Source organism: Mycobacterium sp. Root265 (genome assembly GCF_001428895.1).
Lineage (GTDB): Bacteria > Actinomycetota > Actinomycetes > Mycobacteriales > Mycobacteriaceae > Mycobacterium.
On the sequence record NZ_LMJA01000002.1, the window covers coordinates 1 to 112,063 of the forward strand.

General features: G+C 66.5%; 115 protein-coding genes and 2 pseudogenes (1 of these 117 cut by a window edge). 63 read left to right on the top strand and 54 right to left on the bottom strand.

Going from position 1 to position 112,063, the window contains the following annotated elements; all coding sequences use genetic code 11:
* The 5 genes from ASE48_RS32540 to ASE48_RS03275 all read left to right on the top strand — a co-directional run.
* Window positions 1–154 (top strand): aldehyde dehydrogenase family protein (locus ASE48_RS32540; protein ID WP_156409026.1); only part of this gene is annotated, 154 nt, incomplete at its 5' end.
* An 81-nt stretch (window positions 155–235) separates the two neighbouring features.
* On the top strand, window positions 236–742 hold the full coding sequence (locus ASE48_RS03260) for a YkgB family protein (RefSeq protein WP_057165614.1): 507 nt from the start codon (window positions 236–238) through the stop codon (window positions 740–742).
* Between the two features lie 19 nt (window positions 743–761).
* Window positions 762–1,397, top strand: coding sequence for an RNA polymerase sigma factor (locus ASE48_RS03265; RefSeq protein ID WP_057165962.1), 636 nt, complete (start codon window positions 762–764; stop codon window positions 1,395–1,397).
* 14 nt (window positions 1,398–1,411) lie between these two features.
* Complete coding sequence (locus ASE48_RS03270; protein ID WP_057165963.1) at window positions 1,412–1,636, top strand: anti-sigma factor family protein; 225 nt, start codon at window positions 1,412–1,414, stop codon at window positions 1,634–1,636.
* 30 nt (window positions 1,637–1,666) lie between these two features.
* Complete coding sequence (locus ASE48_RS03275; protein ID WP_057165615.1) at window positions 1,667–3,103, top strand: dihydrolipoyl dehydrogenase family protein; 1,437 nt, start codon at window positions 1,667–1,669, stop codon at window positions 3,101–3,103.
* 5 nt (window positions 3,104–3,108) lie between these two features.
* Here ASE48_RS03275 and ASE48_RS03280 read toward each other — a convergent pair whose 3' ends face one another.
* Window positions 3,109–3,897, bottom strand: coding sequence for a hypothetical protein (locus ASE48_RS03280; RefSeq protein WP_057165616.1), 789 nt, complete (start codon window positions 3,895–3,897; stop codon window positions 3,109–3,111).
* A gap of 53 nt (window positions 3,898–3,950) precedes the next feature.
* Here ASE48_RS03280 and ASE48_RS03285 point away from each other — a divergent pair, with 53 nt between their 5' ends.
* Window positions 3,951–4,907: an ankyrin repeat domain-containing protein gene (locus ASE48_RS03285; protein ID WP_057165617.1), complete on the top strand. Its 957-nt coding sequence runs from the start codon at window positions 3,951–3,953 to the stop codon at window positions 4,905–4,907.
* Here the strand turns inward: ASE48_RS03285 and ASE48_RS03290 are convergent.
* Window positions 4,891–5,250, bottom strand: a complete 360-nt coding sequence (locus ASE48_RS03290) for a hypothetical protein (protein WP_057165618.1) — start codon at window positions 5,248–5,250, stop codon at window positions 4,891–4,893. The genes ASE48_RS03285 and ASE48_RS03290 overlap by 17 nt on opposite strands.
* A 61-nt stretch (window positions 5,251–5,311) precedes the next feature.
* Here ASE48_RS03290 and ASE48_RS03295 point away from each other — a divergent pair, with 61 nt between their 5' ends.
* Genes ASE48_RS03295 through ASE48_RS03305 form a run of 3 tightly spaced genes read left to right on the top strand, consistent with a single transcriptional unit; the run spans window position 5,312 to window position 6,695 of the window.
* Window positions 5,312–5,650 (top strand): ArsR/SmtB family transcription factor, encoded by a 339-nt coding sequence (locus tag ASE48_RS03295; protein WP_057165619.1) that lies wholly within the window; start codon window positions 5,312–5,314, stop codon window positions 5,648–5,650.
* Entirely contained in the window at window positions 5,650–6,297 is a 648-nt protein-coding gene (locus tag ASE48_RS03300) for a cation transporter (protein ID WP_057165964.1), read from the top strand. Before ASE48_RS03295 ends, ASE48_RS03300 begins: the two co-directional genes overlap by 1 nt.
* A gap of 23 nt (window positions 6,298–6,320) precedes the next feature.
* On the top strand, window positions 6,321–6,695 hold the full coding sequence (locus ASE48_RS03305) for a DUF1622 domain-containing protein (protein WP_057165620.1): 375 nt from the start codon (window positions 6,321–6,323) through the stop codon (window positions 6,693–6,695).
* Here the strand turns inward: ASE48_RS03305 and ASE48_RS03310 are convergent.
* From ASE48_RS03310 to ASE48_RS03320, 3 genes are all read right to left on the bottom strand, one after another.
* Window positions 6,692–7,468, bottom strand: a complete 777-nt coding sequence (locus tag ASE48_RS03310) for a DUF427 domain-containing protein (RefSeq protein ID WP_057165621.1) — start codon at window positions 7,466–7,468, stop codon at window positions 6,692–6,694. The genes ASE48_RS03305 and ASE48_RS03310 overlap by 4 nt on opposite strands.
* Window positions 7,465–8,589, bottom strand: a complete 1,125-nt coding sequence (locus tag ASE48_RS03315; protein ID WP_235570744.1) for an acyltransferase family protein — start codon at window positions 8,587–8,589, stop codon at window positions 7,465–7,467. Before ASE48_RS03315 ends, ASE48_RS03310 begins: the two co-directional genes overlap by 4 nt.
* 67 nt (window positions 8,590–8,656) lie before the next feature.
* Complete coding sequence (locus ASE48_RS03320; RefSeq protein ID WP_057165622.1) at window positions 8,657–9,523, bottom strand: LLM class F420-dependent oxidoreductase; 867 nt, start codon at window positions 9,521–9,523, stop codon at window positions 8,657–8,659.
* A 161-nt stretch (window positions 9,524–9,684) separates the two neighbouring features.
* Here ASE48_RS03320 and ASE48_RS03325 point away from each other — a divergent pair, with 161 nt between their 5' ends.
* From ASE48_RS03325 to ASE48_RS03340, 4 genes are all read left to right on the top strand, one after another.
* Window positions 9,685–11,181: a cellulase family glycosylhydrolase gene (locus tag ASE48_RS03325; RefSeq protein WP_082613981.1), complete on the top strand. Its 1,497-nt coding sequence runs from the start codon at window positions 9,685–9,687 to the stop codon at window positions 11,179–11,181.
* Window positions 11,182–11,537: 356 nt separating this feature from the next.
* Window positions 11,538–12,167: a hypothetical protein gene (locus ASE48_RS03330; protein WP_156409027.1), complete on the top strand. Its 630-nt coding sequence runs from the start codon at window positions 11,538–11,540 to the stop codon at window positions 12,165–12,167.
* Between the two features lie 502 nt (window positions 12,168–12,669).
* Window positions 12,670–13,161, top strand: coding sequence for a hypothetical protein (locus tag ASE48_RS03335; RefSeq protein WP_057165624.1), 492 nt, complete (start codon window positions 12,670–12,672; stop codon window positions 13,159–13,161).
* Between the two features lie 487 nt (window positions 13,162–13,648).
* Complete coding sequence (locus tag ASE48_RS03340) at window positions 13,649–14,098, top strand: hypothetical protein (protein WP_057165625.1); 450 nt, start codon at window positions 13,649–13,651, stop codon at window positions 14,096–14,098.
* Between the two features lie 897 nt (window positions 14,099–14,995).
* Here ASE48_RS03340 and ASE48_RS03345 read toward each other — a convergent pair.
* Window positions 14,996–15,295: a hypothetical protein gene (locus tag ASE48_RS03345; protein ID WP_057165626.1), complete on the bottom strand. Its 300-nt coding sequence runs from the start codon at window positions 15,293–15,295 to the stop codon at window positions 14,996–14,998.
* Window positions 15,296–15,564: 269 nt separating this feature from the next.
* Here ASE48_RS03345 and ASE48_RS03350 point away from each other — a divergent pair, with 269 nt between their 5' ends.
* From ASE48_RS03350 to ASE48_RS03360, 3 genes are read left to right on the top strand one after another with little or no spacing between them, the layout of a single operon-like run.
* A complete protein-coding gene (locus ASE48_RS03350) occupies window positions 15,565–16,935 on the top strand; it encodes an amino acid ABC transporter substrate-binding protein/permease (RefSeq protein ID WP_442928687.1) in 1,371 nt (456 codons plus the stop codon).
* Window positions 16,932–17,705: an amino acid ABC transporter ATP-binding protein gene (locus ASE48_RS03355; protein ID WP_057165627.1), complete on the top strand. Its 774-nt coding sequence runs from the start codon at window positions 16,932–16,934 to the stop codon at window positions 17,703–17,705. Before ASE48_RS03350 ends, ASE48_RS03355 begins: the two co-directional genes overlap by 4 nt.
* 6 nt (window positions 17,706–17,711) lie before the next feature.
* Window positions 17,712–18,560: a peptidoglycan recognition protein family protein gene (locus tag ASE48_RS03360; protein WP_057165628.1), complete on the top strand. Its 849-nt coding sequence runs from the start codon at window positions 17,712–17,714 to the stop codon at window positions 18,558–18,560.
* Here the strand turns inward: ASE48_RS03360 and ASE48_RS33785 are convergent.
* The 5 genes and pseudogenes from ASE48_RS33785 to ASE48_RS03375 all read right to left on the bottom strand — a co-directional run bounded on the left by ASE48_RS33785 (window position 18,547) and on the right by ASE48_RS03375 (window position 23,011).
* Window positions 18,547–19,146, bottom strand: a complete 600-nt coding sequence (locus ASE48_RS33785) for an ATP-grasp fold amidoligase family protein (protein ID WP_442928667.1) — start codon at window positions 19,144–19,146, stop codon at window positions 18,547–18,549. The genes ASE48_RS03360 and ASE48_RS33785 overlap by 14 nt on opposite strands.
* Window positions 19,140–19,481 (bottom strand): hypothetical protein, encoded by a 342-nt coding sequence (locus ASE48_RS33310; RefSeq protein WP_235570753.1) that lies wholly within the window; start codon window positions 19,479–19,481, stop codon window positions 19,140–19,142. The genes ASE48_RS33785 and ASE48_RS33310 overlap by 7 nt, the downstream gene beginning before the upstream one ends.
* A 27-nt stretch (window positions 19,482–19,508) precedes the next feature.
* Window positions 19,509–20,470 (bottom strand): annotated as a pseudogene (locus ASE48_RS03365) (methionyl-tRNA formyltransferase).
* Window positions 20,471–20,688: 218 nt separating this feature from the next.
* Window positions 20,689–21,525, bottom strand: a complete 837-nt coding sequence (locus ASE48_RS33645) for a DUF3060 domain-containing protein (RefSeq protein WP_162264178.1) — start codon at window positions 21,523–21,525, stop codon at window positions 20,689–20,691.
* A gap of 112 nt (window positions 21,526–21,637) precedes the next feature.
* On the bottom strand, window positions 21,638–23,011 hold the full coding sequence (locus ASE48_RS03375; RefSeq protein WP_156409051.1) for a cation:dicarboxylate symporter family transporter: 1,374 nt from the start codon (window positions 23,009–23,011) through the stop codon (window positions 21,638–21,640).
* 101 nt (window positions 23,012–23,112) lie between these two features.
* Here ASE48_RS03375 and ASE48_RS03380 point away from each other — a divergent pair, with 101 nt between their 5' ends.
* The 6 genes from ASE48_RS03380 (at window position 23,113) to ASE48_RS03405 (ending at window position 29,590) form a co-directional block, all read left to right on the top strand.
* Window positions 23,113–24,648, top strand: a complete 1,536-nt coding sequence (locus ASE48_RS03380) for a sensor histidine kinase (RefSeq protein ID WP_200962052.1) — start codon at window positions 23,113–23,115, stop codon at window positions 24,646–24,648.
* Window positions 24,645–25,334 carry a response regulator gene (locus ASE48_RS03385; protein ID WP_057165632.1) on the top strand — a complete coding sequence of 230 codons (690 nt, stop codon included), beginning with the start codon at window positions 24,645–24,647 and terminating at the stop codon, window positions 25,332–25,334. The genes ASE48_RS03380 and ASE48_RS03385 overlap by 4 nt, the downstream gene beginning before the upstream one ends.
* Before the next feature lie 46 nt (window positions 25,335–25,380).
* The gene (locus ASE48_RS03390; RefSeq protein WP_057165633.1) at window positions 25,381–26,019 is read left to right on the top strand and encodes a TetR/AcrR family transcriptional regulator; all 639 of its coding nucleotides are present in this window, start codon (window positions 25,381–25,383) and stop codon (window positions 26,017–26,019) included.
* A gap of 46 nt (window positions 26,020–26,065) precedes the next feature.
* Entirely contained in the window at window positions 26,066–27,262 is a 1,197-nt protein-coding gene (locus ASE48_RS03395; RefSeq protein WP_057165968.1) for an acyl-CoA dehydrogenase family protein, read from the top strand.
* A gap of 144 nt (window positions 27,263–27,406) precedes the next feature.
* Complete coding sequence (locus ASE48_RS03400; RefSeq protein ID WP_057165634.1) at window positions 27,407–28,162, top strand: SH3 domain-containing protein; 756 nt, start codon at window positions 27,407–27,409, stop codon at window positions 28,160–28,162.
* Between the two features lie 405 nt (window positions 28,163–28,567).
* Window positions 28,568–29,590, top strand: coding sequence for a DUF5711 family protein (locus ASE48_RS03405; RefSeq protein WP_082613983.1), 1,023 nt, complete (start codon window positions 28,568–28,570; stop codon window positions 29,588–29,590).
* 10 nt (window positions 29,591–29,600) lie between these two features.
* Here the strand turns inward: ASE48_RS03405 and ASE48_RS03410 are convergent, their stop codons facing one another.
* A complete protein-coding gene (locus tag ASE48_RS03410) occupies window positions 29,601–29,918 on the bottom strand; it encodes a hypothetical protein (RefSeq protein WP_057165635.1) in 318 nt (105 codons plus the stop codon).
* A 104-nt stretch (window positions 29,919–30,022) separates the two neighbouring features.
* Between ASE48_RS03410 and ASE48_RS03415 the strand changes: the two genes are divergently transcribed.
* The gene (locus tag ASE48_RS03415; protein WP_057165636.1) at window positions 30,023–31,651 is read left to right on the top strand and encodes a fatty acid--CoA ligase; all 1,629 of its coding nucleotides are present in this window, start codon (window positions 30,023–30,025) and stop codon (window positions 31,649–31,651) included.
* A gap of 60 nt (window positions 31,652–31,711) precedes the next feature.
* Here ASE48_RS03415 and ASE48_RS03420 read toward each other — a convergent pair whose 3' ends face one another.
* The 4 genes from ASE48_RS03420 to ASE48_RS03435 all read right to left on the bottom strand — a co-directional run bounded on the left by ASE48_RS03420 (window position 31,712) and on the right by ASE48_RS03435 (window position 36,272).
* Window positions 31,712–32,902, bottom strand: a complete 1,191-nt coding sequence (locus ASE48_RS03420; RefSeq protein WP_057165637.1) for a lipid-transfer protein — start codon at window positions 32,900–32,902, stop codon at window positions 31,712–31,714.
* Window positions 32,903–33,006: 104 nt separating this feature from the next.
* On the bottom strand, window positions 33,007–33,342 hold the full coding sequence (locus ASE48_RS03425) for a DUF732 domain-containing protein (RefSeq protein ID WP_057165638.1): 336 nt from the start codon (window positions 33,340–33,342) through the stop codon (window positions 33,007–33,009).
* Window positions 33,343–33,439: 97 nt separating this feature from the next.
* A complete protein-coding gene (locus ASE48_RS03430) occupies window positions 33,440–35,074 on the bottom strand; it encodes a serine/threonine-protein kinase (protein WP_057165639.1) in 1,635 nt (544 codons plus the stop codon).
* Between the two features lie 67 nt (window positions 35,075–35,141).
* Complete coding sequence (locus tag ASE48_RS03435) at window positions 35,142–36,272, bottom strand: BTAD domain-containing putative transcriptional regulator (RefSeq protein WP_057165640.1); 1,131 nt, start codon at window positions 36,270–36,272, stop codon at window positions 35,142–35,144.
* Between the two features lie 99 nt (window positions 36,273–36,371).
* On the opposite strand from ASE48_RS03435, the gene ASE48_RS03440 reads away from it, so the two are divergent.
* The gene (locus ASE48_RS03440; RefSeq protein ID WP_057165641.1) at window positions 36,372–37,421 is read left to right on the top strand and encodes an NAD(P)H-dependent amine dehydrogenase family protein; all 1,050 of its coding nucleotides are present in this window, start codon (window positions 36,372–36,374) and stop codon (window positions 37,419–37,421) included.
* Here the strand turns inward: ASE48_RS03440 and ASE48_RS03445 are convergent, their stop codons facing one another.
* Window positions 37,422–38,468 carry a zinc-binding dehydrogenase gene (locus ASE48_RS03445; RefSeq protein WP_057165642.1) on the bottom strand — a complete coding sequence of 349 codons (1,047 nt, stop codon included), beginning with the start codon at window positions 38,466–38,468 and terminating at the stop codon, window positions 37,422–37,424.
* A 108-nt stretch (window positions 38,469–38,576) separates the two neighbouring features.
* Between ASE48_RS03445 and ASE48_RS03450 the strand changes: the two genes are divergently transcribed.
* The gene (locus ASE48_RS03450; RefSeq protein ID WP_082614014.1) at window positions 38,577–39,434 is read left to right on the top strand and encodes a patatin-like phospholipase family protein; all 858 of its coding nucleotides are present in this window, start codon (window positions 38,577–38,579) and stop codon (window positions 39,432–39,434) included.
* Here the strand turns inward: ASE48_RS03450 and ASE48_RS03455 are convergent.
* The gene (locus ASE48_RS03455; protein ID WP_057165643.1) at window positions 39,431–40,393 is read right to left on the bottom strand and encodes a patatin-like phospholipase family protein; all 963 of its coding nucleotides are present in this window, start codon (window positions 40,391–40,393) and stop codon (window positions 39,431–39,433) included. The two genes, ASE48_RS03450 and ASE48_RS03455, sit on opposite strands and share 4 nt — an antisense overlap.
* Before the next feature lie 47 nt (window positions 40,394–40,440).
* On the opposite strand from ASE48_RS03455, the gene ASE48_RS03460 reads away from it, so the two are divergent.
* Window positions 40,441–42,126 carry a SulP family inorganic anion transporter gene (locus ASE48_RS03460; RefSeq protein WP_057165644.1) on the top strand — a complete coding sequence of 562 codons (1,686 nt, stop codon included), beginning with the start codon at window positions 40,441–40,443 and terminating at the stop codon, window positions 42,124–42,126.
* Window positions 42,127–42,135: 9 nt separating this feature from the next.
* Here the strand turns inward: ASE48_RS03460 and lpqV are convergent, their stop codons facing one another.
* Entirely contained in the window at window positions 42,136–42,558 is a 423-nt protein-coding gene (lpqV, locus tag ASE48_RS03465) for a lipoprotein LpqV (RefSeq protein WP_057165645.1), read from the bottom strand.
* Window positions 42,559–42,673: 115 nt separating this feature from the next.
* Here lpqV and ASE48_RS03470 point away from each other — a divergent pair, with 115 nt between their 5' ends.
* Window positions 42,674–43,210 carry a cysteine dioxygenase gene (locus ASE48_RS03470; RefSeq protein WP_057165646.1) on the top strand — a complete coding sequence of 179 codons (537 nt, stop codon included), beginning with the start codon at window positions 42,674–42,676 and terminating at the stop codon, window positions 43,208–43,210.
* A gap of 4 nt (window positions 43,211–43,214) precedes the next feature.
* Entirely contained in the window at window positions 43,215–43,586 is a 372-nt protein-coding gene (locus ASE48_RS03475; RefSeq protein ID WP_057165647.1) for a rhodanese-like domain-containing protein, read from the top strand.
* On the opposite strand, the gene ASE48_RS03480 is transcribed toward ASE48_RS03475, so the two are convergent.
* The 3 genes from ASE48_RS03480 to ASE48_RS03490 are packed head-to-tail and all read right to left on the bottom strand — an operon-like array spanning window position 43,569 to window position 47,086.
* Entirely contained in the window at window positions 43,569–45,257 is a 1,689-nt protein-coding gene (locus tag ASE48_RS03480; protein WP_057165648.1) for an alpha/beta hydrolase, read from the bottom strand. The genes ASE48_RS03475 and ASE48_RS03480 overlap by 18 nt on opposite strands.
* Window positions 45,258–45,266: 9 nt before the next feature.
* Window positions 45,267–46,040 (bottom strand): enoyl-CoA hydratase, encoded by a 774-nt coding sequence (locus ASE48_RS03485; protein WP_057165649.1) that lies wholly within the window; start codon window positions 46,038–46,040, stop codon window positions 45,267–45,269.
* An 11-nt stretch (window positions 46,041–46,051) separates the two neighbouring features.
* Window positions 46,052–47,086 carry an enoyl-CoA hydratase/isomerase family protein gene (locus ASE48_RS03490; protein ID WP_057165650.1) on the bottom strand — a complete coding sequence of 345 codons (1,035 nt, stop codon included), beginning with the start codon at window positions 47,084–47,086 and terminating at the stop codon, window positions 46,052–46,054.
* Window positions 47,087–47,269: 183 nt separating this feature from the next.
* On the opposite strand from ASE48_RS03490, the gene ASE48_RS03495 reads away from it, so the two are divergent.
* A complete protein-coding gene (locus ASE48_RS03495; protein ID WP_057165651.1) occupies window positions 47,270–48,118 on the top strand; it encodes a Bax inhibitor-1/YccA family protein in 849 nt (282 codons plus the stop codon).
* Window positions 48,119–48,331: 213 nt separating this feature from the next.
* Entirely contained in the window at window positions 48,332–49,183 is an 852-nt protein-coding gene (locus tag ASE48_RS03500) for an endonuclease domain-containing protein (protein WP_057165652.1), read from the top strand.
* Window positions 49,184–49,227: 44 nt separating this feature from the next.
* Here the strand turns inward: ASE48_RS03500 and purT are convergent, their stop codons facing one another.
* The 3 genes from purT to ASE48_RS03515 are packed head-to-tail and all read right to left on the bottom strand — an operon-like array spanning window position 49,228 to window position 52,668.
* Window positions 49,228–50,430 (bottom strand): formate-dependent phosphoribosylglycinamide formyltransferase, encoded by a 1,203-nt coding sequence (purT, locus tag ASE48_RS03505; protein WP_057165653.1) that lies wholly within the window; start codon window positions 50,428–50,430, stop codon window positions 49,228–49,230.
* 19 nt (window positions 50,431–50,449) lie between these two features.
* Complete coding sequence (locus ASE48_RS03510; protein WP_057165654.1) at window positions 50,450–51,667, bottom strand: acetyl-CoA C-acetyltransferase; 1,218 nt, start codon at window positions 51,665–51,667, stop codon at window positions 50,450–50,452.
* A gap of 47 nt (window positions 51,668–51,714) precedes the next feature.
* Window positions 51,715–52,668 (bottom strand): SGNH/GDSL hydrolase family protein, encoded by a 954-nt coding sequence (locus tag ASE48_RS03515; protein WP_057165655.1) that lies wholly within the window; start codon window positions 52,666–52,668, stop codon window positions 51,715–51,717.
* A 194-nt stretch (window positions 52,669–52,862) separates the two neighbouring features.
* Here ASE48_RS03515 and ASE48_RS03520 point away from each other — a divergent pair, with 194 nt between their 5' ends.
* The 6 genes from ASE48_RS03520 (at window position 52,863) to ASE48_RS03545 (ending at window position 59,548) form a co-directional block, all read left to right on the top strand.
* Entirely contained in the window at window positions 52,863–53,909 is a 1,047-nt protein-coding gene (locus ASE48_RS03520) for an alpha/beta hydrolase (RefSeq protein WP_057165971.1), read from the top strand.
* 29 nt (window positions 53,910–53,938) lie between these two features.
* Window positions 53,939–55,333 (top strand): cystathionine beta-synthase, encoded by a 1,395-nt coding sequence (locus ASE48_RS03525; RefSeq protein ID WP_057165656.1) that lies wholly within the window; start codon window positions 53,939–53,941, stop codon window positions 55,331–55,333.
* Window positions 55,334–55,487: 154 nt separating this feature from the next.
* Entirely contained in the window at window positions 55,488–56,114 is a 627-nt protein-coding gene (locus ASE48_RS03530) for an RDD family protein (RefSeq protein WP_057165657.1), read from the top strand.
* A gap of 99 nt (window positions 56,115–56,213) precedes the next feature.
* Window positions 56,214–57,077, top strand: coding sequence for a hypothetical protein (locus tag ASE48_RS03535; protein WP_235570758.1), 864 nt, complete (start codon window positions 56,214–56,216; stop codon window positions 57,075–57,077).
* A gap of 159 nt (window positions 57,078–57,236) precedes the next feature.
* Complete coding sequence (locus ASE48_RS03540; protein WP_057165658.1) at window positions 57,237–58,295, top strand: hypothetical protein; 1,059 nt, start codon at window positions 57,237–57,239, stop codon at window positions 58,293–58,295.
* 80 nt (window positions 58,296–58,375) lie between these two features.
* Entirely contained in the window at window positions 58,376–59,548 is a 1,173-nt protein-coding gene (locus tag ASE48_RS03545) for a cystathionine gamma-synthase (protein ID WP_057165659.1), read from the top strand.
* Here the strand turns inward: ASE48_RS03545 and ASE48_RS03550 are convergent.
* The 3 genes from ASE48_RS03550 to ASE48_RS03560 all read right to left on the bottom strand — a co-directional run bounded on the left by ASE48_RS03550 (window position 59,545) and on the right by ASE48_RS03560 (window position 61,370).
* A complete protein-coding gene (locus tag ASE48_RS03550; RefSeq protein WP_057165660.1) occupies window positions 59,545–60,210 on the bottom strand; it encodes a GOLPH3/VPS74 family protein in 666 nt (221 codons plus the stop codon). The two genes, ASE48_RS03545 and ASE48_RS03550, sit on opposite strands and share 4 nt — an antisense overlap.
* Window positions 60,211–60,245: 35 nt before the next feature.
* On the bottom strand, window positions 60,246–60,740 hold the full coding sequence (gene greA, locus ASE48_RS03555; protein ID WP_057165661.1) for a transcription elongation factor GreA: 495 nt from the start codon (window positions 60,738–60,740) through the stop codon (window positions 60,246–60,248).
* 204 nt (window positions 60,741–60,944) lie between these two features.
* Window positions 60,945–61,370: a DUF4307 domain-containing protein gene (locus ASE48_RS03560; RefSeq protein WP_082613984.1), complete on the bottom strand. Its 426-nt coding sequence runs from the start codon at window positions 61,368–61,370 to the stop codon at window positions 60,945–60,947.
* Between the two features lie 95 nt (window positions 61,371–61,465).
* On the opposite strand from ASE48_RS03560, the gene mca reads away from it, so the two are divergent.
* Genes mca through ASE48_RS03580 form a run of 4 tightly spaced genes read left to right on the top strand, consistent with a single transcriptional unit; the run spans window position 61,466 to window position 64,952 of the window.
* Complete coding sequence (mca, locus tag ASE48_RS03565; RefSeq protein WP_057165662.1) at window positions 61,466–62,332, top strand: mycothiol conjugate amidase Mca; 867 nt, start codon at window positions 61,466–61,468, stop codon at window positions 62,330–62,332.
* Window positions 62,329–62,586: a hypothetical protein gene (locus ASE48_RS03570; protein ID WP_057165663.1), complete on the top strand. Its 258-nt coding sequence runs from the start codon at window positions 62,329–62,331 to the stop codon at window positions 62,584–62,586. Before mca ends, ASE48_RS03570 begins: the two co-directional genes overlap by 4 nt.
* Window positions 62,570–64,573, top strand: coding sequence for a thioredoxin domain-containing protein (locus ASE48_RS03575; protein WP_057165664.1), 2,004 nt, complete (start codon window positions 62,570–62,572; stop codon window positions 64,571–64,573). Before ASE48_RS03570 ends, ASE48_RS03575 begins: the two co-directional genes overlap by 17 nt.
* Before the next feature lie 10 nt (window positions 64,574–64,583).
* Window positions 64,584–64,952 (top strand): nuclear transport factor 2 family protein, encoded by a 369-nt coding sequence (locus tag ASE48_RS03580; RefSeq protein WP_057165665.1) that lies wholly within the window; start codon window positions 64,584–64,586, stop codon window positions 64,950–64,952.
* Window position 64,953: 1 nt separating this feature from the next.
* Here ASE48_RS03580 and trhA read toward each other — a convergent pair whose 3' ends face one another.
* A complete protein-coding gene (trhA, locus tag ASE48_RS03585; RefSeq protein WP_082613985.1) occupies window positions 64,954–65,727 on the bottom strand; it encodes a PAQR family membrane homeostasis protein TrhA in 774 nt (257 codons plus the stop codon).
* Window positions 65,728–65,783: 56 nt separating this feature from the next.
* On the opposite strand from trhA, the gene ASE48_RS03590 reads away from it, so the two are divergent.
* The 4 genes from ASE48_RS03590 to ASE48_RS03605 all read left to right on the top strand — a co-directional run bounded on the left by ASE48_RS03590 (window position 65,784) and on the right by ASE48_RS03605 (window position 70,154).
* On the top strand, window positions 65,784–66,581 hold the full coding sequence (locus ASE48_RS03590; protein WP_057165666.1) for a (2Z,6E)-farnesyl diphosphate synthase: 798 nt from the start codon (window positions 65,784–65,786) through the stop codon (window positions 66,579–66,581).
* Window positions 66,582–66,586: 5 nt separating this feature from the next.
* Window positions 66,587–67,945: a hypothetical protein gene (locus ASE48_RS03595; protein WP_057165667.1), complete on the top strand. Its 1,359-nt coding sequence runs from the start codon at window positions 66,587–66,589 to the stop codon at window positions 67,943–67,945.
* Window positions 67,946–68,190: 245 nt separating this feature from the next.
* On the top strand, window positions 68,191–68,601 hold the full coding sequence (locus ASE48_RS03600) for a hypothetical protein (protein ID WP_057165668.1): 411 nt from the start codon (window positions 68,191–68,193) through the stop codon (window positions 68,599–68,601).
* Window positions 68,602–68,678: 77 nt separating this feature from the next.
* Window positions 68,679–70,154 (top strand): potassium transporter, encoded by a 1,476-nt coding sequence (locus ASE48_RS03605; RefSeq protein ID WP_057165669.1) that lies wholly within the window; start codon window positions 68,679–68,681, stop codon window positions 70,152–70,154.
* On the opposite strand, the gene coaA is transcribed toward ASE48_RS03605, so the two are convergent.
* The gene (gene coaA, locus ASE48_RS03610; protein WP_057165670.1) at window positions 70,126–71,058 is read right to left on the bottom strand and encodes a type I pantothenate kinase; all 933 of its coding nucleotides are present in this window, start codon (window positions 71,056–71,058) and stop codon (window positions 70,126–70,128) included. The genes ASE48_RS03605 and coaA overlap by 29 nt on opposite strands.
* 31 nt (window positions 71,059–71,089) lie before the next feature.
* Here coaA and ASE48_RS03615 point away from each other — a divergent pair, with 31 nt between their 5' ends.
* The 6 genes from ASE48_RS03615 to ASE48_RS03640 all read left to right on the top strand — a co-directional run bounded on the left by ASE48_RS03615 (window position 71,090) and on the right by ASE48_RS03640 (window position 77,655).
* Complete coding sequence (locus ASE48_RS03615) at window positions 71,090–72,304, top strand: DUF885 domain-containing protein (protein WP_235570760.1); 1,215 nt, start codon at window positions 71,090–71,092, stop codon at window positions 72,302–72,304.
* A 50-nt stretch (window positions 72,305–72,354) separates the two neighbouring features.
* A complete protein-coding gene (locus ASE48_RS03620; protein ID WP_057165671.1) occupies window positions 72,355–73,809 on the top strand; it encodes a glycine hydroxymethyltransferase in 1,455 nt (484 codons plus the stop codon).
* A gap of 54 nt (window positions 73,810–73,863) precedes the next feature.
* Window positions 73,864–74,694, top strand: a complete 831-nt coding sequence (locus ASE48_RS03625) for an acyl-ACP desaturase (RefSeq protein ID WP_057165672.1) — start codon at window positions 73,864–73,866, stop codon at window positions 74,692–74,694.
* 199 nt (window positions 74,695–74,893) lie between these two features.
* On the top strand, window positions 74,894–76,207 hold the full coding sequence (locus ASE48_RS03630) for a PhoH family protein (RefSeq protein WP_057165673.1): 1,314 nt from the start codon (window positions 74,894–74,896) through the stop codon (window positions 76,205–76,207).
* 76 nt (window positions 76,208–76,283) lie between these two features.
* A complete protein-coding gene (locus tag ASE48_RS03635) occupies window positions 76,284–77,144 on the top strand; it encodes a polysaccharide deacetylase family protein (RefSeq protein WP_057165674.1) in 861 nt (286 codons plus the stop codon).
* 37 nt (window positions 77,145–77,181) lie between these two features.
* Window positions 77,182–77,655, top strand: a complete 474-nt coding sequence (locus tag ASE48_RS03640) for a PRC-barrel domain-containing protein (protein ID WP_057165675.1) — start codon at window positions 77,182–77,184, stop codon at window positions 77,653–77,655.
* Here ASE48_RS03640 and ASE48_RS03645 read toward each other — a convergent pair.
* The 3 genes from ASE48_RS03645 to glpX all read right to left on the bottom strand — a co-directional run bounded on the left by ASE48_RS03645 (window position 77,652) and on the right by glpX (window position 80,625).
* On the bottom strand, window positions 77,652–78,074 hold the full coding sequence (locus ASE48_RS03645) for a nuclear transport factor 2 family protein (RefSeq protein WP_057165676.1): 423 nt from the start codon (window positions 78,072–78,074) through the stop codon (window positions 77,652–77,654). The genes ASE48_RS03640 and ASE48_RS03645 overlap by 4 nt on opposite strands.
* Window positions 78,075–78,159: 85 nt before the next feature.
* Entirely contained in the window at window positions 78,160–79,566 is a 1,407-nt protein-coding gene (locus ASE48_RS03650) for a class II fumarate hydratase (protein ID WP_057165677.1), read from the bottom strand.
* Window positions 79,567–79,596: 30 nt separating this feature from the next.
* Entirely contained in the window at window positions 79,597–80,625 is a 1,029-nt protein-coding gene (glpX, locus tag ASE48_RS03655) for a class II fructose-bisphosphatase (RefSeq protein ID WP_057165678.1), read from the bottom strand.
* A gap of 55 nt (window positions 80,626–80,680) precedes the next feature.
* Here glpX and ASE48_RS03660 point away from each other — a divergent pair, with 55 nt between their 5' ends.
* Window positions 80,681–81,325 carry a DUF4245 domain-containing protein gene (locus ASE48_RS03660; protein WP_057165679.1) on the top strand — a complete coding sequence of 215 codons (645 nt, stop codon included), beginning with the start codon at window positions 80,681–80,683 and terminating at the stop codon, window positions 81,323–81,325.
* On the opposite strand, the gene ASE48_RS03665 is transcribed toward ASE48_RS03660, so the two are convergent.
* Genes ASE48_RS03665 through ASE48_RS03680 form a run of 4 tightly spaced genes read right to left on the bottom strand, consistent with a single transcriptional unit; the run spans window position 81,322 to window position 85,652 of the window.
* Entirely contained in the window at window positions 81,322–82,527 is a 1,206-nt protein-coding gene (locus ASE48_RS03665; RefSeq protein ID WP_057165680.1) for an AI-2E family transporter, read from the bottom strand. The two genes, ASE48_RS03660 and ASE48_RS03665, sit on opposite strands and share 4 nt — an antisense overlap.
* A 21-nt stretch (window positions 82,528–82,548) precedes the next feature.
* A complete protein-coding gene (locus tag ASE48_RS03670; protein ID WP_057165681.1) occupies window positions 82,549–83,346 on the bottom strand; it encodes an SDR family NAD(P)-dependent oxidoreductase in 798 nt (265 codons plus the stop codon).
* The gene (locus ASE48_RS03675) at window positions 83,343–84,410 is read right to left on the bottom strand and encodes an NAD-dependent epimerase/dehydratase family protein (protein ID WP_057165682.1); all 1,068 of its coding nucleotides are present in this window, start codon (window positions 84,408–84,410) and stop codon (window positions 83,343–83,345) included. Before ASE48_RS03675 ends, ASE48_RS03670 begins: the two co-directional genes overlap by 4 nt.
* A gap of 60 nt (window positions 84,411–84,470) precedes the next feature.
* Window positions 84,471–85,652: a cytochrome P450 gene (locus ASE48_RS03680; protein WP_057165683.1), complete on the bottom strand. Its 1,182-nt coding sequence runs from the start codon at window positions 85,650–85,652 to the stop codon at window positions 84,471–84,473.
* 165 nt (window positions 85,653–85,817) lie between these two features.
* Between ASE48_RS03680 and ASE48_RS03685 the strand changes: the two genes are divergently transcribed.
* Both ASE48_RS03685 and ASE48_RS03690 read left to right on the top strand, forming a co-directional pair.
* Window positions 85,818–86,372 carry a TetR/AcrR family transcriptional regulator gene (locus ASE48_RS03685; RefSeq protein ID WP_057165684.1) on the top strand — a complete coding sequence of 185 codons (555 nt, stop codon included), beginning with the start codon at window positions 85,818–85,820 and terminating at the stop codon, window positions 86,370–86,372.
* Between the two features lie 195 nt (window positions 86,373–86,567).
* The gene (locus ASE48_RS03690; protein ID WP_162264179.1) at window positions 86,568–87,926 is read left to right on the top strand and encodes a PE-PPE domain-containing protein; all 1,359 of its coding nucleotides are present in this window, start codon (window positions 86,568–86,570) and stop codon (window positions 87,924–87,926) included.
* 1 nt (window position 87,927) lies between these two features.
* On the opposite strand, the gene ASE48_RS03695 is transcribed toward ASE48_RS03690, so the two are convergent.
* The 4 genes from ASE48_RS03695 to ASE48_RS03710 are packed head-to-tail and all read right to left on the bottom strand — an operon-like array spanning window position 87,928 to window position 92,822.
* Complete coding sequence (locus ASE48_RS03695; protein ID WP_156409028.1) at window positions 87,928–88,809, bottom strand: formylglycine-generating enzyme family protein; 882 nt, start codon at window positions 88,807–88,809, stop codon at window positions 87,928–87,930.
* Entirely contained in the window at window positions 88,802–89,719 is a 918-nt protein-coding gene (locus ASE48_RS03700) for an HAD family hydrolase (RefSeq protein ID WP_057165976.1), read from the bottom strand. Before ASE48_RS03700 ends, ASE48_RS03695 begins: the two co-directional genes overlap by 8 nt.
* A complete protein-coding gene (locus ASE48_RS03705; protein WP_057165687.1) occupies window positions 89,716–91,260 on the bottom strand; it encodes an arylsulfatase in 1,545 nt (514 codons plus the stop codon). The genes ASE48_RS03700 and ASE48_RS03705 overlap by 4 nt, the downstream gene beginning before the upstream one ends.
* A gap of 11 nt (window positions 91,261–91,271) precedes the next feature.
* The gene (locus tag ASE48_RS03710) at window positions 91,272–92,822 is read right to left on the bottom strand and encodes an arylsulfatase (RefSeq protein ID WP_057165688.1); all 1,551 of its coding nucleotides are present in this window, start codon (window positions 92,820–92,822) and stop codon (window positions 91,272–91,274) included.
* Between the two features lie 223 nt (window positions 92,823–93,045).
* On the opposite strand from ASE48_RS03710, the gene ASE48_RS03715 reads away from it, so the two are divergent.
* Window positions 93,046–93,513, top strand: a complete 468-nt coding sequence (locus ASE48_RS03715) for a DUF5994 family protein (RefSeq protein ID WP_156409029.1) — start codon at window positions 93,046–93,048, stop codon at window positions 93,511–93,513.
* Window positions 93,514–93,608: 95 nt separating this feature from the next.
* Here the strand turns inward: ASE48_RS03715 and ASE48_RS03720 are convergent, their stop codons facing one another.
* From ASE48_RS03720 to ASE48_RS03740, 5 genes are all read right to left on the bottom strand, one after another.
* The gene (locus ASE48_RS03720) at window positions 93,609–94,349 is read right to left on the bottom strand and encodes an alpha/beta fold hydrolase (protein ID WP_057165690.1); all 741 of its coding nucleotides are present in this window, start codon (window positions 94,347–94,349) and stop codon (window positions 93,609–93,611) included.
* A gap of 13 nt (window positions 94,350–94,362) precedes the next feature.
* A complete protein-coding gene (locus ASE48_RS03725) occupies window positions 94,363–95,475 on the bottom strand; it encodes a 3-beta-hydroxysteroid dehydrogenase (RefSeq protein WP_057165691.1) in 1,113 nt (370 codons plus the stop codon).
* A 72-nt stretch (window positions 95,476–95,547) separates the two neighbouring features.
* The gene (locus tag ASE48_RS03730) at window positions 95,548–95,760 is read right to left on the bottom strand and encodes an exodeoxyribonuclease VII small subunit (protein WP_057165692.1); all 213 of its coding nucleotides are present in this window, start codon (window positions 95,758–95,760) and stop codon (window positions 95,548–95,550) included.
* Window positions 95,747–96,982 carry an exodeoxyribonuclease VII large subunit gene (xseA, locus tag ASE48_RS03735; RefSeq protein WP_057165693.1) on the bottom strand — a complete coding sequence of 412 codons (1,236 nt, stop codon included), beginning with the start codon at window positions 96,980–96,982 and terminating at the stop codon, window positions 95,747–95,749. The genes ASE48_RS03730 and xseA overlap by 14 nt, the downstream gene beginning before the upstream one ends.
* Window positions 96,979–97,551: a lipid droplet-associated protein gene (locus ASE48_RS03740; RefSeq protein ID WP_057165694.1), complete on the bottom strand. Its 573-nt coding sequence runs from the start codon at window positions 97,549–97,551 to the stop codon at window positions 96,979–96,981. The genes xseA and ASE48_RS03740 overlap by 4 nt, the downstream gene beginning before the upstream one ends.
* 52 nt (window positions 97,552–97,603) lie before the next feature.
* On the opposite strand from ASE48_RS03740, the gene ASE48_RS03745 reads away from it, so the two are divergent.
* Together ASE48_RS03745 and ASE48_RS03750 are read left to right on the top strand one after the other, a co-directional pair.
* On the top strand, window positions 97,604–98,605 hold the full coding sequence (locus ASE48_RS03745; protein ID WP_057165695.1) for a 4-hydroxy-3-methylbut-2-enyl diphosphate reductase: 1,002 nt from the start codon (window positions 97,604–97,606) through the stop codon (window positions 98,603–98,605).
* A 17-nt stretch (window positions 98,606–98,622) separates the two neighbouring features.
* The gene (locus ASE48_RS03750; protein ID WP_057165696.1) at window positions 98,623–100,380 is read left to right on the top strand and encodes a penicillin-binding transpeptidase domain-containing protein; all 1,758 of its coding nucleotides are present in this window, start codon (window positions 98,623–98,625) and stop codon (window positions 100,378–100,380) included.
* A 3-nt stretch (window positions 100,381–100,383) separates the two neighbouring features.
* Here ASE48_RS03750 and ASE48_RS03755 read toward each other — a convergent pair whose 3' ends face one another.
* On the bottom strand, window positions 100,384–101,505 hold the full coding sequence (locus ASE48_RS03755) for a DUF6542 domain-containing protein (protein ID WP_082613986.1): 1,122 nt from the start codon (window positions 101,503–101,505) through the stop codon (window positions 100,384–100,386).
* Window positions 101,506–101,588: 83 nt separating this feature from the next.
* On the opposite strand from ASE48_RS03755, the gene ychF reads away from it, so the two are divergent.
* Window positions 101,589–102,662: a redox-regulated ATPase YchF gene (gene ychF / locus ASE48_RS03760; RefSeq protein ID WP_057165698.1), complete on the top strand. Its 1,074-nt coding sequence runs from the start codon at window positions 101,589–101,591 to the stop codon at window positions 102,660–102,662.
* Between the two features lie 20 nt (window positions 102,663–102,682).
* Here the strand turns inward: ychF and ASE48_RS03765 are convergent, their stop codons facing one another.
* Window positions 102,683–103,741 carry a tyrosine-type recombinase/integrase gene (locus tag ASE48_RS03765; RefSeq protein WP_200962057.1) on the bottom strand — a complete coding sequence of 353 codons (1,059 nt, stop codon included), beginning with the start codon at window positions 103,739–103,741 and terminating at the stop codon, window positions 102,683–102,685.
* Between the two features lie 91 nt (window positions 103,742–103,832).
* Complete coding sequence (locus tag ASE48_RS03770) at window positions 103,833–104,417, bottom strand: helix-turn-helix domain-containing protein (protein WP_162264180.1); 585 nt, start codon at window positions 104,415–104,417, stop codon at window positions 103,833–103,835.
* Between the two features lie 144 nt (window positions 104,418–104,561).
* Here ASE48_RS03770 and ASE48_RS03775 point away from each other — a divergent pair, with 144 nt between their 5' ends.
* Both ASE48_RS03775 and ASE48_RS03780 read left to right on the top strand, forming a co-directional pair.
* Window positions 104,562–104,771: a helix-turn-helix transcriptional regulator gene (locus ASE48_RS03775; RefSeq protein WP_156409054.1), complete on the top strand. Its 210-nt coding sequence runs from the start codon at window positions 104,562–104,564 to the stop codon at window positions 104,769–104,771.
* A gap of 41 nt (window positions 104,772–104,812) precedes the next feature.
* The gene (locus ASE48_RS03780; protein ID WP_156409030.1) at window positions 104,813–105,118 is read left to right on the top strand and encodes a hypothetical protein; all 306 of its coding nucleotides are present in this window, start codon (window positions 104,813–104,815) and stop codon (window positions 105,116–105,118) included.
* A 373-nt stretch (window positions 105,119–105,491) separates the two neighbouring features.
* Here the strand turns inward: ASE48_RS03780 and ASE48_RS03785 are convergent, their stop codons facing one another.
* Window positions 105,492–106,151 (bottom strand): hypothetical protein, encoded by a 660-nt coding sequence (locus ASE48_RS03785; protein WP_156409031.1) that lies wholly within the window; start codon window positions 106,149–106,151, stop codon window positions 105,492–105,494.
* 294 nt (window positions 106,152–106,445) lie between these two features.
* On the opposite strand from ASE48_RS03785, the gene ASE48_RS03790 reads away from it, so the two are divergent.
* The gene (locus ASE48_RS03790; RefSeq protein WP_057165703.1) at window positions 106,446–107,042 is read left to right on the top strand and encodes a recombinase family protein; all 597 of its coding nucleotides are present in this window, start codon (window positions 106,446–106,448) and stop codon (window positions 107,040–107,042) included.
* Window positions 107,043–107,077: 35 nt separating this feature from the next.
* Here the strand turns inward: ASE48_RS03790 and ASE48_RS03795 are convergent, their stop codons facing one another.
* Window positions 107,078–107,590 carry a TetR/AcrR family transcriptional regulator gene (locus ASE48_RS03795; protein WP_235570762.1) on the bottom strand — a complete coding sequence of 171 codons (513 nt, stop codon included), beginning with the start codon at window positions 107,588–107,590 and terminating at the stop codon, window positions 107,078–107,080.
* 306 nt (window positions 107,591–107,896) lie between these two features.
* On the opposite strand from ASE48_RS03795, the gene ASE48_RS03800 reads away from it, so the two are divergent.
* From ASE48_RS03800 to ASE48_RS03810, 3 genes are all read left to right on the top strand, one after another.
* Window positions 107,897–109,171 carry a cytochrome P450 gene (locus ASE48_RS03800; protein ID WP_057165704.1) on the top strand — a complete coding sequence of 425 codons (1,275 nt, stop codon included), beginning with the start codon at window positions 107,897–107,899 and terminating at the stop codon, window positions 109,169–109,171.
* Window positions 109,172–109,265: 94 nt separating this feature from the next.
* The gene (locus tag ASE48_RS33320) at window positions 109,266–109,451 is read left to right on the top strand and encodes a hypothetical protein (RefSeq protein ID WP_235570765.1); all 186 of its coding nucleotides are present in this window, start codon (window positions 109,266–109,268) and stop codon (window positions 109,449–109,451) included.
* Between the two features lie 367 nt (window positions 109,452–109,818).
* Window positions 109,819–110,634, top strand: coding sequence for an SDR family NAD(P)-dependent oxidoreductase (locus ASE48_RS03810; protein ID WP_082613988.1), 816 nt, complete (start codon window positions 109,819–109,821; stop codon window positions 110,632–110,634).
* A gap of 20 nt (window positions 110,635–110,654) precedes the next feature.
* On the opposite strand, the gene ASE48_RS03815 is transcribed toward ASE48_RS03810, so the two are convergent.
* From ASE48_RS03815 to ASE48_RS03825, 3 genes and pseudogenes are all read right to left on the bottom strand, one after another.
* A complete protein-coding gene (locus tag ASE48_RS03815) occupies window positions 110,655–111,113 on the bottom strand; it encodes an SRPBCC family protein (protein WP_057165707.1) in 459 nt (152 codons plus the stop codon).
* A 107-nt stretch (window positions 111,114–111,220) separates the two neighbouring features.
* Window positions 111,221–111,632, bottom strand: a pseudogene (arr, locus tag ASE48_RS03820) (NAD(+)--rifampin ADP-ribosyltransferase).
* A 42-nt stretch (window positions 111,633–111,674) separates the two neighbouring features.
* On the bottom strand, window positions 111,675–112,063 hold the 3' portion of the coding sequence (locus tag ASE48_RS03825; protein WP_057165708.1) for a nitroreductase/quinone reductase family protein. The gene runs 106 nt beyond the window's last position; 389 of the gene's 495 nt are visible here — the last part of the coding sequence; its start codon lies off the right edge, out of view; it ends in the stop codon at window positions 111,675–111,677.

Below are 112,063 nucleotides of genomic sequence, written 5' to 3' on the forward strand. Positions count from 1 at the left end.
GATCGAGGCCGGCATGGTCTTCGTCAACGCCGTCGGCGCCGAAGGCGCCGAGCTGCCCTTCGGCGGAGTCAAACGCTCCGGGTTCGGCCGCGAACTCGGCCGCTTCGGCATCGACGAATTCGTCAACAAAAAACTCATCCGCATCGCCGGCTAGTTGTAGCTCCCGAACGGCCTGTAACGCTTGGCCGTCGACACCACACTCCCTTTGCAACGCCCGAACGCAAAGGAGCCAGACATGACCATCACGCAAGACACCCGATTCGTCCGCGCGGAGTCAGTCCTCGCCGAGATCGGCGGCAACGCCGCCCGGTATGGACTGGTGGTCGTGCTGGCCTGGATCGGAGCCCTGAAATTCACCTCCTATGAGGCGCACGGCATCGAACCTCTGGTCGCGAACAGTCCGCTGATGAGCTGGGTGTACGACATCTTCTCGGTGACTGCGTTCTCGTCGATGCTGGGCGTACTGGAACTGACGACGGCCGCTTTGCTGGCGGCCAAGCCGTGGCTGCCGTGGCTCTCCGCGCTCGGCAGCGTGATCGCCGTCGGCCTGTTCGCCGCCACGTTGAGTTTCCTGTTCACCACACCGGGTGTCGGGGAGTCCTCGGCCGGCGGCTTCCCGGTGTTGTCCTCGACGGGCCAGTTCCTGATCAAAGACATTGCTCTGATCGGTATCTCGTTGTGGACCTTGGCTGATGCGCTGGCGGCGGCACGTCGCCGAACTGGTCATGCGGCGCTGTCTTGAGCCCTACGATGGCATCGCCATGACAATATCGGCACCGGATGAAGCCGCCCTCGTCGACGCGTTGCGGCGCGGTGACGAGGCGGCCTTCGCCGCTCTGGTGGAGAGGTATGCACCGTCGATGCTGCGGGTCGCAGCGGGCTATGTGCCCAATTATGAGATCGCCGAAGAGGTCGTCCAGGAAACCTGGATCGCTCTGCTGAAGGGCCTCGACAGCTTCCAGGGCCGATCTTCTTTGCGCACCTGGCTTTTCACAGTCATGGTGAACATCGCGAAGACGCGTGGTGTGCGGGAGCGGCGGGACACCGAGATGCAGGTGCTCGCCTTCACCGGAGGTACGGTCGACCCGGCACGCTTCCGGGAAGCCGGCCGGCAGTGGGCTGGTCACTGGAAGGAACACCAGGCGCCGGTGGCCTTTCCGGACACCCCGGAGGGCTCGGTACTCGGCGATGAGCTGGTCGCAGTGACCCGCCGCGAGCTCGACAAACTGCCTGTGCGGCAACGAGAAGTGGTCACCATGCGTGATGTGCTCGCGATGGACTCCGCTGAGGTGAGCGCACTGCTCGGTATCAGCACCGCCAACCAGCGGGTGTTGCTGCATCGTGGTCGCGCCGCGATACGGCAGGCGCTCGAGGACTATCTGAAGGAGTCGGCGTGAGCGACACGGATTCGATGGATTGCCATGTCCTGGTAGAGCTGGTGACCGCCTACCTCGATGGTGTGCTGGATCTGGATACCAGGGCACGTTTCGACGTTCACCTGACCGAATGCGACGGCTGTGACAACTATCTGCAGCAGCTGCGATCCACCGTGGACACTCTCGGCAAGGTGGGTGCTGATGAACTCGACCCGGCGTTTCGGGACCGGCTGCTGACGGCGTTTCGCGACTGGCGCTGACCGAGGGCCGCGGAGGCATACGCTGACCCCATGACCGGCGAGATGCGCGTTGTCGTGATCGGAGGCGGCCCGGCGGGGGTGTCGGCCGCACTGCATGCCGCCGGTCTGGGCGCACAGGTGACGCTGCTGGAGCGGGGACGGGTCGGCGGCACCGCCTTCAACAGCGGCCCGGCGCCTGTCCGCACCTTGGCGCGCGCCGCGCGCCTGGTGCGGGACTGGAATTCATGGGAAGCGTTCGGTCTGCGCGGGGCACGGCCGCAGGTCGATGTCGCCGCCACGCTGGCCAATGCGGAACGGGTCGCCCACTACGCCTATGAACGAAAGCGGGTCGCCGACCATATCCGCGCTGCCGGTGTGGATCTCGTCGAGGAGACCGGCGACGCCCGCTTCCTCGACGCGCACACCGTTGCTGCGGCTGACGGTCGGACCTGGACGGCGGACCGGGTGATCATCGCGGTTGGGGGCAGGGCCGGGAGACTGCCCATCCCGGGTGCGGAACTCGGCTTGACCTACGCCGACATCCGCGGCCTGACCGCGCTGCCCGACAGGGTCTGCGTGATCGGGGCCTCCGACACCGGTTGTCAGCTGAGCTCGATTCTCGCCGACTTCGGCTGCAAGGTAACACTTGTGGAGTACGGGCCACGCATCGTCGCGCGCGCCGACGTCGACGTCTCGGCCGGGCTCGAACATGCCTTCCACCGCCGCGGTATCGGCGTCGTCACCGGCGCGGCAGTGCACGAACTCGCACCGGCCACCGACGGTGTCCGCGTGCTGTACCGGACCGGCGATGACTCCAGGGCCGTGGACGTCGACGCGGTGTTCTTCGCCGTCGGCTGGCCCGGCAATGCCGACGTCGTCGACGCCGCCGCGGCCGGTGTGAAAACCGAACGGGGCTACGTGGTCGTCGACGCGTCGGCCGCGACCAACGTGTCGCATATCTTTGCCGCCGGCGACGTCGACGGGAACAGCATGCTCGTCAGCAGCGCGACGCTCGAGGGCCGGGTCGCCGCCGAGAACGCGGTGCTCGGCCGGCGGCGCCAGGTTGCCCACGAGATCGTCCCGGCCGGCAGTTTCACCGACCCGGAGTACGGCAGCGTCGGCCTCACCGAGGAACACGCCAGGGCCCGCTACGACTGCGCGGTCGCGGTGGCCCGCTACGAGGACATGTTGCGTCCGGTTGCCGACGGTCACCCGGATGGGTTCTGCAAGTTGATCGTCGACACCGCGAGTCGGCAGATCGTCGGAGCCCATGTGCTGGGCGAGTATTCGGCCGAGGTGATCCAGATGGTGGCGGCCTGCATGGCGGCGCGCATGCGCGTCGAGCAGGTCGCCGAGCTGCAGTTCGCGTTTCCGACATTCACCGAGGGTGTCAGCCAAGCCGCGCAGATGGTGGTGAATCAACTCAGTGGCCGGCCGGTGCCCCATTTGTGGAGCAGTCTGGGCAGCACGCCATCGGTCCTGGAGTAGGCGCGCTAGCCGGACGGCGGGAATCGGGCGGCCACCGCTGGATGCCCGGCGATCAGGCCGTTGAGCGCACGCCACTGGTGCAGCGCGTCGGTCAGTGTGCCCTCCGGGTCGCCACGGCGCACCGCGTCCACCAGGGCCAGCTGGGTGGGCCCCTTCTTCCGCAGTACCTCCGGGGACAATGGCTGAATACCCTGCAGACCAAGGAGTTCGACCTCGTTGCCGATGCGGTGGACGACTGGTTCGGCAGACGGGTCGGCCATGTCGACACGCGCCCACGGTGCTGCGACCTCGATGGTGGCCGGGGTGTTCGCACGCTCGGCATAGCAGAACCACGACACCGGACCACCGGGCACCGGCGGCCAGGACTCCGGCAGCGGTGGGGTGCGGCGCAACTCCCAGCCGGGCTCTGCTGCGGTGGCCGCCCACGCCTGGTCGCTCAGAAACTTCACCCGCGGCAGCCGGTTATCGGCGCGGGATCCTTTGGTGCGCAACCGCTTCAACTTGCTCAGTAGGGCGACCGCCGGTGGCGACAGGCCGAGCGCGGGCGCGACGAACAACCACACCCACAACCACCACGACCGGACACCCGTGTCGTCGATCGTCGAGAGCACCGTGCAGGCGGACTGGGCGATCCAGAGCGGTCCTAGTACGACCAGCGCCGATAATCCCAGCGCGAAACCGCCCTCCCAGCGCATGGAGTCGTCGGTGGATTCCGTGACTTCACCGGCCACCGCGGCGACGACCAACGCGATCACGATGCCGAGCACCAGCGCGGCGATATCGGTCATCGGCATGTTCGGCCTCCCCGGTCAGGCTATCGAGCGATGCCATCGGTCATGCTGGAGGCATGCCGGAAACGCTGGTCGAATACCAGGAGGGATACGACAGCGTCATCGTGACCCGTGACGGCGATGAACTGGTGTTCTGGTCCGACTTCGACGACAACGGACGCTCGATCCGGACGGAGACCCGCACGCCCCTCGCCGATTTCGTCGCCAAGGGTCACGGGCCATGGCCCTGGTACGACCTGGACAGCCGGCGCGAGGGCGCACTGAAGGTGCTGGGCGCGCTGGGTATCGAGGCGCCGCCCTGGACCGAACCGCTACCGAAGAACGTCCTGGACCTCTTCTACCGCGCCTCCAACGGATGGGCCGCGGTGAGCGATCTGGTGACCGGCGGTCTCGACGTCGACGTACTCGACCGGTGCGGCGCCTCACCGCTCTGGTACGCGGTCCGCTCGCTGCAGCCCGCGGCGGCGATCGCTCTCGTCGAGGCGGGCGCGGACGCGTGCCGGCGCATCGACCTCACCGCGCGTGGCGAGCGGTTCACCACGATCCTGCACGAGATGGCCGCGCTCGGGCGCGCCACCGCGCTCACCCGCGCACTGGCCCGCGGCGCCGGCCCGATGGTGCGCGACTCCGAGGGGGCGACACCGCTGCACGTGCTGGGCGAGGGCGCCGATCATGTCAACCCGGAGATCGTCAGGGCGCTCATCGGTGCCGGAGCCGATGTGGAAGCCCAGACCACCGGTGGCACCAGGCCGATCGAAGCCGCGGCGCGACGGCTGTTGCCCGCCACCGTGGCCACCATGCTGGAACTCGGCGCGCAACCGGCCCGGGCCTTGGATGCGCTACTGGTGTGGTGGTCGTCGAACGCCCGTTGGCTGGGCTACCGCGCCAGCGTCGTGGTCGGGATCGTCGAAATCCTCTGCGCCGCAGGGGCGACGGTGTCCGAACGACATCTCGAACTCGCGACGGAGGCCGATATCGCGCCGGTGATCGCGGCGCTCAGCCGAGCACAGTGAGCGGCAGACTCACGAACCCGCCGCGGCCCGACACCGCCAACAGGTACCGACCGTCCGCGGGCACCGGCAGTTTCAGCGGGTAGAACACGAATCCGACCTCACCGCCCAGGCTGGCCTCCGGCACATCGAACTGCACGTCGAGTGCTGCCCCGACCGGATCGGTGAAACGGACATCGATCGTGGCGGCCTGATCGAACGGTTCGGGCTGGATCAACACGACCAGGATCGGCTCGACGATGCGTCGCGGTCCCGCTTGACACGACGTGATGACCCCGCCCTGCACGTGGAGTTTGTTGTCGACGACCGAAGCGGATTCGGCGAGCAGGGCACCGGTGACGATCATCGTTCCACGGTAACGGGTTCCCGACCTACGATTAGTACAGAAATCGATGTACTATCACGACATGCGAACTCTGGTGCATACCGACGCCCTGGCCCGATTCGGTCACGCGCTCTCCGACACCACCCGCGCACAGGTCCTGCTCACCCTGAACGCGGCGCCGGGCTACCCCTCCGAGCTTGCCGAGCAACTGGGGGTGTCACGCCAGATCCTGTCCAATCACCTGGCCTGTCTGCGCGGCTGCGGGCTGGTGGTCGCCGTACCCGAGGGCCGCCGCACGCGATACGAATTGGCCGACAGCCGGATCGGTAGTGCGCTCACCGATCTGATGGGTCTGGTACTGGCCGTGGACCCGAACTGCTGCTGTGCCGGCGCCGACGGCACCGGCTGCGGGTGCTGCTGATGGTGCGGGAACGCGTCCTCACACCAGGACGCCATGCGGTGTTGTCGCACCGGATCCGCTGGTTCGTCACGGCGACCATCGCGTACAACGTGATCGAAGCCGTCGTGGCAATCAGCGAGGGTGCACGGGTGTCCTCCAGTGCGCTCGTCGGTTTCGGGCTGGACTCGGTGATCGAGGTGTCCTCGGCGGCGGCCGTGGCGTGGCAGTTCTCCGGCCGCGATCCCGAAGCCCGCGAGAAGGCCGCCCTACGGGTCATCGCCTTCTCGTTCTTCGGCCTGGCGATCTTCGTGACGGTCGACGCGGTGCGTTCACTGCTCGGTGCGCAGGAGGCCCGGCATTCGACCATCGGTATCGCGCTCGCGGCATTGAGTCTGGTCATCATGCCGGTGCTGTCGTGGGCGCAGCGGCGCGCCGGCCGCGAACTGGGTTCGATATCGGCGGTTGCCGATTCGAAACAGACGCTGCTGTGCACCTATCTCTCGGGCGTACTGCTGCTCGGTTTGCTGCTCAACAGCGCGTTCGGGTGGTCCTGGGCGGATCCGGTGGCGGCCCTGGTGATTGCCGCGGTCGCGATCAAGGAGGGCCGCGATGCGTGGCGTGGTGACACCTGCTGCGCACCGATTCCCGAGACCCGGTGCTGCGACTGAGGTCCTGGCCCTAACGTTGCGGCATGAGCTTCTACGAGGTCATCGAGACGGTCGGCAAGGTGATCGACGGGATCGGCGTGGCGGTGATCGCACTCGGGGCGATTTTCGCCGGAGTCGTGACGGTGCGCAAGATGCTGGGCCGCTCCGGTGATGCCTACCGGTTCTTCCGGGAGCAGCTGGGACGGTCGATCCTGCTCGGCCTCGAATTCCTGGTGGCCGCCGACATCATCCGCACGGTCGCCCTGACCCCCACCTGGCAGAGCGTGGTGGTGCTGGCCGGGATCGTGTTGATCCGGACGTTCCTCAGCTTCTCTCTGGAGGTGGAGATCAGCGGCCGGTGGCCGTGGCAGCAGCGGGCCAGGCCGGCGGCAGACGATGTTGTGCCACAACGCGACTAGCTCATGTGCGTGACCGGACGCGGCAGCCGTACGCCGTCGACCTCGATGTCCACCTTCTCGTTGTAGAACGCGATCAGTCCGGCGACGCGGGAGACCGCGCCCAGCGGATACTGATACATCCACGCGAGGTCCGCATGAATCGCCTCACCCACCTGGACCGACCAGTAGGCAGAGGTGACGCCCTTGTACGGGCACACCGTCTGCGTCTGGCTGGGGACCAGGTACTGCATCGAGACGTCCGTGCGATCGATGTAATACCTTGTCGGGAGTCCGGTTTCGAAGAGCAGGACCGGACTGTGGGTGTCGGCGAGCACAACGCCATCGAGTTCCACCCGCACGTGGCGGTGCGAGCGCAGGGCGTCGTGGCGGGCGTATGGGCTGCGGGGATGCTCGTAGATCCGCTCGTCCTCTTCGAACCACTCCAGGCTGTCCCACTCGAACCGCACGTAGCCGGCCACCAGTCCGTCGCCCTCCTCGAAAACGCGAGCAGCTGCCGCGGCGACCTGGCCGCCGGCATGCAGTGAATGCAGCCGGAACGCCCCGAACTGAGCGCGTTGAGCGTGCTGATCATCGACGAGGAATTTCGTGTTCACATCGCTGAGCGGCACGTAATAGTGCGGGTAGTAGGGAATCTCCCACACATAGCGCGCGCCGAGGGTGTCGAAGACCAGGTCGGGCCCGACGTAGCCACGGACCCGACGGGGACAGGGTTCCACGCGCCCGCGCTCGGTGGCCGGCGGCGGGTAGTCCTGCCCCGATGGTGCTGAATTCATCTGCGGCTCCGTTCTCTTGTCGATGTCGGTGTACGCGTCCAACGGTGCAACAGCCAGGCCGCCGGCACCGTCATTGCCGTCGTGACGAGGAACAGTCCCGGCATCGACCCGGTGAAGGTCGGCCAGTGCAACACCTCGGCCATCGCGAATTCCATCGCGATCACGTGCAACAGGAAGATCTCGTAGGAGATCTCGCCCAGCCACACCACCGGGCGGGCACTGAGCAGGCGTGCGTAGCCGCTTCCCGAGTCCAGCACCAGCGGCGCCAGCAGCCCGACGGCCACCACGGCGTAGAGGATCGTCTTGAGTACCCGCTGCCACGGTTCGACCTCGATCACGGTGACATCACCGGCGATCGGCAGCGCCACCACCAACAGCGCGGCCACCGCCAGCGGTATCGCCAGATGGGCGCGACAGCGAATGCCGAGCACCTGCAGTACCACCAGAGCCATGCCGCCGACGAAGTAGATGAGGTGCGCGGGCAACCAGATGGTCGCCGACGGCGGCAGCGCATCGGTGATCGTCGGCAGCAGCAGCCACAGTGGCGTCACCGCGCCCAGGGCGGCCAGACCGGCCAGCAACAGGCCCGGGCGCCACGCCCGGCGGCACAGCACCGTCAACAGCAAACCGGCCAACAGCGGCAACGCCGCGTAGAAGGCGACTTCGACTGCCAGGCTCCACATCTGGGTCAACCCCTGATGCAGCTCGGCGTAATACAACGGCGGGTAGATCTGGGTCAGCGTCAGGTGTTTCAGTAACCCGAGCCAGCTGTGCCCGGGATTCGGCCCGGCGTCGCGGAACTCGTAGATCGCGAAGGCGAGGAGCACCGTGACGACATACGCCGGTGCGATCCGGCGCACCCGGCGACGGGCATAGCGGCCTAGAGACGGCTCCGGGGTTCCCTGCGCGGTCGCCAGGACCCACGGCCGGAACAACAGATAGCCCGACAACACGAAGAAGACCGGGACGCCGACTTCCAGCCGCGCATAGAGCTGGCCGAGATAACCGTCGTCGAGGTGCCCTGTCCCGAAGGCGGCGTGGGTGGCGACGATCAGCAGAGCGGCCAGTGCGCGCAGCCCGGTCAGCGAAGCCACCCGATTCGTGGCAGCACGATCGGTCACCGGCGAATCGCCTGTCGCACGCATCAGTTCCACAGCGTACGGATGGCGCCCGATCCATCCGCGGGAATCATGGCGCGGGCAGCGCCGCGGACAACCGGGACAGCACGTCGAGATGTGCGTCGACGGTGGCGAGTCCCGCGCCCATGGTGTTGATCGACAGATGCGAGGCGCCGGCCCGCGCCCAGGCCCCGATCTCCTGCAGCGCCGCGTCATCGTCGCCGCGCCAGGTGGCTCGACCTTCCATGCCGATCGCGGCCGGGTCACGGCCCGCCTCCTCGGCGGCACCGGCAACCACCTCACGGGCGTGGTGGAGTCCGGGTCCGGGCGCCATCATGGGGAACCACCCGTCGGCCACCCGGCCCGCCCGCCGGTAGCCCGCATCCGATGCCGAGCCGATCCATACCGGGATGGGGCGCTGCACCGGCAACGGTGCCAGGCCCGCGCCGGTGAGGCGGTGGTATCGGCCGTCGAACGTCACCGATGGTTCGGTCCACCACCTGCGCAGCAGAGAGATCTGCTCCTCGGATCGTTTGCCGCGGTTACCGAAGTCCTCACCGAGGGCCTCGTATTCCACCGCGTTCCAGCCGATTCCGACGCCGAGGCGGAGCCGGCCGCCGCTGAGCAGGTCGACCTCGGCGGCCTGCTTGGCGACCAGCGCGGTCTGGCGCTGCGGAAGGATGATCACTCCGGTGACCAGCTCGACCGTCGTGGTGATGGCGGCCAGATAACCGAACATGACCAGAGGCTCGTGGAATGTGGTGTGCACGTCGTAGGGCCCGGCCCACCCGGCGTGCACGTCGGGGTCGGCACCCACGACATGGTCGTAGGCGAGGATGTGGGTGAAGGCCAATTCCTCGACCCGTTGGCCGTAGGCGCGTACCGCACCGACATCGCCGCCCAGTTCTGTCTGGGGAAACACCACACCGATCCGCATATCCACACCGTATCCGGACCGTGACCGGGGGTTTTCGACACGCCGAATTCGGTGCGGTGCTTCGGTCGTTGCTTCCGTTAGAAATAACCTCATATTTTGAGAAGGGTCGGGTGAATGTGAGTACGGTGCGCGGCGGGAGAATATTCCAGCGCCGCAAATTAATGCGCGCGGTTCTGGGCGCCATTGTCTCCGGCCTCTGTGTCGTCGCTCTCATCGCCACTCCGACCTCCCACCGGCACCGCCAGGTGTTCACGGACAACTTCGCCGCACTCAGCAACTCAGCCACCACATTGGGGTTCGCTGATTCGCAGGTCTTCTTCTACAACGACGCGGAAGTGGCCGCGACGGTGCAGCGCTGGGTCCAGAACAATATCCGCACGGTGCGCATCGGAATTCCGTGGGCGGGTGTCGAGGCGCTCCAAGGCCGGTATGACTGGTCCAAGGCCGACCGGATTGTCGCTGCCGCGGCGGCGGCAAACATCTCGATCATCTGCGCCATCACCTCCAGCCCGTGGTGGGCCAAGGCGTGGAATGCCCTTCCGCCGCACGGCCGTCCCGCCTCGCCCGACCAATACGGGAAATTCACCGCGAAGGTCGCGCAACGGTATAAGGGCAAAATTGCGGCATATGAGATCTGGAACGAACCCAACGGCGTTTTCGGATATCACCCGGCACCGGATCCCTCTGGATATACCGATCTGTTGAAGGCCGCCTATCCGCGGATCAAAGCCGTCGATCCGGCGGCCATTGTCGTCGGCGGAGTGCTGGGGTCGGGAAAGAGTTGGGGCTCGTGGACGATCGATCCCGTCACGTTCCTCACCCGTATGTACGCCGCGGGCGCGCAACCGTTCTTCGACGCGTTGTCTTATCACCCGTACAGCTACAGCATGAAGTTCTCGCAAGGCATGCTGCAGGCGGATTCGCCGGTGGATCAACTGGTCCGCATGCGCAGAGTGATGCTGGAGCGCGGCGATGCGCCGAAGAAGATCTGGGTGTCGGAGTACGGCGCCCCCACCAATCGGGTGAATGAGGCGACCCAGGCCGCCTTCATCGCGGACATGATCAGCACCTGGCAGGAACTCCCGTACGCGGGCCCACTGATGCTCTACACCACACGAGATCTCAACAGCTCCAGCGGTTCCGACGAGGACCGATTCGGCCTGTACCGGTCGGACTGGGTGCCCAAAGCCGCGCAGCAGGTAGTGGCTGCCCCGCCCGGAGTCGGCGCGGTCTATCAGCGGTTCGCCGCGTTCACCGACCCCAGTTTCGGGGAGGTGCTCAGTCCCGTCTTCACGGGACCGTTCAAAGTCCCGACGCAGTTGCGCGCTCTCGGCACGCTGTGGGAGGTGTCGCCGGGCACGATTGTGGCGTCCCCGACGCCGGTCGCCGATCTGGTGCGTAAGAAGAAGATCCTGCCGAAAACGTCATTCAGGGACGGCTATCAGGATTTCGGTGGTTGGCAGCCGTTCCGGGTCTGGTATTCGCCGGAGACCGGCGTGCAGACGGCCAGTGTGGAGTTCGCCAAGAAATGGGTCCCGGAACTGGGGTTGGCGACGTCGTCGGAGAAGTGGGTCAACGGCGCGACCCGGGTGACGTTTCAGCGGGGCGTGATGACGTGGCGACCGTTCGTGGGCGTCAAGGTGTATCGCTCGCAGTAACGCGCCTGCCAGCAACGCGCGGAGCACCGTGGTCCGCGCGTTGTTCCTTACTGCGTGCCTGGCTGCGCCGGCGCGTGCTGCTGCCGCGCGGTGAACCTCGGTTCGGCAACGGGACATTCTTTGCGCAAACGTGATGTTTAGTTTGCTACATAGTGGGTGTCTCTGATCTTGATAACGAAATGGCAAACAAGATAAGAAAGCTGGCGACGAGCTGAGGTCGCAGCGGCCCGCTATTGGCGCGGCCAGGGACGAGCCAGCTGATCGAGCTTTCTCCGGCGGCCGTGCGCGGCCGGAAACGCACAGCTAGACGGCATGAATGACGCTGAGTGGCAGCAGCCTCCGGCTGCGTTCCCACCGTGGACACGACCGCGGTGAAGAGCGTGGGCAGCTCGTTAATTGTCGCCCGCGTCACGAGAAATTTCAGAAAATTTGCGGCCAGGTCTAGTTTGCCAGGCAACCGTTGTGTTAACTTTTCGACGTTGGTTGGGGAATTTGCTGAAAGGGAGATCAACATGTTGGGACGTCAGGGAACCTCCGTCAGGATGATCGCTGCGACGGCAATCGCCGGGGGCGGAATCGCACTGGCCATGGGAGCGGCCACCGCAGGTGCGGGAGCGGCATACGCCGAGACAGGGCAAACCGCCTCGAGTTCGAGCTCCAGCTCGAGCAGTTCACCGCTGCAGCGGATCGGCAGGTTCGGCAGCAATCTGCAGCGCAACCTCGGAACCGTCGGCAGTAATCTGCAGCGGAACCTGGGTCAGGTCGGCAGCGATGCCCAGCAGGGCCTCGGCTCTGTCGGTTCGAACCTGCTCATCAACGGTGGGACGTCGGCCAGTAACGCGCAACAGGGCCTGGGTCAGGTCGGCAGCGACGCGCAGCAGGGACTTGGCCAGGTTGGCACCGACGTACTGGTCAACGGCGGCACCGCGGCCAGTAACGCGCAGCAGAACCTCGGCGAGTTCGTCGGCAACATCCTGGGCGACTAGTCCGAATTCGATTGAGGCCGGGCAGCGGGTGAGTTCTCCCGCTGCCCGCCGTCGTGTCTGGGCCAGATGGCGTCCAACGATTGATCTGAGCATTTGCTGATCTCAATCCGGAAGTGGGCGCTTGTGCCGGTGCTATCCCGGAAAATCTTTGCGAACGAGAACTTTTGCCAAGATTGCAGCAAAACTGTCTCCGGGCCAACTCGGCAGTCGGCATCCGCTCATCGTCGAATGACGCTGGCGTTGCGAGCTGACCTTCATAATCGCAGTTCTATGGCTAGCCGTCTCGCGTTTCAGCTGTTGCTGGCGTAGTTCAATTGATTGCCGGCGAGCTGTGAGCTTTGTGCCTTGCGATCTTGCACGGTGTATTGCTGAAGTTCGAAGTCCGAGTCAGGCAAAGGAAAATCCACGCGGTTACGGTTTCGTGAAATTTTGTCCCGGGTATGCGGCGGGTGCGTCGGTTGGCGCAGAAGTGGTTCGCACCTATTTGCTGAAGGAGATAGTCATGGATCGCAATCGTCTGGATATGTCGACGACTCTGAAGGGCGCGGCGCTTGCCGGGGCCGCCGCTGCGGTGTCCCTCGGAATCGCGGTGGCGGGCGCCGGAACCGCCGCTGCGGACACCGACGACAGCGGCAGCACCGCGGCGCGGCAGAGCGCCACGAGTAGCAGCTCCAACCCCAGGGACTTCGGAAGCAACCTGGTGAGAAACCTCGGCAAGTTCGGCAACAATCTGGTCCAGAACACGGGCAAGGTCGGGAGTAACGCTCAGCAGCAGCTCGGGAAGGCCGGGACCAATGCGTTGATCAACAGTGGGACGGTCGCCAATAATCTGGTGGACAACGTCAGCGAGACCGGTGGCAACGTATTCGGGAATGCCAACGAGGCCGGCAGCAATCTGGTGGGCAATGCCGGTGAGGCCGGGTCCAATCTGGTCGGTAATGCCGGTGAGGCCGGCGGCAACCTTGTTGACAACATCGGTGACCTGTTCGACTGATTCAGCTCACTCGCGAAAGGGCAGCGGCATCCGCCGCTGCCCTTTCGCGTGGCCCCTCGGACCTTGCTGCTTTCGCTCGCCCGTCGACCTGCCTGTACCTGCTTGGACGGGCGCGGCCCTGTGTCTCCGATGTGGTTTGCTGTCGGGTCCGGACGAGGTGCCGTGGCGTAATTGCCGCAGGCGTCACGGCGATCCGGCCGGTAGCGCCAGCGGCCCGCAGCGGTGCTCAAGTGCCTGGTAACCGCTTTATTATCGACATCGTAAATACTTGCTGTGTTTCATGATCACGGTATTGCCAGTTCAGGGGCCTACCGGTCGGAGCTGCTCAGGATTGATAGCCAGCCCGCGGGGGAGCTCCCAGCAAAGCGAAATCTGGACAAAACCGTGATCATTCGTGCGTGATTCGTCCCCTTCGGTATGATCTGCGACACACTTTTTGTGTTAGCTTCAGCTTGTTCGTTTGGTATTTGCTGGAGGGAGACGAATCATGGATCGCAACGGGTCGGGGAAGCCCGAAATGATCAAGGGGATGGTGCTGGCAGGCGCCACCGCAACAATGTGTCTCGGAGTGGCCCTTGCGGGCGCCGGGACGGCGTCGGCCGACACGAGTGCCGCCGATGCGCATGTCGCCGCGCAGCAGCGCAACGCCGGAGTAAGTGCCAACGCCATCACACCCGAGGACGTTGGCGAGTTCGGCGACAACCTCGTGCGTAACCTCGGCCGCTTCGGAAGCAATCTGCAGCGCAACGCCGGGCAGGTGGGCAGCGACGTGCAACAGGGTCTCGGCCGCGTCGGGACTGATCTGCTGATCAACGGCGGCACCTTCACCAGTAATCTGGTGCAGAACGCCAACCGCGCCGGTAGTGACCTAGGTCGCAACGCCGCCACTGCAGGCCAGGACCTGGTCCGCAATATCGGTAACCTGTTTCGCCGTTGACGGACGCCGGTGGGGCGCCTGCCTTTGCGCGGCCGCCTCACCGGCCATCGGTGTCCACTTCAGCTGCCGAGAAGTTCGTCGATGACGTCGACCAATCCGCCTCATGCTCTCGATGTGGAGCACCTCGGACCAGAGTCGCAGGATGAAGCGTTCCTGTTCGCCACGAGGAGGTTCGAACTCCGTCCGGCCTACCCGGCAGTGCCGTCGGGTCGATCTTGCCGCGGTCTCCCTGTGGCAGTGCCCTGAGCAACTTGCTGGCGGCCGGCACAATGTACGCGGGCCAGTTTCGGTGCAGACGGCTGCGAGCTGTCGGCAGCGCGGCGCGACGTTGCCGTCATCGCCGAGGCCGAAGTGGTCGTTGAGCAGTTAAGCGTCGTCGTGCCGCAACTCATTCGGGTGAAGGACCGCCTTGGGCGTGCAGCTGGATTCCGATGTGAATTGGATGCTCGTGACGTTTTCGCTGTCGGCATCCGCGCTCAGGTCTGCGGTGACTTCGGCGCTGCCGGGTATGCCGCCAGGATTCGCACCGGTCATGGCTGGTAGCTGTGCTCGATGAGGATCGACGAGATCTTCTGTGCGCGGTTCGCCAGCATCGCCGAGTCCAGGACCGCATGAGAATCCGGGATGCAAACAAGCTAATCGTGGTCGCGGCGGTGGCGGGAGTCAGCGGTGCGGGCAACATGGCGGCACGGGGCTCATCGCGTACTGGGCAACCTCCGTTGAACACACCCAGCGCGACTTCCGCATCAAGGCCTCGAGGGGCGCGGTGTCCACGTGTGGTCATCGGTCGGGCCCGCCGCACTGAAACCCGACCTTCCGCCGCAGTTGTCGTCCTTCGTGTCCCCGCGGCCGAGAACGCCTTATCTACAGGGATACTCGCCGCCGGGGTGACACGCGTCAGCGTGAGCAGTCCAGCGACACCGTGATGGTGCGCTTCACCACGATGGGCACGATCGCGTTGCGGTCGTTGAACCCGTCCACGTTGACCAGACGCCTCTGCTCCTGCACGTGGCCGATATCGGTGACCTCGCATTCATCGAGCGGGGCGCTACCCAGGCGATTGACGCGGACGTCGAACCCCTGGGCCTCCAACTGATCGATGGTGAGGTTGGCGGACTCGGCGTTGGCCGGCGCTGCGGTGGCGGCCAACACGCCGAGGGCGGCGGAGACGATGACAACGGAGAATGCGATGCGCATGACCGTTCCTTCCTGGTGGTGATCGGTTTCGATGGGTCGATCGTGCTGCCCGGGACGGTGACGCCGCTTGGAGCTGACGTGGAGATTGTCTGGAGATCCCCCGCAGGGCGCGGCGCAGCGATAGCGTGAATCCGTCACGGCACATCGGACGGGAGACCAACATGCGAGCCGAAATCTCGTCGGGCTGTAGGCCTGAACCACCCGCTAGGCCCGGGCGGCGGCTCGCAGTACTGCTGGTGGGGCTGCTCGTCGGGCTGTTCGGCACCGCAATGCTGGCCCCGGCGACCGCCGCGGCGGACGGCGAGACCTACACCATTGCCACCGACACGACCTTCGCGCCGTTCGAGTTCCAGGACGCCGGCGGCAATTTCGTGGGTATCGACATGGATCTGATCCGGGCGATCGGCGAGGACCAGAACTTCAACGTCGACATCAAGCCGCTCGGTTTCGACGCAGCGCTCCAGGCGGTGCAAGCCAACCAGGTCGACGGTGTCATCGCAGGCATGTCGATCACCGACGAGCGCCGCAAGGTGTTCGACTTCTCCGAACCCTATTTCGAGTCCGGAATCCAGATGGCGGTGCTCGAGGACAACGAGGACATCACGTCCTACGAGGACCTTCGCGGCAAGCGGGTCTCGGTCAAGAACGGCACCCAGGGCGCAGATTTCGCGGACTCGATCAAAGATCAGTACGGCTTCGAAGTGGTCTCTTTCGCCGACTCGTCCACCATGTTCGACGAGGTGCGAACCGGCAACTCGGTGGCGGCCTTCGAGGACTACCCTGTGTTGCTCTACGCCATACAGCAGGGTAATGGCTTCAAAACCGTGACGCCGAAAGAAGATCCGACCGGGTACGGGTTTGCCGTCAACAAGGGGCAGAACGCAGAACTGCTGCAGAAGTTCAACGCCGGGCTGGAGAACCTCAAGGACTCCGGCCGCTACGACGAGATCCTGTCGACCTACCTGGGTGAGGGTGCGGCCACCAGCGACAGTTCGTTCTTCGGGCTGATCAAGAGCACCGCACCGATGCTGCTCGCCGGCCTGAAGATGACGATCATCCTGACCGTGTCATCGATCTTCTTCGCGCTCATTCTGGGCGTGATCTTCGGCTTGGCCCGGGTGTCCCGGTCGATCTGGTTGCGCGCCATCGGCACCACGTTCGTCGACATCTTCCGCGGTACACCGCTGATCGTGCAGGCGTTCTTCATCTACTTCGGCATTCCCACAGCGCTGGGCTTCCAGATGTCGGCGGTGACAGCAGGCATCATCACGCTCTCGCTCAACGCCGGCGCCTACATGACAGAGATCGTCCGCGGCGGCATCCTCGCGGTCGACAAGGGGCAGATGGAGGCCGCCCGCAGCCTCGGCATCGGATACCTGCCGACGATGCGTAAAGTGATTCTGCCGCAGGCCATTCGCACCATGATCCCGTCCTATATCAACCAGTTCGTCATCACGTTGAAGGACACCTCGATCCTGTCGGTGCTCGGTATCGCCGAGCTCACGCAGAGCGGCCGGATCATCATCGCGGGCAACTACAAGGCCTTCGAGATGTGGCTGATCGTGGGCATTATCTACTTCATCGTCATCATGGCGCTGACCAAACTCTCGGACCGACTGGAAAGGCGGCTCGTGAAATGAGTGAACTGGTAACAGAATCCGCGGCTACCGAGCCGGCTGGCACCGTCAAGATCCGCATCGAGGGCCTCAAGAAGTCCTTCGGGGAACTCGACGTGCTCAACGGCATCGACACCACCATCAGCCACGGGGAGGTGGTCTGCGTCATCGGGCCCTCGGGTTCCGGCAAATCCACCTTTCTGCGGTGCCTCAACAAGCTTGAGGACATCACCGGGGGCAAGGTGACCGTCGATGACTACGACCTGACCGACCCGAAGGTCAACCTGGACAAGGTGCGACAGCACATCGGCATGGTGTTCCAGCACTTCAATTTGTTCCCGCACATGACCGTGCTCGACAACGTCACGCTGGCGCCCCTGCTGACCAAGAAGATGGACAAGGCCGCCGCCGAGAAGAAGGCGCGTGAACTGCTCGCGCAGGTCGGTCTGGCGGAGAAGGCGGACGTGAAGCCGTCGACGCTGTCGGGTGGGCAGAAGCAGCGCGTCGCCATCGCGCGGGCGCTGGCGATGAACCCGTCGATCATGCTGTTCGACGAGGCCACCAGTGCGCTGGACCCGGAGATGGTGGGCGATGTGCTGGAGGTGCTGCGCGCACTCGCCTCCGGTGGCATGACGATGGTCGTGGTCACCCACGAGATGGGCTTCGCCCGTGAGGTGGCGTCCCGGGTGCTGTTCATGGACGGCGGCAAGATCGTTGAGGACGCCGAACCCGCCGAACTCTTCGACAACCCCAAACACCCACGGTTGCAGGAGTTTCTGTCGAAGGTACTCTGACGGTTAGTGCCTCTGAGAAAACCGCCCGCCGGCAACCCGGTTTGGCTGCCTGCAGTGCTGCGCGGCGAAGGGCTGGAGCCTGTCGAATTTCCCGGCTGGCGCGACCGCGGCCACGGCACGTTCAAGGACATCCGCGGGGTGATGGTGCATCACACCGGCTCGGACCGGGCCACTGCGGCATCCATCGCCACCGGGCGCACCGATCTGGCCGGGCCGCTGTCGCAGCTGCACATCGCCCGTGACGGCGCGGTCACCGTGGTGGCCGCCGGGGTGGCCTGGCACGCGGGTGTCGGGATGTATCCGTGGGTGCCGGCGAACATGGGTAACTGGCACCTGATCGGCATCGAATGCGCCAACAGTGGGACTAGCCCGTCGGCGTCGCATCGCAGGAACTGGCCGGACGCACAGTATTTCGCGTTGGTGCGTTGTTGTGCGGCGATCAACCGGCACTTGGCGCAGACGTCGGCGCGCACCATCGGGCACAAGGAGTACGCGGGCCGCACCCAAGGCAAAAGGGATCCCGGTGCCATCGACATGGACGTCCTGCGACGAGATATCGCCGAGCAGATCAGGCCGGACTTCGCCGCGATGCGCAGGCCGCGGCCACCGGTGCCGGTCGGCGATTACGCCGGCATTCTGGTGCACCGTGGCAGCGCGGGCCCGCAGGTGGCCGAACTCCAGCGCAGACTCAAGGCCGCTTATGCCGCTTACGCCGGGGAGCTCGTCATCGACGGGGTGTTCGGCGCCGAGACCGAGGTCGCCGTGCGCGAATTCCAGCGCCGTTACCGCGGACTCACGGTCGACGGGATCGTCGGCCCGGCGACGGCTGCGGCGTTGCGGCTCACGGTCGTGTGACTGCGCAGAAGCTCAGGGCCGGCCGCGTTGAACTTGCTCCTGCGTCAGAAGCTTCCAGTGCGCACCCTGCTCGGCGTCGAACTGTTTGGGGGTGTATCGCAACAAACCCCCGCCAGGGTAAGGCGTATATTCGCCAAACCAGACCGCACCGTCGACTGCGTAAAAGGTCGATACGGATGAAATCCCAGTCCGCGCCAAGAGTTTGCGCGATCTTCAGCATCTTGTCCAGTTCACGAGGTCGCGGCTCATCGGCGACCGGCCTGATCCGCCAACGCACTGGCAGCCGATTCCACTCGGCATCCAGGAAGGTGGCAGTTTGATTGCCGAAGCGACCACTGTTGACCTGGATGAGTTCGACGCGACCGTCGAAGACGAAGAACTTGTAATCAGCCGGCGGATGCCCATCCGCGGTCGGAATTCGCTGTTCGAGCAAAAGCAGCGAGCGGGCTTCGCCGTAACCCCATTCGCCCAGTTCCACCGGAGTGCGCTTCCACCATGCGCGAGTCGTCTCGATCAGTGCTTGGACGTCGGTCTTCTCGTCAGGTCCGAACAGTGCGTGTCCGCTGCTGTGGTTCGGTTTCAGCACCCACGGCGGCAAGAGCTGAGGTCTGGAGCATCGCGGAGATCGGTTCCAGACCAGTATGTTTCAGGGATGGACAGGTCTTCACCCGGGTATGCTTCCCTGGCCATTTCCTTCATACGTAACTTGTCGCAGGCGGCGACGATGCGCTCCCGCCGGTCGTAGAGGATCCGCCAGTTGACCTTCTCGTTAAAGGTGCGTGGTCTCCTGAAGTTTCCAGGGCGATGAATCATCGTCAGATGAAAGCCGTGGCGTAACCAGGTAAGTGGTAGCAGACCGATGACTTTGCGGTGTACTGCTAGGACCAACGGCGGTGCAGTCTTGTTTTTCAGCGTTGGCATCGGAACCTCGATCGGTGAGCGCCGGAATCAGGGCTGGCTGGCGAGGTAACCGCCGCGGCGGAAGAACTTGTCGCCGGAGTGCTCCGCCCCGTCGGCCGAGCGCACCCTGGTGATCACCAGGCCGAGGTTGCCACCGCGGTAGGCCTGCGGCCCGGACACCACCGCGCCGCCGCCCTCCTGCACGATCACCCGTCCCGGCGTCCCGCCGTAACGGATTTCGGAGACCTTGGCCTCAAGGATCTCGATTCGCTCGCCACGGTAGTGGGTGAAGGCGGCGGGGTAGGAGGCCGAGAGCGCCCGGACCAGCCGCTCCAGATCTTCGGCGGGCCAGGTCCAATCGATCAGGCTGTCGCGCTCGGAGCGCTTGTGGAAGTAGGTGCGGGTCGCCTTGTCCTGCGTTCGCCACTGCGGCTTGCCGGACTCCAGGGCGGTCAGCGCTTCCTTCAGTGCACCCGGGATGAGGTCGATGCCCCGCTCGACCAGTTCGGACCAAGGGCACCGGTCTGATGGGTGCCGGAGTCGCGCGGCCCGATCGGCAGTGAATGCTGAACCAGGACGTCGCCGGTGTCGAGGTTCTCGTCCATCCGGTGCACGGTCAGGCCGATCTGGGATTCGCCGCTGATCAGCGACCAGATGACGGGGGAGAAGCCGGTGCCCTTGGGCAACAGCGAGTCGTGCAAGTTCAGGGTGCCGTGCGGCGGCAGGTTGTAGAGCTCCGGCGGCATCCAGGTGTACCAGCTGTTGACCACGATGACGTCGGGCTAGGCGCGCTTCACCAAGTCGATGGTGTCGTGGTCGACCCGCTCGGTGAGATGAACCGGGATGCCGTAGCTACGGGCGAGGTCCTCGACCGAATCCGAGAAGATGCCCTTGTAGGAATCGTCACTGGCCGGATGGGTAACTGAGAGTGCGACCTCGTGTCCGAGCTCGACGAGGGCCTGGAGGGTCTTGACTCCCCATGTCTGGAAGCCGAACGAAACGATGCGCATAACCCACTGACCTCGCTGAATATCACTCTGTCTCGTCCGTGGGACGGATGTCCCGCGCGGAATGCCAAAGACAAGTTAGCAAATTAACTAAGCCTTAGCTAAGTCAACGCTGTGCGTTAGCTGTGCCCGGCCGCATGCGCCGGAGCCATCAAGATCGTTTTTGCTCGATTAGCACCATCCCGACATGAACACCAGGTCATGCCGGGTGGGCGGGCGCGCTAACCCCGGGTGATCGAGTTCCCGCTGCCGGACTCGCTCACCTGGGGTTCGCCGGTGCGGTAGGTGATCTTGTTATCGAAGCCCGAGACGGCGATTTCCCGGGTGGACTCGGCGGTGACGATGTTCTCGAAGCCCGACACCGTGACGGCGGTGCAATGGCCGGTGATGTCGACGGTGTTGTTCGCCCCGCTGATGATCACGATGTTGTCGTTGCAGGTCACCGATTTGTTGGTGCCGATGCCGCTGATGGTCAGGGTGGTGCCCGGTTCCGCAGGCGAGTCCGACGGGGGCTCGGCGATGTCGGTCGGAATGGTGATGATCGTCGGCAGGGACGGCAGGGACGGCAGGGACGGCAGGGACGGCAGGACCGGCGCCTCGGGCCCGTCGGTCAGCACATCACCGCCGCCGGCGATCCCGGGTGTCTCGGGTGCCGAGGTGTTCGCGTACAGGAAGTACGCCGCCGCACCGCCGGCGAGCAGGAAGAGGACGAGCACGATCGGCACGATCGCCATCCACGGCCGGAACCCGGAAGATGACGGGCCGGTCGGGTACGGGGCGGGGTATCCAGTGACGTATGGATCAGCGCCATAAGGGTTTTGGCCGTACTGCGGCGGGCCGTACTCGGGCTGGCCATAGGGCTGTTGTCCGTACTGCGGCTGGAAGTAGGGCGACTGGTCCGGCCACTGCTGGGTCGGGGGCGGAAGCAGCGGCGGTGGTGGTGGTGGTGGCGGTGCGGAGTATCCGGAACCGCGACTCGTCGGACTTGCGTTCTCGGAGCCGAGTTCGGTGGGCTCCAGCGCACGGATCCGGGCTTCCGGGTCGTCCTGCGGGTTCATGGGCAGATGGTCGCATATCCCGGGGTGATCCGGTGGGCAGGAGCGCAATACGCCTGCGGCGCCGGAGCCACCGAGGGGGCGGTTCCGACGCCGCAGGTTTCTGCGCCGAGCCTTATGCCGATACCGGGACCTTGCCCGATGCCGGTTCTTTGGCCCGGTCCGAATGATCGTCGAGCATGGTGAGTTCGTCGAACGGATCACGTCCGCCCAGAACGGCATCCACCTTCTCGCGATCGATCGTCTTGGTCCACGACCCCACCAGCATGGTGGCGACCGCGTTACCGGAGAAGTTGGTCAGCGCGCGGGCTTCCGACATGAACCGGTCGATTCCGACGATCAGGCCGACACCGTCGAGCAGATCGGGGCGGTGCGCCTGCAGACCGCCGGCCAGCGTGGCCAGCCCGGCGCCGGTGACACCGGCTGCGCCCTTGGAGGCCACGATCATGAACACCAGCAGGCCGATCTGTTCGGACACGCTCAGCGGATCTCCCAGTGCGCCGGCGATGAACAGCGATGCCATGGTCAGGTAGATCGCGGTGCCGTCCAGGTTGAACGAGTAGCCGGTGGGAACCACCACGCCGACGGTCGTGCGGTCGACGCCGAGGTGCTCCATCTTGGCGATCAGTCGCGGCAGCGCCGATTCCGAGGAGGACGTCGAGACGATGAGCAGGTATTCGCGGGCCAGGTAGCGCACCAGCTTGAAGATGGACACACCTGCCACCACCCGCAGCAGCGTCCCGAGCACACCGAACACGAAGATGGCGCAGGTCAGATAGAAGCCGACCATCAGGGTCATCAGCTGTCCGACCGCGGCCCAGCCGGTCTGCCCGACCACGTTGGCGATGGCGCCGAACGCGCCGATCGGGGCCAGCCACAGGATCATCACCAGGACCTTGAAGACCAGCTTCTGCAGGTGTTCGATACCGCGCAGGATCGGATCGCCCGCAGATCCGAGGCCCTGGATCGCGAAGCCGACGAGCAGCGCGATGAACAGCGCCTGCAGCACGCTTCCCTCAGTCAGCGCCGAGAACATCGAGGTCGGGATGATGCCCTGGACGAAGTCCAGCAGACCGCCGGCCTCATGGGCCTTGTCGGCGAGTTCGGCACCCTTGCCCGCGGTGTCGGTGACATTGAGTCCCTCACCCGGGTGCAGCAGGTTGCCGACGACGAGGCCGATGGCCAGTGCGAACGTGGACATCGCGAGGAAGTAGACGAAGGCGAGACCGCCGACCTTGCCGACCGTCGCGGCCTTGCGGACCGAACCGATGCCCAACACGATGGTGCAGAAGATGACGGGCGCGATCATCATCTTGATCAGCGCGACGAACATGGTGCCGAGCACGCCGACGCTCTTGCCCACATCGGGGGCCAGGATGCCGACGGCGACGCCGGCGACGACCGCGATGATCACGGCGATATAGAGCCAGTGGGTACGGTCCCGTTTGGTTTTGGATGGACCCTGTGGCGGGGCGTCCTGCGGCGGCATCGCCGGGGACGGTGGCTGGGAAGTAGTCATGTAAGGATGGTCCGGTACGGCGTGAGCCAGGTCACGTTTTTGTTCATTTCGTTCACGGGAGGGTGCGCCGGGTGGTGGCCGACCGAATCTCGCGGTGGTCACTAGCGGGCCAGGCGATCGCGCTGCAGATCCTGGTGATCGCGGTGATCGTGGTGGCCGGCAGTGGGCTGGCGCTGCTCGACGCACGCCAGGACGGTGACGCCGCGGCTGAGGCGCAGGTACTGGGTATCGCCACCTCGCTGGCCGATTCGCCGTCGACCGCTCAGGCGATCGTGGACGGCCACGCGACGGCGACGCTGCAACCGGTCACCGAACTGGTGCGCAGGCACACCGACATCGCGTTCATCACCATCATGGCGCCCGACCGCACCCGCTACACCCATACCGACCCGACCCAGATCGGCGGCGATTACCTCGGCAACATCGAACCGGCCCTGCACGGTGAATCGTTCACCGAGGTGTACACCGGCACGCTGGGCCCCTCGATCCGCGCGGTGGCGCCGGTGCACGATGCCGACGGCCGCGTCATCGGCCTGGTCGCCGCCGGCATCCTGCAGCAGAGCCTGGCCGAGCGGTGGCGCGAGCAGTGGGCGGTGATCGCGGCGGTGGGCGTTGTCGCCCTTACCGTTTCGCTTGTCGGGGTGTGGGGGATCCGTCGCAGGTTGCTGCGTCAGACACGCGGGCTGCGTCCCGACGAGCTGAGGGTGATGTATGACCACCACGATGCGATCCTGCACGCGGTCACCGAAGGTCTGATCGTGCTGGACCGCGCCGGGGTCGTGCTGGTCAACGACGAAGCCCGCCGGTTGCTGGCGCTGCCGCCGGGGCCCGTGTCGGTCACTGATCTGCCGGGGTTCCTGCAGGTCGCCGATCCCGGGGTGCGCGACGAATTGCACGTCACCGACGAGCGGGTGCTGGTGGTCAACCGCGCGAAGGTACCAGACTCGGGCAGCGAGGTGGTGACCGTGCGGGACCGCACCGAATTGCAGGGCGCCCTTGGCGAACTCAGCTCCCTGCAGGTACTCACCGACTCCCTGCGCGCACAGGCGCACGAGTCGGCGAACAAACTGCACACCGTGATCACCATGGTCGAGATGGGTCGCCCGCAGGATGCGGTCGCGGTGGCCACCAAGGAACTTGAGCTGTCCCAACGGCTGGTGGACCGGCTGTCGGAGGCGGTCAGTGAACCCGCGCTGGTGGCGCTGCTGCTCGGTAAGACCGCCCAGGCCGACGAACGCGGTATCGCGCTGACCGTCACCGAGGACACCCAATTACCTTCGGATGTCGCGCTGACCGGGCAGGAACTGGTGACCGTGCTGGGTAACCTCATCGACAATGCGATGGATGCGTGCGACCGGGACGACCCGTGGGTCGAGGTGACGGTGACCCAGGACGCTGATGCTCTGCGAATCATCGTGGCCGACAGCGGTACCGGGATGGACGCCGACGTGTTCACCCAGGCGCAGCGTCGGGGGTACTCGACGAAGAACGCCGACGGGCACGGCATCGGGCTGGCGCTGGTGGCGCAGGTGGTGCACCGCCACGGCGGGACGTTGAGCACCGATGTGACCTACGGATCGGTGGTCTCGGTGGTGATCGACCTGTGATCAGCGTGCTGATCGTCGAAGACGATGTGCTGATCGCCGAGGCGCATCGCACCTATCTCGCTCGCCTGGAAGGCTTTTCGCCGGCGGCGGTGGTGCACACCGCGCGTGACGCCATGCGGACGGCGGCCGCCGCGGCCGCGGCCGGGGAACCCATCGACCTGGTGCTCCTGGACCTCGGCCTGCCCGACGCCAGCGGGATCTCACTGGCCTCCGGGTTGTCTGGGCTGGCGCCCGCCCCGGACATCATCGCCATCACCTCCGAGCGCGACCTGGAGATGGTGCGCGCCGCCGTCTCGCACGGGGCGCTGGCCTATCTGCTCAAGCCGTTCACTTTCGCCGCCTTCCGGGACCGCATGGAGCGTTATCGCCGCTACCGCACCGCGCTGCCCGCGGGTACCGAGGCCGCCAGCCAGGCAGAGGTGGACAGGGCGATGGCCGAGCTGCGCATCGGCGCCGACCGGGCGGCTGCGCCCAAGGGCGCGGCCCCACAGACCACCGACGAAATCGCCAGGGCCGTCCGCGACTGCCCGGCCGGACTGACCGCCGATGAGGCCGCCGCGCAGGTCGGGGTGTCCCGGGTGACCGCCTGGCGCTACCTGGAACGCCTCGCTGATGAGGGCACCGTTACGCGTCACACCGACTACGGCAAGGCCGGGCGGCCCAAGACCCGCTATCAGTGGCGCTGAAATAGTCTTTACCGTCAGCCCTGACGGTAATAGGTAGTCTGTGGGCATGGCCGAATCCGAACCCAAGCCGCACCGTGCCCGTCGGGCCGACAGTCGCGCGCTGATCTTGGACGCGGCCGTGCAGGCGTTGGTCAGCCACGGGTACGCCGGCGCGAGTACCGTGGTCATCCAGCGTCTGGCGGCTGTCTCGCGAGGTCGCCTGCTGCACTACTTCCCGTCCCGCGAACAACTGCTCGTGGCGGCAGCCCAGCGCCTCGCTGCGGAGCGCATCGGAGAAATGGAACTCTGGTTCGAGAGTGCGCCGACCATCGAGGCCGACGGGGTCGAGCGTATCGACTACGCTGTTGCCCTGCTGTGGAAGACCTTTCGGCAACCCTACTTCTGGGCAGCCATGGAGCTGTGGCTGGCCGCCCGAACGGATCCGGTCTTGCGTAGTGAGTTGGCGGCCTCCGAGCATCGGCTCGGGCGGGCAATCGAAAACGTCATCGCGACAATGTTCGGTCCGTCGCACAGCAGTCACCCGGCCTTCGCTGACACCCGTGATCTGCTCTTCACCAGCATGCGGGGGGTGGCACTCACCTATGCGATCGAGGACCGCGATCCTGATGCCGACCCGCACCTGCAGCGGTGGCAGGGTCTGGCTCGGACCCTGCTGGCAGAGACCGGCAATAACAGTCAGAACTGACTGTTATTGTGGCGTGGTGACCTCAATCCCGCGCACTCAGGACCGGATGACCCACGATGTCTGGCTGCCCGATGAGATCGTCGAGTTGCGGACCGAGGCCCGTGCCGCGGTGCAGCGCCAGGTGGTGCCGCACGCTCGCGAGATCGGCGAGCGCGAGGAATCGGCAGACAGCTTTCCGTGGACGGCCTTTCGCGGACTCGCCGACGAAGGAATGTTCGCCGTGCCGTTCGGGCCCGAATATGGACGCGGATTGAGCCACCCGATGCTCGGCACCTGCACCGTTGCCGAGGAGATCGCCTACCACTCGTCATCGCTGGCGGGTGTGTATGACGGCCAGTGCATCCTGGTCCCGCAGACCCTCGCCTTCGCCGCCGAGGAATTGCGCTCTCGACTGATCCCCGAACTGATCAGCGGAAGGGTGGCGTTCGCTTTCGCGACCACCGAACCCGACTCCAGTTCGGACCTGACTCCGCAGCGTCTGCACACCGTGGCGGAAGAGGTCAGCGGCGGATTTCTGCTCAACGGCCGTAAACGCTGGATCACCAACAGCGTGGTCGCCGGTTGGGTGTCGGTGCTGGTGCGGGCGGGTGCCGACGGCGATCGAGCGTCGATGCTGCTCGTCGACCTGTCCTCGCCCGGTGTCCGCGTCGGCGCTCCGGATCTCAAGATGGGTCACCGCGGCCAGATCACCGCCGACATCGTGTTCAGCGATGTGCATGTGCCGCGAGTCAATCTGCTCGGAGAAGTCGGCGGCGGGATGAGCGTCGCACTGTCGTCATTGGTACGCGGACGGATCGGCATCGGCGCAGCCGGTGTCGGGGTGGCGCAGGCCGCGCTGGACTTGGCGGTCCACCGACTGCAGACCCGGCAGGTCTTCGGCAATCCGCTGGGGGCCATGCAGCACTGGCAGTTTGTGATGGCGCAACGCGCCACCGAGATCGAGTGCGCCCGCACGCTCTATCAGAAAGCGGCGACGCTGATAGACCGCGGCCACCGTAGCGCCGAACCGGAAGCCGCGATGGCCAAGGCCTACGGCACCAGGCTCGCCAATGATCTGGTGCGTGAAGCAATTCAGATCCACGGCGCGGTGGGATTCGCCCGGCGGGTATCGGAGAGCGGCGAATCAGTGCGTTTGGAGGAGATGTACCGCGACGCGAAAATCCTGGAGATCTTCGAAGGTGCCAACGAGTTGCAGCAGTGGATCATCGCACGTCAGCTCATCGGCCGGGATGTCACCGGCTGACGCGGAGCGCTGGGCCTACCCGCATCCGGGGGCGCTTCAGGTATCAACTCGGCAAATACTTCGTGTGCTGCCAGCAAATTGATCGGGCCGGTTTTATGATTTTCCGGACCGGTGTCCGAAAGGCTTGCTGTGCACACGACTGGGATGTATCGGCGGTTGTTCCTGCTGGCCGCGTCGGCGGTGTTGCTGCCCGTCGCGCCGCCGGCTCTCGCGGCGCCGGAATCGGCGGAGAACTCGGCCACGGTCACGGTCAACACCGGTAGCCGGGACCTGAACGTGCGCTCGGCGCCGTCGACGACGAGTCAGCGGGTCGGCAGCATCCGGGACGGCGCCCGGATCACCATCACCTGTTACACGCGCGGGACGGTGTTCAACGGCGGCCCCTACGACATGTCCACCGATCTGTGGAATCGGTTGGCCGACGGTGGCTACGTCACCGACGCGATGCTGGACACCGGGTCGGATGACCCGGTTGTGCCACCGTGCGCCACCGAATCGATGCGTCCGGCAGAGCCGCGGGCCACGGGCAGAACCGTCGACAGCAACCCCGCCGACGAGGGGTCCGCGCTGTGGGGTGCCATGGAGAAGTGGTACTTCGCCTCCGGCAAGCGGTCCTATCCGGCGGTCGACGGCGCGCCACGGGACCTGGCCGCGTCGGCGCGGTCGGCAGGGTGGACCGTCGTCAAGGAACCCCGGGACCGCGCGCTGGTGGTGATACCGCCCGGTGTGCTGGACGCCCCGGACGCCGGCCACGTCGCGTGGGTGGACGCCACCTCCAGCCGTGCCGACGGGCTCTACCTGCGCATCACCGAGATGGCCGCGGCCGACAGGGCGCCGCACATCTGGTCGGGCCGCACCGTGCAGGCCGTTCCGGAGCTGTCCTACATTCTGCTGCCCTAGCGCACCGCTAATTTGTCAGCTATGTCAATACGCACCGGCACCGGTGCGGCTTTCATGATCGCCAAAGTTTGCTGACGTGTCGGCTGTGATCTGCGTTTCACTTTCCCGGCAAGGTCTGAGAATTCTTTGTGTGACGGCTGGGGTTTCCGGTCTGGCGTCGGTTAGCTGAACAGGCAAATGGGCAGTTGAGCGGCGCACGATGAGTTGCCACAAGCAGGTCACAACTGCATAACGATATTTTCCTGAGGGATGTCTGAGAGGTTAACCGCCGGCGACCACGGGGAGCGCCCATCGTCCGGATTGGGTACGTTCTTTCGTCGCTAGACTCGGTCCAAACGCGTTCAGCTCGAGCGCTGGCGACTGAATCAAGTGCCGGGATAGTCATCCGGCGGAGGTGTCGAAAAGATGGCAAGTGTTTTCGTGCGCGCCAATGCGGCCGCGCTCAACGACTCGCAGACCGCTTTCGCGGGTTCGGTCGCGGTGGACCGCGGCCCGATCGCCGACCTGGCAGCCAATGCCGACTCCATCGTGGTCGCCAACTACGGCGACGACAGCGTGACGGTGCTCCGTCCCGACAGCGCCGGCGCACCCGCCGTGGTGCCCGTCGACGGTGAGCCCTTCGCGGTGGCACTGACCGATGATCGCGCCTTCGTGGTGAGCAGCGACATCGAGGCCGACATCGTCCAGGTCATCGACACCCGCACCAACTCGGTGGTGGGCAACTACCCGCTGGCCCTCTCGGTCACCGCGGTGACGGCCGGTCCCGACGGCAAGCGTGCCTATGCCGCCCGCGCCGGACACGACCATGTGGACGTGGCCGTCATCGACATCACCGCCGACCGCGTCGGCACCGTCGACATCGGCGCAGGGGCCGGTTCCACCATCGACGCCCTCACCGTCGACCCGTCCGGCCGACGGCTGTACGTGGCCGTCACCACCAGCCGGGGCAGCCGGGTGGTGGTCGTCGACACCGAGACCGCCAAGGCACGCAAGTCGATCGCCTTCGGCGCGCCCATCCGGGACCTGGCCGTCTCGGCCGACGGCAACGTCTACGCGCTGACCTCCGATCTGCAGGCCCGCGGTGTCATCGAGGTCATCGACCCGAAGACCTTCGCGATCACCGCCAGCATCAGTGCCGGCACCCTGCCCATCCAGATGGCGCTGTCCGCCGACGGTGCGCGCGCCTACGTCGTCGACTACGACCAGGTCGCGGTGTTGTGCACGGTCACCCATGAGGTCGTGGAGACCATCACCGTCGGCGCCCGTCCGGTGTCCGCCGCGCTGAACGCCTCCGGGGACCGGCTCTACGTCGCCGATGTCGACGGCAGCGTCACCGCTTTCCGGGTGGCCGCACCGGCACCGATGTACTCCCCGTTCGACGCGGTGGCATTCGACGCCGTGCGCGAGCTGGCACCGGCCGGGGTCTGAGCTCCGCGGCTCAGCGGTTGCAGTCCAGCGACACCGAAATCGACTGACTGACCACGATTTCCACCAGCTCGCTGTCGCCGTTGCCGTGTGTGCCCCAGCCGTCGTCCTCGACGTTCACCCACCGGGTGACCCGCTGAGGGTTGCGGATGCCGGTGACGGTGCACTGCTCCAGCGGTGCGCTGCCGATCCGGTCGACGTTGACGGTGTAGCCCTGAGCCTCCAGCATCCCGATGGTCTCCAGGGCGGTCTGATCGGCCGCCGCCTGTGGTGGCGGCACCGCCAGCAAGGCGGCGGCGAGCAATCCGGCGGTCACTGTGATCGGACGCATGGCGCGCCCCCTGTCTGAGGTGCTCAAAGTCTTCTGCTCTGTACATCGCCGCCAGATGGTGAATCGTTGCAAACCGGGTCTTCGGGGGCGCTAACATCGCCCGCGTGCTGTCCACCATGCAGAACTGGCCCCTGACCATTGCCGCCATCCTGCGGCACGCCTGCGCGGTGAACGGCGACCGCGTCGTCACCACCGCCACCGGACAGGGCGGATACCGCAGCACCAGCTATCGCGAGCTCGGGGCACAGGTCGCCCAACTGGCCCACGGACTGCGCGGGCTCGGCATCGACGGGGATCAGCGGGTCGCCACCTTCATGTGGAACAACGCCGAGCACCTGGCGGTGTACCTGGCCGCCCCGGCGATGGGTGCCGTGCTGCACACGCTGAACATCCGGCTCTCCGCCGAACAGATCGCCTTCATCGCCAACGAGGCCGAGGACCAGGTCATCGTGGCGGATGCGTCGCTGATACCGCTGCTGGCTCCGGTGCTTCCCCTGCTGAGCACGGTGCACACGGTCATCGTCGCCGGTGACGGGGACACCGGACCGCTCGATGACGCCGACGTGCGGGTGCTGCGCTACGCCGACGTGCTGGAGGGGCAGCCCGGCCAGTTCGACTGGCCTGATGTCGACGAGAACTCCGCGGCGGCGATGTGTTACACCAGCGGGACCACCGGAAATCCCAAAGGCGTTGTCTACAGCCATCGTTCGACGTATCTGCATTCGCTCAGCACCTGCACCGCCAACGCTCTGGATGTCAGCAGTGGCGATGTGGTGTTGCCGATCGTACCGATGTTCCACGCCAACGCCTGGGGGCTGGCCTACGCGGCCCTGATGGCCGGCGCCGATCTGGTGATGCCGGACCGCTTCCTGGACGGTGCCTCGTTGATCGAACTGATCGAGTCGCGCAGGCCCACCGTGGCCGGTGCGGTGCCGACGATTTGGAACGATGTGATGCACTGCCTGGAAAAGAGCCCGGGCCACGACGTTTCGTCATTGCGCCTGGTCGCCTGCGGCGGATCTGCGGTGCCGTTGTCGCTGATGCAGACATTCGAGCGGGAGCACGGGGTGTACATCCAGCAGGCGTGGGGCATGACGGAGACCTCGCCATTGGCGACGGTGGCCAAACCGCTGCCCGGCGTCGCCGAGGACCGGCACTGGGCGATGCGCATCACCCAGGGCCGACCGATGTGCGGGGTGGAGGTCCGCGTCGTGGACGACGCCGGTGACCCCATGCGCAACGACGGAGAATCGGTGGGCGAGTTGGAGGTTCGGGGACCATGGATCACCGGCGGCTACTATCTGGGCCGGGACGCCGAGAAGTTCGCCGGCGGCTGGCTGCGTACCGGCGATGTGGGCCGCATCGATACCGACGGTTTCGTGACGCTGACCGACCGCGCCAAGGATGTCATCAAATCCGGCGGTGAATGGATCTCCTCGGTGGAACTGGAGAACCACCTGATCGGCCACCCCGGCGTGCTGGAGGCCGCCGTCGTCGGGGTGCCCGACGAGCGGTGGCAGGAACGCCCGCTGGCCGTCGTGGTGCTGGAGGAGGGTGCCGCCCATAGTCCCGAGGAGCTACGGGAGTTCCTGGCCGACAAGGTGGTTCGCTGGTGGCTACCGGAGCGGTGGACCTTTGTCGAGCAGGTGCCGCGCACCAGTGTGGGCAAGTACGACAAGAAGACCATCCGCGCCCGGCACGCAGACGGTGACTACGAGGTGATCACCCTCTAGCGATTTGTGGAGTTTCAGTCGGAATCATTCCGACTGAAACTCCACAAATCGCAAGGAAAGTCAGCGCTCGGCGCGCTGGTAGGCGGTCACCACCGCCGCGCCGCCGAGCCCGATGTTGTGTTGCAGTGCGGCGCTGACGTTGTCGACCTGGCGCTTGTCGGCGGTGCCGCGCAGCTGCCAGGTCAGTTCGGCACACTGCGCCAGGCCGGTCGCGCCGAGTGGATGTCCCTTGGAGATCAGCCCACCTGAGGGGTTGACCACCCAGCGTCCACCGTAGGTGGTGTCGTTGTCGTCGATGAGCTTCGGCGCCTCGCCCTCGCCGCACAGGCCGAGCGCCTCGTACAGCAGCAACTCGTTGGCGGAAAAGCAGTCGTGCAGTTCGATGACCTGGAAGTCCTCGGGTCCCAGCCCGGACTGTGAGTAGACCTGCTGCGCGGCTTGCACATTCATGTCATAGCCGATGATGTTGGCGGCGCTGCCGTCGAAGGTGGAGGCGAAATCGGTGGTCATCGCCTGACCGACGATCTCCACGGCCTGCTCGGCCAGACCGTGCTTGGCCACGAAGTCCTCGCTGACCACGATCGCGGCGCCCGATCCGTCCGAGGTCGGTGAGCACTGCAATTTTGTCAGCGGGTCGGAGATCATCTTGGCGCCCAGGATGTCATCGAGGGTGTACTCGTCCTGGAACTGGGCGTACGGGTTGTTCACCGAATGCTTGTGGTTCTTGTAGCCGATTTTTGCGAAATGCTCTGCGGTGGTGCCGTACTTCTTCATGTGCTCGCGCCCGGCCGCACCGAACATCCACGGCGCCACCGGGAAGGCGAACTCGTCGATCTCGGCCAGCGCCTTCACATGTCTGCCCAGCGGTGACTCGCGGTCATCGGCGCCGCCGCCGAGCGAGCCGGGCTGCATCTTCTCGAAGCCCAGCGCGATGACGCAGTCGGCCAGTCCGCCCCGGATCGACTGCGCCGCAAGGTAGAGCGCCGTGGAACCGGTGGAGCAGTTGTTGTTGACGTTGACGATCGGGATACCGGTCATGCCGAGCTCGTACAGCGCGCGCTGGCCCGAAGTGGAATCGCCGGAACAGTATCCGACGTAACCCTGCTGAACCTGGCTGTAGTCGATGCCGGCGTCCGCGAGCGCCTTGGTGCCCGACTCGTTGGCCATCTGGGGGTAATCCCAGCCCTCGCGCCGGCCCGGCTTCTCGAATTTGGTCATTCCGACACCGACGACAAATACCCGGTTGGCCATCTGTGGCACCTTTCGCTCCGTTGCGTTGGGCCTCAACATAACGCGTGACCATTTCCCGTCGCTACGCTCGCCCCGGTACGTTTCCCGTCGCTACGCTCGCCCCGTCACGCGAATGCGCCGGTGTGCTGCGGGCAGTAGTAGCCGATCGACATGACGATGAACGCCGCGGCCTGCCGCGTGTTCAGATCGGTGTGCTCCAGGATGTCCAGGCCGATGTCGGCGGCGCGGGCCCCGGAGTCCAGTTCGGCGCACACCTCGTGCGCGTTGGAGATGACCTCGACCGCCGACTCATAGGAGATGCCCTCGTAGCGGATATCGGCCAGGAACGCCGCGTCGTCGGCGGAGGTAACCGCGCTCGCGGTGCCGGCGCAGGCGAGGCCGACGGTGCCGGCGACCAGTGCGAGACCGGCCGCCCGGGTCAGGCGCTGAACTGCGAACATTTTTTCCCCTGAATGTCTGAGCCCGGCGTGATCCGGGGTGACATCAGGGTCCAACGACGTCCTTGACGGATTCTTGGAACGCGCTTGGTGCCGCGCCTCAGCCGTAGGCGAGCCACCATTGATGCAGCTCGTCGATGTTCGGGCCCTGGGCGTTGCCGAGCAGCAGACCGTCGTTCTTGGTCCAGGTGAGATCGGGGCTGTCGTTGTAGGTGCCGCAGGCGATGGAGCCCTCGGCCTTCTGCGGGGTATCGGTGTAATGCCAGGTGGTGGGGGAGTCCATGGTGCTGTTCGGGCACGGCATCAGCGCCGCGGTCTCGCCGATCGCCTCGTCGAAGTTGGCCCGCAGCGCACCCTGATCGGGGAACGTCGAGTACCTCGAGGCGACGGGACCGCCGGGCAGGTTCGACGGCCCGCAGTCCACGGTCGCCAGCGCACCGGGCACCGGCGGATCCACCGCCTGGCACACGCCCGCGTCATAACCCTGCGGGAGCATGCCGAACAGGCGGTCCTGCAAGGTCCCCGGATCGGGCGCCCGGGTCCGGGTGGTGCGCTCGGTGCTGGGGGCCGCTGACGTCGTGGTCGTCGGCGCGGCCTTGGTGTCCTCGGGCTTGACCGCGAAGTAGATGCCCACCGCGGCGAGCACCAGGGCCAGCACACCCGCGGCGGCCGCGATGGGCAGCCACGGGGTCTTCTTCCTGGGCTGCGGCGGGCGGCCGGGTGGCGGGGTGTGCCAATTCGGCGGCGGAGGTGGCGGCGGTGCGGCGTAGAACGGAGCGGGAGTGGCGCCGGGTGGTGGTGTCGCCCCGAACGGCGGTGGCGGCGGGGGCGCACCGAACCGGGGGCCCGGCATCGTCGCCGCTTCACCGCGTTGCACGATATGGGCCGCCTGGTCCTGGTCCCGCACGCTCAACGCGTCGGTGGCTGCGGCGGCCAGATCCCCGGCGCTGGCGAACCGCTCGGCCGGTTTCTTGGCCATCCCGCGGGACACGACACCGTCGAATGCCGAGGGGATACCGGGCCGTGTCCGGCTCGGGGCCGGGATCGGCTGCATCAGGTGCGCGGTGATCACCATGCTCACGCTGTCCCCGGGATAGGGCTGGGAGCCGGTCAGGCATTCGTGCAGGACGCAGGTCAACGCATACACATCGGCGCGGTAGGTCACCTCGTCGCTGGTGAATCGTTCGGGTGCCATGTACGCGTAAGTGCCTACCGCGGTGCCCAATTCGGTCAGCTTCTCGTCACTGGCGGCATTGGCGATACCGAAGTCCACCAGATAGGCGAAGTCATCCCGGGTGATGAGGATGTTCTCCGGTTTGACGTCCCGGTGCATGATGCCGCTCTCGTGCGCGGCGTCCAGCGCCGAGGCGATCTGGCGCACGATCGCCACCGCGCGAGCCGGTGTCATCGGCCCGTAGCTCTTCAGGATCTTGCGCAGATCGGCGCCGTTGATCATGCGCATGTCGACGTAGAGCACGCCGTCGATCTCGCCGTAGTCATGGATCGGCACCACATGGGGTTCCTGTAGCCGGCCCGCCGAATGTGCTTCGCGCTGTAGGCGTTTGCGGAACACCGGATCGTGGGACACGCCTTCGGGCAGCAGTTTCAGCGCGACGATGCGGTCCTTCTCGGTGTCCTCGGCTTCATAGACTTCGCCCATGCCGCCGCGTCCGATCAGTCGCCGCAGTCGATAACGGCCGAAATCCGTACCCTCCCGTGACGTCGGCCCGGTCATTGCCTGCTCCTACTCGGTGTGTCGGCTCATCACATTAACGGTTCCGCACAGTGCCCACAGGGGAAGCTCAGTGGGCCGGCGCGAGCTCGAACACGAATTCGTGGTCGCACACCCGGACGCGGTCGCCACTGGTGAGGGTGGCGGTGCCGCGGATACGGTGTCCGGCCACCTCGACACCGTTCGCCGATCGCAGGTCGGTGATGACATAGCTGGTGCCGGTGTCGATGATGACGGCGTGGTGACGGCTCACGCTGACGTCGTCGAGCACGATGTCGTTGTCGGGTAACCGGCCGATCCGCGTGGCCGCCGACAGCAGCGGATAGACACGCCCCGACGCCGCCCGCATGTGGGCGGGGGCGGACTGCGCACCGGTCGCGGTGCGCATGTCCACATCGATCTTGTGTACTGCCGTGGTGCGGGCGGCCTGGCGGGTGTTGATCGGCTCCTGGCGCAGAATGCGTTCGGACAGCGCCCGCGCCGAGGGGCCGGGATCGAGACCGAGATCCTCGGCCAGCGTGGAGCGCAACCGCTGATAGGCATCCAGCGCGTCGGATTGCCGCTCGCTGACGTAGTAGGCGGTGATCAGCTGCGTCCACAGCGGTTCGCGGTAGGGATGCTCGGTGACGAGGGACTCCAGCGTGGCAATGACGGCATGGCCACGGTTGCAGGCGATCTCGGCCTCGGCGTGCGCAGTGTGCGCCACGACCTTGTCCTCGATGAGCGCGGTGGCGAACGGCCCGACGAACTCGAAATCGCGCAGGTCGTCGAGGACCGGTCCGCGCCACTGAGCCAGCGCCGCGGCCAGGTGACTGCTGGCCTGTTCGAACTGACCGGCCGCGGCCGCCTGTACGCCGGCATTCTTGGCCGCCACGAAGCGCCCGAGATCGCACCCGTCATCGGTGACGGTCAGCCGGTAACCCGGCGGCGCGCTGGCCAGGATCATCCGGCCGTCCGAACCTGCGCTGCTGATCAGCTTGCGCAGGTTGGAGATGTAGGAATGCAGGCTGGCCTTGGGCTCTGGCGGCGGGTACTGCTCCCAGGCCGCGCCGACCAGGGCGTCACTGCTGATCGGACGGTTGCGGCTCATCACCAACATGGCCAGCACCGCCCGCTGCTTCGGCGTGCCCAGCGCCACCGGTGTTCCGTCGATGCTCAGCTGCAGCGGGCCGAGCACCCCGAAGTCCAAGCCGCTGCTCATGGAGGGGCGCCGTTCATGAAACAGCATTGTGCCCGGATGCCCGCGAACCCGGCCCGGATAGTGGTAGAACGTGTTCTAGTTTTGGCGAAAGGCGAGATTATGGCGTTGCGGGTTGTGCAGTGGGCCACGGGCGGCGTCGGCGTCGCCGCCATCAAGGGTGTGCTTGAGCACCCCGACCTGGAACTGGTCGGTTGCTGGGTGCATTCGGAAGCCAAACACGGCCGCGACGTCGGCGAACTCGTCGGCGGCGAACCACTCGGGATCATCGCGACCAACAACGTCGATGAGATTCTGGCCCTGGACGCGGACGCCGTCGTCTACGCGCCGCTGATGCCCAACCCCGACGAGGTGGCCGCGCTGCTGCGCTCGGGCAAGAACGTGGTCACCCCGGTCGGCTGGGTCTATCCGAGCGAGAAGCAGGCCGCACCACTGCGGGAGGCCGGCCTGGCGGGCGGCGCGACGCTGCACGGCACCGGGATCGCCCCCGGCGGCATCAGTGAGAAGTTCCCGCTGTTGTTCTCGGTGATGTCCACCGGGGTGACGTTCGTGCGGGCCGAGGAGTTCTCCGACCTGCGCACCTACGACGCGCCCGATGTGGTGCGCCACGTCATGGGGTTCGGCGACACCCCGGACAAGGCGCTGTCGGGCCCCATGCAGAAGCTCCTCGACGGTGGGTTCATCCAAGCCGTCCGGATGTGCGTCGACGCGTTCGGCTTCAACGCCGACCCGAAAATTGTTGCCCGTCAAGAGATTGCCGTGGCCACGGCGCCGATCGACTCGCCGATCGGGGTCATCGAACCCGGCCAGGTCGCAGCTCGCAAGTTCCACTGGGAAGCCGTCGTCGGGGATCAGGTCGTGGTGCGGGTGACGGTCAACTGGCTGATGGGCGAGGAGAACCTCGCTCCGGCATGGGATTTCGGGCCCGAAGGGCAGCGCTACGAGATGGAGGTGCGCGGCAACCCCGATTTCACGGTGTCCATCAAGGGCTTCCAGGGTGAGGTGGGCGAGGACGGTCCCGAGCCCGGCGTCGTCGCCACCGCCGCGCACTGCGTCAACTCCATCCCCGCGGTGTGCGCCGCACCGCCCGGGGTGGCGACCTACCTGGACCTGCCGCTGTTCAGCGCGAAGGCCGCACCCGGCCTGGGCTAGTCAGGGCTGGACCAGAATCCGGATGGGATCGCCGTCGGCGCGCTCCAGCTTTTCGATCCCGGCGGCCACCTCCTCCAGCGACACGATTTCGCTGATGGACCGGCTCAGATCGAGGCGCCCCAGTGAGACCAGGTTGGCCAGGGTCGCGATATCGGCGTTCTGATAACCCAGGTGCCCCAGCACCTGCTTACGGGTCAGGTTGAAGAACGAGGTCGGCCCGATGCTCGGTGCATCGGCGCTCATGCCCACCCCGACCAGTCGTCCGCCCATGGTCAGACTGGCCAGTGCCTGATCGAAGGTGGACCCGAGACCGACTGCGTCGAAAGCGATGTCGAGGCCACGGCCCCCGGTGAGTTCGGCGATCTTCTCGCCCAGCGCGCCGTCGCGGGCGTCGAAGGCGTAGTCGGCGCCCAGTGCGAGCGCCCGGTCCAGCACGGCCGGCTTGATATCGACGGCGATGATGGGCGCCGCGCCGACCAACCGGGCCAACTGAACGATGTGGGTCCCGACCCCGCCGACACCCCACACGCCGACCGATTCGCCGATGCCGACCTTCCCGGTGCGCACCACGGCGCCGTACGGAGTCGACACGGCATCGGCCAGGATCGCCGCCTGCTCCAACGGCACATTGTCCGGAACCCGGGTCAGCCCGAAGGCCTGCGCGACGGTGTACTGCGCCCACGCGCCGTCATAGGCGAAGGCCATCAGTCGGATGCGCAGGCAGTTGCCGAAGTCCCCGCGGGCGCAGTTGGGACAGCCCTGGCAGGGCCGCCCGGCGGCCACCACCACCCGGTCGCCCTCGGCCCAGCCCGTCACCCCGGGACCGAGCGCGGCAACAGTGCCCGACGCCTCGTGTCCCTGGGTGACCACCGGCAGCTGCGACGGAAAGGTGCCGTTGATGAGGCTGAGGTCCGAGTGGCAGATACCGCAGAACGCCACCTTGACGAGCACTTCGCCCGGGCCCGGCTCGGGTATCGGAACATCTTCGACCGCAATAATTTTGGTGTCGGCATAGAACCGTTGGGCGCGCATCGTCTGAGTGCTCATTTTGCTCCTGTCGCTGTAGGGCCATGATGGCGCACCAACGGGCGGCGGGGCAATGACCGGGTGGCGTCGCACCGACGGCTGACCGGTGCTCGTCGGCCAACTGGCACACTGGCCGATGTGACACGTGCACTGATTCTGGCCGGCGGCGGGCTGGCGGGCATCGCCTGGGAGACCGGGGTGCTCGCCGGGATCGCCGACGAGGCGCCGCGGGTTGCCGACGCCCTGCTGAATTCTGATGTATTGCTGGGGACCTCGGCCGGTTCGGCGGTGGCGGCCCAGCTCGGCAGCGGCGCGGCCCTTGCCGAGCTGTACGCCCGTCAGATCGCCGAGGAATCTCACGAGATCGACTCCGGCGTCACCATCGACGACATCACCGAGGTGTTCCTCAGTGCGCTCGGCGACGCCGGTAGCACCCTGGAACGGTTGCGTCGCATCGGCGATATCGCGCTGGCCGCCGACACCGTGCCCGAGCAGGTGCGCCGCGAGGTCATCGCGCACCGGCTGCCCTCGCACGAGTGGCCGGACCGGGATCTGCGCATCACCGCCATCGACACCGCGACAGGTGAACTCGTGGTCTTCACCCGCGAATCCGGCGTTGCGCTGGTCGATGCGGTTGCCGCCAGTTGCGCGGTGCCCGGCGCCTGGCCGACCGTCACCATCGGGTCGCGCACGTTTATGGACGGCGGGGTGGGCAGCGCGGTCAACATGTCCGCCGCCGCCGACTGCACCACGGCGGCGGTGCTGGTGCCCGCCGGTGAAACGGCGCCGTCCCCGTTCGGCGACGGCGCGGGCGCTGAGATCGCGGCCTTCCCCGGCGCGACCTTCGCCGTCTTCGCCGACGACTACGCGCTCGTCGCCTTCGGAAGCAACCCGCTGGATCCGCGGTGCCGGCGGCCCTCGGCGGTCGCCGGTCGTGCGCAGGGCCGCCGGGTGGCAGCAGCCGTCGGGGCGTTCCTGGGCGGTTAACCGAGCGCGTCCAGGGCGGCCGCAGCCAACTCCTGGCCGATCTCGATGACCTCTTCGGCGCGGTGGTATTCCAGGCTGCGGCAGGCGTTGCGCGGCACCTCGATCAGCAGATCGGGCGGGTAGGTGGCCAGCGTGTGCCGGGCCAGCGCCGATTGGGCGATATCGATGGTGCGATTCATGATCTCGAAACTTCCCAACCGCGGCAGCTCGGGAATCCCGGTGTCGCTCAACGGCTCGGCGGCTCCGGCCGCATCGTCGAGCGAGCTGCTGAACCGGCTGAGCACCGACTTGGCGGCCGGGCTGTCCATCACCCGCTGCGCCGTGGACGTGTCGAGCAAAGCCGTTGTGCTACGCCACATCCGGCTCAGCCACTCGGTGGTCACCCGGGGCTCGTGTTCACTCAACCGAACCGCCGGATCGCCGCCGGACAAACTCACCGCGATGGTCAGGTCGGCGTTGACCGCGGAGAGGGGCGCCATCGGCAGCGGATCCAGGATGCCGCCGTCGGCCAGCAGCCGTCCGTCCAGCACATGCGGGGTGAAAATGCCGGGGATCGCGATCGAGGCCCGGATCGCGTCATCGAGCGGACCGCGCTGCAACCACACCGACTTCCCGGCGATCAGGTCGGTGGCCACCGAGGTGTAGGGGATGGGTAGCGATTCGATGGTGACGTCGCCGAGGATCTCGCGCACCGCATCGAGGATCTTCTCGGCGCGCAGCACACCCGGCGACGTCAACGACGGATCCAGCAGCCGCAGCACTGCCCGCTGAGTCAATGATCCTGCCCAGTGCGCGAATTCATCGAGTTTGCCGGCGGCATGCAATCCGCCGACAAGGGCGCCCATGGAGGACCCGGCGACGCCGACGATCTCGTAGCCACGCTCGTTCAGTTCGTTGATCACCCCGATGTGCGCGTAGCCGCGTGCACCTCCGCTGCCCAGCGCCACTGCGATTCGCATGCCTCCATTCTGGTGCACCCGCCGCCACCGTCGGCGAGACTGTGACGATGGCAATCGGAATGCCGAAGCGTCTGGGTAAGCCCACGCCGCGCGATGCGCTCGCCGGCCTGGTCACCGGGCTGTTCTCCATCCCCGAGGGGATGGCCTACGCCAGCATCGGTGGGTTCAACCCGGTGGCCGGAATCTATGCCGGCATCGTGCCCGGCATCATCGGATCGTTGTTCGCCCGCACCGTGCTGATGGTGACCACCCTGACCAGTGCGATCGCGCTGACGTCGCGCAGCGTGCTGGAGGACGCCGGTCTGGATCCCGCCGACCCGTCCAACATCGCCGCGCTGGCCGTCATCGTCGGCGTCGTCATGCTGATCTTCGGGCTGCTCAAATTCGGCTCGATCATGAGCTTCGTGTCCAACGCGGTGATGACCGGCTTCTCCACCGGCATTGCGGTGCAGATCATCGCGGGGGTGCTGGGCGACGCCACCGGGTACAAACCCGTCAGCGACAACACGATCGGAAAGTTCATCGATTCGCTGGCCCATATCGGGCTGTGGCACCCGGCGGCCGCTGCGGTCGCCGCCGGCACCGTCGCAGTGTGGGCGGTCTTCCACTTCATCAAGCCGGTGCGGTCGTTCGCGACGCTGCTGGCGCTGGTCATCGTGACCGCGGTCGTCGCCGTTGCCGGTACCGATGTGGAGACGGTGGGCGATATCGCGTCCATCGCCAATGCCCTTCCACCGCTGACGGTTCCCGACTTCGCCGTCATGCCCGAGCTGTTCATGGGCGGTGTCGCGGTGGCTCTGGTGGCGCTGGCACAGGCCGCAGGGATCTCTGCCGCGGTGCCGAATCCGGACGGCAGCCGCACCAACATGAACGGTGACTTCCTCGCCCAGGGTGCGGCCAACGCCGTCGGCGGCATGTTCGGGGCGCTGCCGGCCGGTGGCTCACTGTCGCGCACCGGTGTCGCCACCTCCGCCGGGGCGCAGACCCGGTGGGCGGGCATCTTCGCCGGACTGTGGCTGGCCGTCCTGGTGCTGGTGGCCGGATCGGCGGCCGAGATCATCCCGATGCCGGTGATCGGCGGGCTCATCCTGGTCATCGGTGCGGAACTGGTGATCGGGCGGTGGCCCGATATCAAGCTGGTGCTGCAGGTCGCACCGCTGTCTGCGGTCGCCATGATCATCACCTTTGTCGCCACCACCGAGCTCCCGCTGCACACCGCGATCCTGATCGGCGTCATCACCTCACTGGTGCTGTACTGCGCCAAGGCGGCCAAGGCCGCCCAACTCGTGGCGCTGCAGCCCGCCGATGAGCAGGGTGTCTGGCGCGTCGTGCCGATGCCGAAACGCTGCGCCAGCAATGAGGTCACCGTGCTGCACTACGCCGGGGTGGGGCTGTTCGCCGAGGTCGCGCGCATCGACGAGGAATGGCCGCGCATCGACGGCAGCCGCAATGCGGTGGTGGTGCTGAGCATGCGCATGCTGCCCGACGTGCCGTCATCGGTGGCGATCAAGGCCCTGCGCCGGTGGGCCGCCGAACTGACGGCCAATCACGGACGGCTCATCATCGCCGGCGTCACTCCCGCCGTCGCGCAGGTGCTGACCCGGGGCGGGCTGGCCGAGGTGCTGGGTCCCGACGGCATCGTGGAGGGCACCGATGAGGTGCTGGGCGCCCTGAACACCGCCGTCGCACGGGGGCGGGATTGGATCGCCGGGCGGCCGTTAGGCTCGCCGTGATTCCAAACGTCAGCCGCACTCTTCGTTGGCTGCGGCGTTGGCGGCCATGATGACCGCGGCCTGCTGGCCGGGGGTCAGCTCGGGCCACGCGATGTCGAAGGTGCCCGGCCCGGGCGCACCGGGGGCCTGCACCGTCTGCAGGTAGGCCTCCACCGTGCCGTTCTGCGCGTCGAACCATGCCCTCGCGGCAAGACAGGCCTGGCCATAGCCGGATTCGGTGGCGTCCGCGGGTGCGCCGACACCCGTCGTCACCCCGCCCGGCGAGACCTGGACCGCACCGTCGGGCACCTGCCCCTCCTCGGACTGCGGTGCCGCCTCCGTGGTGGTGGTGCTCGGTGTGGACGTGTCGGGGGCAGGTTCCTCGGTGCTGGGCGAGCACCCGCTCAGGAGAGCGGCGGCGGCTGCTGTCACGAGGATCGGGTAGCGGCGCATACCGCCAATCTATGCAACACTCGCGGCCATGACGGAGGGGACCGGATTTCAGGAGTGTTGTCGCGCTGCGTAAGCACCGACCACCCACCCGTTTCCGTTCTCCTGGAGTCCCATCATGGTTGCCCCACTGCTGGCCCCCACCCTTTCGCCCGCCGTCTCGGCCCCCACGCGTCTCCGCGTGCCCGATCTGCTGCAGGCCACCGACCGCTGCGCCGACGATGTGCTGTCGGGGCGCTATGACCGGTTGCTCCGCGGTGGCCGGTTGCCCACCGACGAGCGCTGGTACAGCCGGCTCTACGGCGACGACGAGCTCGACATCTGGTTGATCAGCTGGGTGCCGGACAAGTCGACCGAACTGCACGATCACGGCGGATCGCTGGGTGCGCTGACGGTGGTCTCGGGTGCGTTGCAGGAGACCCGCTGGGACGGCCACGGGCTGCGCAACCGTGAGTTGACAGCCGGTGATCAGGCGGGCTTCCCGCTGGGATGGGTGCACGACGTGGTGTGGGCGCCCGCCCCCACCCCGGTGCCCGTCACGTTGAGCGTGCACGCCTATTCGCCACCGCTGACGGCCATGTCCTACTACGGTGTGACCGAGCGGAACACACTGCGCCGCAACCGCACCGAACTCACCGACGCCCCGGAGGGATGAGCAGATGCCCAGTCGTATCGAGGCGGTGCTCGACGCCGCCCGCGCCCGGTTGCAGCGGGTCGAGGCGGTGGATGTACCTGCCGCGCTGCAACGTGGGGCAGTGCTCGTCGACATCCGGCCGGCCGCCCAGCGGGCCGCCGAGGGCGAGGTTCCGGGTGCGTTGCTGATCGAGCGCAATCATCTGGAATGGCGCTGCGATCCGACCAGCGACGCCCGCATTCCGCAGGCCGTCGGCGATGACGTGGAATGGATCGTGGTGTGCTCGGAGGGCTACACCTCCAGCCTGGCCGCCGCCGCGTTGCAGGACCTCGGTCTGCACAAGGCGACCGATGTCATCGGCGGCTATCACGCATTGAAGTCAGCTGCTCTCGTCTGAGCGCAGGGTCGGGCGCAGCTTCTCGGTCTTCTCCGGAGTCCACCCCGGTGGCTGCAGAATCGCCGCCCAGGCGTTGGCGACGTCGCGCACGTAGACGTGACCGTGTCCGTCGGGCACGTCGACCGCGACCGCCATGTCCGCGGACACCTGCAGGAACGTCACCACCGGGATCCATTCCATGCGCGGGGACACGTCGTACCCACGGGGTTCGCGCAGCCAATCCGGTTTGGAGAACAGCAGATCCGGGTTCCACCAGGCGATCGGATCGGACGCGTGCTGCAGGTACACCGCCCGCGGCTGCCCCCACGGGTCGTCGGGCCTGCTCAGGTCTTCGGAGGCCTTGGCCGAGAACCGGACGTTCTCCCCTTTGTCGAAGATGGGCAGCCACTGCGGGGAGCCCGCGTCGCGGTTGATGGTCAGGTTGGTCCAGATGGTGTTCTTGAACGTGGGTCCGGAGAACAGTGCGCCGTCGGTGCGGGCGATGAGGTTGTTCAGGGCCAGGAACGGTGTTTCGCCGCCGAACGAGCCCAGGCTCTCCCCGAAGACCACCAGCTTGGGCCGGTCCGCTTCGGGCAGCGCGCGCACCAGCGCGTCGACCGCTTCGAACAAGGCCTGCCCGGCCTGCCGGGCGTTCTCCTGGTCGACCAGGAAGGAGATCCAGCTGGGCAGGAACGAATACTGCATCGAGACGATCGCGGTGTTGCCGTTGTACATGTACTCCAGTGAGGACGCCTCGGCCTCGTTGATCCAGCCGGTGCCGGTGGTGGTGGCCACCGCGATGACGTCGCGGTCGAGCCCGCCGGTGCGCCGGAGCTCCTCGGCGGCCAGCGCGGCGGTGGCCTTGATGCCGTCGGCGGAGTTCAGCCCGGCGTAGGCGCGGATCGGTTCGGTGGCCGGTGCGCCGTTGAATTCGGAGAGCTCCGCCACCGTCGGCCCGCCGGCCACGAAGTTGCGGCCCTGATGTCCCAGCGATTCCCAACTCACCAGCGACTGCGGCCCGCCGGAGCGCAAAGGGGTTGTGGGAGCGGGGTTGTCGGGATCGTCTTCGTTGTTCACGCTTTCGAACGTGTTGTTGATGGTGCTCATCGCGAATCGCACCACGATGCCGTTGAGCAGGGCGATCGTGAGGGCGAGCACCAGGGCCACCGCGATCACGCCGGACACCCGCGGTGGCGCGACCCGTTCCAGCTGGCGCACCAGGTAGCGCACCAATTTGCCTACCAGCTGGCCGATCTCGACGAACATGAACAGGAACACGATGGCCAGCACCGCGGTCAGCGGGTGATCCCAGAAGGCGAGCCGCGGCACGCCCATCAGGTCACGGATATCGTCCTGCCAGACGTGGAAGTAGACGATCGCGGCGATCTGTCCGATGACACCGACCACGAGCAGGATCAGCCAGGCCCGCTTCGGCGGCGCCGGCGTGCTGTCCCGCGAGAGCATGTAGCGGAACAGCCAGACGCCGAAAACCCCGAGGCCATAGCCGATACCGCCGGCCGCACCGCTCACCAGACCCTGGAACAGTGGGCCGCGGGGCAGCAGTGACGGAGTCAGCGACAGCCAGATGAACACCAGGCCGACGGCGGTGCCGGTGAAGGTGTAATGCCGTGTCCACCAGTCGCGCTTTACGGGCGCTTCGATGGCTTGCGGCTCAGCGGCGGTGACATTCACCGCTCGACTTTAGCGATGGGTGAAGTTCGCCGCGCGCTTCTCGGTGAACGCGGCCATGCCTTCCTTCTGGTCCTCGGTGGCGAACGCCGAGTGGAAGATCCGCCGCTCGTAGAGCAGACCCTCGGCGAGCGTCGACTCGAAGGCGCGGTTGACGGCCTCCTTGGCCATCCGCGCCGCCGACAGCGACATGCCGGCGATCGTCGCGGCGGTGGCGTTCGCCTCGTCGAGCAGGGTGTCCGCCGGGACCACCCGGGAGACCAGGCCGCTGCGCTCGGCTTCGGCGGCGTCGATGGTCCGGCCGGTCAGGATCAGGTCCATCGCCTTGGCCTTGCCGATGGCGCGGGTCAGGCGCTGGCTGCCGCCCATACCGGGCAGCACGCCGAGTTTGATCTCGGGCTGGCCGAATTTCGCGGTGTCCGCGGCGATCAGCAGATCGCACATCATGGCCAGCTCGCACCCGCCACCGAGGGCGTACCCGGCGACCGCGGCGATGGTGGGGGTGCGGGTGGCGGCGAACTTGCCCCACAGCGCGAAGAAGTCCTGGCTGAACACCTCCGCGAAGGACAGGTCGGCCATCTCCTTGATGTCGGCGCCGGCGGCGAACGCCTTCTCGCTGCCGGTCAGGATGATGGCGCCGACGCCGGGGTCGGCGTCGAGTTCTGCTGCGGCGGAGGTCACTTCGTGCATGACCTGGCTGTTGAGCGCGTTGAGGGCCTTGGGCCGGTTCAGCGTGATGGTGGCCACCCGGCCGTCGCGGGTCACCAGAATGGTCTCGTAGCTCATGGCTGCACTCCTCAGAACGTCAGATCGGGATGGGCGGAGGCGAAATAGGCGTCGATGGCCGCATCATCGCAGAGTTCGAGCGTGGCCGGTGACCACTGGGGGTTGCGGTCCTTGTCCACCAGTTGGGCACGGATACCTTCGACGAAATCGTGCGACTTCGCCGAGGCCACCGACACCCGGAATTCCTGCTGCAGAACCTCTTCCAGGGTTTCCAGGTGGGCCGCGCGGCGCACCGAGGTGAGCGTGACGGCCAGCGCGATGGGGGAGCGGGTGCCGATCAGGTGGGCGGCGGCGTCGGCCTGTTCGGTCTCCTGGCGGCGCAGGTCGTCGATGATGTCGCCGACGGTGTCCCGGGCGTAGCAGGTGTCGATCCAATCGCGCTGCGCGAGCAGCTCACTGGCCGGTGGCTCCTCTGCGTAGGAGTTCAGCGCATCCTCGTGTCCGTCGGTGACGACGGCCTCGGCGAAGTCGTGCAACCGCGCGTGCGGGACGAAGTGGTCGGCGAAGCCCATGGCGATGGCGTCGGCACCGGAGAACGGGGCGCCGGTCAGCGCGGCGTGCAGGCCGAGCAGGCCGGGGGTGCGTGACAGCAGGTAGGTGCCGCCGACGTCGGGGATGAAGCCGATGCCGACCTCGGGCATGCCCATCTTCGTCTTGTCGGTGACGACCCGGACGCTGCCGTGGGCCGCGACGCCGACGCCACCGCCCATGACGATGCCATCCATCAGGGCGATATAGGGCTTCGGGTAGCGGCCGATGTGGGCGTTGAGCAGGTATTCGTCCCACCAGAACTTGCGCGCGTAGGAGCCGTCGGCCTTGGCGCTGTGATAGAGCGCCACGACATCGCCGCCGGCGCACAGGCCGCGCTCGCCCGCGCCGGTCAGCAGCACAGACCGCACGGAGGCGTCGTTTTCCCAGGTCGTCAGGGCCTTCTGCAGGCCGTCGACCATCACGTCGTTGAGCGAGTTGATCGCCTTCGGACGGTTGAGCGTGACGACCCCGGCGCCGTTGCGGACACTTACTAGGATGTCCTCGTTTTCTGCCACGATTGCAATCTAGTTCGTAGCCTCCGTGTGACGTGCGACGGGTAGGGTTTGCACCGATCAACCTGGACGTTTCCTGAGAACTTTCTCAGTCGTCAGTGGCCGGGCATGGGAACCTGTTCGGAGCGTTGATCGTTGAACGTGTGTTCGTCAATCGAACCACCAGTACTCAGGAGAGGACCTACGGTGCGCGAAAGCAGCAACCCGGTATTCCGATCACTGCCCAAGGGGCAGGGCGGATACGCGCAGTTCGGTACCGGAGCCGCAAGCTTCGGTGCGCAGCAGGTACAGGCGGAGCCCTACGCAACGCAGTACCCGGATCAGCGGCAGGCCGGCGTTTCCCGGCCCATGACCATCGACGACGTCGTCACCAAGACGGGCATCACCCTCGCGGTGGTGACGGCTCTCGGCGTCCTGTCGTACTTCATGGTCTCCATGAACCCCGGCCTGATGATGCCGTTCGTGCTCGTCGGCGGTCTCGGTGGCTTCGCTCTGATCATGATCGCGACCTTCGGTCGTAAGCAGGACAACCCGGCCATCGTGCTGAGCTACGCCGCGCTGGAGGGCGTGTTCCTCGGCGCTGCTTCGTTCCTGTTCGCGAACCTGGTCTCCACCGGTGGCCCGGGCATGATCGCGCAGGCCATCTTCGGCACCGTCGGCGTCTTCGTCGGCATGCTGGTGGTCTACCGCACCGGAGCGATCCGGGTTACCCCCAAGTTCACCCGCATGCTGGTGGCCGCAATGTTCGGCGTGCTGGCCATCGCGCTGCTCAACCTGGTGCTCGGCCTGTTCGGCGTCGGCGGCGGCGAGGGCTTCGGCCTGCGCAGCGGCGGCCCGCTGGCGATCGTCTTCTCGCTGGTCTGCATCGGCCTGGCGGCCTTCATGTTCCTGATCGACTTCGACTCGGCCGATCAGCTGATCCGCGCCGGTGCGCCGGAGAAGGCAGCCTGGGGCGTCGCGCTGGGTCTGACGGTCACCCTGGTGTGGCTGTACCTGGAGATCCTGCGCCTGCTGAGTTACTTCAACAACGACTAGTACGTCGGCGAGAGAAAGGGCGTCCACCACGTGGGCGCCCTTTTTCATGCCCGCATGTCGGTGGGCCTGACTCTGCGGTGAGGGCGCGGCTTACTCGCACTCTTGCGCCACCACTGCAGAGTCGAAGCGGGGCGCCATCCCCAACCGCCGATCCATCCCCAGATCGCGATCTGGACGGCGCGCAGACCAGTCCGCTCCGGGATCCTCGGCCATATGGACGAACCGTTCATCGGCAGCGAAGCCATCTCGGCAGGGACGCTCACCCGGCACGAATTGCGCAAATACCACCGCGCCGTCATGCCCGATGTGTACGTCGGCAAGCGGACCGATCCGTCACGGCAACAACGCCTTCGCGCGGCGTGGCTGTGGTCGCGTCGGCAGGCGGTGATCGCCGGCAGTTCTGCTGCGGCGCTGCACGGCGCCAAATGGGTCAGCGAAGCCGCCCCAGTCGAACTGATCTGGCCCAACGCACGACCACCGCGCGGCGTCCTCACCCGCCACGACCTGCTGCTCGCCGACGAGACCATGACAATGCACGACATGGCCGTCACCACCGTGGAGCGCACCGCGTTCGACCTGGGACGCCGAGGTCAGTTCGGAGATGCCGTCGCCCGCCTGGATGCACTCGGCGCGGCGACCGATTTCAAGGCCGACGACGTGCGCAACCTTAGTGAGCGTCACCCCCACACCCGAGGCCTGCCGCAGCTGAAGACGGCGCTGAATCTGTATGACCCCGGCGGTCAATCGCCCAAGGAGACGTGGTTGCGGCTGATGCTGATCAAGGAGGGGTTTCCTCGGCCACGGACCCAGATCCCGGTGCTCGGGTGGGACGGCTACCCGGTGTACTTCCTCGACATGGGCTGGGAGGACCTCATGCTCGCGGTCGAATACGACGGTGAACAGCACGCGGGGACGCTCGGGTACGACATCGACCGGCACGACTACATCGCCGGCGTGGGGTGGACCGTTGTCCGGGTTGCGGCCGGTCAGCGACGCGCCGCAATCATCAACCGCGTGCAGCGTGAATGGAACAGGTTGGCGCCCAACACCTTGACTCTGCGGTGAGGGTGCGGCCTCCTCGCACTTTCGCGCCCTGGACGCAGAGTCAGCTAGGGCACCCGGGGTGTGACCCGGCCGGCCGCCTCCAAGGCGTTGGCGCGCGCGACATCCACATCGGCGTCGTAGGCCAGCGCCACACCCATCCGGCGCCGTACGAAGCTCTCCGGCTTGCCGAACAGCCGAATATCGGTGTGCGGCACCGCCAACGCCGCCTCCACGCCGTCGAAGACGACACCCTCGGCGTCCACCCCGCCGTAGATCACCGCGCTGGCACCCGGCGACTTCAGCGCGGTGTCGACCGGCAGCCCCAGGATCGCCCGGGCGTGTAACTCGAACTCGTTCTGCCACTGCGTCACCATCGTCACCATGCCGGTGTCATGCGGCCGTGGGCTGACCTCGCTGAACCACACCTGGTCGCCCTTGACGAACAGTTCGACGCCGAAAATGCCCTGCCCGCCCAGGTTCTCGGTCACTGCCAGCGCGATCTGCTGGGCGCTCTGCAATGCAGCGGCCGACATCGGATGGGGCTGCCAGCTCTCCACGTAATCGCCGCTGACCTGCTTGTGCCCGATGGGTTCGCAGAACTGTGTTTCCACCGCGCCGGATGTGCCCACCGCGCGCACCGTCAGCAGCGTGATCTCGTAGTCGAAGTCGATGAAACCCTCGACGATGATGCGGGTGTTGCTCACCCGGCTGCCTGACATCGCGTACTCCCACGCGGGCGCGACGTCGTCCGGGCCGTCGATCTTGCTCTGGCCCTTGCCCGAACTGCTCATCACCGGCTTCACCACGCACGGGTAACCGATGCCGCCGTCGATCGCCTCCTGCAACTCGGCGAGCGAATCGCAGAACCGGTACGGGCTGGTGGACACCCCGAGCGTCTCGGCCGCCAGCCGCCGGATGCCCTCGCGGTCCATCGTCAGCCGGGCCGCCCGCGCGGTCGGGATCACCCGGACCGTGCCGGCGTCCTCGAGGGCCTCCAGCACCGGCGTGGCGATGGCCTCGATCTCCGGCACCACCAGATCGGGCTTCTCGGCCTCGATCAGCGCCCGCAGTTCGTCCGGATCGGTCATCGTCACGGTGCGCGCGTGATGGGCGACCTGATGACCCGGTGCATTCGGGTAGCGGTCCACGGCAATCGTTTCGACGCCCAGTCGCTGCAATGCGATCAGGACCTCGCGGCCGAGTTCACCGGAGCCGAGCAGCATCACCCGGGTGGCGTGCGGGGACAGAGGTGTTCCGAGAGTGGTCATCGGCACGCAGTCTAGGGCGTCAGGAGAGCCGCTCCACGACCATCGCCATGCCCTGGCCGCCACCGACACACATCGACTCGATGCCGAAGGTCTTGTCGTAGGTGGCCAGATTGTTCAGCAGCGTGGCGGTGATGCGGGCGCCGGTCATGCCGAACGGGTGCCCCAGCGCGATCGCGCCGCCGGAGACGTTCAGCTTGTCCTCGTCGATGCCGAGCTCACGGGCGGAGCCGATGACCTGGACGGCGAACGCCTCGTTGATCTCGACCAGGTCGATATCGGAGATGGTCTTGCCGGCCTTGGCTAGCGCCTTGCGGATGGCCTCGATCGGTCCCAGGCCCATGATCTCGGGGGACAGCCCGGACACCCCGGTGGAGACGATGCGCGCCAGCGGGGTCAGGCCCAGCTCCTTGGCCTTGGTGTCGCTCATGATGACGACGGCGGCGGCGCCGTCGTTCAGCGGACACGCGTTGCCCGCGGTGATGGTGCCGTTGGGCCGGAACACCGGCTTGAGCTGGCTGATCTTCTCGTAGGAGGTGCCGGCGCGCGGGCCGTCATCGGTGGAGACGACGGTGCCGTCGGGCAGCGTGACCGGCGAGATCTCGCGCTCGAAGAACCCACTCTTGATGGCTTCCTCGGCGCGGTTCTGCGACCGCACGCCCCAGTGGTCCTGGTCCTCGCGGCTGATGCCGGTGTAGGTGGCGACGTTCTCGGCGGTCTGGCCCATGGCGATGTAGACATCCGGGATCAGGCCGTCTTCGCGCGGGTCGTGCCACGTGATGTCGCCCTCGGCCTGCTTCACGGTGCGTGCCTGGGCCTCGTCGAACAGGGCGTTCTTGCTGTTGGGCGCACCGTCGGCGGCGCCGACCCCGAAACGCGACACCGTCTCGACACCGGCGGAGATGAACACGTCACCCTCGCCGGCCTTGATGGCGTGGAAGGCCATCCGGGTGGTCTGCAGCGAGGACGAGCAGTACCGGTTCACGGTGGTGCCGGGCAGGAAGTCGTAGCCGAGCTCGACGGCGACCGCGCGGGCGATGTTGTAGCCGGCCTCACCGGCGGGCTGCGCGCTGCCCATCATCAGGTCGTCGATATCGCGGGGATCCAGCGACGGCACCTTGTCCAAGACGGCGCGCACCATCTGGGAGGCCAGGTCGTCGGGACGCATGGTGGCCAGCGATCCCTTGACGGCGCGTCCGATGGGGGAGCGGGCGGTGGCGACGATGACGGCTTCGGGCATGACGGCTCCTCAGGACTCAAAAACATCTAGAACGTGTTGCACAAAACCTAGCTCGCGGACACCACGATGGGTGCGGGGACCCCGGTTGTGCGACGCCAGAGCCGGGTCACGTTGCCGATCCGGGACAGCAGCGAGCTGCCCTCATCGGTGCGCGATTCCAGCGCCGCCTCGATCGGTACGTCAGACACGAAGTCGCCCAGCGCATTACACAACGCGGGCAGCAGCTGCTGGGCGGCCAGCTGGTAGCCCGCACCCGAGGGATGGAACATGTCCGGCGAGAACAGCACCTCGGGGGCCTTGTAGAACTCCGGCGCCAGCAGATCCGAGAACGGCACCGGTATGCCGCCGGCCGCGCGCACCTCGGCCGCCTGCGCGCGGGCCAGCCGCAGCCCCTGGCTGCGCGTCACCCACCGCAGCGGCTGCGGGATCGCCTTGATGACGCCGAAGTCGGGGCAGGTCCCGACGACCACCACGGCACCGGCCGCGCGCAGGCGCTGCACCGCGCGGCCGACCCGGCGCGCCGACGGCCAGGTGCCGTTGGGTTTGGTGATGTCGTTGGCCCCGATCATGATCACCGCGGCGTCCGGCGGAGGACCGGCGACGAACATCGCGTCGATCTGGCCCGACAGACCCTTCGACGTCGCACCCACGATGGCCTTGGTGCTCAACCGGATGCGCTGACCGGATTCCTCGGCGAGACCGCGTGCCAGCAGCACCCCGGGCACCTCGTCGGCGCAGGAACTGCCGTATCCGGTGGCCGTCGAGTCGCCGAAGATCATCAGGTGCAGGTCGAACGGGACACCGCGGGTCCAGCGCTGCACCGGACCTCCGCCGGCGACGTAGACGCCGTCGGCGCGAGGCGGCACGTCCCAGGACTTGGGTATGACCTGGCGGGCCTGGTCGGCCTGCCCGCTCAGCAGGTTGCGGGCCCCGACATAAGCCGAACCCGTCGAGGCCAGGGCAGCGGCTGCCAGGGCGATGGTCGATGCGCGACTGCCCACACAAACGATATTAAGAGCCGTTTTCCGCATTGTCAGCGCGCAGGCGAATGGGCGCGGTCACGGTGGGGTATCAACTGCGGAACCAAACGGATTCTTTGATTGTTGAACGTATTGACGGGCGTGCAAGCTAAGTTACCCCGGTTGGCTAAGTAAATATCAGCAACGGGTACTACAACGGCGTAGGAGTGGTGGCGATGACGGCACCAAGCAAGGTCTCAGGCTCACCGCACGCGGCGATAAGCCCAGCTAGAGCGCGGCAATCCCGCCGATTCCCGGTCGGTGACTGGCGCCCGGTAGAGGTCGTCGAGGACGGCGCCAGCATCGCGGGCCGGATCGCCGGGCTAGTTGCCATGATGACAATCCGTCCGACGCTGGCAATCGGTAGCCACGTCCCCAAGTTGCCCTGGCCGTTCGGCCTGCTGGATTTCGCCGCCCGCGTGCTGCGCCCGGCGCCGGGAACGGTCCGGGCCACCATCTCCCTGCCGAACTGCACCGCCCAGCTGGTACGCGCGGCCGGGGTGCTGCCCGCCGACGGCAAGCGCAGCGTCATCCTCTATCTGCACGGCGGCGCGTTCCTGACCTGTGGCGTGAACACCCACGGCAGGCTGACGACCGAACTGTCGCGGTTCGCCGACAGTCCGGTGTTCGTCGTGAACTACCGGATGATCCCGAAGCATTCGATCGGGGTGGCGCTCGACGACTGTTATGACGCCTACAAGTGGCTGCGGCTGACCGGCTACGCCCCCGAGCACATCGTGCTCGCCGGCGACTCGGCCGGCGGCTACCTGGCGCTCGCGCTGGCGCAGCGACTGCAGGCCGAAGGACTCGACTCCGAGATGCCCGCCGCCGTCGTCACCATGTCCCCGCTGTTCGAGATCGACAACACGCACCGCACCCAGCATCCGAACGCCCGCACCGATGCGATGTTCCCGCCCAAGGCGTTCGAGGCCCTCGTCGACATGATCGACGGCGCCGCCAAGCGTCAGGGCGAAGAGGTCTACGAGCCGCTGGATCACATCGAGCCCGGTCTGCCGCGCACCCTGATCCACGTCTCCGGCTCCGAGGTTCTGCTCAACGATGCGCGGAAGGCCGCCCGGATGCTGGCCGAGGCCGGTGTCCCGGTCGAGGTCCGTATCTGGCCCGGTCAGATGCATGTGTTCCAGCTGTGCTCACCCATCGTCGGCGAAGCAACACGCTCGCTGCGCCAGATCGGTGACTACATTCGAGAGGCCACGTGGTGAGTTGATCGGCGGCCTGAGACGATGGTGGCATGCGTATCGCCAGGCACATCAGTGAGCTCATCGGCAATACCCCGCTGGTCCAGCTGAACTCGGTCGTCACACCGGGATCAGGCCTGGTCGCAGCGAAGATCGAGTACCTCAACCCGGGCGGTAGCTCCAAGGACCGCATCGCGATCAAGATGATCGACGCCGCCGAGGCATCCGGCGAGCTCAAGCCCGGCGGCACCATCGTGGAACCCACCTCCGGGAACACCGGCGTCGGGCTGGCCCTGGTTGCTCAGCAGCGCGGATACCGGTGTGTGTTCGTGTGCCCGGACAAGGTCAGCGAGGACAAGCGCAACGTGCTGCGGGCCTACGGTGCCGAAGTGGTGGTCTGCCCCACCGCCGTCGCCCCGGACGACCCGGCGAGCTACTACAGCGTGTCCAATCGTCTGGTCGAGGAGATCGACGGGGCCTGGAAGCCCGATCAGTACTCCAACCCGATGGGCCCGGAGAGCCACTACGAGACCACCGGTCCGGAGATCTGGGCCGACACCGACGGCAAGATCACGCACTTCGTCGCGGGCGTGGGCACCGGCGGGACCATCACCGGCACCGGCCGCTACCTCAAAGAGGTGTCGGATGGCCGCGTGCAGGTCATCGGCGCCGACCCGGAGGGCTCGGTGTACTCCGGCGGCACCGGTCGCCCCTACCTCGTCGAGGGTGTCGGCGAGGACTTCTGGCCCAGCGCATACGATCCCGCGATCCCGGACCGCATCATCGCCGTCTCCGACGCGGATTCCTTCGAGATGACCCGGCGACTGGCCCGCGAAGAGGCCCTTCTGGTCGGTGGATCGTGCGGGATGGCCGCGGTCGCCGCGTTGAAGGTGGCCGAGGAGGCCGGGCCCGACGCGGTGGTGGTCGTGTTGCTGCCCGATGGTGGGCGCGGTTACCTGTCCAAGGTTTTCAACGACGCCTGGATGTCGTCCTACGGCTTCCTGCGCAGCAGGCTGGACGGTTCGGTCGAGGACGTCACCGTCGGAGAGGTGTTGCGCCGCAAGTCCGGTGCGCTGCCGGACCTGGTGCACACCCATCCATCCGAGACGGTGCGCGACGCCATCAGCATCCTGCGCGAGTACGGGGTGTCGCAGATGCCGGTGGTCGGGGCCGAGCCGCCGGTGATGGCCGGCGAGGTCGCCGGCAGCGTGTCCGAAAGGGAACTGCTCTCAGCGGTTTTCGAAGGTCGAGCAAAGTTGGCCGATGCCGTGGCACTGCACATGAGTGACCCGTTGCCGCTCATCGGTTCCGGCGAACTACTCGGTACCGCGGCAAAAGAACTGCGGGACTGCGACGCCGTCATGGTGGTCGAGGACGGCAAGCCGATCGGCGTGCTGACCCGGCACGACCTGTTGGGATCGCTGTCCGAGGGCGCCTCGCACCGTTGACCGGTGTGAATGACACTGATTGCGTTGGCAAACAGGTTTTCGCCTGCGCCGTATCCAGTTGATGAAGTTGGCGTGAGCGACGCCAATCTGAGCATGTTCTCAGGTAGGGTTACTCGCCGCAGAGCCAGCTAATTTCCTCACCTGGAAGGCGCCAATGACAGAGCAACCGCCACCACCTCCCGGGAATTACCCGCCGCCTCCTCCGCCCCCGCCGCCGCCCGGTGGTTACCCGCCGCCTCCGCAGGGCGGATTCCCGCCTCCGCCTCCCGGCGGTGGATACGGCGGTCCGCCGCCCGGTGGGGGATTGCCCAAAGAGGCCTACACACCGTGGTTGACCCGTGTCCTGGCGTGGATCATCGACATCCTCCCGGTGGCGATCCTGGAGGGCATCGGCTACGGCCTGCTGATCGGAACCCGGGAAACGGTGTGCGTCACCGACTCCTCGGAATACGACCTCGGCGAGTTCTGCGCCACCGGTGCCTCGACGCTGGGCCAGGTGTCGTTCGCCATCACCTGGATTCTGGCGCTTGCCTACATCATCTGGAACTACGGCTACCGGCAGGGAACGACGGGGTCGAGCATCGGCAAGGGCATCCTGAAGTTCAAGGTGGTCAGCGAAAGTACCGGGCAGCCAATCGGATTCGGTATGTCCATCGTGCGGCAGCTGGCGCACGTGGTGGACGCCGTCATCTGCTACATCGGCTACCTGTTCCCGCTGTGGGACGCCAAGCGCCAGACGATCGCCGACAAGATCATCAAAACCGTCTGTCTGCCGCTCTGACATCAGCCGCAGTATCAGGATCACCGGAAGCGCCGGCCCGCGGATTGACCGCTGCGGGCCGGTGTTTCACTATCAGCCGCAACGCGAAGAGAAGGTGACATGACTCAACCACCACCGCCGGAAGAGTTCGGGCCACCGCAGGAGCGCATCCCGGCGCATGGCAATTACCCGCCGCCGCCCGGGAACTACCCGCCGCCGCAAGGCAATTACCCGCCGCCCGGGTATCCCGTCCCGGGGACACCCGCATTCGGTGCGCCCGCCTACCGTGTCGGCGAAGCGGTCTCGTGGGCGTGGAACAAGTTCAGCGCGCACTCCCCGGCAATCCTCATTCCGACGCTGGTGTTGGGGGTGATCTATGGCGTGACCCAGTTCAGCATCCAGGCCGTGTCCAATGGCTTCGGTGCGGTGGGGAATTCGTCCATCGATGCCGGCTACGACGCGAGCTTCTCGTTCGATCTGACCGGTGTCGTGGTGTCCGTCCTCGGGGTCATCGCCACCGCGGTCGTGGTCGCGGTGGCCCAATCCGCCTACCTCAACGGCATGATCGACATCGCCAACGGGCAACCGGTGGAGATACGGTCGTTCTTCAAGCCCCGCAACGTCATCGACGTCGTCATCGCGTCGGTCCTGTCCAGCATCATCATCGGTCTCGGCGCCCTGTTGTGTATCGTGCCCGGCGTCATTGCGACGATCATGTTGCTGTTCACCACGGTTGCCATTCTGGACCGCAACATTTCGGGCACCGACGGTCTGGGAACGAGCTTTGCCATCGCCAAGGCCAATTTCGGCCCGGTGGCGCTGACCTGGCTGGCCACCGTCGGCATCACGCTCCTGGGGCTGGTGGCGTGCGTGGTCGGTCTCGTCGTCGCCTACCCGGTCAGCGCGCTGGTCACCGTGTTCGCCTACCGCACGCTCACCGGCGGATACCTGGCGCCGCCGACGCCGGACCCGCGGCCGGAATGAACGGGGTGCACTGCGCTTGCGGTGTGCCGCGCGAAAACCGCCGGACAGTCGCTCACTTGATCATGAAGACATAGGCTCACCCCGAGCGCCGGTTCGCGGGTCTCGTCTCCCGGGGACGGTGTTGCGTCGTCAGTAGTTCAAATCTCACGAGAAGGTGACATGACTCAACCGCCTCCTCCGCCGGGCAGCACACCGCCCGGCGGATTCCCGCCGCCTCCCGAGAACGTCCCGCCTCAGGGCGGCTACCCGCCGCCCGGCAACTACCCGCCGCCGCCGGGGAACTACCCGCCCCCGCAGGGCAACTACCCGCCGCCACAAGGGGACTACCCCCCGCCGCCCCAGGGCAACTACCCGCCGCCTCCGCAAGGTGGCTACCCACCGCCCCCGCAGGGTGGTTACCCACCGCCGCCTCCGCCGCAGGGCGGCTACGCGCCCCCACCGCCGCAGGGCGGCTACCCGCCGCCCGGTGGCTATCCACCGGCGGGGTACCCCGGTGGGCCCGGCGCCGGCCCGGCGTTCGCCGTCGGTGACGCGTTCTCCTGGGCATGGAACAAGTTCAGCAAGAACGCGGCTGCGCTGATCATCCCGACGCTGGTGTACGCGCTCATCGTGGGCATCGTCGGCGGCATCGTCTACGGCCTGGCTTTCGCGCTGGCGCCCAGTGGCGTGACCACCTATGACTCCTACGACTCGGGCTTCAGCTACGAGTACAGCGCCGGATTCGGGGTGGCCAGCTTCATCGTGCTCGCCCTCGGCGGCCTGATCCTGCTGGTGCTGCTGGCGGCGATCTCGTCGGCGTACATCAGCGGCATCCTGGATATCGCCAACGGTGTTCCGGTCACCGCGGGCTCGTTCTTCAAGCCGCGGCTCATCGGCCCCGTCATCATCGCCACCGTGCTGGTGGGCATCGCGACCGCGATCGGCAACGCGCTGTGCTACCTGCCGGGTCTGATCGTGTCGATCTTCGCGTTCTTCACCACCGTCGCGCTGCTGGACCGCAATCTCTCGGCCATCGACGCGATCAAGACGAGCATCGACATCACCAAGAACAACTTCGTCCAGGTGCTGATCGCCTGGCTGCTGTTCGCGGTGATCATCTTCGTCGGATCGCTGCTGTGCGGTATCGGCATCATCGTGGCCGCACCGGTCGCGATCCTGTTCGAGGTTTACGCCTTCCGGCGCCTGACCGGCGGACAGGTTGCGCCGCTGACGCCGTAGCGGCATAGCGCAAGGGAGCGGGGTGGGCCGGTACCGGTCCACCCCGTTTCGTCTGTACGGACCCCACTACCCTTGTCCGCATGGGTGAACAGCGCTCCGCACATGACGCACACCGGTGGCAGGGTCTGGCGACCCGGGCCATCCACGCCGGGTTCCGGCCCGATCCGGCCACCGGCGCCGTCAATGCCCCGATCTATGCCAGTTCGACCTTCGCCCAGGACGGCGTGGGCGGCCTGCGCGGCGGCTACGAGTACGCCCGCACCGGCAACCCGACCCGCGCCGCGCTGGAGGCGTCCCTGGCCGCCGTGGAAGAGGCCGACTACGGCCGCGCCTTCGCCTCGGGCATGGCGGCCACCGACTGTGTGCTGCGCGCCGTGCTGCGTCCCGGCGATCACGTCGTCATCCCCGACGATGCCTACGGCGGCACCTTCCGCCTGATCGACAAGGTGTTCACCCAGTGGGGGATTCGCTACTCGCCGGTGGCGCTCACCGATCTGGATGCGGTCGCCGCCGCGATCACCGATCAGACGAAACTGGTCTGGGTCGAGACGCCCACCAACCCGCTGCTGTCGATCGCCGATATCGCCGGGATCGCCGAGATCTCCCGCCGGGCGGGTGCGAAGCTCTTGGTGGACAACACCTTTGCCTCACCGGCGCTGCAGCAGCCGCTGACCCTCGGTGCCGATATTGTGCTGCACTCCACCACGAAGTACATCGGTGGTCATTCCGACGTCGTGGGCGGTGCACTGCTCACCAGCGATGAGGAACTCGACACCGCGTTCGCGTTCCTGCAGAACGGCGCAGGCGCCGTCCCCGGACCGTTCGACGCCTACCTGACCATGCGGGGCCTCAAGACCCTGGTGCTGCGCATGCAGCGGCACAGCGAGAACGGCGCCAAGGTGGCCGAGTTCCTGGCCGAGCATCCGGCGATCGACTCGGTGCTCTATCCCGGTCTGCCCAGCCACCCGAACCACGAGGTGGCGGCCAAGCAGATGTCCGGTTTCGGCGGCATGGTGTCGGTGCGACTGCGCGGCGGGCGCGCCGCCGCCCAGGATTTCTGCGCCCGAACGGAGATTTTCATTCTCGCTGAATCTTTGGGCGGGGTGGAATCGCTGATCGAGCATCCCGGTGCGATGACGCATGCCTCCACCGCCGGCTCGCAGCTCGAGGTGCCCGAGGATCTGGTCCGGCTCTCGGTCGGTATCGAGGAGGCCGCCGACCTACTCGGCGATCTGGAGCAGGCGCTGCGCTAGGAGCCCAGCGCGGGCCGCAGCGCGGACACCGTGACGGCGAGATTGACCTCCGGCAGCGCGGTTGGCGACTCGTCGACCCAGCTGCCCAGGGCGATCTCACCGGCCCGGGCATGCACCCAGCGCCAGCCGCGGTCGTTGAGGCTCAGCAGTGCGCCCAGACCGTCGGTGGCGTGCAGCAGCGAGATGATCGCTGCCGTCGGCGGGGTCGGTGGGCGCCGGTCGAACAATGCGGACAGCAGCGCCGCGCGGGCCGGGCCGACGCGGTTGCGGGTCAGCAGCGGAAACGCTGTTTCCTTCTTGAACCCCTTGGACGGCAACGGGATCCGCCGGATCTGCCCGCCGCGTTCCAGGTGTACGACGAGATCATCCTCGGCGTGCCTGCTCAACTTGGCGATGGCCGAGGACGGCCGCAGCGGCCGCTGCGAAAGCAGCTCCCACGCCGGTCCGGTGACGGGATCCAATGGTCCCGAGCCGGTCAGCGCGACAAGACGACCCGATTCGACCGGCTCACCATCGACGGCCGGCCGGATACGGCAGGCCCAAGCCAGGTCCAGCAGGGTGGCCGCGCCGAGAACGCGGCGCCTGCGCTGTCGGTCCAGCCCGGGCTGCGCCGACGCATTGTCGAGCAGCAGCAGGAACAGGTCCTCGGCGATCTGGGCCACCGGAGAAACCTATCGTCCCGCCGCGGCGGACTGCCTCAGGAGTGGTACGGCTCCGCGCTGAGCAGGGTCACCGTGACGGTGCTGCCATTGGGAATCGTGTAGCTGCGGGTGTCGCCGACCTTGGCGTCGAGCAGCGCCTCACCCAGCGGTGACTTGGGCGAATACACCTCGAGCTTGCCGTCGCTGACGCCCTCCTGGCGGGTCGCGATCAGGAACGTCTCGGTGTCGTCCTTGTCATCGCCGTACTGGACCTTCACCACCGAACCGGGCAGCGCGACGCCGGACTGCTTGGGTGCCTCGCCGACCTTGGCGTTGTTCAGCAGCTCCTGGAGCTGACGGATGCGCGCCTCTTCCTGGCCCTGCTGCTCACGGGCGGCGTGGTAGCCACCGTTCTCGCGCAGGTCGCCCTCTTCGCGGCGGTCGTTGATCTCGGCGGCGATGATGGGGCGGTTGGCGATCAGCTGGTCCAGCTCCGCCTTCAAACGGTCGAAAGCCTCTTCGGTCAGCCAGGTGACCTGGGTATCGGTCATGTCCTCGCGCTCCTGTCGTTGATCTTTTCTCGCGCGCTGTATCGCGTGGGAAGGTCGTGTATCGCCGCGATCGCAGGCGCTGTGGCAGCGCGCTAATGCAGCAATACACGGTTCCAGCCGGAACCGTGTATCGGCCAAGCTTACCACCGCCGTGTCAACGCGTTTTCACGATTTAGCAGTTCGCCGTTGGTCGCGCGGACGTCTCTAGGGCGCCACCAGATAGGCCGGCACATCGATTCCGCAGCCGTAGATATCGCCGACGACCGGCGGTTTGGTGGACTTGACCACGGCGTCGATCACCACCGACGACGCGGTGGACGGCGGCACCAGGATCTCCCGGCGGCCGGTCTCGTCGCCGTTGATCGACCGGGCACGCACGATGCACACCGCGGGCACCGACGGGTCGGAGCGGGTGACGGTGATCGTCACCGCCACGGTCTCGTCGTCGACGATCTTGTATCCGCCGAGCTCGCCCTTCACATCGCCGGTCCCGAACCGCTGGAAGGCGATGAGCGCGATCACCACTCCTGCCGTCACAATCAGCAGGAACAGTCCGATCACCACTCGGCGGCGGGTGCGGCGGGACAGTTTCTGCCGCCCGTAACGGGCGGTGGGACGCTCGATGGTCAAGGTTAAGGGTGCCCGTCGGTCAGTTGGTTCCACTACAGCTGGAACTATAGAGCGGTGGGCATACGCGAGAGGGACGCCTCGTTGGATGAGACACGATGACTGAATTGCGCTTGATGGCGGTACACGCCCACCCCGATGACGAGTCCAGCAAGGGAGCGGCCACCACGGCCCGCTACGCGGCCGAAGGTGCCCGGGTCATGGTGGTGACCCTCACCGGCGGTGAACGTGGTGACATCCTGAACCCGGCGATGGACATCCCTGAAGTGCACGGACGCATTCATGAGGTGCGCCGTGACGAGATGGCCAAGGCCGCCGAGATCCTGGGTGTCGAACACCGCTGGCTGGGCTATGTCGACTCCGGCTTGCCCGAGGGCGACCCGCTGCCCCCGCTGCCGGAGGGCTCCTTCGCCACGGTGCCGCTGGACGGGCCGACCGAGGCGCTGGTGCGGGTGATCCGCGAGTTCCGCCCGCATGTGCTGACCACCTACGACGAGAACGGCGGGTATCCGCACCCGGATCACATCCGGTGCCACGAGGTGTCCGTCGCCGCGTACGAGGCCGCGGCCGACTACCTGCGCTACCCCGACGCCGGGGAACCCTGGGCGGTGTCCAAGCTGTACTACAACCACGGTTTCCTGCGGCAGCGGATGCAGGTGCTGCAGGACGAGTTCGCCAAGCACGGCCAGGACGGCCCGTTCGCGAAGTGGCTGGAGAACTGGGACGCCGAGGAGGACGTGATCGAGTCGCGGGTGACCACCCGGGTGGAGTGCGCGAAGTTCTTCGCCCAGCGTGATGACGCCCTGCTCGCGCATGCCACCCAGATCGACCCGAAGAGTTTCTTCTTCACCACGCCCATGGAGTGGCAGCAGCGGCTGTGGCCGACCGAGGAATTCGAGCTCGCACGGTCCCGCATACCGGTGCAGCTGCCCGAGACCGACCTCTTCGCAGGGATCAAAACATGACTGACCTACTCCTGATCGCCGCCGGCCTGCTGGCCGAGGAGGGGCCGCGTCAGACCGGCCCCGACTTCGGCAAGGCCAGCCCGGTGGGTCTGCTGGTGCTGGTGCTGCTGCTGATCGGCACCTTCGCGCTGGTGTGGTCGATGAACCGGCACCTCAAGCGGCTGCCGGAGTCGTTCGACCCGGAGCATCCCGAGCCCGACCAGGCCGTCGACGAGGGCACGACAGGTGAGTTCAAGGGTGACGCCAAGGGGTAACACCCTGGGCGGGTCCACCAGCCCCTACCTGCGCCAGCACGCGGGCAATCCGGTGCACTGGCAGCAGTGGAGTGCGGAGGCACTTGCCGAGGCCGAAGCCCGCGATGTGCCGATCCTGCTGTCCATCGGGTACGCCGCCTGCCACTGGTGCCATGTGATGGCCCACGAATCCTTCGAGGACGCCGACGTCGCCGCGGCGGTCAACGACGACTTCGTCTGTATCAAGGTCGACCGCGAGGAGCGTCCGGATCTGGACGCGATCTACATGAATGCCACCGTGGCGCTGACCGGTCAGGGCGGCTGGCCGATGACCTGTTTCCTGACCCCGGACGGGCGCCCCTTCTTCTGCGGCACCTACTACCCCAAGGACGGTTTCCTGCAGCTTGTCTCGGCCGTCAAGGAGACCTGGCGGCAACGGCGCGCCGAGGTCGAGCAGGCCTCCGACGAGATCGCCGGGGAACTGCGGGCGATGAGTTCGGGCCTGCCGGGTTCCGGCCCGGCACTGGACGCCCGGTTGTGCGACGAGGCGGTGGCCGCGGTGCTGCGCGACGAGGACGTGCAGCGCGGCGGGTTCGGCGCAGCACCCAAGTTCCCGCCCTCGGCGGTGCTGGAGGCACTGCTGCGCCACTACGAGCGCACCGGTTCGGAGCGGGTGCTGGCGACGGTGCAACGGGCCGGTGCGGCCATGGCGCGCGGCGGCATCTACGACCAGCTCGCCGGTGGGTTCGCCCGCTACAGCGTCGACCCGTCCTGGGTGGTGCCGCATTTCGAGAAGATGCTCTACGACAACGCGCTGCTGCTGCGGTTCTACGCGCACTGGGCGCGGATCACCGGAAATCCGCTGGCGCGCAGGATCACCGACGAGACGGCCCGCTTCATCATCGACGGCCTGGGCGCCGGCGGCATGTTCACCTCTTCGCTGGACGCCGACTCCGACGGGGTGGAGGGGCTCACCTACGCGTGGACGCCGGCCCAACTGTGCGATGTCCTGGGTGACGACGCCGACTGGGCCGCTTCGCTTTTCGGGGTGACCGACACCGGTACCTTCGAGCACGGCAGCTCGGTGCTGCAACTGCACACCAATCCCGACGATCAGGTGCGCTTCGAGCGGGTGCGGGCCGCGTTGGTGGCAGCCCGCGCGCAGCGCCCCCAGCCGGCGCGCGACGACAAGGTGGTGACGGCCTGGAACGGCCTGGCCATCACCGCGCTCATCGAGGCCTCGGTGGCGCTGGATAAACCCGAATACCTGGACGCGGCAACGGTATGCGCGCGGGAGCTGCTGCTCCTGCACCTGGCAGGTGGTCGGTTGCGCCGCGCGAGCCTCGGTGGCGTGGCCGGCGAGAGCTCGGCGATCCTGGAGGATTACGCGACGCTGATCACCGCGATGTGCGGGCTGTATCAGCTCACCGGAGTTGCGGCCTGGCTGACCACCGCCACGGGTCTGCTCGACACCGTGCTGGAGCATTTCGCCGACGCCGGGCAGCCCGGCCGATGGTTCGACACCGCCGACGACGCCGAGACGCTGATGGTGCGGCCCGGAGACCCACTCGACGGCGCCACCCCGTCGGGGGCGTCGTCGATCGCCGAGGCGCTGCAGCTCGCGGCGCACCTGACCGGGGACGCGCGCTACGGCGCAGTGGCCGATGCCACGCTCGCGTCCGCCACCACCGTGCTGGCCAAAGTTCCACGCTCGGGCGGACATTGGCTCGCCGTTGCCGAGGCCGCGGTGCGCGGACCCATCCAGATCGCGGTGGCCTGCGACCCCGCGCACTCGGAGTTGCTGGCTGCTGCGCGCCGGCTCGCACCCGGGGGAGCTGTGGTCGTCGGAGGCCCGGTGGACTCATCGGAGTTGCTGACCGGTCGCGACCGGGTGGGTGGGCGCGATGCCGCCTATGTGTGCCGCGGACGGGTCTGCGATCTGCCCGTGACCACCGTGCAGGATCTCGCTACCGCGCTTTCTCCAACTGCCCCGAGGCCTTCCGTGTAGCCTGCCGCACATGAGCTTCGAGCCGGATGTCTTGCAAGGTTTCGTCCAGCGCTACCTGGACACCGCCGCCAGTGGCAGCGCCGATGACGTCGCCGCGCTGTACGCCGAGGACGCCACGCTGGAGGATCCGGTGGGCGGCGGCGAGGTGCACATCGGGCGCCAGGCCATCGCCGGGTTCTACAAGAACGTCGAAGGCGTCGAGGTGACGACCGAGCTGCTGTCATTCCGCGCCGGCGGCAGCGAGGCGGCGTTCGTCTTCGCTATCACCGTGGGCGGCGCGATGCGCATCGAACCCATCGAAATCATGGCGTTCAACAGCGAGGGCCAGATCACGTCCATGCGGGCGTTCTGGGGCCCGGCCGACATCACCCAGCTGTAGGTCAGAAGACCGCGAACCACATCGCGATGTAGTGGCAGAGCGCCGCGACCGCGGTGCAGGCGTGGAAGAACTCGTGATGGCCGAACGTGGTCGGCCACGGGTTGGGCCATTTGAGGCCGTAGAACACCCCTCCGACGCTGTAGAGCGCGCCGCCGACGATCAACAGCACCACCGCCGCCACGCCGGCGCCGTCCATGATCGGCCCGATGAACCACACCGCGATCCAGCCCAGGAGCAAGTAGAGCGGCACACCCACCCAGCGGGGCGCCGACGGCCAGAACATCTTCAGCAGCACGCCCGCGAAGGCGCCGGCCCAGACGATCCAGAACAGCAGCCAGCCCTTCTCGGACGGCAACGCCAGCAACGCGAACGGCGTGTAGCTGCCCGCGATGAAGACGAAGATCATCGAGTGGTCGAGGCGCTTCATCCACTTGCGTGCCGTCGGATTCGTCCACGTGACCCGGTGGTAGACACCGCTCACGGCGAACATCGCCACGATGGTGAACGTATAGAGCAGTGTCGCCAGACCGGCTTGCGTCGACTCCAGCGACCACGACACCGCGACGAGCGCGGCACCGGCGACGAACGCGACGAATGCCGAGTACACATGGATCCAGCCACGTGCGCGTGGCCGGCCGAGGAACTGTGCGACGCCGTCTGCGAAAGCCTCGGGCAGATCTTCGGCTTGATGCACAGCTGCTGACCGGTACGGCCGGCTCGAGTCGATCGTCTCGGGTTCAATGCGCGATCCCGCTGTGCTTTTCGCTTCTGACATGTCACCTCCCCTGAGTGGCACGGAATAGCCTGATCGTCACAGTAGTCTTGTTGGCTGTGGAGATCATTCCGCCGCGACTCAAGGAGCCGGCCTACCGGCTCTACGAACTGCGGTTGCGTAGAGAGTTGGCGCAGGCCAGGTCTGAGCTCCCGCGCCACATCGCAGTGTTGTGTGACGGAAATCGCCGCTGGGCGCGTGACGCCGGGTTCGACGATGTCAGTTACGGCTACCGCAAGGGCGCGGCGAAGATCGCCGAAATGCTGCGCTGGTGCCAGGCCGCCGGCATCGAGCTGACGACGGTCTATCTGCTCTCGACGGAGAACCTTCAGCGGGACCCCGACGAGCTGAGCGCGCTGATCGACATCATCACCGATGTCGTCGAGGAGATCTGCGATCCCGCCAACCGCTGGAGTGTGCGCACCGTCGGTGACCTGGAACTACTGGGCGAGGAGCCGGCACGCCGGCTGCGGGATGCCGTCGAGGGCACGGTGGGCTCGGCCGCACCCGGCGCATTGCAGGTGAATGTCGCCGTGGGCTACGGCGGACGCCAGGAGATCGTCGACGCGGTCCGCGGGCTGCTGGGCAAGCAACTGGCCAACGGCGCCAGCGCCGAGCAACTCGTCGAATCCGTGACCGTCGAAGCCATCTCGGAGAACCTGTACACCTCGGGTCAGCCCGATCCGGATCTCGTCATCCGGACCTCGGGTGAGCAACGTCTCTCCGGATTCCTGCTGTGGCAGAGCGCATATTCGGAGATGTGGTTCACCGAAGCGCACTGGCCGGCGTTCCGCCGGGTCGACTTCCTGCGCGCGTTGCGCGACTACACCATGCGGCACCGCAGGCACGGCAGGTAACCGCGATGGCGGTCCTCTCGGCGATCGTGTTCGCGCTCAGCTGGTGGCTCGGGCTCTACCTCCTCGCGCGGGACCCGCGTAAGCCGGTGCTGGTGCTGGCGGCCGCCGGACTGACCAGCTTCGCCGCGGTGGTGGCGCTCGACGCGGTGCGGGTGGTCACCGAGTCGGACGTGCTGGGCCGCATCGAGATCTACCTGATGGCGCTGCCGGGGATCGCCTGGTTCGCGGTGCTCGTCGAACTGTCCCGGCCCCCCGACACCTGGCGCGGCCGGATTCGGGAGATCCTTCTGGTGGGCGGCGTCGCCGCGGTGGCCTTCACCGGCGCGGCCCTGGCCGGCGATGTCGACGGACCGCTGCGGCTCGGGCATTGGTTGATGTTCGCCGCGGTCTCGCTGCCGTCGCTGGGGGCCATGGTGACCGCCATGCTGCGTCCGGCCCAACCGGTGCCGGTGGTGCGCTTCGTGTTGGTGGCCACGCTGTTCTTCGCGCTGGCCAACGTGATCCTCATCATCCCGCTGGGACTGCTGCCCAGCGCGCTGGCGCTGGCCTCCACCGGTTTCGACGTGGCACTGCTCGGTATCGCGGTGGCGCTCTGGGATGCCTTCGACGAGGGACAGGCGCTGCGCGCGGACATGCTGCGGTCCTTCACCGCGACGGCCGCCGTCGCGGTGCTGTTCGGCGGTCAGGCGGTCATCGGACTGGCGGTCGCGGGCCCGTCCGCGTCGACCGCGCTGACCGTGCTGCTGTTCACCAGCCTGGGCATCGCCATCGCGATCAACGTGCTGGCCGACCCCCTGGCCGGTGTGCTGGACCGGCTGGCGTTCTCTCGCTCACCTGCCCTGCGCGCCGAGCGGGCCGCGCTGCGCAGCACCGAGGCCGCGTTGCCGTTGCGGTCACCCAACCCGCTGCACGACGTCGACGATGACACCTTCGCCCGGTTGACCCGGCGCGCGCTCGGGCATTACGGCGACCTGTCCAAACTCGTCGCCAGCCCGCTGACCGAGCTACCGGCAATCGACGAGCGGCTGGCGGCCCGCGGCGCCGCGGATCAGCCGCTGGAACGGGCCAACGAACTGAAGGCCTTGCTCGCCGACCGGATCGCCGCGCTCAAACCGCGCGACGGCAACGACTTCGGCACCAGTGAGCAGTGGCGGTACTACAACTCGCTCTACTTCCCGTATGTGGTCGGGGTACGGGCCTACGCGCAGAACGCGACGGCGGCCGGACTCGACCCGGTGGCCCGCCAGGCCTGGCAGTGGTTGGTCACCGAGGTGCCGCAGCGTTCCCTGCACAACTGGCAGAACGCGGCGGCCCGCGTCATCGCCGCCGATCTGCGCGGCGGATTGCCGGCACACGCCCGCTGACCTCTGCGCCCGAGGCCACTTCTCCTCGGCCGCATCGGCGTGACCTGCCGTTGGCAGTGATTGGCAGCATCCGGCGTCGAACTGGCAGCGCGTCGGAGGGCAGGGTCGAAGGGGTCAGAAGCTCTTCCGGCCAACCGGCGCGGGACGTCCCGCGCATCCGGGGTGCAGGTGCCCGGGTGTCGAGGCACGCGGTGGCGTCCCGCACCGGTCAAGAAACTCATCGACAGCATGTGAAAGGAAGATCCATGTCCGCCATCACCGTCCCCGCCGTATCAACCCGTCCCGACGCATTCCTGCGCCTGGCCATGCGCGCCGACGCGGTCATCGTCGGCGTCATCGGCGTCGCCCTGCTGGCCGGCGCCCAAGCGGCCGCCGACATCACCGGTCTGCCCGTCGCCGTCGAACACGGCGTCGGTGTCTTCTCGGTGGTCTACGGCGTCGTCGTGCTCGCGCTGGCCGCGCTGGACCGGGTGCGCCCCGGCGGTATCGCCACCGTCATCGCCAATCTGGTGTGCACCGTCATCGCCGCCGCAGTGATCCTCACCGGCATGTTCCCGCTGACCGGTGTCGGCATCGCGGCAGTGGTGGTGACCGGCCTGTACACCCTGGTGATGGCCGAGTTGCAGTACGTCGGTCTGCGCCGCCTGGTCGCCTAGGAAAACCGAGTAGCCCGGTACTCAAGACGGCGCGGCGGAACGGGTTCACAGTAAAAGGCACGTCCGAGGAGGCTGCCGTGGTCGCTACTGAATCCTGCGATGTCTGCATCGTCGGTGCCGGGCTCACCGGTATCAACGCCCTGTTCGTCGCGAGTCGCTATCTGCGGCCCGATCAGAAGGTGATCCTGCTGGATCGCCGAAAGCGCACCGGCGGTATGTGGGTGGACGTCTACCCGTACGTGCGCCTGCACCAACCGCACGGAATGTTCACCGCCGGGAACATCCCGTGGACGCTGGACCGGGATCCCGGATATCTGGCCACCAAAGACGAGGTACTCGATCACTTCGAGCACTGCATCGACCAGATCGGGCAGCGGGTACAGGTCGACCAACGGTACGGCTGGTCATTTCTGTCCGACACCGCGGGACCAGATGGGGGAGTCCGCATCACGTGCCGGTCCGACACCGGCGAGGAACGCGTGATCGAGACGACACGTCTCATCAAGGCCTACGGGTTCGGTCTCAACCCCAATGAGCCACTGTCGGTTTCCAGCGACAGCGTCAGGTCGGTATCGCCGGACTACTGCGATGTGCGATCGGGCGAGATCGCCGGCAGCGACAAACCGGTATGGATCATCGGCAGTGGTAAGACCGCGATGGACACCGCGCACGCGCTCATCACCCGCTTCCCGGCCCGTGAGGTGAACCTGGTGGCCGGGTCGGGGACATTTTTCACCAACCGTGACCAGTTCTTTCCCGCCGGTGCGCGGCGGTGGTGGGGCGGGAAACTCGTCAGCGGTCTCGGGTCGGAGTTCGGCCGGCGGTTCGACGGCAGCAACGAGGCCGAGGTGGCGCAGTGGTACCGGCAGACCCACGGCACCTGCCCGACACCGCAAGCCGGGAATTTCATGCTCGGCGTCTTGTCCGAGGCTGAATGCCGCACTGTCGCAGCCGGTGTCAACGAGGTCGTGATGGACCACCTCGTCGACGTGGTGGATCGAGACGGCGCCGTCGAGCTGGTGTTGCGCAACGGCACGAGGCCGATCCAACCTGGCAGCTGGCTGGTGAACTGCACCGGCTACCTCGCGGTCGACGAAATGCCCTACGAGCCGTACACGTCGGCCGACGGCTCGGTGCTGTCGATCAACACCCGCTCGGCCACCATGCATCTCACCTCCTACGCCGGTTATTTCATGACACATCTGATGTTCCAGGACAAGCTGAACAGTGCGGCGCTCTACGAGCTGGATCTCTACGAGCTGCAGAAGCGATGCAAGCCCGCTCTGGCGTTCGCGATGTTCACCCTGGTTCAGCACAACCTCAGCGTGATCGCCGACGAGTTGCCCGCCAAGGTGTTCAGCGAGTGTGGGCTGGACTTCGACCGGTGGTATCCGTGGCACCGGCGCACCGCTGCCGGGCTGAGATTCCTGCGGACCCATCGAGCGCAGCGCGAGCAGTTCCGCCGGACCCTGGACACCCTGCAGAAACGGCTCGGCATCCGCTGTGGACCGCTGGAATCTGAGGTCAGAGCTTCCGAAGTCGCAGCCGGTTGATGGAGTGATCGGAGTCCTTGCGCAGCACCAGGGTGGCGCGTGGCCGGGTCGGCAGGATGTTCTCGATCAGGTTGGGACGGTTGATCGAATGCCAGATGTCGCGAGCGGCGAACACCGCCTGATCATCGGTGAGCGTCGAGTAGTGGTGGAAGTGTGACGCCGGGTTGGCGAACGCGCCGGCCCGCATCGACAGGAACCGGGAGATGTACCACTGCTCGATGTCCTCGACCCGCGCGTCGACATAGAGCGAGAAGTCGAACAGGTCCGAGACCATCAGCGCCGGACCGGTTTGCAGCACATTGAGACCCTCGAGGATGAGGATGTCTGGCTGCCGGATCAACTGCTGTTCGCCCGGCACGATGTCGTAGATCAGGTGCGAATACACCGGCGCACAAGCCTTGTCGGCGCCCGATTTCACCGCGGTGACGAAGCGCATCAAGGCCCGGCGATCGTAGCTCTCCGGGAAACCCTTGCGGTGCATGATATTCCGGCGTAGCAGCTCAGCGTTGGGGTAGAGGAAACCGTCGGTGGTCACCAGATCGACGCGCGGGTGGTGCTCCCAGCGTCCCAGCAGTGCCTTGAGCACGCGTGCGGTGGTCGACTTACCGACGGCCACGCTGCCGGCGACGCCGATGACGAAGGGCACCGGCCGGTCGTTGTGCTGCTCACCGAGGAACTCCGCGGTGGCGGCGAACAGCCGCTGGTGGGCGGCGACCTGCAGGTGGATCAACCGGGCCAGCGGCAGGTAGACCTCTTCGACCTCCAAGAGGTCGATCTGCTCACCCAGACCGCGCAGGCCGGTCAACTCGGATTCGTTCAGTGCGAGCGGCGTCGCCATACGCAGGGAGCGCCATTGGGTCCGGTCGAACTCCACATATGGGCTCGGCTCGCTGGGCCGCGGCATATCGCCAGTCTTGCATCTAACGTTGACTGCTATGAACGCCGGTATGGATTCGGGCACGCTGATTCGTGATTACCTGCTGCTGGGCTTGCGGTTCGACCGGATCGAGGAGGGCTATGTCGACTCCTTCACCGGTGACCCGGCGCTGCGCCGCCAGGTCGCCGACGAACCCACCCCGGATCCGGCTGACCTGGCCCGTCAGGCCCAGCGGCTGTGGGCCGAGGTGCCGCGCACCGAGGGCCTCGACGAGCAGCGCGCCGGCTACCTGGCCGCGCACCTGAAGGCACTGGCCTGCGCCGGACGCAAGTTCGCCGGCGAGGACGTCGGGTTCGTCGAGGAGGTCCGCGAGTACTTCGACGTCGACATCGCCAAGGGCGACCCGGATCGCTACCGAGACGCCCACACCAAACTCGACGAGGCGCTCGGCGGCAGCGGTCCGCTGGCGGGGCGGTTACAGGCGTACCGCGCCGGCGAGGAGATCCCGCCGGACCGCCTCGAGGAGTGCATCCACGCGTTCTCCTCGGCGCTGCGAGACACCGTGCGCGCCACCTACCCGCTGCCCGAGAGCGAGACGATCACCTACGAGGTCGTCACCGACAAGCCGTGGTCGGGCTTCAACTACTACCTCGGCGACTACAAGTCCACCGTCGCGGTCAACGCCGACCTCAAACAGCAGATGTCGAACCTGCCGCGACTGGTCGCCCACGAGTCCTACCCCGGTCACCACACCGAACACTGCCGCAAGGAGGCCGGGCTGGTGGCCGGTCTGCAGCAGGACGAGCAGACCATCTTCCTGGTCAACACCCCGCAGTGCCTGATGGCCGAGGGACTGGCCGATCTGGCGCTCTATGCCGTCCAGGGCCCATCATGGGGTGGCTGGGCCGCCGAGATCTATGCCGACCTGGGCCTGCGGTTCGACGGGGACCGCTCGGCCGCCATCTCCGAGGCCGCCGCGGCGCTGGCCGACGTGCGCCAGGACGCGGCACTGATGCTGCACGACGAGCACCGCGACATCGACGACGTCGCGGCCTACCTGAGCCGATGGCTGCTGGTCAGCGACGACCGGGCCCGGCAGATGCTGCGCTTCCTGTCCTCGCCGCTGTGGCGCGCCTACACCAGCACCTATGTCGAGGGGTACCGGCTGCTGCGGGCGTGGATCGACAACCGGCCCGCCGGGGTGTCGCTGACCGAACGGTTCGGCAGGCTGCTCGACGAGCCACTGATCCCGTCCAGCCTGCGGGCGGCCTGACCGGGTCGGTAGGTTTCGGCGACGGCCACCACGGCGTTTAGGCTGGAGGCATGACTGCCGACTCGTCGTTGACCGCTCCGGGTGTTGAGTACGCCGCCACCGCCAGCGAGGCCTACCGGGCCGCGCTGCAGGTGATCGAGTCGGTGGAGCCCCGTATCGCCGCCGCGACCCGCAAAGAGCTTGCCGATCAGCGTGATTCGCTCAAGCTGATCGCCAGTGAGAACTATGCGTCGCCGGCCGTGCTGTTGACCATGGGCACCTGGTTCTCCGACAAGTACGCCGAGGGCACCGTCGGGCACCGTTTCTACGCGGCCTGCCAGAACGTCGACACCGTCGAGGCGCTCGCCGCCGAGCACGCCCGCGAACTGTTCGGCGCCCCGTACGCCTACGCGCAGCCGCACTCCGGGATCGACGCCAACCTGGTCGCCTACTGGGCCATTCTGGCCACCCGCATCGAAGCCCCGGGGCTCGCGGAACTCGGCGCCAAGCACGTCAACGATCTGTCCGAACAGGACTGGGAGAAGCTGCGCGCCAAGCTGGGCAACCAGCGACTGCTCGGCATGTCCCTGGAAACCGGCGGCCACCTCACCCACGGCTTCCGACCCAACGTGTCCGGCAAGATGTTCCATCAGCGCAGCTACGGCACCGACCCGGAGACCGGCCTGATCGACTACGCCGCCGTCGCCGCCGCGGCCCGCGAGTTCAAGCCGCTGATCCTGGTGGCCGGTTATTCGGCCTACCCGCGCCGGGTCAACTTCGCCACGATGCGCGAGATCGCCGACGAGGTCGGCGCCACCCTGCTGGTCGACATGGCCCACTTCGCCGGCCTGGTGGCCGGCAAGGTGTTCACCGGTGACGAGGATCCGGTGCCGCACGCGCACGTCACCACCACCACCACGCACAAGTCGCTGCGCGGACCGCGTGGCGGCCTGGTGCTGGCCACCGAGGAGTACGCGCCCGCCGTCGACAAGGGCTGCCCGATGGTGCTCGGCGGACCGCTCTCGCATGTGATGGCGGCCAAGGCCGTGGCGCTGGCGGAGGCCCGCCAGCCGGCGTTCCGCGAGTACGCGCAGGCTGTGGCCGACAATGCCAAGGCGCTGGCCGACGGCTTCCTCAAGCGGGGCGCACGACTGGTCACCGGCGGCACCGACAACCACCTGGTGCTGCTGGACGTCACCTCGTTCGGGCTGACCGGCCGGCAAGCCGAGTCGGCGCTCCTGGACGCCGGCGTCGTCACCAACCGCAACTCCATCCCGGCCGACCCGAACGGTGCCTGGTACACCAGCGGCATCCGGTTCGGCACCCCGGCGCTGACCACCCGCGGCTTCGGCGCCGCCGAGTTCGACCGGGTGGCCGAACTCGTCGTCGAGGTGCTCAAGAACACCGAGCCTCAGGGGACTTCCAAGGCCAAGTACACGCTCGTGGACTCCACCGCGGACTGGGTGAAGTCCGCGTCGGCGGAGATCCTGGCGGCCAACCCGCTGTACCCGGGACTCACTCTCTAACACGCCGGGTGGCGGATTTTAAGAAACGTGTGAATGCGGGTTACAGTTACTTTTATGGCTGAGAAACCCGTTGCCAACGCGCTGATCCTTGAGCTCGAGCCGGTCGTGGCGGAGAACCTGTCACGGCACCTCGCCTCCGAGGAGCCCTGGTACGGCCACGACTACGTGCCGTTCGACCAGGGGGAGAACTTCGCCTTCCTGGGCGGCAAGGACTGGGATCCGTCACAGGTGACACTGCCCAAGCCGGTCACCGACGCCTGCGAGATCCTGCTCATCACCAAGGACAACCTCGCCGCGCACCATCGCGAGATCGTCGAGCACTTCATCCTCGAGGAAAAGTGGGGCCGCTGGATCGGCCGCTGGACCGCTGAGGAGCATCTGCACGCCATCGCGCTGCGCAACTACCTGGTGGTCACCCGCGAGATCGACCCCTCGGCCAACGAGGACGTCCGCGTCGAGCACGTCATGAAGGGCTACCGGGCCGACCGGTTCAGCCAGATCGAGACCCTGGTCTTCATGACCTTCTTCGAGCGCGAGCACGCGGTGTTCACCCGCAACCTGCAGGCGCAGGTCGAAGAGCCGACGCTGTCCGGCCTGATCGGCCGGATCGCCGCCGACGAGGAACGCCACGAGGAGTTCTTCGGAAACCTGGTCGCGCACTGCCTGGCCACCGACACCCGCGCCGAGACCGTGAGCGCCATCGCCCGCCGCGCCGCCGAGCTCGACGTGCTCGGCGGGGACATCGAGGCCTACGCCGACAAGCGCGCCACCGTCGCCGAGGCCGGCATCTTCGACGAGGCCGCCCGACGTGCTGTTATCGCCGACCGGATCGCCGCGTGGGGCGTCGCCGAGGAACCAGAGTTACGAGAGTTCACCGGCGCGTAACCTGTTGTGCCGGTAGGCCCGGCGCGCCTGCCGAGCGCACCCGGTGGACCGGGAGTAGCGTCGATTCCGATGGCTAGCGAATTGCTTTGCTGTCCGGGCGGTACCGATCTTCCAGCGAGAACGGGACCGGCCCCGGTCCTCGGTACCGCGGTGCCCGCCGAAATGCTTCCGCGGGGCCGCGGAGGTCTAGGAGCGCCTCGTGACCGATTCGCCGATCCGGACCTACGTGCTCGACACCTCCGTGCTGCTGTCCGATCCCTGGGCATGCACACGGTTCGCCGAGCATGAGGTGGTCGTCCCTCTCGTGGTTATCAGCGAGTTGGAGGCCAAACGGCACCATCACGAACTTGGCTGGTTCGCCCGCCAGGCTCTACGTCTTTTCGACGATCTGCGATTGGAACACGGGCGGCTCGATCAGCCCATTCCCGTCGGTAAACACGGCGGTGTGCTGCACATCGAGCTGAACCACAGCGACCCCACGGTGCTGCCGGTCGGCTTCCGCACCGACACCAACGATGCGCGCATCCTGACCTGTGCGGCCAACCTGGCCGCCGAGGGCAAGCACGTCACGCTGGTGAGCAAGGACATCCCGCTGCGCGTGAAGGCGGGAGCGGTCGGTCTGGATGCCGACGAGTACCACGCCCAGGATGTCGTCACCTCCGGCTGGACGGGCATGACCGAGCTCGACGCGGCCCCCGAGGAGATCGACGCCCTGTTCGCCGAGGGCGACCTCGACCTGGCGGCGGCCCGAGATCTGCCCTGCCACACCGGGGTTCGGCTGCTCGGCGGCAACTCCTCGGCGCTGGGCAGGGTGAACGCCGACAAGCGGGTGCAGCTGGTCCGTGGTGATCGCGAGGTGTTCGGCCTCCGGGGAAGGTCAGCCGAACAACGCGTCGCCCTCGATCTGCTGCTCGACGAATCCGTCGGCATCGTGTCGCTCGGCGGCAAGGCCGGCACCGGAAAGTCGGCGCTGGCGCTGTGCGCAGGTCTGGAGGCGGTGCTGGAACGCCGCACCCAGCGCAAGGTGGTCGTCTTCCGGCCGCTGTACGCGGTCGGCGGCCAGGATCTGGGCTACCTGCCCGGCAGCGAGAGCGAGAAGATGGGCCCGTGGGCGCAGGCTGTCTTCGACACGCTGGAGGGACTGGCCAGCCCGGCGGTGCTGGAGGAGGTGCTCTCCCGCGGAATGCTGGAAGTGTTGCCGCTCACCCACATTCGCGGTCGTTCGCTGCATGATTCGTTCGTGATCGTCGACGAGGCGCAGTCGTTGGAACGCAACGTGCTGCTGACGGTGCTGTCCCGGCTGGGGTCGGGTTCGCGGGTGGTGCTCACCCACGATGTCGCCCAGCGGGACAACCTGCGCGTCGGCCGCCACGACGGTGTCGCCGCCGTCATCGAGAAGCTGAAGGGACACCCGTTGTTCGCCCACATCACGCTGATGCGCAGCGAGCGGTCCCCGATCGCGGCGCTGGTCACCGAAATGCTGGAGGAGATCACCCCGGACGCCCTGCCCTGAGGCGGGACTTCGGCGTGATCGGTTGCGGTGAGCGCAGCCGATCACGCCGAAATCGGCGGGCCGGTAGGCTGCCAGCGTGAAACGGGCCTGGTTGTGGACGGTGGCGGGGGTCGTCGCCGCGGTGCTGATCGTCGTTGCCGGCACGCTGAGCGGGCACATCCGCCGCGCGGACGCCGACACCGTCGACTGCGCCGTGCAGAAATGCGTGGCGCTGACCTTCGACGACGGACCCAGCCCCTACACGGACCGGCTGCTGAAGGTCCTGGCCGACAACGACGCCAAGGCCACGTTCTTCCTGATCGGTAACAAGGTGGCCGCCGACCCGGCCGGTGCGCGCCGCATCGCCGAGGCCGGGATGGAGATCGGCAGCCACACCTGGGAACACCCCAACATGACGGCCATCCCCGCCGAGGACGTCCCGGCCCAGTTCAGCAAGGCCAACGAGGCGATCCTTGCCGCGACGGGGCAGCGTCCGGCTCTGGTGCGCACCGCGGGCGGACTGACCAACGACCAGGTGCTCGCCGAGGCCGGTAAGCAGGGCCTGGCAGACATCAACTGGGACGTCATCCCGTTCGACTGGGCCAACGACGCCAACCTCAATGCCAGCCGGCAGATCCTGATGAGCCAGATCAAGCCGGGTTCGGTGGTGCTGCTGCACGACACCTACTCGTCGACGGTCGATCTGGCCTACCAGTTCATCCCGGTACTGAAGGCCAACGGCTACCACCTGGTCACCGTCAGCCAGCTGCTCGGCCCGCGTGCCCCGGGCAGCCTCTACGGCAGCCGCGAAAACGGCCCGCCCGCAAACGATCTGCACGACGTCCCGGCAGATCTGATCCCGGCGCTGCCCGCCACGCCGTCGCCTCCGCCGATGCCGAACTTCCCGATCACCGACATCCCGGACGCCAACTCCGGCGGGCCCAACAACGGCGCGTGATGTTTGTCGCCGCCGCCTGGCGGCTACCCCCTCGTCCATGACGAGTCTGGTGGATCAATACGTCGGCGCCACCGCGTACGACGTTTCGGGCAACAAGATCGGCAAGATTCACAAACTGTTCGTCGACGGGCGCAGCCGGGAACCCAGGTGGGCCGAGGTGCACACCGGCCTGTTCCGGACGTCTCAGGCGCTCATTCCGCTGACCGGCTCGCGCCAGGAGGGCCGTGCGGTCACTCTCACCGTCAGCAAGGCGGCTGTCAAGGATGCGCCGACGGTGCAGGTCGGTGAGGGCATCACGGTCGACGACGCCGACCGGCTGTCCCGGCACTACCGGCTCGACGAACCGCAACCCGAGGCCCCGGACCCGCCGGCGCCGCATTCCACCGCACTGGACATCGCCTCGGCGGCGGCCGGTATGGGTGGCACCGCGGTGAACACCGCGGCGTGGAATCCGCCCGAGCCTGCCGAAAACCAGCACCCAGACCTCGAGGAGCCGGAACCGACCCGTTAGCCGAGCGTCGATCCGGGTGCGTAGCCCTCGGTGATCACCCGGCGGTGCCCGAACCGCCAGCCGTCGGGCCCCGGCACCACCACGTCCCGGTAGGTACCCCAGTGGTCCAGTCCGCGGGTGCCGATGAACTGGAAGCACGCGTAGGTCTTCGCGCTGCCATCCGGGCGTGGCTCGACGTAGATCGAGCTGAGGTGGTGGCGGGCGGGCAGAAAGTCGGCGTCGGCGAAACGCTGTGCGGTGTCACGGAACATCCGCAGGATCGCGTCGGGACCGGTGTACTGCTCTGCGCCGATCTGCAGGATGCCGTCCGGGGCGAACAGCTCGGCCAACTGCTCGACCTTGCCGGTATCGGCCAGATACTGGTACGTGGTCATCAGGTCACTGACACCGACCCGGACCCTCAGTTCGTCATCGTTCACGGGCAACCTTTCTTGCCGAGCAGACGCGAATGGCCCCCAAAACAGCTGTTTTGGGGGCCATTCGCGTCTGCTCGCGGGTAGCTATCTATTCGCCCGGCTTGACCTTCGCCATCGCCAGCACGTCGAGTCGCTTGTCCAGCTCGGCCTCGGACAGCTTGTCGCCGATCAGGCCGCGGTCGATCACCGTCTGGCGGATGGTCTTGCGCTCCTTGAGGGCTTCCTTGGCGACCTTGGCGGCCTCCTCGTAGCCGATCGCCGAGTTCAGCGGCGTCACGATGGACGGCGACGACTCGGCCAGCTCACGCAGGTGCGCCTCGTTGGCGACCAGACCGTCAATACACTTGCTCGCGAACAGCTTCGAGACGTTGGCCAGCAGAGTGAACGACTCCAGCACGTTGCGCGCCATCATCGGGATGTAGACGTTGAGCTCGAATGCACCGGACAGCCCGCCCACGGTGACCGCGGCGTCGTTGCCGATGACCTGCGCGGCCACCTGGGTGACCGCTTCGGGCAGCACCGGATTGACCTTGCCCGGCATGATCGAGCTGCCCGGCTGCAGATCCGGAAGCTGCAGCTCGCCCAGACCCGTCAACGGACCCGAGCCCATCCAGCGCACGTCATTGGCGATCTTGGTCAGCGACACCGCGATGGTCTTCAACGCACCGGATGCCTCGACCAGCCCGTCGCGGGCGGCCTGGGCTTCGAAAGAGTCGGTGGCGGTGCGCAATTCGGCCAGGCCGGTCTGATCCACCAGCACGTCGACCACCTTGGCGCCGAAGCCGTCGGGGGCGTTGAGGCCGGTGCCGACGGCGGTGCCGCCGATGGCCAGCTCACCCAGTCGCGGCAGCGTCGCCTTCACCCGCTCGATACCGGCCTCGATCTGGCGGGCGTAGCCGCCGAACTCCTGGCCCAGCGTCACCGGCACGGCGTCCATCAGGTGGGTGCGGCCGGACTTGACGGTGGTGCGCCACTGCCGCGCCTTGACGGTCAACGACTCGTGCAGGACCTCCAGCGCCGGGATCAGGTGGCGCACAGCGGCTTCGGTCGCCGCGATGTGGGTGGCGGTGGGGAAGGTGTCGTTCGAGCTCTGCGACATGTTGACATCGTCGTTGGGGTGGATCGTGACGCCGTTGGCCGCCGCTATGGACGCGATGACCTCATTGGCGTTCATGTTCGAGCTGGTGCCCGAACCGGTCTGGAAGACGTCGATGGGGAACTGGTCGTCGTGCAGGCCGTCGGCGATCTCGGCGGCGGCGGCGATGATGGCGTCGGCCTTGTCGGCGGCCAGCAGTCCGAGGTCCTTGTTCACCTGGGCGCAGGCGCCCTTCAACAGGCCCATCGCGCGGATCTGGGTGCGCTCGAGCGGGCGGAACGAGATCGGGAAGTTCTCCACTGCCCGCTGGGTCTGGGCGCGCCACAGGGCGTTGACCGGAACCCGGACCTCACCCATGGTGTCGTGCTCGATCCGGTACTCGACGTCGCTGTCGGTCATCTGGGTCCTTTTCGTGGGTCGCTTATGCGGTCAGGGGAGAGGATGTGCTGCGGACAGGTCCCCGGTGAAGTCCACCGAGGAGTACTCGTTGAGCTTGGACAGCCGGTGGTAGGCCTCGATCATCCGGACGGTGCCGGACTTGGACCGCATCACGATCGACTGGGTGGTGGCGCCGCCGCCGGAGTACTGGACGCCCTTGAGCAGGTCGCCGTCGGTGACACCGGTGGCGGAGAAGAAGACGTTCTCGCCGGAGACCAGATCCTCGGTGAGCAGCACCCGGTCCAGGTCGTAGCCGCGGTCGATGGCCTTCTGCTTCTCGTCATCGTCGGTGGGGGCCAGCACGGCCTGGATGGCGCCGCCCATACAGCGGATGGCGGCGGCGGCGATGATGCCCTCCGGGGTGCCACCGATACCGGCGAGCAGGTCGGTGCCGGAACCGGGGCGGCACGCGGCGATGGCACCGGCGACGTCGCCGTCGGAGATCAGCCGGATGCGGGCGCCGGCCTCGCGGACGTCGGCGATCAGCTGGGCGTGGCGCGGCCGGTCCAGGATGCAGACGGTCAGGTCGGCGACGCTGGACTTCTTGACCTTGGCGACCCGCTTGATGTTCTCGGCGATCGGCGCGGTGATGTCGAGGACGTCGGCGGCGTCCGGGCCGACGGCGATCTTGTGCATGTAGTAGACCGCCGACGGATCGAACATGGCGCCGCGCTCGGCGACCGCGAGCACCGAGATGGCGTTCGGCATGCCCTTGCTCATCAGGGTGGTGCCATCGACGGGGTCGACGGCGAAATCGCAGTCGGGTCCGTCGCCGTTGCCGACCTCTTCGCCGTTGTAGAGCATCGGGGCGTTGTCCTTCTCGCCCTCCCCGATGACCACGACGCCGCGCATCGAGACGGAGTTCACCAGCTCGCGCATGGCATCGACGGCGGCGCCGTCGCCGCCCTCCTTGTCACCGCGACCGACCCAACGGCCCGCGGCCATGGCTCCGGCTTCGGTGACTCGCACGAGTTCGAGGGCGAGGTTGCGGTCTGGGGCTTCCCGGCGCGAAGGCGTCATGGGCCAGATTGTCCCATTAGCGGGTCGAAGTTCGGGAACTGGGATACTGGCTGTCATGAGCACCCCGGAACCGAAGCCCGACGCACCGGTGATGGTGCCGGTTCCCCGGCCCGCCAAGGACCGTCTCCTGCAGGACGGCCGCGACATGTTCTGGTCGATGGCGCCGTTGGTGCTGATCTGCATCGTGCTGGCCGGCGTGCTGGGCATGTGCTCGTTCGCGCCCAGCGGCCCCGGCCAGGGCGACATCCCGCAGTTCGACGCCCCGGCGGCGCTGGCGGCCGATGCCGAGGTGCTGAAGTTCCCGGTCAGGCTGCCGGAACTGCCCGAGGGCTGGCAGCCCAATTCCGGGTCCCGCGGGGGTATCGACGGTGGCCGCACCGACCCGGCGACGGGTCAGCCGGTCCGCGCGGTGACATCGCGGGTCGGCTACATCGCGCCGAGCAAGATGTATCTGAGCCTCACGCAGAGCAACGCCGATGAGGCCCGGCTGGTCGGGTACCTGGATCCCGAGGCGGTGCCCACCGGGGTGCAGGACGTCGACGGGGTGAACTGGGTCGTCTACGAACCAGGTGAGGGCGAGCCCATCTGGACCACGCGGCTGCCGGACTCGGCGCAGCTCGCGATCACCGGAGCCGGATCAGCCGGCGATTTCCGCACGCTGGCCAAGGCCGTGCAGACGCAGACCCCGCTGCCCGCCTAGTCGGTCTTGTCGGCCGCAGGCTCGGTCGCAGCTGGTACCGGTTGCGGGGTGTGGCGACGGGCGCGGGCCCGGGCGATGAGTTGTCTCAGCTTGCTGGGTTCATCGGGTTCGTCTTCCAGGGCCTCGGTACCCATGTCCATCGGGACACCCTTGTAGACCCACAGGTAGACGCTGATCGTGGTGACGATGACGATCATCACCACCGGGCCGATCACGATGCCGAGGAAGCCGAACATGCTGATCCCGGCGAACACCGACAGCAGCATCAGCGCGGAGTCGAGCTTGGCCTCCTTGGGCACCAGGATCGGGCGCAGCACATTGTCGATGTTGGTGACCACGATGAGGTGGAAGACGATGACGAAGATGCCGCCGATGACATTGCCGAACAGCGCCAGCCCGATGCCGAACGGGATGGTGACGATGCCGCCGCCGAGAGGGATCACCGACAGCGCCGACAACAGGATCGCGAAGATGAAGAACCCGTCGTGGAAACCGGCGATGTAGATCGAGATGGCGCCGGCGATGCCCTGGGCCAGTGCGATGACGAACTGCCCGCGCACGGTGCCGCGGACCATGGCCGCCATCTTGGCCAGGTACAGGTCGGTGGCCTCCTCGCCCAGCGGGTTGAGCCGGCGGATCAGCATCCGCAGGTCATCGCCGTTGACCAACATCGAGATGAACACGTACAGGAAGATGATGGCGGCGGTCAGCCCGCCGAACAGCCCGCCGGCCGCGCCCTGCAGGAACGTCAGACCCCATTCGCCGGCCCGCTGGGCGAACGTCACCACCCAGTGCTGCAATTGATCGGGGGTGATGTCGGTGCTCTTCAGGAACGGCACCCGGTCGAGCAGCCCGTTGACCACCCGCAGGGATCGGTCCCCGAGGGTGCTCAGATCGGTCTGGCCCACCCAGTCGGCGACGCTGCGCACCATGTTGGTGATCTGGACGACACCGATGGCCACCGCACCGCTGATCGGGATGATCACGATGGCCAGGGCCGCGAACAGGGTCAGGGTGGCCGACAGCCCGGAGCTGAACCGCTTGCGCAGCCGCTCGTAGAGCGGGTCGAACAGGTAGGCCACCACCGCCGCTACGACGATCAGGATGAAGAAGCCGCGCAGGAAGTAGGCGCCGAACAGGATCGCGATGACGGTCGCGATCGCCAGAGCCCGCTTCTGGCTGAGGGTGAACTCCGTTTTCACGGCTCTATTTGACAGGTTCGGTCACTGTTGCGCGAGCTTCATGATGTGCCCGAGCAGATCCGGGTACCGCTTCATGTGCGATCCACCGTTCAGATCGAGCACCTCACCGGTCAGCCAGGACGCCTTCGTGAGGAACACGACGGCCTCGGCGATGTCCTCGGGAGTGCCTGCCCGGCCCAGCGGCGTGTTCTCCACGTACTCCTCGACGACGCCGGGCACCAGGGCCGCGCCCTCGGTCAGCGGGGTGTGCACGAAGCCGGGGGCGACGGCGTTGACCCGGATTCCGCGCGGCGCCAACTCCAGTGCTGCGACCTGGGTGAGCATCGACAGTCCGGCCTTGGCGGAGCAGTAGGCGCTCATACCCGCGGCGGGCTGACGGCCGTTCAGGGAGGAGATGGAAACCAGTGCGCCGCCGTCGTTCAGATGCCGGCCGGCGTATTTGGCGACGATGAACGCACCGTTGAGGCAGACGTCGATGACCGCCCGGAAGTCCTCGACGGCGAGGTCGACGATGAGCCCGATGTTGGAGAAGCCGGCACAGCTCACCACCGCATCCACGACACCGACGCCATCGAAAAGCCTTGCCACCGAAGCTTCGTCGACGACATCGACCGCGGCACCCGAGTGCGGGGCACCGAGTTCGGCGGCCCGGGCCTGCGCTCCGTCGACGTTGCGGTCGGCCACGACGACGCGGTAACCCTCGGCGGCCAGCGCCTGCGCGGAGGCCCAGCCGATACCGGAGGCCCCGCCGATCACCACGGCTACTTTGCCCGTCGCCCCGGAAGCCGGTTTTCCCGCCACCGAACCTGCCTCCGTCATGCGTGAACCTCCGGTCGTGGGTCGCCCCATTTGTCGGCGATCGCCTTCCACGGGTCCGCATAGCGCAGGCCCGTGCCGTGATATGCCGTTCGCCGCTTGAGGATCTGCTTGGCCAGCGGCGCGACGACGCGCAGCAGGGGTCGCTTGATGCCGGCGTTCTCTGCGGTCTCGATCAACATGTCGGGCCACGAATAATGCTGGAAGCCAAGAACTTCCTGGGCCCTGGTGGTGTCCATCCAGTCGGTGTTGAACCAGCTGTCGTCGTTCTTCGGGTCGCCCTTGAGCCCGGTGGGCAGTCCGCCCACCAGCCCCAGGGCGGCGGCCATCGCGGGGGCCACGTCGCCCTGCAACAAGCGGTGGGTGGCGTCGTCACCGCCGATCAGCAACGTCTCACCCAGTGCGTCGGCGGTGGTGGCCGCCGCGAAGGCGCTCGCCACGTCGCGCACGTCGACGGTCTGCAGCCGGCCGTCGGTGGGCAGCATGCCCTCGAAGTAGAAGTTGTCGATCTTCATGTACGAGCCGGGGTTGGCGGTCAGCACTCCACCCAGCCGCAGGATGACCCAGTCCAACGCGGAGGTCCGCACGATCTTCTCGGCCTTGACCTTGTGGTCGCCGTAGATGTCGGCGGGGTTGACCGGGGTGTCCGCGGTGAGCACGCCCTCGACCGTGTGCGGGTTCCGGGAGCCGTAGACGGCAATGCTGGAAGCAAGCACGAACCGTGGTGGCGTGGACAGTTTTTCGGAAGCGCGCACCAGGCTGGCGGTGGCATCGACGTTGACGCGTTCCGCGAGCCCGCGGCGCTGGTAGATGAACGGCGGAATGATCGCCGCGAGATGGATGATCGACGCCGGCGCCACTTCGTCGACGAGCCCGCCGACCGCGGTGGGGTCGGTGAGATCGGCCCAGCGCACCGTGACGCCGACCGGCAGGGACTCGGCCGCCTTCCGGTTGGCCGGGACGTCCAGGTCGGTGGCGATCACGCGCCGTCCGTCGGCGGCGAGGCGGTGCACGGTTGCCGAACCGACCAGCCCGAAGGCTCCGGTCACCAACACGGTTTCGGTCATCGGAACTCCATCAGCCGGGGGCGGAACGTCTGTCACAGTAGCGAACGGAGCCTCCGTTGCTTAGTACATCTTCAGATCCAACCGAGCGGGTCGGCGAACAAGCACGCTGGGCAGCCATTCCGGCTCTCGCGGGGCCTGCACCCAGGTGGTGTGTTCCAGGAGGCTGCCGAGGACGACGCGTGCTTCCATGCGGGCCAGTGCGGCGCCGACACAGAAGTGCAGCCCCTTCCCGAATCCCAGGTGGGTCCGCGCGGCGCTGCGGTCGATCCGGAACTCGTTGGGGGACTCGAACTGTCGCGGGTCACGATTGGCCGCACCCCACAGCAGTAGTAGGCGCTGGCCGGCTCGCAGTTCCGTCCCGGCAAGGGTGCAGTCCTTCGCGATGTGTCGGTAGTGGCCGCGGAACGGTGATTCGTAGCGCAATACCTCGTTGATGAAGGCGTCCAGCGTCTCGGGCCGGTCGCGAAGCTGACGCTGCACATCGGGCCGGGTGCCCAGCAGCCACGCCGCACTGCCCAGCAATGAGGCCGTCGACTCGGCGCCCGCGGCGACGAGCTGGATCAGGATGAAGCCCGCGGTGGTCGGATCCAGGCCGGGGGTCGTGGCCAGCCTGCCCATCAGGTTGTCTCCGGGATGCGTTGCCGCGGTGTCGAATCGATCGATCAGATAGGCGCCCAGCTCCAACGCGGCCAGTGCCGCTGCTTCCAGCTGGTCGGCTTCGACCAGTCCGTCCATGAGTTGGGTGCTGGCGTAAGCCCGCCGCACCAGGTCATCGACATCCGCATCGGGTAGTCCAAGCAGATGAGCGACCACCATCATGGGTAACCGGTTGGCGACCGATGACATCCACTCCAGGTCGCCGGCGGTCCACAGTTCGTCGAAGGCACCACTGATCACCGGTTGCAGTGACGGCAGCCGTTTGGCGGCGAGCTCGAGCAACACCGGTTTGCGGTGGGCCGCGTGGACAGGATCATCGGCGGTGGCAAGCACGTGGGACACGCCGCCGAGACCCTCCATCTGGAACGGCGAGACGGTGCCGTCCGGCCGGTACACCATGGTGGCGGTGAGGTTCGACGAGAAGTCCTCCGGGCGGGCAGTCGCCTCGACGACGGTGTCCCAGGTCGATACCACGAAGAAGTCGCTGTCACCGACCTGCTGCACGGGGTCGGCGCGCAGCCGATCGTAGAGCGGATACGGGTCGGTCAGGGCGGACTGTGAGAAAAAGTCCTGCGCGGCAATCACTTTGCCAGCATCGGGCGCGCGCCGGATGGCGTCAACAGGGTCGGACGAAGTCGATACTGGGCATCGCAGAACCGCCGTTGGGGTCGTCTCATGCGGTGCTGCTGACCTGCGACCACCGTGAGAAAGTGCAAGATATTCGTCTCAAGCTGAGATACTCACCTCGATATGTCTCCACGTGGTCAGGACTGGTTGGTGGGCGGTGACCGCCGCACGGTGGCGGCCGAACGCATCTACGCGGCTGCCGCCGACATGATGGCGCGCAGTGGCTTCGCCGATATCGACATCGACGACCTCGCCGCTGTCGTGCACTGCTCCCGGGCCACGGTGTACCGGCACGCAGGTACCAAGGCGCAGATCCGAGACGCCGTGCTGGCCCGGTCGGCGGCGAAGATCGTCGATACGGTCCGCGCGGCTGTCGCAGGCCGGACTGGATCCGACCGGGTGCAGACGGCGATCTTCGTTGCTCTCGACGAGATACGTGCCGACCCGTTGGCGGCGACGGTGGTCGGGGCACCAGGTGCGCGATCGCTCACGGCGTCGGACGCGGTGATGGGTTTTGCCGCCGAATTCGCCGGCATCGCCGATGACGATCCGGAGGCTGCGGGATGGATCGTGCGGGTGGTGCTGGCACTGCTGTTCTGGCCGGTGTCCGATGCTGCGACCGAAAAGCGTTTCGTGCGACGGTTTGTGGCGCCGGCGTTCGGTGAGTCGTCGACCTGAGCGGCTGCGTTGTCATCCGTTCGGATGAATGTGGTCCCTGCGTGCTGGCCTGATGGTCAAAATTGACGGAAATTATAATTTCTCGCTGCGCCCTCTTTGCTGATGACGTAGTTTCACGCTATCTGCAGTCATCAGTGACATGGCGCAAACCCGTCAGCGGTTTGCCTGTTTCCGTCTGCAAGTAGGGGGATGGCCATGCTGCCACGTCGAGACACCGCACGCTGGCGTGGGACGCTCGCCGTACTGAGCGCAGCGGTGGTGCTGGTCGCCGCACCCTCGGCCTATGCCGGGCAGAGCCGCATCGGCATCAACGGCGCGCGCCCCAGCGATCTCCCAGGCGTTTCCGACGTCCTCGGTGATGCCGGTTTCACCCAGGACGGGTGGTTGCATCACGCCTCGAACGTCGGGAGCAATTGGCTGCCCGGTATGACACCGGTGCCGCTGAACTATCCGGCGCAGCTGGGGCCGCTGTGGGGTACCGCCGCGTTGTCGGGCGACCGGTCGCTGGCCGCGGGCCAGGCCGCGCTGCACACCGCGATTCTGGCGGAACTGGCAAAGGGCAACACGGTTTCGGTCGCCGGGCTGAGCCTGGGCACCATGGTCATCGACCGGGAGATCGCCCATCTGCAAGGACTTTCGGAGTCCGAGGCACCTCCCAGGGGGAGCGTCACCTTCTACGTCTTCGGCGGCGAGTCCCGCGGCTTCGGGCAGATGTACGCGCGGGGCGTGACCGTTCCGCTCATCGGTGTCACGTTCCACACCGTGCCGGACAGTCGCTACGACACGGTGGTGGTGTACGGGCAGTGGGACGGCTGGGCGGCTCCGCCGGACCGCCCGTGGAACGCACTCGCCGTCATCAACGCCGTCATGGGCGCGCTGTACACGGTCAACGGGTCCAATGATCATTCCCGGGCCGCGATGAGTGACCTGGATGATGCGGTACTGGTATCGGATGTCACCAATACGCTCGGCGGACGCGTCACGACCTACATGATCCCGGAGGCGAGCCTGCCCATCACCCGCCCGTTGCGCCAACTCGGCGTGCCCGGTGCGATCGTGGACCGACTCAACGAGTTGTTGCTCCCGTGGATCAGGGCGGGTTACTCGGGCCTGACCCCGGGGCTGGGGCTGCGTTTCGACAACGGCCGCTTACTGTGGACGGCACCACCGGCGCCGGCGATAGCGGCGCCGGTTACGGGACCGTCGGCGCTGATGACGGCCGACACCAACGATTCACGTGCCGACCGCCCGACACCTCTGCGGGAAAGTTTCGACGTGGCATCGCAGGATGTTCCGGACGTGCCGCGAGCCGAGGACGACGATCTGATCGAGGATGATCCGCCGACAGAGCAGTCGTTCCGGCGGGAGCTGGCCGATCTCGACGACACTCCCAGGGAAGATTCGGGGTCCGTCGGCGATCTGGACGAGCCCACGTCGCCGGCATCACCCAAGAATGACGTCGATGCCGAGACGGCGGAAGACGTCGAGAATCAGCAGGATTCGCCAGTTGCCGACGAGAAGCCGGCGGATCCTCCCGCCGACGCCGCGGCGTAGGTCAACTCTTGACGCAGCGAAACCCGATGTGGCTCATCCCGGTATCGACCATCTGCGGTCGCCGCGCGGCCGGTCGGTACCGCATGCAGTAGCTGTCCGCGCACAGGAAGGACCCGCCCTTGATCACCTTGCGGGGAATCTTGAACTGCGGCTGGTCAGGATCGTAACTGTCGGTGGCGCAGCAGGATCCGGTAGCCCGGTCCTCGCCGTACCAGTCGGTGGTCCATTCCCACACGTTGCCGGCCATGTCGAAGAGGCCGTATCCGTTGGGCTCGAAGCTGCCGACGGGCTGGGCGGTGCCGTAGCCGGACTCCGGCAGGTAGGGAAATTCGCCGTGCCAGTAGTTCGCCCTGCGCTCACCGGGTCTCTCCGGATCGTCACCCCAGGTGTAGGCGGCGCCGGTCAGACCGCCGCGGGCGGCGGTCTCCCATTGGGCCTCGGTGGGCAACGCGAGCCCAGCCCAGTCGGCGTAGCTCTGGGCGTCCTCGAACGCGATGTGCACCACCGGGTGCCGGTCGCGGCCGGTGAGCGATGAGCGGGGACCGCGTGGATGGTTCCAACAGGCACCGGGCGTCCACACCCACCATTGGCTGAGGTGCCGCAGATCCACCGGCCCCGCAGTGCGCCGGAACACCATCGAGCCGGGCACCAGGTTCTCCGCGGGTGCGCCGGGGTAGTCGGTGGGGTCGACCGGCCGTTCGGCGACGGTGCGGTAACCCGTGGCCTCGACGAACTCGGCGAACGCGGTATTGGTCACCTGGTGGCGCTGGATCCAGAACCCGTCCACGGTCACCTCACGTGCCGGTGCCTCCTCCGGATAGTGCGCGTCGGAGCCGAGTGTCGTTGTCTGCGGCTCGATCCAGACCAGATCGTTGTCAGTCACTGAAGATGGTGGACCAATCATCGCGCATGCTGACCACGGTCCACCCGTACTGCTCGGCATGCCCGAGCGCACGCTCGGCCCCCGCGGTGTACTCGAACTCGCGCTCGGCATCGTCGTGGAGTACCAGCAGTTTCAGCGACGGCCGGTCCTGGCGGCCGGTGTACATCAACATCTCGTCATCGCCGTTGGAGTTGCCCGCGGCCAGAATTGGACGGCGCCCGATGCGATTCCAGATGCGCACCGGCTTCTCCGGCCCATCGTCCCAGATGTCGAGCGCCGGTTGCAGCAGCAGATCGCCGCGCCCGTCGCTACCGACGAACTTCAGCCCCTGCGCGCTGCCGACCACCCGCTCGGGTGGGATGCCATAGATCCGGCTGGTCACCGGGCGCATGAAGTCGCGGCCGCCGCCCGAGACGATGTAACAGGTGAAGTCATGGTCCTCCAGGTAGCGCAGCAGTTCCACCATGGGCGCGTACGTGCACTCCAGGTACGGTCGGCCCAGGGTGGGGTGCTTGGCTTCGGCGAAGAACGTCCCCACCCCGGCCGCGTGATCCTCGACCTTCACCGAATCGTGCAACGAGAGCACCGCTGCGGCAAGGGCCTTCAGATCCGAGTCGTCACCCTGATAGTGCTTGGTGATGGCGCCGCCGAACCACTGCAGGTCTCCGTTGTGCGCCGCCAGATACGGCTGTCCTTCGGCGAGCGACGGATCGGCGGCAACCTTCTCGGCCAGGCGGCGCACGATGAAATCGAGCTGGATGTACATCGGCTTCTCGCACCACAGCGTGCCGTCGTTGTCGAACACGGCAACCCGCTCGGCGGGGTCGACCTCGCGGGTCACCCGGTCCACGAAGTCGACGATCGCGGACTTCGTGGACCCGTCCTTCCAGGACTCCAGGCCCACCGTCAGCCGCCGCGACTGGCAAGGAACTTCTCCAGTTCCTCGACGGCGTTGGTGATGGTGAACGACGCGGGATTCTGACGCGGCGGGAACTCCTTGAAGGTCTGCAGGAACTGGGTCGCGATGGCGGATCCGTAGAGCACCAGGTAGATACGGTCGATCACCCAGTCCCAGTAGGTGTTCGACGTGATGTCGGCGCGCTCGTAGGGATCGGTGCGCAGGTTGAACAGTTTGGGCGCCCGCAACTGGGTGAAGGGTTCGAACCAGATCTGCAGGGTGCCCTGGCAGCGCTGCTCCTGAAAGACGACCTTCCAGTTCTCGGCCCGGATGCCGAGCACATCGCAATCGTCGGAGAAATAGATCATGCCGCGGCGCGGGCTCTTGTCGACCTCAGCGGTCAGGTAGGGCACCAGGTTGTACCCGTCGATATGCACCTTGTAGGTCATGTCACCGATGGTGTGACCGGCCTTGAGCTTGTCCACGATATCGGGATCACCGGCGGCCGCCAGGAACGTCGGCAGCCAGTCGTGGTGCTGGACGATCTCGTTGGAGACACTGCGCGGCTTGATCTTTCCGGGCCAACGGATCAGCTCGGGGATGCGGAAGGCGCCCTCCCAGTTGGTCGCCTTCTCGCTGCGGAACGGGGTGGTGGCGCCGTCCGGCCAGCTGTTGGCGTGCGGTCCGTTGTCGGTGGAGTAGATGACGATGGTGTCCTCGGCGATGCCGAGTTCGTCGACCAGATCCAGCAACGTGCCCACGTTGCGGTCGTGGTCGATCATCGTGTCGTGGTATTTCGACTGCCAGCGCCCGGCCTGGCCGACGCTTTCCGGCTTGGTGTGCGTCCGGAAATGCATGTGCGTCATGTTCATCCACACGAAGAACGGGGTGTCGGCCTCATGCTGGCGCTTGATGAAGTCGACACACGCGCCGGTGGTCTCGTCGTCGATGGTCTCCATGCGCTTCTTGGTGAGCGGGCCGGTGTCCTCGATGCGCTGTTTGCCGACCGGACCGTACCGATCGTCGACCTCGCCGGAGTCCTCGTCGGTGGCCCAGGAGTGGATGACACCGCGCGGCAACAACGCCCGGCGCAGAATCGGGGCCTCCTCCTCGGTAGGGTAGTCGGCGTTCTCCGGTTCCTCCTCGGCGTTCAGGTGGTACAGATTGCCGAAGAACTCATCGAATCCGTGCGCGGTGGGCAGGTACTTGTTCAGGTCCCCGAGGTGGTTCTTGCCGAACTGACCCGTGGCGTAACCCAGCGGCTTCAGTAGTTCGGCGATGGTCGGGTCTTCCTTCTGCAGGCCGATGTCGACGCCTGGCATTCCGACCTTGCTCATCCCGGTGCGGTACACGCTCTGCCCGGTGATGAACGACGAGCGGCCGGCCGTGCAGCTCTGCTCGCCGTAGGAATCGGTGAAAAGCATTCCCTCGTCGGCGATCCGGTCAATATTAGGCGTCGAGTAGCCCATCATCCCGCGGCTGTAGCAACTCAGATTCGAGATGCCGATATCGTCGCCCCAGATGACCAGGATGTTCGGCTTCTTATCAGTCATGGTGATTTCCTCTAGTCCGATGCCAAGAAGTCTTCGAGCTTCTTCACGATCTGGTCGATGCTGAAGCTGGCCGGTGGGTGCCGCGGCGGGAACTCCTTGAACGTGTCGAGGAACGCTGAGCACATCGCCGTTGCGTAGAAGACGAAGAAGTCCCGCCGCATGAACCAGTCGTAGTAGGTGTTGGACGTGATGTCTGCGTACTCGAAGGGGTCGGTCCGCAGGTTGAACAGTTTGGGTACCCGTAGTTCGGTGAACGGTTCGGCCCAGATCCGCAGAGTGCCCTGGCAGCGCTGTTCGGCGAAGACGATCTTCCAGTTCTCGAAGCGCATCGCGACGAGTTCGGCGTCGTCGTTGAAGTAGAAGAAGCCGCGCCGCGGGCTGTGCTCGACTTCGCCCATCAGGTACGGCAGCAGGTTGAATCCGTCGATGTGGACCTTGTACTCGGTCTCCCCGTCGGCCCCGGCCGCAAAGCCCTTCTTCAACTTCTCGCTGACGTCCGGATCGCCAGCCGCGGCTAGCAGGGTCGGCAGCCAGTCATGGTGCTGGATGATGTCGTTGGAGACGCTGCCCGCCTCGATGTGCCCGGGCCAGCGGATCAATTCCGGGATGCGATAGGCGCCCTCCCAGTTCGTGTTCTTCTCGCTGCGGAACGGCGTGGTGCCGGCGTCGGGCCAGGAATTGCGATGTGGGCCGTTGTCGGTGGAGTAGATGACGATGGTGTCGTCGGCTATGCCGAGTTCGTCGAGCGCGTCGAGCACGGTTCCCACGTTCTTGTCGTGGTCGATCATCGTGTCGTGGTATTCGGACTGCCACCGCCCAGCCTGACCCCGGCTCTCCGGCTTCGTGTGCGTGAACGCGTGCATGTGCGTGAAATTGCACCAGACGAAGAACGGCACGTCGGCTTCGTGTTGGCGCTTGACGAACTCGACGGTGCGATCGGCGATGTCGTCGTCGATGGTCTCCATGCGCTTGGCGGTGAGCGGCCCGGTGTCGGTGATGGTCTGCTTGCCGACGGGGCCGAACTTGTCGTCGGCCGGCTCGGAGGAGCCCTCGGACAGGGCCCTGCAATCAAGCACCCCCCGCGGCAGCGCGAAGTCGTGGAGGCGCGGGAACTGGTCCTTGTGCGGGTAGTCGAACTGCTCGGGCTCCTCTTCGGCGTTGAGGTGGTACAGGTTGCCGTAGAACTCGTCGAAGCCGTGCACGGTGGGCAGATGCTTGTTCTTGTCGCCGAAGTGGTTCTTGCCGAATTGCCCGGTGGCGTACCCCATCGGTTTCAACAGCTCGGCTATGGTCGGATCTTCGGCGGCCCAGCCGATGTCGGCCCCGGGTATGCCGACCTTGCTCATCCCGGTGCGGTACACGCTTTGACCACTGATGAACGCCGCGCGGCCCGCGGTGCAGCTTTGCTCCCCGTAGGAGTCGGTGAAGCGCATGCCCTCTGCCGCGATGCGGTCGATGTTCGGCGTGCGGTAACCCATCAATCCGTCGCTGTAACAACTGAGGTTGCTGATCCCGATGTCGTCGCCCCAGATGACGAGAATGTTGGGCTTGCCGTCGGGCATGTTGTCTCCTCTGATCGGTGACGCACCTGCTGGAAATACTAGGAGCCGCGCACCGCGCACGGGAGGGTTCGGCGCAGTCCGAGCCGGCATCTCGTATCGCGTTGCGTTTCACGGCGATAGCGGGCCGAGAACGAATGGGCAGGGCCCCGGTCTACCCTGGAGAAATCGTGGGTTCCTCGCGTGCCCGATCCGTCGGTTGCCATCTGCGGTCACTCTGATAGTGATGGGAGCATCGCCGATGGTCGATGTCACTGCCGAACATCTGTCCGCCACCCGACTCGCCATCTGCGGTCGCACCGATCAACGCGGCACCGTCGACGGCGCCTGGTGGCCCCCCGCCTATGACCTCAAGACCACGTTGCCCGATCTCATTTCGGTGATGGGCCGCTGGCTCGGACCGGTGTCCCGTGTGCTCTACGACCCGAGCCTGTTCCCGTCGGCGCCCTCGCGCATCATCCGCGGCACCACGGTGATCTCGGTGGACCGCTATTCGCTGGTGGCCAGGGACACCATCTACCTGACGGGCACCCACACCCGTAACGCCCTGCTCTATGTGGTGCCACCGGAAACCACCGCGGACAACGCATGCGACCTGCTCAAGCGGGTCGAGAGCACCACGATCCCGATGACCGTGCGGATGCTGCGGGCCATCGTCGGTGGACACCCCGCATCGCGGGAACAGCTGGGCTGATTTGGGCCGCGGCCTTTACGCAGGTAACCTGGGGCTCACGTTTCCCCGGCACTGTAGACGCCGCGCGGGAAGCCAGAGGCCGGGACGCTACAGCGTCACCGGCCTTGTCCAGCTCTGGGGCCAAAATCGACGTTGTCGACGAGCTCACGAACCAGCAAGGGATACCGTCCCCGCTCCGGGCGGAAGATGTCGTGCGGTGAGTCGGCGAACTCGTGGAGCCGCGCGGCCGGGAAGAGCTGCCGGTACCGGGCCCACGCCGCCGCGTCGATGATCGGGCTGTTGGGACTGCGGACCACCAGCAGCGGCGGGCCCCACTGCGCCAGCGGTTCCCAGAGCGACCGCGACACGGCGGCGGCGAACGTCGCGACCGCGGCGCCGCGGTCCACCCGCTCGTGTACCGGTGTGCCCCGCCAGCGGCCGTCGAGTACTCCCATCGCCACGTCCTCTGGCAGTGCGATCTCCTCGGGCAGGTAGTCACCGATCGAGATGGACCGGACGCGGTCGGGATGGGCCAGCGCCCAGGTCAGCGCGTAGGAAGTGCCGCGGGAGAACGTCATGAGGTGCACCGGGCCGTCGGTCACCTCGTCGATCACGGCCCCGATGTCACCGGCGCGCGCCGCGGCGTCATGCGGGCCGTTCGGCGCGACGCTGTGCCCGTGACCGCGTAGTTCCACGACGACGGTGCGCCGGCCGAACACCGGCAGCACCTCGGCGTAGTCATCTGCGACGCAGGTGAACCCGGGCACGAACACCACGGGCGCACCACGGTCATCACCGCCGGAGTCCAGATAGCGGATACGGGCATCACCGGTGGCGGCGACGCGGAACTGCGGCATGCAGGGAAGTAAATCAGCCCTTCGGCGGGACCGGTGCGGCAGCCGCCACCACCGGCTCGGCGCCCTGCGATTCCATCTTGTGGAACAGCTCGGTGTAGTACGGCAGGCACTCGGCCATCGCCTGTTCGGTGGTGAACAGCGGCTCATAGCCCAGATCGCGGCGCGCCTTGGCGATCGAGAAGTAGTTGTTCAGGTAAAGCCGTTCCACGGCAAGGGGTTCCACCAGTGGCTCGCGGATACCGTACTTGAAGTGCAGCCACTGCCAGCCCATCATCACCTTGTGTACGAGCTTGCCGGACACCCGGAAGTTCGGCAGGTTGCGGCCGCACGCGGCGACGACGGGGCGGGCGAACTCGAACATGTTCAGCGGTTCGCCGTCGTTGACGAAGTAGGCCTGGCCGGGTGCCGATCCGCCGGGGACCAGATGCTCGGCGGCCAGGATGAAACCGTGAATCAGGTTGTGCACGTATGAGTTGTCCAGCTTGATGTTCTTGTTGCCGACGAGCACCTTGACGTGCCCGGCGAGCACGTTCTCGAACACCTTGCGGAACATGGTCTGATCGCCACGGCCCCAGATGCCGCTGGGCCGGATGGAGCAGGTGAGCATGCCGTGCTCACCGTTCTGGCCGAGCACGAACTGTTCGGCGACGACCTTCGTCTCGGTGTACAGATCGTTGAAACGGCTTGTGTAGGGCAGGGTTTCATCGCCGTTCTGGATATCCTGGCCACCCATCACCACGCTGTTGGATGCGGTGTAGACGAAACGGCGGACGCCGGCGGCCTGCCCGGCGTGCACCAGGTTCTTGGTGCCTTCGACGTTGACGCCGAAACTGCGCTTGCGGTACTCCTCGGTGACCGAGGCGCCGCCCATCAGGTCGATGATCGCGGCGGTGTGGATGATGGTGTCGACACCGTCGACGGCGGCGGCCACATCGCCGGTGTCGGTGATGTCGCCGACGACGGTCTGCAGCTTCGGGTGGGCGGGCAGTGGGGACGGCACCCGGTCGAACGAGCGGACCTCGAGGCCGCGTCCGAGCAGTGTGGTCACCAGGTTGGCGCCGACGAAGCCGGAGCCTCCGGTCACCAGGACTCGGCCCAGGTCAGTGCGCAGTGTTGGGTCACCCATGTGGTCAGGGTAACTGAAACGTGTTCCAGTTTTGAAGTCCGGCGGGCAAAATCGTCCGAGGAGTTTGCGCTGTCAACTTTCCTCGGACTCGCCGGCGGCCAGCGTGTCGGCCACCTTCTTGCGTGCCCCGGCGAGGTGCTCTTCGCACCGTTTGGCCAGCTCCTCGCCGCGTTCCCAGAGCTTCAGGGAGGCGTCCAGGTCGAGTCCGCCGTGCTCGAGTTGCTGCACCACCTCGATCAGCTCGTCGCGCGCCTGTTCGTACCCCATTTGACTAATGGGCTTCATCTGCACCCTCGCTGACTGTTGTGATGGCACCGTCGGCAACCCGCACCCGCAGCCGGGTGCCCGCCGGGGCGTCGTCGATCGAACGCAAGATCGGCCGATCCTGCGGGCCCACCACCTGCACGACGGCGTAGCCGCGCGCCAGGGTGGCCGCCGGACCCAGCGTGCCCAGGCGTGCACTCAGATGCTCCAGCCGGTCAGTCTCGGCGGCAACCAGCCTGCCGATGTCGCGGCGCGCGGTGCGACGGGCCCGGTGGATCTCCTCGGCTCGGGCATCCAGGGCCTGCAGCGGGCGGGCCAGCACCGGCCGCGAGCGCAGCTGGTCGATGACGTGCTGTTCGCGGCGCACCCAGTTGCGCAGGGACTGGGCGCTGCGCCGGCGCAGATCATCGACACCGGCCTGCTCGGCGGCCGCGTCGGGGACCACCCGTTTGGCCGCATCGGTGGGAGTGGCCGCGCGCAGGTCGGCCACCAGATCGCAGAGCGGGTTGTCGGGTTCGTGCCCGACGGCACTGATCACCGGTGTGGTGCAGGCGGCGATCGCCCGGCACAGGGTCTCATCGGAGAAGGGCAGCAGGTCCTCCACGCTGCCGCCGCCGCGCGCCACGATGATGACGTCGACGTCCGGGTCGGCGTCCAGGGCAGTCAGTGCCTCCACGATCTGGGCAACCGCATTGGGTCCCTGCACGGCGGTGTTGCGCACCGCGAATTGCACCGCGGGCCAGCGCGCGGAGGCGATCGAGACCACATCGTGTTCGGCCGCCGACGCACGGCCGGTGACCAGGCCGATGGTGTTGGGCAGGAACGGGATCGGGCGTTTGAGCCGGCGATCGAAAAGGCCCTCGGCTTCCAGCAGCCGGCGCAGCCGTTCGATACGGGCGAGCAGTTCGCCCACCCCGACGGCGCGGATATCGCTGACCCGCAACGAGAAGCTACCCCGCGCGGTGTAGAACTGCGGCTTGCCGTGCACGATGACCTGGACACCCTCGGCGAGTTGCACCGGCGCGTTGACCACCAGGTCACGCGGGCAGGTGAGCGACAGCGACATATCGGCGGCCGGGTCGCGCAGCACCAGGAACGCGGTGGGCGAGCCGTGCCGCACGTTCAGCTGGGCGATCTGTCCCTCGACCCAGACCGTGCCGAGCCGGTCGATCCATTTGGCGACCCGGGTCGCCACCGCGCGGACCGGCCACGGGTTCTCCGGGGATTGGCCGGGTTCGCTCACTTGGCCGACGCGCGGGTGATCCTGTTGGCGAGCAGCGTCTGGAACGGGGCGCGGGCCTTGTTGGCCTCCTCGAAGGCCAGCAAGGCTTCCAGGTCGGCGACCTTCAGCGAGGTCAGCCGCGCCCGCAGCTGCGCCAATGTCAGCGACTCGTAGCCGAGCTCCTCGACGACGCCGGGCGCCGCGCCGTTGGTGGCGGCCTTCGGGGCTTCTGTCTGCTCCGGTTCGCCCTCGGTGAAGAGCGCGAACCGGCCCTCGGTGCGGCGCGCGGAGGAGATATCGGACACAACGTCGTCATCAGAGAGGTTCTTGAACGGGTCGTCGGGCAGGTCCTCGTCGAAGGTCGCCCACTCCGGCTGCTCGTCCTTGGGCGGGAACAGCTCCTCGAGCGCTTCGTCGCCGCGATTCACCAGATCGGCGACGTCCTGCTGCACCTTCATCACCAGATGGGCCAGCTGGCTGGCCACCGTCATCGGGTAGGTGAGGATCGTCTGCGGGAGCTTGCGTGTCTCGTCCAGCGCGGTCACCGCCGCACCCACCAGCAGTCGGACTCCGTATGGTGCAGTTGCCATGGGTGCAGCCTACGGCTGGCCGGGGACGGGTGCCGGTAAGTACCCTTGATGTATGCCACCAACCGTCAACATGGGTATTCCGGGCGCCGCGAGCTCGGTCAGTTCACGGGTGGTGGGCAAGCGGGTCCTGCTCGCCGAGCCGCGCGGCTACTGCGCGGGCGTGGATCGCGCCGTCGAAACCGTGGAGCGCGCCCTCGAAAAGCACGGCGCCCCGATCTACGTGCGGCACGAGATCGTGCACAACCGCTATGTGGTGGACACGCTGGCCAAGGCCGGTGCCGTCTTCGTCGAGCAGACCGATGAGGTGCCCGAGGGCGCCATCGTGGTGTTCTCCGCGCACGGTGTCGCACCGACCGTGCACGTCGAGGCCGCGGCCCGCAACCTCCAGACCATCGACGCCACGTGCCCGCTGGTCACCAAGGTGCACAACGAGGCCAAGCGCTTCGCCCGCGACGACTACGACATCCTGCTCGTCGGCCACGAGGGCCACGAAGAGGTCGTCGGCACCGCCGGTGAGGCACCCGATCACGTGCAGGTCGTCGACAACCCGGACGCCGTCGACAAGGTCACCGTCCGCGACCCCAACAAGGTCATCTGGCTGTCCCAGACCACGCTGAGCGTCGACGAGACCATGGAGACGGTGCGCAGGCTGCGGGAGAAGTTCCCGACGCTGCAGGATCCGCCGAGCGATGACATCTGCTACGCGACCCAGAACCGTCAGGTCGCGGTGAAGGCGATGGCCCCGGAATGCGAGCTGGTGATCGTCGTCGGCTCGAAGAACTCGTCGAACTCGGTGCGGCTGGTCGAGGTCGCGCTCGGCGCCGGGTCGCAGAACTCCTACCTGGTCGACTACGCCGACGATATCGATCCGGCCTGGTTCTCCGGCGTCACCACCGTGGGCGTCACCTCGGGCGCCTCGGTGCCCGAGATTTTGGTGCGCGGCGTCCTGGACCGGCTCGCCGAATACGGCTACGGCACCGTGCAACCGGTGACGACGGCCAACGAGACACTCGTGTTCGCGCTGCCGCGGGAGATCCGTCCGCCGCGCAACTGACGGTACGTTCGAGCCCTGTGGGCCTTCTGCGACGTGTGATCCCTGTTCTGTGTGTGACCGTGCTGCTGCTCGCCGGCTGCAGTGACGCCGAAGACCGGCTGAATAACACCGTCAACGGTTTCGCCGACGCCCTCAACCGTGCCGACGTCCCGGCGGCTGCCGCATTGACCACCGACCCGGCGTCCGCCGACGTGCTCGGAAAGCTCTACGCCAACCTCGGCAAGGACGTCCGCTTCGAGGTGTCCGGGGTGCAGCGCCAGGAGGACGCGGCGACGTTCACGCTGTCCGCGACGTGGAAGTTCGGGCCCGAGAAGGCCACCGAGTGGACCTATACGACCCAGGGCAGCGCGACGGCCGAGGGGGAGGACTGGAAGGTCCGGTGGGACCCGGCCACCGTCGCCCCCGGCCTGGATGAGGGCCCGTTGTCCTTCGGCACCCTCAGCCCGCAACCGGCCGCCCGGGTGCTGGACCGCACCGGTGCCGACCTGCTCACCCAGCACATCGTCACCCTCGTCGATGTCGCGCCCGGCGCCGATGTGAACACCGTTGCCGCGCTGCTCAATCCGGTTGCACCGACGATCACCGCGGAGTCGCTGGCCGGTGAGCTCGCGGTAGGCAAACCCGTCACCGCCGTCACATTGCGCGAGGAGGATCTGCTGCCAATCCAGGAGCAGCTGGCCGCGCTGCCGAACGTGACGCTGCGCCCGCAGACCCGGCTGCTGGCCACCGACCGCGCGCTGACCTCGCCGACGCTGTCGGGACTGTCCGAGCTGTGGCAGCAGCGCAGCGATGCAGCCGCGGGCTGGGCAGTGTCCGCGGAGACCGCGTCGGGCCCCAAGCGGGTGGGCGGCCAGGACGCGCAACCGGTCGGTGACATCGCCAGCACGCTGGACATCGGCATGCAGCTGGCCGCCGAGGACGCGCTGGCCCCGCTGACGACGCCGGCCGCGATCGTGGCCATCCAACCGTCCACCGGCAACCTGCTCGCCGTCGCGCAGAACGCGCCCGCCGACGCCCAGGGACCGATCGCGCTGACCGGGCTGTACCCGCCGGGTTCCACGTTCAAGACGGTGACGGTGTCCGCCGCGCTGCAGGCCGGCCAGGTCACCCCGGACAGCATCGTCGGCTGTCCCGGCACCGAGAACATCGAGGGCCGCCAGATCCCCAACGACGACAACTTCGAGCTCGGCGACGTCCCGCTGCACACCGCGTTCGCGCGCTCCTGCAACACCACCATGGGCCGCTTGGCGGTCAACCTGCCGCCCGACGGCCTGACCAAGGCCGCCGCGCAGCTCGGTCTGGGCATCGACTATGTCGCGCCCGGCATGACGACCGTCACCGGCTCGGTGCCGGTCGCCGACACCTCCGCACTGCGCGTCGAGGAGGGCATCGGGCAGGGCAAGGTCACCGCGTCGCCGTTCGGGATGGCTCTGGTGGCCGCGACGCTGGCCCACGGATCGGTGCCCTCGCCGACGATCGTGCAGGGCGAGCCTGGGGTGGCCGACAGCGCCCCCGAGCCCCTGCCCAGCGGTGTCGACGAGCAGGTTCGGGCGATGATGCGTGAGACGGTCACCGGCGGCACCGCCACTCAGCTGCAGGACATCCCGGACATGCTCGGAAAGACCGGCACCGCCGAATACATCGACGACACGCACGCGCACGGCTGGTTCGTCGGTATCCGCGGGGATCTCGCGCTGGCGGTGTTCGTCAGCGACGCGGGCAGCTCCACGCCCGCGGTCGACGCGGCCGGTGCGCTGCTGCGCGCGGTGGGGTAGGGCCTAGTCCCAGTCGTCGTCGCGCCGGTGGCTGGCGCGGGGACGGGTGCGGTGCTCGGTGTGCCGTTCCTCGTCGCTGCTGCGATAGCGCACCCGCGAGACGGGGTGATGGCTGCTGTCGGTGGGCGACGAACGACGCGGCCGTTCCTGATACGGATCCTGGCGCTCGTCGGGGCGCCCGAGGCCGGGCTCGTAGCCCTCGGGCCGCGGACGGCGGCGCGGGCGCTCGTAGTCCGCGGCGTCACGGGGGTCATAACCGCGTGATGGGGGCGGGGTGCGGCGAGGCTCGCGGGCCGAGGGGTTGCGGGGGCGGCGCGGCTGACGCTCACCGGGCAGCGGCGGTTCGCCCTGGCGGCGCGGGCGGCCCGAGCGTTCCCGGGCGGCGGCTCGCTCCCGGCGATCGGCGGCAGCGGCCGAGGCGGCGATATCGGATTCTGGCGGACGGTTGTGCCGGGCGCGGGAGGGCTCCCCGGTTCGCGGGGCGCGGCGCGGCCGCTCGTAGGGGTCGGCGGTCTCGCGGCGGGGCCGGCGCGCGGTCCGGATCGGTTCGTCCTCGTCGACCGGCGCGGCGCTGCGGGCGAACCGGCGGGCGGCCCGCCGCGGAGTCTCGGCGGGCGGATCGGCGGCATCGGTGGTGGCGGCTTCGACCGCCGGAGCGCCACGGTCGAGGTACCAGCGGGCCATCCCGACCAGCAGCACCGCGGCCGAGGTGAAGAACATCAGCGGGAAACGCTCGATCAGCGGGTAGCCGCAGTTGATCAGGATGTCCTTGAGGCCACCGAGCTGGCCGCCGTGGAACAGGAAGTAGGAGGTGGGGACGGCGACGAACAGGATCAACGGGGGCTGGATGACGGCGGTGAACAACCCACTGCGACGCACCAGGACCACCGCGGCCAGACAGCCCAGCACGTAGAAGGTGGAGAACACGGCGCCGAGTTCCTTGTTGCCCGCACCGGCGTCGTAGGCGAAGCCGACGGCCGTGGCCGTCACCGCCAGAAGGGTGGCGCCCCACCACGGTAGTCCGGATGGAAGACCCGGCAGACCCGGTGGCAGCAACCCCTGGAATCGGGGGAGCGCGGAGCGGTGGTTCACCGACTCCGTCGGCTCTGCTGACTGACCTGACACACGTCGACCGTACCGGCTGTAACTGCAGGTGTGCTGCCAGCACGCGCTGAGGAGATCGTCACAACCCTTAGACTCTGGAGTCCGTGAGCTTGAACCTCGGAATCGTCGGTCTCCCCAATGTCGGCAAGTCGACCCTTTTCAACGCGTTGACACGGAACGACGTGCTGGCGGCGAACTATCCGTTCGCGACCATCGAGCCCAATGAGGGCGTGGTGGCGTTACCGGACCCCCGGCTGGACAAACTCGCCGAGATCTTCGGTTCGGAGAAGACCGTGCCGGCGCCGGTGACGTTCGTCGACATCGCGGGCATCGTGAAGGGCGCGTCCGAGGGTGCCGGGCTGGGCAACAAGTTCCTGGCCAACATCCGCGAGTGCGACGCGATCTGTCAGGTGGTGCGGGCGTTCGCCGATGACGATGTGGTGCACGTCGACGGCCGGGTGGACCCGCGTTCGGATATCGAGGTCATCGAGACCGAGCTGATCCTGGCCGATATGCAGACGCTGGAGAAGGCCGTGCCGCGACTGGAGAAGGAAGCGCGCACCAACAAGGACCGCAAGGCCGTGCTGGAGGCGGCGGTGGCGGCGCAGGCGGTGCTCGATACCGGCAAGACACTCTTCTCGGCCGGGGCGGACGTGTCGCTGCTCCGTGAGCTGAACCTGATGACCACCAAGCCGTTCCTCTACGTGTTCAACGCCGACGAGTCGGTGCTCACCGACGAGGCCAAGCAGGCCGAGCTGCGTGCGCTGGTGGCCCCGGCGGATGCGGTGTTCCTGGACGCCAAGATCGAGTCGGAACTGATCGAGCTCGACGACGAGTCCGCGGCCGAACTGCTGGAGTCGATCGGGCAGACCGAACGTGGCCTGGATGCGTTGGCGCGGGCCGGTTTTCACACTCTGAACCTGCAGACCTATCTCACCGCCGGGCCGAAAGAGTCCCGCGCGTGGACGATTCACCGCGGCGACACCGCCCCGAAGGCGGCCGGTGTGATCCATACCGACTTCGAGAAGGGCTTCATCAAGGCCGAGATCGTGTCATTCGCCGACCTGGTCGAGGCCGGCTCGATGGCCGCGGCCAAGGCAGCGGGCAAGGTCCGGATGGAAGGCAAGGACTACGTGATGGCCGACGGAGACGTCGTCGAGTTCCGCTTCAACGTGTAAACGCCCAGTTCAGCAGGCATTTATTGACTGTCCGTCCGCAGTTCGTCCGCAGCAGAGCTAAGCGCCGCCTGGAACAACCCTCCAGCAGCGTTCCGCGTCCGGTCGTTGGCGTTAGGCCACAGGTGTGCGTAGGTGTTTAGCGTGACACTCGGCGACGAGTGCCCAAGCGCCCGCTGAACCGTCACCACATCGCAGTTCTCGTTGATCAGTCCCGAGGCGTAGAAGTGCCTCAACTGGTGAAGCAGATAATCGACGCCGACTGCGTTCCGAGTCTTGCGCCACAGGTAACCAACTGAGTTCTGATGGAGCGGGTGTGTGCCCTCGCCGGGGAACATCCATTGGTCTGGGCTGTTGTCGGGCAGGTGCAAGCGGATGTGTTCGCTCAGGATGTGCAGAAGCTCGTCAGGCGCGTAGACGGTGCGCACCGATTCGTATTTGGGCGGTCTAATCTCTACGGCACCTCCGTTGGCTCTCTGGACCTGGCGTTCGATACGAATCTCCTTGGCGAGGAACTTGATGTCCCCAACGCGGAGCGCGGCCGCTTCGCCTAATCGCATGCCTGCGAACCCGCAGAGGGCGACGAAGGCGGTGAAGTGGTCGTCCGCGTTCTCAAGGAGTTTCCCGACCTCGGCGGGTGTCGGAATCGCCATCGCTTCGGCAGCTTTCGGACGCCTCGGCAATGTGACTTTGGCGGTGATGTCGTGGGCAAGGAAGCGGTCTCCGATAGCCGCCCGAATGACTGCGCGGACGTTGTTGAAGCGCGTCTTGATGGTGGACGCCTCTAAGGGCTTGTCCCTCATCCACTTAACCCACGCCTCGACGTGGGAAGGCTTCAAATCTGCGAACGCGATGTCGCCGAAGCTTGCCGAGTTCACAGCAAGGTTCATCGCTTTGAGCGTGCCAGACTCCCACGTCTGCAACTTCGACCATTCCTGGTAGTAGCTGTTGAAGGTCACCTTCCCCAGTCGGGGGTCGATGTAATTGCCGGTCTCTTGCGCGGCCACAACGCCGTTGAGCCATTGCGTGGCTGAGACCTTGGTGCGGAAGCCCTTTGCATGCTCTCGACCCTCGTCATCCACGTATCTGGCACGCCAGCGAAGCCCCCGGCCATCGGCTGCTGACGGTGACCCGTCAGAGCAACGCCAGCGGTCTTCTACACCGCTACGCCGATTACGCCTCTGCGTCATGTTGGCCGCCCTCGTTGGCTGTTCCGTGCCCGTTCTGGCGCTTCTCGGCATCCAGCGCAGTTTGGTTAAGGATGCGTGCAAGCGCGAGGACGTGCGCCTCCTGCTCCACATATCGACCTGCACTGCGGGACATGTCCGCCTTCATGTCATTGAGCAGAACCTGTGCCGCAGCGATCATGTCGTTCAGTTGGTTGATCGGCGACCGAGCATCCGTCTGCGGCGATCCCACGAATACGGCAAGGGGCGGCACTCGAAAAATCGTCGCGATGGCTGCTGCCTCTGCGACCCGCAGTGGCCGGGTGCCGCGTTCGATCTTGGCGACAGACGTCTGATGAAGGTCGATGCCCTCCGAGCGAAGTTTGTCGGCCAGGTCTTCTTGCGACCAGTTGCGCTCTCGCCGCCAGTGTCGAACGTTGTCGCCAAAGCTCTTCTCCCAGTCCTCATGGACTTGACGGCGCTGTGCAGGATTCGCAGCGGACGCTTCGCTACGTTCGGACGTGAGCTGCCGCTGCAACTTTTCGGCCAACGCCTGCTGTTCGTGCATGTCTGGTGTTCCGTCGTCGTCCATGATGGCCAATCTATGGCACAGGAGCTTAGTTATCAAGCTCATGGAGCTTGACAAGCGCCGTACTGTCCTTCTCGATGCTTGAAAGCCAAGCGTTTGGAGGTTAAAAACTTGATGACGACAACCGCTATCCCGGTCAGGGAACTGATGACCACCAAGGACGTCGAGAACGAGTACGGCATCCCAGAAGGCACCCTTCGCTATTACCGCAGCACTGGCATCGGCCCAGCTTCTTTTCGTCTCGGCGGTCGGGTCAGATACCGCCGGGCCGACGTTCTGATCTGGGTTGCAGAGCAGGAGCGGACCACCCGTCGCGGTGGGACCGAATCTCAGCAGTCCTCAGTAGATGCCAGGTGAGCGTCCAGAACCCTTGGTCTGCTCACTACCAAAAGGTATGGATGGAACGTGCCAGTGATCCGGCTCTGCCCCTGTGGCTCCGTGTTGCGGCGTTGGCGTTCGGCAGGCATCGCTTGAACGGGCACGCCAACTTCGCAATGGGCGAGTTGGGCAAGCTCCTAGGCAAACCGGGACCGGACGGGAAGCCGAAGCCGATTTCCAACTCTGCTGTCGCGAACGCAATCAGCAAGGCCAAGAAACACGGCTTCATCGCTGAGGATTCGATGGCGCGTTGCCTGGTCGTGCCTCGGCATGCGGTCACGTTGGGGGTCGGCGGCAGCGTTCATACCAAGTGCTGCCTCCACTAGAAGTTCACGCGGAGGATGAACACACTTCACGATTGACGTGAATTGAAACCGCCTCTGAGCTGCGGTTACTTCGCCGCTCTTTATGACTATCTATCAACGTCATGTCAACCCCAAATTGGGAACAATGGAAGCGCCACTATTTTCTAGAAACGTGTCCCGGTCCCGAAACCATCGACAAGCGGTCCATTTCCATACACCGTTCGTGATGCCACCCACCCCCTCGGGGCCGCGCTCAGTTGTCACTAGTTGTTGCTTTACCGGCTCTGACCTCTCGGGGACTACGTGAGGGTGCGGCTAAGCCACAAGAGTAGGTGCCTGCTGCTAAGAGTCGGGTGCGTTCGCAGTGACCGACCCCAAAGGCCGCACGCCGCAGTTAAAACGTTTGTAACGCTTGGCTTCCCAGATGGACCAACTCGGCTGCACCGTCGTGTGCGAGGGTCGTCATCCCAATTCCTAACGCGGATAGAAGCAACTTTTTTACCTTGCCGGTGTCAGGAACAGGCTCGGCAGCTTCGGCCTTGATGTCGGCGGCGATCTGCTGCGCCTGCGCAATCTCGTCTGGCCCACCGCATGAAGCTTTCGCTAACAGATCGGCGACGGCAGTGGCCTTCTGCATCTGCTCGGAAAGGCTGTAGACCTGCGTAGCCCCAGGACTTCCAATCGCCACGTTCGTGCTGTTGCTTACGTGGATGGTCGTTACACCTTGGGGGTCGGCAGGCTCCTGACCGCCAGGGCGAACGGACACCTTGCGGTCGGCCAAGGTCTCACCCAGGGCCGTAATCGCTGGGCGTATGACGCCGTGTCCCCAGGAACCAGAGCCGCTTATGTATCCCTCTTCTTTTAGCCAATCCGACGCTGCCGCGACCTCCGGTTCGGTCAACGGCGCGCCTTGCCAATCGACCGTGGCCGCGATGTCCTCTGGTTTCAGCACCGGACGCCGACTGCCATGCACCATCGCCTTGATGTAAAGCCAGGCCAAGATGGCGTCACGGATGCTCCACACCCGGTCAATCGCGACACTGGGATCGGTCATCACGTTGCCTTCCCGCAGATGGACCCTTAAAGACACGGCATTGCGTTGATTGTCGTTGCGAAGGTTGCCTACATCCAATCTGGCACGCCGGGGTGAACGCTGCCATTCCGACGTCGCTCTGGCACCTCAAGCCTTATTCGCCATTTGGAACGCCGTTCTCAGAACTAAAGATTTGCAACAGCCTCAACGAGATAGTCTGTGGCCTGATCAGTGCCAGATCGTGGCGTCTCAAAAGATGGTTCAAAAGTTCTGTCGCATATTGACGAGTTGTGAGACTTATGCGACGATGGTCGCATGGTCATCGACACCGCGCCCGCCGTCACCGGAACCCAGCTCGGCTACGCCCGCGTCAGCACGGCGCACCAGTCGCTCGACCAACAGGTGGATGCGCTGACCGCAGCAGGCGTTGATGCCACCCGCGTCTACACCGACAAGCTTTCCGGCACGTCGACGCGGCAGCAGCGTCCCGGCCTCGCCGCGCTTGTGGATTACGCACGGCAGGGCGACGCCATCGTCGTTGTTGGCATCGACCGTCTGGGCCGCAATGCGGCAGAGGTGATGCAGACCATCCGGGACCTTGGCGTGCGGGGAATCGTGCTGCGGTCGCTACGCGAGGGCATCGACACCTCGAACGCTTCGGGGCGGATGGTTGCCGGGGTCCTCGCCAGTCTCGCCGAGCTTGAGCTGGAACTGGGTAAGGAACGGCGCACGGCATCGCGGGACGCACGGCGGGCACGCGGGCAGTCCATCGGTCGCCCCAAGTCGCTGGACGAGTCGAAGGTGGCCCTGGCCCAGCGGATGCATACCAGCGGTGAGGCGGCCAGCACGATTGCTGCCACCTTTGGCGTCAGCAGGGCGACGGTGTACCGCGCCCTCGCGGCACAGAGTTAGCAGGTTCTCGGGCTGACCCGGCGCTAGAGCAGTTCTTAGCGTAATCCCAGTGTCACCGATGGCGCGGCGAACCGTTTCACGAGTTCGTACTCGGTCTGGTTGTCTTTGGCAGGCCAGTACCACAGCGAGAAGGTGACGCGAATGAGCCACTGCGCGGCTAGTGGGTCGCTGCGCCCGATCATCTCTTCGGCAATCTTGGCCACGAGCGGTGATGCGGTGACGATTCCGCCGTCGTGGTCTGGGCGAATGTCGCCCATGATCAATTTTCCGAGCGGTTCGGCTCGCATGCAGTCAAGTGCGACGACGATGGCAGTCGCGACGCGCTCAGTTCCCTCAGTCCCGACGATCGCCTGGCGTACTGAGCGAATGATTCGTTCGGAGAACAAGGAAATGAGACGTTCGAGGATCGCGGCTTTGCCGCCTGCACGGCGATAGATGGTAGCGGGCGAGCAATTCAACTGCGCAGCCAGCGCGTCGATGGTCAACGCCTCGAACCCATCGCGTGAGACAAGCTCCGAAGCCCCCGACAGAATCCGATCAAGCGCCACCGCGCTACGGTCCACTCCAAGGACCCAATCCTTCCGTGCCACATTTGTCATCCTTCCGGTTGCAGCGGTGATAGAACAACAAATCCGTTCTCTCACCGAGAGACATTTCGAGGCTGATGTCTCACCCGTATGCGCAGTTGAGGGCTGTCCGTGAGCGCAGGAGATCTCGTCAGTTCTGTGCTGGCATTTCATCTTCGTAGCGAAGCATTGACCGCTTGGGCGGCCCGCACCCACTGTGAGATAGATGCTCTAGGGAAAGGTGCGTTTACTTTGAAGCTTGGAAAGGCTGCTGACGGTGCCACAGCGATGTTGTCGCCGCTGGTTGCAGCGACGCGATTGAATGTCTCGGCGGCGATTCGTACACATAAGCGTGGATACGAGGGATGGACGGGTGCGGTCAACACCGACTACGACCCGTTAGATCCGACCGTCGCAGCGCAACCGCACGCTGCGTACGACGCCCTGCACCGGGGTGGACGTGTCCACTACAACCCCCGCCGCTCAACGTGGATTCTTCACAGGCTCGACGATGTCCGCGCTGCGCTACGCGACACAGACCAGGTGACCAGCAGCCGGGGAGTGACCCGAGTACAGATGGTCGCAGATCTCGTTGTTGTTACCGACGACGAGCAGCACAGCCGCCTCCGCAAACAAGTACAGCCAGCGTTCACCAAAGGTGCACTGGACACCTGGCGCAACATCATCGACAAGCTTGCTGCCGAACTCGTCGGTGACATGATCGCAGCGAGCGGCGGTGACGCGGTGCAACAGTTGACGGTCCCCTTGCCGCTGCGGGTGATCGCCGCGATCATCGGCGTCCCCGATGGCGACATCGCCGATTTCCGTCGCTGGTCAGATGAGTGCACGCAGTTAATCAACTTCACCCCAACGGTGAAAGGTGTTGTGCACTCGGCACGATCCATGTGGGCTGCAATGGCGCTGCGCCGCTATTTCTTGAAGCACCTCGGAGATGGGCACCTCAAAGACTCAAATACCGTTCTTGGCCGTTTGCTGGCGCACAGCACCGACGGTGCCCTAACCGACAATCAGTTGTTCTACATTGCCATCCTGCTGCTGATCGCCGGCAATGAGACCACCACCAACCTCCTGGGCGGAATGCTTCACACCTACGCCCACCACCCCGACCAATATGACATGATCCGCGCCAACCCCGACCTCATACCGCAGGCCATCGAAGAACATCTCCGCTACAGCAGCCCCATCCAAAACCTCTACCGCTACACCCGCGCCGATTATCGGGTTGGAGACGTGACCATCCCAACAGGCTCGCGTGTGATGATGTCGTTCGGAGCGGCCAACCGCGATCCACTGGCCTTCGACGACCCTAACACCTTCCGCGCCAACCGAAACCCGCGTACCCACGTCGCCTTCGGCTACGGTCCGCACCTATGCCTGGGAGCACCCCTGGCACGCATGGAGGCACAAGCCGTGCTCCGAGAACTGGTGGACCGCGTCGCGCGAATCTCCATGACCGGCCCCACCGCATGGTCCACCAACAGCTCGCTGCGCGGCCCCACTCACCTACCCCTCGTTCTCGACGGGTCTGCCCGTGACAGCTAGGCGTACACGGTCCGAACGATGGTCATTGGCCGGAGGATTTGCGCTCGTGGGGTCGGGACTCGCGCACCTACTGCTCCCAAGAGCGTTCGAACCGGTGAATCGAACGGCGTTCAAGGACAACATCCGTGCTCACGTTCTGATCAACGGCAGCATCGAAGCAGGACTGGGTCTTGCGCTGCTTGATTCTCGTACTCGTCGAATCGCCTTGGCGGCCACCGCTGTCTATCTGACCTATTTCAACGCCAGCGTTTTGTATCGGCAGCGCGTCCTGCGTAACTGAACACGCCACAGGTCAGCAACATTCGAGCGGGGTGGGGGGTGGCCCCACTGAGGGCACTGCCATGCCTCGCACGGCCAGCGCCCGCTCTCTCTCCGGCCATACCGGCGAGAGTCCGAGTCCGCAGTCCGTCCGCAGTAGCCTCATTCACGGTAAACAACAGCCAACGTCGCCAACGTTCTGACCTGCCAAGACTTAACGAAGCCAACGCCATCAACTGCGATAAACGCCCAGCATGGAGTTCCGTTTCAATGTCTGACGATCAAGGCTGATGCCGGGCCGGCGGGCCCCGAGATCGCTGGGTGTACAGCTGACACCGAATAGCGTTCGAACACCCGCCAATCGCATATTTGCTGCATAAGATCCGAAAATGGAACTTCGGGGGAAACGAGTACTGGTCACCGGGGCGTCGCGGGGGATCGGCGAGTCATTGGCGCACGCCTTTGCCGGCGCCGGAGCAAGAGTGGCGCTCGTCGCTCGCAGCCGGGATTCTCTCGAGTCGCTTGCGGCCGAGCTCGGTGGCACCGTCCACCCTGCAGATCTCGCTGACTCGACCCAGGTTGCCGGCCTCATCCAGAGGATCGAAGACGACGGCGGCCCGGTCGATGTCTTGGTCAACAACGCCGGTATCGAAAGTACCGCCGGCTTCATCGACGCACCCGACGATGAATTGCGCCGCGTCACCGACGTCAACTACCTGGCGCCGGCGGAACTTTGCCGCCAGGCGATACCCGGGATGCTTCGACGCGGCGGCGGCCACATCGTCAACGTGTCTTCGCTCAGTGGCATCATGCTGGTCCCCGGCCTCGTCACCTACTCGGCGTCGAAGGCGGCGCTGTCGCACTTCACCGCTGGGCTGCGAACAGATTTCCGTGGTCTGCCGATCGGCACCACACTCGTCGAGTTGGGGCCTGTCCCAACCGACCTGCTTGCCAAGGCTGACAACTACGAGCCCACCGCCAGGTCGTTTCGGCGCGCGTATCGCTGCGGGGCTGCCGTCGACACCCCCCGCGAAAGAGTGGCCGACGAGGTCGTCAAGGCCGTCCTCAAGGGTCGCCGACACGTGCGGTTCCCCAAGCGGTCCATCCCATTCGCGATGTTGGTCGAGGCGCCCCGGCGCGGTGCCGAATTCATGCTCACCGGTATTCCGCACCAAGCGAAGTCGCATCCGGACGATGCGCGCTGATCGATTTGTCGAAGCCCTGGTCAGCCGTTCTGCCGCGCCCAGGCGTCGATGTGCGCGGGAAGGCCCGCTTGGTGTTTCGTCATCGCTCGCTTGATAGCTTTCGACATCAGGACATCGACCAGTCGGCCCAGAGATCCGCCGAGTGCGGGTTCGCCCGTGACGTAGCAGGTGTAGCAAGTGCCCCCCGGCACCTCATCCAAGGTGTCGATGGTGGTGACGGGAAACCTGGACTCCGTGATGCGGAACTCCATCATCTTGGGTGCATCCACCTTCGCGAACACGCCGGTCCACGCGTTGGTGATGCCGAACGACCGGCTCACTCCATGCCACAGATCGCCCGGAACGTACGGCGGCTCCTTGCCTGCATCGACGGAGACGATCCCAGGTAGGACGTGCGGTAGGTGGTCCGGATGGATGATGTAGTCCCAGACCACGTGTGCGGGATGGGCGATGATGACCGATGCCGTGACGTTGGGCATAGCTCAAACTACGCCGATCTACCCGTTTTTGGCGTGCGTCGAGACGGCCGTCGTGAGTCCGACGGAAGAGCGTCGCGGTGCAGCTCCTCGTCACCGCGTAGTCCGAACTAGTTGATGATCTCGCCCCGGCCCTCGGCCTCGATTGCGGCCAGTCGGTCCTGCCACATCTGGGAGAGCTTCGGGGGTGAGTCGCGTCCAATCGGTGATCTCGGCGACGATCCGGAGCGGATGCCTGCTGCGATAGGACCGGGTGGGATTGCCGGGGAATTTCTTGTCGGTGACGTTGGGATCGTTCTCGAATTCGCCGGTCGGTTCCACGGCGTACACGCGCGGGATGCCGTCGCCGGGCGCGAGTTCGGCGGCCAGTCCTGCGCCGTCGCGCAACGCGGTGAAGTAGATGTGGTTCATCACGATCTCTGGCCGGTAGTTGGAGCGGAAACCGGCGGTGAGGTGATCACCCACGCGCAGTTGGGCCTTGGTGCCGTGGAAGAAAGGTCCGTCATCCAATGCCCCGTCCATCTGGACAGGTTACAAACGGAGCTCTCGTGACGTCGGCGGAGCCTAGCGCGGTGCGAGCCGGAAGATGGGGATCTGCCGACCGGCCGGAGCCGTCTTTTCCCGGTAATCGTCATAGCCGGCGTACACCTTCTCAGCGAGTGCGTACAACCGGGTGTACTCGTAGGGATCGGTCACCTCGGACGCCGAAAAGCGCTCCATGCCGAACTCGCAATCGGGATTCGCCTTCAGGTTGTGATACCACTGGGGATGCTTCGCGCCTCCGTAGTTCGAGGCCAGCAGGACGACGTCCGGACCATCGTGGAAGTACGTGAGCTGCACCTGGCGCCGCTGCCCGGACTTCGCGCCCGTCGTGACAAGGGGCGCATTGATGATAGGGCCCATGTTGATCCTGCCCCGGGTCAGCCGGAACAGGTACGGGTCGGTGCGGCGGG

Coding starts and splice junctions, on each gene's coding strand:
- ASE48_RS03260 (WP_057165614.1), top strand. CDS start 236: ATGACCATCACGCAAGACACCCGATTCGTCCGCGCGGAGTCAGTCCTC.
- ASE48_RS03265 (WP_057165962.1), top strand. CDS start 762: ATGACAATATCGGCACCGGATGAAGCCGCCCTCGTCGACGCGTTGCGG.
- ASE48_RS03270 (WP_057165963.1), top strand. CDS start 1,412: ATGGATTGCCATGTCCTGGTAGAGCTGGTGACCGCCTACCTCGATGGT.
- ASE48_RS03275 (WP_057165615.1), top strand. CDS start 1,667: ATGACCGGCGAGATGCGCGTTGTCGTGATCGGAGGCGGCCCGGCGGGG.
- ASE48_RS03280 (WP_057165616.1), bottom strand. CDS start 3,897: ATGCCGATGACCGATATCGCCGCGCTGGTGCTCGGCATCGTGATCGCG.
- ASE48_RS03285 (WP_057165617.1), top strand. CDS start 3,951: ATGCCGGAAACGCTGGTCGAATACCAGGAGGGATACGACAGCGTCATC.
- ASE48_RS03290 (WP_057165618.1), bottom strand. CDS start 5,250: ATGATCGTCACCGGTGCCCTGCTCGCCGAATCCGCTTCGGTCGTCGAC.
- ASE48_RS03295 (WP_057165619.1), top strand. CDS start 5,312: ATGCGAACTCTGGTGCATACCGACGCCCTGGCCCGATTCGGTCACGCG.
- ASE48_RS03300 (WP_057165964.1), top strand. CDS start 5,650: ATGGTGCGGGAACGCGTCCTCACACCAGGACGCCATGCGGTGTTGTCG.
- ASE48_RS03305 (WP_057165620.1), top strand. CDS start 6,321: ATGAGCTTCTACGAGGTCATCGAGACGGTCGGCAAGGTGATCGACGGG.
- ASE48_RS03310 (WP_057165621.1), bottom strand. CDS start 7,468: ATGAATTCAGCACCATCGGGGCAGGACTACCCGCCGCCGGCCACCGAG.
- ASE48_RS03320 (WP_057165622.1), bottom strand. CDS start 9,523: ATGCGGATCGGTGTGGTGTTTCCCCAGACAGAACTGGGCGGCGATGTC.
- ASE48_RS03325 (WP_082613981.1), top strand. CDS start 9,685: ATGCGCGCGGTTCTGGGCGCCATTGTCTCCGGCCTCTGTGTCGTCGCT.
- ASE48_RS03335 (WP_057165624.1), top strand. CDS start 12,670: ATGGATCGCAATCGTCTGGATATGTCGACGACTCTGAAGGGCGCGGCG.
- ASE48_RS03340 (WP_057165625.1), top strand. CDS start 13,649: ATGGATCGCAACGGGTCGGGGAAGCCCGAAATGATCAAGGGGATGGTG.
- ASE48_RS03345 (WP_057165626.1), bottom strand. CDS start 15,295: ATGCGCATCGCATTCTCCGTTGTCATCGTCTCCGCCGCCCTCGGCGTG.
- ASE48_RS03350 (WP_442928687.1), top strand. CDS start 15,565: ATGCTGGCCCCGGCGACCGCCGCGGCGGACGGCGAGACCTACACCATT.
- ASE48_RS03355 (WP_057165627.1), top strand. CDS start 16,932: ATGAGTGAACTGGTAACAGAATCCGCGGCTACCGAGCCGGCTGGCACC.
- ASE48_RS33310 (WP_235570753.1), bottom strand. CDS start 19,481: ATGCCAACGCTGAAAAACAAGACTGCACCGCCGTTGGTCCTAGCAGTA.
- ASE48_RS33645 (WP_162264178.1), bottom strand. CDS start 21,525: ATGAACCCGCAGGACGACCCGGAAGCCCGGATCCGTGCGCTGGAGCCC.
- ASE48_RS03375 (WP_156409051.1), bottom strand. CDS start 23,011: ATGCCGCCGCAGGACGCCCCGCCACAGGGTCCATCCAAAACCAAACGG.
- ASE48_RS03390 (WP_057165633.1), top strand. CDS start 25,381: ATGGCCGAATCCGAACCCAAGCCGCACCGTGCCCGTCGGGCCGACAGT.
- ASE48_RS03395 (WP_057165968.1), top strand. CDS start 26,066: ATGACCCACGATGTCTGGCTGCCCGATGAGATCGTCGAGTTGCGGACC.
- ASE48_RS03400 (WP_057165634.1), top strand. CDS start 27,407: ATGTATCGGCGGTTGTTCCTGCTGGCCGCGTCGGCGGTGTTGCTGCCC.
- ASE48_RS03405 (WP_082613983.1), top strand. CDS start 28,568: ATGGCAAGTGTTTTCGTGCGCGCCAATGCGGCCGCGCTCAACGACTCG.
- ASE48_RS03410 (WP_057165635.1), bottom strand. CDS start 29,918: ATGCGTCCGATCACAGTGACCGCCGGATTGCTCGCCGCCGCCTTGCTG.
- ASE48_RS03420 (WP_057165637.1), bottom strand. CDS start 32,902: ATGGCCAACCGGGTATTTGTCGTCGGTGTCGGAATGACCAAATTCGAG.
- ASE48_RS03425 (WP_057165638.1), bottom strand. CDS start 33,342: ATGTTCGCAGTTCAGCGCCTGACCCGGGCGGCCGGTCTCGCACTGGTC.
- ASE48_RS03430 (WP_057165639.1), bottom strand. CDS start 35,074: ATGACCGGGCCGACGTCACGGGAGGGTACGGATTTCGGCCGTTATCGA.
- ASE48_RS03435 (WP_057165640.1), bottom strand. CDS start 36,272: ATGAGCAGCGGCTTGGACTTCGGGGTGCTCGGCCCGCTGCAGCTGAGC.
- ASE48_RS03440 (WP_057165641.1), top strand. CDS start 36,372: ATGGCGTTGCGGGTTGTGCAGTGGGCCACGGGCGGCGTCGGCGTCGCC.
- ASE48_RS03445 (WP_057165642.1), bottom strand. CDS start 38,468: ATGAGCACTCAGACGATGCGCGCCCAACGGTTCTATGCCGACACCAAA.
- ASE48_RS03455 (WP_057165643.1), bottom strand. CDS start 40,393: ATGCGAATCGCAGTGGCGCTGGGCAGCGGAGGTGCACGCGGCTACGCG.
- ASE48_RS03460 (WP_057165644.1), top strand. CDS start 40,441: ATGGCAATCGGAATGCCGAAGCGTCTGGGTAAGCCCACGCCGCGCGAT.
- lpqV (WP_057165645.1), bottom strand. CDS start 42,558: ATGCGCCGCTACCCGATCCTCGTGACAGCAGCCGCCGCCGCTCTCCTG.
- ASE48_RS03470 (WP_057165646.1), top strand. CDS start 42,674: ATGGTTGCCCCACTGCTGGCCCCCACCCTTTCGCCCGCCGTCTCGGCC.
- ASE48_RS03475 (WP_057165647.1), top strand. CDS start 43,215: ATGCCCAGTCGTATCGAGGCGGTGCTCGACGCCGCCCGCGCCCGGTTG.
- ASE48_RS03485 (WP_057165649.1), bottom strand. CDS start 46,040: ATGAGCTACGAGACCATTCTGGTGACCCGCGACGGCCGGGTGGCCACC.
- ASE48_RS03500 (WP_057165652.1), top strand. CDS start 48,332: ATGGACGAACCGTTCATCGGCAGCGAAGCCATCTCGGCAGGGACGCTC.
- purT (WP_057165653.1), bottom strand. CDS start 50,430: ATGACCACTCTCGGAACACCTCTGTCCCCGCACGCCACCCGGGTGATG.
- ASE48_RS03510 (WP_057165654.1), bottom strand. CDS start 51,667: ATGCCCGAAGCCGTCATCGTCGCCACCGCCCGCTCCCCCATCGGACGC.
- ASE48_RS03520 (WP_057165971.1), top strand. CDS start 52,863: ATGACGGCACCAAGCAAGGTCTCAGGCTCACCGCACGCGGCGATAAGC.
- ASE48_RS03525 (WP_057165656.1), top strand. CDS start 53,939: ATGCGTATCGCCAGGCACATCAGTGAGCTCATCGGCAATACCCCGCTG.
- ASE48_RS03530 (WP_057165657.1), top strand. CDS start 55,488: ATGACAGAGCAACCGCCACCACCTCCCGGGAATTACCCGCCGCCTCCT.
- ASE48_RS03535 (WP_235570758.1), top strand. CDS start 56,214: ATGACTCAACCACCACCGCCGGAAGAGTTCGGGCCACCGCAGGAGCGC.
- ASE48_RS03540 (WP_057165658.1), top strand. CDS start 57,237: ATGACTCAACCGCCTCCTCCGCCGGGCAGCACACCGCCCGGCGGATTC.
- ASE48_RS03545 (WP_057165659.1), top strand. CDS start 58,376: ATGGGTGAACAGCGCTCCGCACATGACGCACACCGGTGGCAGGGTCTG.
- greA (WP_057165661.1), bottom strand. CDS start 60,740: ATGACCGATACCCAGGTCACCTGGCTGACCGAAGAGGCTTTCGACCGT.
- mca (WP_057165662.1), top strand. CDS start 61,466: ATGACTGAATTGCGCTTGATGGCGGTACACGCCCACCCCGATGACGAG.
- ASE48_RS03570 (WP_057165663.1), top strand. CDS start 62,329: ATGACTGACCTACTCCTGATCGCCGCCGGCCTGCTGGCCGAGGAGGGG.
- ASE48_RS03580 (WP_057165665.1), top strand. CDS start 64,584: ATGAGCTTCGAGCCGGATGTCTTGCAAGGTTTCGTCCAGCGCTACCTG.
- trhA (WP_082613985.1), bottom strand. CDS start 65,727: ATGTCAGAAGCGAAAAGCACAGCGGGATCGCGCATTGAACCCGAGACG.
- ASE48_RS03595 (WP_057165667.1), top strand. CDS start 66,587: ATGGCGGTCCTCTCGGCGATCGTGTTCGCGCTCAGCTGGTGGCTCGGG.
- ASE48_RS03600 (WP_057165668.1), top strand. CDS start 68,191: ATGTCCGCCATCACCGTCCCCGCCGTATCAACCCGTCCCGACGCATTC.
- coaA (WP_057165670.1), bottom strand. CDS start 71,058: ATGCCGCGGCCCAGCGAGCCGAGCCCATATGTGGAGTTCGACCGGACC.
- ASE48_RS03615 (WP_235570760.1), top strand. CDS start 71,090: ATGAACGCCGGTATGGATTCGGGCACGCTGATTCGTGATTACCTGCTG.
- ASE48_RS03620 (WP_057165671.1), top strand. CDS start 72,355: ATGACTGCCGACTCGTCGTTGACCGCTCCGGGTGTTGAGTACGCCGCC.
- ASE48_RS03625 (WP_057165672.1), top strand. CDS start 73,864: ATGGCTGAGAAACCCGTTGCCAACGCGCTGATCCTTGAGCTCGAGCCG.
- ASE48_RS03640 (WP_057165675.1), top strand. CDS start 77,182: ATGACGAGTCTGGTGGATCAATACGTCGGCGCCACCGCGTACGACGTT.
- ASE48_RS03650 (WP_057165677.1), bottom strand. CDS start 79,566: ATGACCGACAGCGACGTCGAGTACCGGATCGAGCACGACACCATGGGT.
- glpX (WP_057165678.1), bottom strand. CDS start 80,625: ATGACGCCTTCGCGCCGGGAAGCCCCAGACCGCAACCTCGCCCTCGAA.
- ASE48_RS03660 (WP_057165679.1), top strand. CDS start 80,681: ATGAGCACCCCGGAACCGAAGCCCGACGCACCGGTGATGGTGCCGGTT.
- ASE48_RS03670 (WP_057165681.1), bottom strand. CDS start 83,346: ATGACGGAGGCAGGTTCGGTGGCGGGAAAACCGGCTTCCGGGGCGACG.
- ASE48_RS03675 (WP_057165682.1), bottom strand. CDS start 84,410: ATGACCGAAACCGTGTTGGTGACCGGAGCCTTCGGGCTGGTCGGTTCG.
- ASE48_RS03685 (WP_057165684.1), top strand. CDS start 85,818: ATGTCTCCACGTGGTCAGGACTGGTTGGTGGGCGGTGACCGCCGCACG.
- ASE48_RS03690 (WP_162264179.1), top strand. CDS start 86,568: ATGCTGCCACGTCGAGACACCGCACGCTGGCGTGGGACGCTCGCCGTA.
- ASE48_RS03705 (WP_057165687.1), bottom strand. CDS start 91,260: ATGACTGATAAGAAGCCGAACATCCTGGTCATCTGGGGCGACGATATC.
- ASE48_RS03710 (WP_057165688.1), bottom strand. CDS start 92,822: ATGCCCGACGGCAAGCCCAACATTCTCGTCATCTGGGGCGACGACATC.
- ASE48_RS03715 (WP_156409029.1), top strand. CDS start 93,046: ATGGGAGCATCGCCGATGGTCGATGTCACTGCCGAACATCTGTCCGCC.
- ASE48_RS03720 (WP_057165690.1), bottom strand. CDS start 94,349: ATGCCGCAGTTCCGCGTCGCCGCCACCGGTGATGCCCGTATCCGCTAT.
- ASE48_RS03725 (WP_057165691.1), bottom strand. CDS start 95,475: ATGGGTGACCCAACACTGCGCACTGACCTGGGCCGAGTCCTGGTGACC.
- ASE48_RS03730 (WP_057165692.1), bottom strand. CDS start 95,760: ATGAAGCCCATTAGTCAAATGGGGTACGAACAGGCGCGCGACGAGCTG.
- ASE48_RS03740 (WP_057165694.1), bottom strand. CDS start 97,551: ATGGCAACTGCACCATACGGAGTCCGACTGCTGGTGGGTGCGGCGGTG.
- ASE48_RS03745 (WP_057165695.1), top strand. CDS start 97,604: ATGCCACCAACCGTCAACATGGGTATTCCGGGCGCCGCGAGCTCGGTC.
- ASE48_RS03770 (WP_162264180.1), bottom strand. CDS start 104,417: ATGGACGACGACGGAACACCAGACATGCACGAACAGCAGGCGTTGGCC.
- ASE48_RS03775 (WP_156409054.1), top strand. CDS start 104,562: ATGACCACCAAGGACGTCGAGAACGAGTACGGCATCCCAGAAGGCACC.
- ASE48_RS03780 (WP_156409030.1), top strand. CDS start 104,813: ATGGAACGTGCCAGTGATCCGGCTCTGCCCCTGTGGCTCCGTGTTGCG.
- ASE48_RS03785 (WP_156409031.1), bottom strand. CDS start 106,151: ATGACCGATCCCAGTGTCGCGATTGACCGGGTGTGGAGCATCCGTGAC.
- ASE48_RS03790 (WP_057165703.1), top strand. CDS start 106,446: ATGGTCATCGACACCGCGCCCGCCGTCACCGGAACCCAGCTCGGCTAC.
- ASE48_RS03800 (WP_057165704.1), top strand. CDS start 107,897: ATGTTGTCGCCGCTGGTTGCAGCGACGCGATTGAATGTCTCGGCGGCG.
- ASE48_RS03810 (WP_082613988.1), top strand. CDS start 109,819: ATGGAACTTCGGGGGAAACGAGTACTGGTCACCGGGGCGTCGCGGGGG.
- ASE48_RS03815 (WP_057165707.1), bottom strand. CDS start 111,113: ATGCCCAACGTCACGGCATCGGTCATCATCGCCCATCCCGCACACGTG.